Consider the following 91,681-nt stretch of genomic DNA (forward strand, 5'->3'; position numbering starts at 1 on the left):
GGAGGTGGAGGTGGAGGTGGAGGTGGCGGCGGCCGCGAGGCGCAACGCGGCGAGGGCAAGGGCGGGCCCAACCGCGACTGAACTGGACCCGCGCAAACGACGGGACTACAGTAGGCACTTTGCTGCGGTCCCGCCCCGCGGCGCACTGGATACCGGAGCTTCCCTATGAATCGCCTTGTTTCTTGCTTGATGCTCTGCGGCGTGCTGGCCGGCACGTCGGCGCAAGCTGCCTTGAACGTGGGCGCACCCGCCCCCGACTTCAGCACGCAGGCTTCCCTGGGCGGCAACGTCTTCAACTTCAAGCTGGCCGAAGCCCTGAAGCAGGGGCCGGTCGTGCTGTATTTCTTCCCGGCCGCGTTTTCGAAGGGCTGCACGATCGAAGCGCACAACTTCGCCGAAGCCACGGATGAGTACAAGTCGTTGGGCGCCACCGTCATTGGGGTGTCGACGGACAACATCGACACCCTGAACAAGTTTTCGGTCAGCGAATGCCGCAGCAAGTTTGCCGTGGCGGCCGATGGCGACGGCAAGATCATGAAGGCTTATGACGCCGTGCACGACAAGCGTCCCGAGTACGCGCAACGGGTGTCCTATGTGATCTCGCCCCAAGGCAAGATCCTTTATGAATTCACGGACATGAACCCGGATTCGCACGTCGCCAACACCATGCGCGCGCTGCGCGACTGGAAGGCCAAGCAATAACGGGGATTCGCCCCGGGCGACGCCCGGGGTGCGGCGATGGCGCCCTAATTGAACGGCCAGACCGGAGGATGCGTCCCGGGCGGACTGGACGGACGCGTCCAACGAGCGGGCGTTTCCGAGAACCGCGCGGCATGGCGCACGGCCAGCAGTTCACCGAAGCCCGACGGTTCGGTCTCCAGCAAGCCTTCGAACCCCGGCATCTGACAGGCAAGCCCGCCCTCGACCCGCCCCAGGCTGCGCAGCCAATGCGCGGTTTGCGCCAGCGACACGCGGACATGCCAGCTGCCGCCTTCGGTCACCTGCCGCGCCAGCGCGGCTTGCGCGCCAAACGCCATCAGGTATCCCGACGCATGGTCCAGGATCTGCATGGGCAGCGGCTTCGGCGTTTCTTGACCGGCGGCCTGCGCCTCGGCATGGTTGAAGCCCGTCGCCGTCTGCACCAGGGAATCGAAGCCGCGGCGGTTGGCCCAAGGGCCGACATTGCCGTAGGCAGACAGCGACACATAGACGATGCCCGGCCGGATGCGCGCGGCATCCTGGGGGCCGAAGCCCAGCGCAGCCATGCCGCCGGGCCGGTATCCCTGCACGAACACGTGCGCGCTACGCAGCAGGTTGCCCAGCGCGATGCGGCCGTCCGCCGTGTCCAGATCGGCCAGCACGGACAACTTGCCGCGGCTGGTGTCGATGATGTTGTCGATATTGGGCAACTGCGGCGAATTCACCAGCATCACGTCGGCGCCATAGGCGGCCAGCGCCCGCCCGCAGACCGGCCCCGCGATGATGCGGGTCAGGTCAAGCACGCGGATGTCCTTCAGCGGACGCGCATCGTGCCCGAACTTGGGCAAGGGGCGAGGATCGGCTTCGCCGATGCGCTCGATCGTCATCAAGGGTTGGGAGGCAATCGCCTGGCCCTGCGCGTGGTGGTCCCATTCGTCGAAGCTGCGCATGGCGGACACCACCATGCCGGCATCCGCGGCGACTTGCTCGAAATCCAGTGCCTTCCAGCGGCTCAACGCGCGCTCCACGGTTTCGCGCGTAGTGCCCTCGCCGGTCGGACAGCCCAGCAACGCCAGCGCGCCGTCGCGATGATGCGCGAAATTGGCGTGGATGCGCACCCAGCCCCCGTCCCCGCAGCGATACACGCCGCTGATGGGATCCCATGGGTTGGGCGTCACGCCGTTGATCTTGAAGTGGCTGCGGCATTCCTGAGCGGCATGCAGCATATCGACGCTGACCTGCTGCCGGGCGCCGCCCCGCAGGTGCCACAGTTCCGCCGCAGCCAAGGCGGCGGCGGCCATGCTGGCCTGCGCCGCGGTGCCCACCGCGAACGACGAGGGCAACACTGGCTCGGCGCCGGTCAGCAGCACGTGCTCCAGCGACTCGCCGGGAAGGTCAAGTGAACGCCAAAGCGCTTGCAGGACGTCGCGGGACGTCTTGCCGGCGGGTGTGCGTCCCCTCAGAAAGGACGGGCGGAGGTCCATCAGATTTCCCATAGCGTTCACTTTGCTTTCGTCGTTAATGGCATTACATGGCGCAGGGCCAAGCGCGTCAATACGTCCGCAGCGCCAGCGTGTTTCATGGTTTGACCGCGACGGGACGGCATAAGCGCAGCCTTGGCCCTGTACCCCGCTCCCCTCCCGACGTGAATCCCCCGTCACATCTACTCGTAGTTTTTACATCGTCTTCCAAGACCGGGCCGCAAGCTAGAATGCCAGCCTGACTGGCCGGACCGCTTGTCCGCCGATCTTGCCCGGGTCCTAGATGAACACGCTACTCTGGCTGCGCACCGACTTGCGCCTGCACGACAACCCCGCATTGGCTGCCGCCGCCGAGAACGGCACGGTCACCGCGCTGTTCCTGGCGTCGCCCGGGCAGTGGCGCCGACATGGCGACGCGCCAGCCAAGGTCGATTTCTGGCTGCGCAACCTGCGCGAGCTTGCGGGCGATCTGGATGCGCTCGGCATTCCTGTCAAATTGTTGACGGTTGCCCACTGGGACGACGCTCCCCGTGCCATCGCAGGCTTTTGCCAGGCGCACGGGATCGCGCAAGTCCATGCCAACACCGAATGGGCCATCAACGAACGCCGCCGCGACGCGGCAGTGGCCGACGCGCTGCAGGCGGACGGCGTGGATTGGACGTTGCACCACGGCGCCTCGCTGCTTCGCCCGGGTACGGTGCTGACCGGTAAAGGCGAGTGCTACCGCGTCTACACGCCCTATGCGCGCACCTGCCGGGAACGGCTGCGCACGGCGCCGCTTCGCCCCCTGCCCGCGCCACGAGCCCAAGCCGCGCCGCCCTGGGCAGCGGATCCCCTGCCCGACGCGTTTGACGGTTTTCCGCCCCCGAGCGACGCCGTGCGCGCCCTGTGGCCCGCGGGTGAAGCGGCCGCCGGCGAGCGCCTGGCCGCCTTCGCCGACGGCGTCATCGACGCCTACAAGGACGAGCGTGACTTCCCCTCGTTACCCGGCACCAGCTGCCTGTCGCCCTATCTGGCGGCGGGCGTGCTGTCGCCCGGCCAGGCGCTGCGCGCGGCGCTTGCCGCCAACCAGGGTGAACTGGACAGCGGCAAGGCGGGCGCCACCACCTGGATCAACGAACTGCTGTGGCGCGAGTTCTATCAGCATCTATTGGCCGCTTATCCGTCGCTGTCCATGCACCGGCCCATGAAGCCGGAAACCGCCGCCGTGCCCTGGCGCGACGCGCCCGCGGACCTGCACGCCTGGCAATACGGCAAGACGGGCATCCCCATCGTCGATGCCGCCATGCGTCAACTGCTGGCACTGGGTTGGATGCACAACCGGCTACGCATGGTCACGGCCATGTTCCTGTCGAAAAACCTGCTGATCGATTGGCGACTGGGCGAAGCGTGGTTCATGGCGCAACTGGTGGACGGTGATTTGGCGGCCAATAACGGCGGCTGGCAATGGAGCGCGTCAACCGGGGCCGACGCGGTGCCCTACTTCCGTGTGTTCAACCCCTTGTCGCAATCCCGCCGTTTCGATCCGCGCGGCGCCTTCCTGCGTGAATGGCTGCCCGAACTGGCGCACCTGGACGACCAGGCCATCCACGACCCCAGCCCGATGGAACGCGTGGCCGCGGGCTATCCCGCGCCCATCGTGGACCTGGCGCAAAGCCGGCTGCGCGCGCTGGAGGCGTTCGGCAATCTGCCTGCCGTTTAAGGCCGGCTCAGCCGCCCGCCGCGGCCTGCTTGTCCAGCCGCTTGATGAACACCTGCAATTCCTTTTCGACCTGCTTGTCTCCGCGTGCCTGAGCGGCCTCCAGGCCAGCGGTCCACGCCGCCCGCGCGCCGTCCAGGTTGCCTTGCCCCTGGCACGCCTTGCCCAGCCATTTCCACGCGACCGAGTAAGCGGGGTCGAACGCCAACGCGGCCCGCAAGTGCGGTTCCGCTTCGCGAAAGCAGTCTTGCTCGGCATAGGCCTTGCCCAGCGAAAACCGCAGCAACATATTGTCGGTGCCCTTGGCCAGCATGGCCTCCAGGCGTTCGATCATTCCTTCCATCGCGGCTCTCCTGCTGACGCTCGATGTTGATGCGACATGATAGGACGGCCGTCTCCGCAAGGCATGAATGGCCCCTCCCGGGCACCGGGATAAAGATGGTCGGATAAACGATTCGTTTCCTTGCGTTTCAAGGATGAGTCGCCAGGGATCGCTTAGGTGAATACTCTGTCTCACGTTAAGTCGCCTGTTTAAAGGACACCGCCCTATGGCATCGCCGATTGCTTGGCTGTTGCGCTTTGCGCCGCTACTGCTCCTGCCGCTGGCCGGAGGCGTGCTTGCCCAACAAGACACCCAATCGCAAGCGCGAGAAGCCGCTATCGTCAATCGGGTGACGTGGGGCGCTACACCGACAGAGCTGGCGCGCGCCAGCAAGTTGGGAATCGACCGCTACTTGCAGGCGCAACTGCACCCGGCGGCGCAAGACAAGTTGCCGGAAGCGGTGCAGCGGCGTATCGACGCCTTGGCAATTTCCCGGCAATCAGACGAAGATGCGCGGGCGGCTCAGATCGACATGCGACAAAATGCGAAAAAAATGCCCGAAGACAAAATGCTGCGAATTAACCGCGATGCCCGCCAAATGTCTATCCGGCGTGCCGCCGATGTGAACGAGCGCGCTTTGTTGCGCGCGGTGTACGGCGGCAATCAACTGCACGAACACATGACGTGGTTCTGGATGAACCATTTCAACGTAGACCTCCAGAAAGGCGATGTGGGCATGTTCCTGTCCCAGTATGAGGATCAAGCCATCCGCCCCCATGCACTGGGAAAGTTCCGCGACCTGCTGGCCGCCACCATGCGATCGCCGTCCATGCTGATCTACCTGGACAATACGCAGAACGTAGCGGGCAAGATTAACGAGAACTATGCGCGCGAACTGATGGAGCTGCACACGTTGGGAGTCAATAGCGGCTACACCCAGACGGACGTGCAGGAGTTGGCGCGCATTCTTACTGGCCTAGGCATCAGCAACAGCGTGGAGCCTCCAAAGGTCAATCCCGCCCTCCGGGCGCAGGTAGTACAAAAGGGCTATTTCCTATTCAACCCAGCCCGCCACGACTATGGCAGCAAAGTGTTCTTAGGACGCACCGTTGCCGGCACAGGCATGCAGGAAGTCGAGCAGGCTGCCGCCCTACTGGCCAGCCACCCCGCCACCGCAAAGTTCATCTCAACGAAGCTGGCTGCATACTTCGTCGGCGATGCGCCGCCGACGTCCCTGATCGACAAGATGAGCCGGACTTTCCTCGAGAAGGACGGCGACATCTCTGCCACGCTCCAGACTCTGTTCGCATCGCCGGAATTTGCCGCATCGCTGAAGGCCGGCGTTTTCAAGGACCCCATCCACTATGTCTATTCGTCATTGCGGCTAACCTACAGTGGCATGCCGGCTTTCGCTAATGGCATGGCAGGCGTCAGCCTGCTTGTGCGAATGGGACAACCGCTGAATCAGCATCAGACGCCAGACGGCTATCCTCTCTTGAAGTCGGATTGGACAGGGTCCGGACAGATGACAACGCGATTCGAAATCGCCAGCATCATTGCAGGCGCGCCGCTAGTCTTTTATCGTCAAAGCCCGAGCGATCAGCCAGCGAACGTTCCACATCCGCCGAACTTGCTGAAAGCCAATGAAGGCAACGGCCTATTCTCGACCATATCCGCCCGTACGCGGGAAGCGGTCGAACAGGGCAGGTCGACAGCCGTCGCCAACACCTACCTGCTGGCCTCGCCAGAGTTCATGCGCCGCTAGGAGCCCCCATGGATCGCCGCCGACTTCTGCAATTGATGGCTGCCGCCCCGCTGGTGCTGGGAGGTAGCCGTATCTATGCCGCCCCCGCCGCATCCGGCAACCGCCTGCTGGTGGTCTTCATGCGCGGCGCCTACGACGCCGCCAGCCTGCTGGTTCCCGCGAGCAGCGACTTCTACTATGAATCCCGCCCCAACATCGCGATCGGCCGGCCGGGCGGCGGGCCGGGGTCGGCCTTGCCGCTGGCCGATGGCTGGGCGCTGCACCCGGCGCTGGCCGAAAGCCTGTTGCCGTTCTATGAAAAGCGCCAATTGGCCTTCGTGCCATTCGCCGGCACCGAGGACCTTACCCGCAGCCATTTCGAAACGCAGAGCAGCATCGAACGCGGGCTGGGCGCAGGCCAGCGCGGCAATTATCGGTCCGGATTCCTGAACCGTCTGACCACTGCCTTAAACGCCAAACAGCCGCAGGCGGCCGCCTTTACCTCCGACGTGCCGCAGATATTTCGCGGCGATACCCGCATCCCCAACATCGACCTGATGGGCGCGGGCAGCAAGTCCCGCCTGAGCGATGACGACGCCCGCATTATCGCTTCGCTCTATGAAGGCACCGATCTACACGCGGCGGTTACCGAAGGGCAACGCGTCATGGGCGCCGCACGGTCGGAGATCGACGCCGAAATGAAGGCGGCCAACGGCAATGCCGTTTCCACCGACAAACTTGAATTGGAGATCCGCCGCATCGCCCGCTTCATGACCGACCGCTACAACCTGGGTTTCGTCGATGTCGGCGGCTGGGACACGCATGTGGGACAAGGCGCCGCATCGGGCGGGCTGGCCAATCGCTTGGGCCAACTCGGCCGGGCCCTTGCCGCCTATGCCGAAGAAATGGGCCCCGCCTGGCGGCAGACCACGGTCGTGGTGATCAGCGAATTCGGCCGGACGTTCCGCGAAAACGGCAATAAGGGCACCGACCACGGGCATGGCACGGTGTATTGGGTCATGGGCGGTAGCGTGCAAGGCGGACGCATCGCGGGCCGGCAGGTGGCGGTCAAGCGCGACACCCTGTTCCAGGACCGCGACTACCCCGTGCTGAACGAGTACCGGGCCGTCTTCGCCGGCTTGTTCTCGCGCTTGTACGGGCTGGACAAGGCGCGCCTGGCGCAGGTGTTCCCAGGCGTTGCGCCGCTGGACCTGAAGCTGGTCTAAACCGCGTTCGCGGACGCGGTCCAGGCGCTACACTCGACGGCAGGCCGCGCACTGGCGCCCCCGCGTCCAGACGCCTGCCACAGGAGCCCGCATGAGCAATATCTACGATTTCACCGCCCGCGACATCAACGGAGAAGACCGCTCGCTGGACATTTACCGGGGCCGCGTGCTGCTGGTCGTGAACGTTGCCTCCAAGTGCGGCTTCACGCCGCAATACGCGGGCCTGGAAGAACTCTACCGCGCGCTGCGCGACGATGGCCTGACCGTGCTGGGTTTCCCGTGCGACCAGTTCGGCCACCAGGAGCCCGGCGATGAAGCCGAGATCCGCAACTTCTGCTCGACCCAATACGACATCACCTTCCCGCTGTACGCCAAGGTCGACGTCAACGGCGCGGATGCGCATCCCCTGTACCGCTGGCTGAAGGGCGAAAAGCCCGGCGTCTTCGGCACCGAAGGCATCAAGTGGAACTTCACCAAGTTTCTCGTCGGCCGGGACGGCCGGGTCATCAAGCGCTACGCGCCCACCGACACGCCGTCGGGCCTGAAGGACGACATCGTCCAGGCGCTCTCCGCCCCCGTCTGAGGCCCCGGCCCCCGCCTACCGCAGCGGCGGCAGCCGGCGGCGCACCGTGTGCGCCTTGACGATGGCGGTATTGGTTTCAGCAAATTCCGTCACGCGCTCAAGGATGCCGTCCAGGTGCGAAATGGACCTCAGCACCACGCGGGCGATGAAGCAGTCATCGCCCGTCACCTTGTCGCATTCCACGAATTCCGGGATCTCCTGGATCAATCCCTCGACGTGCCGCAGTTGCCCCGGCAAGGGCCGGATGCGCACGATCGCCTCCAGCGTGTAGCCCAGCGCCACCGGATCCACATCCAGCGTATAGGCCCGAATGACGCCCGATTCCTCCAGGCGCCGCAGGCGATCCGCCACGCTGGGCGCCGACATACCCACCTGCCGCGCCAGGTCGGCCGTGGTGGTGCGCGCGTTGACCGACAGGGTCTCAACCAGCCGGCGGTCGATGCCATCCAAAACAGGGTTTTCATTTTTTAGGTCGTTTTGCATAAATTCCACCTAAAAGAAGGTATGACATTAAAAGCGCCACAGGAACATCATATAACCGCGTTTATCTGCCTGGGATAATTCCTCCATCGTACATCGCGGATCGCCCGCCCGGAGAACCCACATGAATTCCGCATCAGAACGCCTCGGCCTGGCGCAAATGGCCGCCGCCATGACCCTGTCCGGCACGCTTGGCGTCTTTGTCATCGAATCCGGGCAAAGCGCCTGGAACGTAGTTTTTTTCCGCTGCGTCTTCGGGGCCTTGTCGCTGTTCCTGTATTGCTGGGCGCGCGGGCTGCTCAAGCCCGGCTTGTTCACGGCAAGAACGCTGGCCCTGGCGCTTGTGGCCGGCGCCGCGCTGGTGCTGAACTGGGTGCTGCTGTTCTCGGCATACCGGCTGGCATCGATCTCGCTGGCCACGGCGGTCTATAACGTGCAGCCGTTTTTCCTGATTGGGCTGGGCGTGCTGTTCCTGGGCGAGCGCCCCTCGCGCGGCAAGCTGGCCTGGACGGTCGTGGCCTTTGCCGGGCTGCTGCTGGTGCTGCGTCTGTCGGACACCGGCGGCGCCGACGGCGCCGGCTATCTTACGGGGCTGATGCTGGGGCTGGGCGCGGCGGCGCTCTACGGCGTGACCGCCATCATCGTCAAGCGGTTGACGGGCATCCCGCCGCAAGTGCTGGCACTGGTGCAAGTCGCGCTTGGCGCCCTCATGCTGCTGCCCATGGCGGATTTCAGCGCGCTGCCCGCCGCCCCGCTGCAGTGGGGGTATCTGGTGGCGCTGGGCCTGATCCATACCTGCCTGATGTACATCCTGATGTATTCGGCCATCCAGAAGCTGCCCACCACCTCCACCGCCGCGCTCAGTTTCATCTACCCCGCCGTGGCCATCCTGCTGGATTTCGTGGTCTACGGCCATCGCATGGACGTCACCCAGGTCGTGGGCGTGGCGATGATCTTCCTGGCCGCCGCGGGCGTCAGCCTGAATTGGACCTGGCGCTTGCCGGGCGGCGCCCGCCCGGGCGCGGGCGCCGCCTGATCCTCGCCGCCAGGGGAAACCCGCACCCGGGCCCCGGTTATTCAGGTCGGGGCCAAGCCGTCCCCGCTATCATGGCTTTTCCCATCCGCCGGCCCCCGCCGGCGGTGCCATGATTCCCAGGACGCTCCCATGATCGATCTCTACTACTGGACCACGCCCAACGGCCACAAGATCACGCTGTTCCTTGAAGAAACCGGCCTGCCCTACAAGATTCACCCGGTGAACATCAGCCGCGGCGACCAGTTCAAACCCGAATTCCTGGCCATCGCGCCGAACAACCGCATTCCTGCCATCGTCGACCAGGCCCCGGCCGACGGCGGCGCGCCGATCTCGTTGTTCGAATCCGGCGCCATCCTGCAGTACCTGGCCGAGAAGACCGGACGCTTTCTGCCCGCCGACGTGCGCGGCCGCGCCGAAGTCTCGCAATGGCTGTTCTGGCAGATGGGCGGCCTGGGTCCCATGGCGGGCCAGAACCACCACTTCTCGGGCTACGCGCAGGAACGCATCGCCTACGCCATCGACCGCTATGTCAAGGAAACGAACCGCCTGTACGGCGTGCTGAACAAACGCCTGGCCGACCGCGAATTCGTCGCGGGCGACTACTCCATCGCGGATATGGCCGCCTACCCCTGGATCGTGCCGCACGCCAAGCAAGGGCAGGATTTGAACGACTTCCCGCACCTGCAGCGCTGGTTCAACGCGATTGCCGCGCGCCCCGCCACCCAGCGCGCCTATGCGCTGGCCGACACCATCAACACCGCGCCGTCGATCAGCGACGAGGAATCCCGCCGCATCCTGTTCGGCCAGACCGCGCAGCAAGTCGCCCGCTGAGCCTCCGGAGACGGCCCATGACAGAACCAAAACTGGCGTTCCGCCGCGCCCGCGCCGAAGACCTGCCGCATATTGTCGCGATGCTGGCCGACGACGAACTCGGCGCCACGCGTGAAGACCCTTCCGTGCCGCCGAATCCGCGCTACGTCGCCGCGTTCGCGGCAATCAACCAGGATTCCAATCAATTCCTGGCAGTGGTCGAGCGCGATTCGCACCTGGTCGGCTGTTTGCAGTTATCGTTCATACCCGGCCTGTCGCGCCAGGGCCAATGGCGCGGACAAATCGAGAGCGTGCGCATCGCCTCGTCGTCGCGCGGTGAAGGCCTGGGGCGCGCCATGTTCGAATGGGCGATCGAACAATGCCGCATCCAGGGATGCGGCATTGTCCAGCTGACCACCGACCGCGCGCGCCCGGATGCGCGGCGGTTTTATGAAAGCCTGGGTTTCACGGCCAGCCACGATGGCATGAAACTCAGCCTGTAGTGCAAGTAGATGATTTTGCAAGGAGCGTCCATGCATGGCGAATACAAAGTCCCCGGCGGCAAACTGGTCGTCGCGGATCTGGAAGTGCGCGACGGCCGCCTGGCCAATGTCCGCATCAGCGGTGATTTTTTCCTTGAGCCTCCCGAAGCGCTTGAAGCCATCAACAACGGCCTGAACGGCATGCCCGCCGATGCCGGCGAACTGGAGTTGGCGGTTGCCGTGCAGTCCGCGCTGCCCGCCGACGCCGAGCTGTTCGGCTTTTCCGCCGAAGCCGTGGCCGTCGTCTTGCGGAGGGCGCTGGCATGACGCGCACCGACTGGAACGACTACGACTGGCAACTGATTCACGAAGGCCCGCAGGCACCGTCGCTGCACATGGCGCTGGACGCCGTCATCACCGATGAAGTCGGCGCCGGCCAGCGTCCGCCCACGTTGCGCATCTGGGAATGGTCCGCCCCCGCCGTCGTGATCGGCCGCTTCCAGTCCTTGAAAAATGAAGTCGATCCTGAAGGCGCCAAGCGCCACGGCATCGAGGTCGTGCGCCGCGTGAGCGGCGGCGGCGCAATGTTCATCGAACCCGGCAACTCCATCACCTATTCGCTCAGCGCCCCGCAAGCGCTGGTGCACGGCATGAGCTTCCAGGAATCCTACGCTTTCCTGGACGCCTGGGTGCTGACCGCGCTGCAAGGCCTGGGCATCAAGGCGTGGTACCAGCCGCTGAACGACATCGCCTCCGACATCGGCAAGATCGGCGGCGCGGCGCAAGCCCGCCGCGCCGGTGCCGTGCTGCACCACGTGACCATGTCCTACGACATCGACGCCGATAAAATGGTCGAGGTCTTGCGGATTGGCCGCGAAAAACTATCGGACAAGGGCACCACCAGCGCCAAAAAGCGCGTGGACCCGCTGCGCACCCAGACCGGTCTGGCGCGCGAGGTCATCATCGACCGCATGGTGGAAACTTTTGCCAGCCTGCACCGTCTGACCCCCGGGCAGATCGGCAGCGACACGCTGGCGCGCGCCCAGCAACAGGCCGGCGAGAAATTTTCCACGTCCGAATGGACCGGCGTGGTGCCCTGACGGCCTGTTGCCATCAAGCCTTGATTTCCTGGAGGTAATTCAATGCGTCGCACCTTCACGCCGCCAGGCGCGATAAGCGGTTTGATCCTGGGCGCGGCCCTGCTGGCGCTTGCCGGCTGCGGCAGCGCGCCCCCGGCGAACATCACGTTGGCCAGCCCCGCGTCTTCCACGCCGGAGAAAGTGGGCGACCTGTCCACGGAACGCATCAAGTGGGCCTCGAACAAGCCCGGTTGCGAAGGCGACTGCCCGCATATCGAAATCGACAGCGTCGCCTTTCCGGGCATCCCGAAATTGACGGCGCTGGTGGACCACGTGCTGGCCTACATGACCGGCACGGACGCCAACCGTCGCGGCCCCTACAACACCCTGTCGGAATACACGCAGTATTTCTGGTCCACCGCGCGGCCACGCGACGCCACCTACTTCAAGGCCAGCGTCAAAGACACCGTTGGCGACATCGTGTCGATCGAACTGCACACCGAGCAGTTCCTGACGGGCGCTGCCCACGGCATCCCGGCCACCCAGTACCTGAACTGGGAACGCAGCCGCGACCGCGTCATGAGCCTGGACGAAGCGCTGATTCCGGGCCGCCGCGCGGAATACGTCGCGGCGCTGCAGCGCGCCCATGCCAAATGGCTGGCGGGCAATCCGGACGCCAAGCGCGACCCGGCGGCCTACAACAAGATGTGGCCCTTCCAGGAAAGCGACAATTTCGCGCTGACGCGCGATGGCATCGTCGTGAAGTACGACGCCTATTCGATCGCCCCCTACTCGCACGGCGAGCCGGAACTGGCGATCCCATACGCGGATCTGCGCGGCATCTTGAAACCGGAGCTGTTGCCGAAGTCGTAGCCCCCCCCCCTGGATAAGCGAACGCCGGCAACAAGCATCTGGCCTGTTGCCGGCGTTCGCGCGCGCCGCAGCGCGCAAGGTCTCTTCGAGACCGGGGTTCGGGTGAGCGGACTGAGGGTGGAGCTAGGGAGGTGGCCGCTTTTTTCGCGTCTGTGGCCGGGTAAGACGCCCAGTCCGCTCAATGCAACCGCGGCCTGAAGGAACCGGCGGCGCGCTGCTTGCGCGCGCCCGCCACCGGTTCACGTCAGGCGCTTAGAAGCGGTGACGGATACCCACGATGCCGACCGAGCTCTTCAGGCCGTCGACAAACGCGAAGTCGGTCGAGTACGAACCCAGCGCGTACAGATTGGTGCGCTTGGACAGGTTGTACGTGTAGCCGATGCTGTAGACGTTCATCGTCGAATCGTTGCCGGCCGTCAGCGGGTTGCCGTTGGGGTCGGCGCGCTGCCACGACGCCAGGATGCTGCTGGCGCCCAACGGCACGGTCAGGCCGACCAGGTACGAGTTGGCCTTGAAGCCCGACACCGCGACGTTCGTGCCGAAGCTGGTTGCCGTGGGCGTGCCGCTGCCGAACGAATTGATGCTTTGGCCGGTGAACCAGCCGTCGCGCGTCTGGCCGAAGCCCAACGCCAACTTCAGCACTTCGAAGTCGTAGGCGCCGGCGACGGTCCAGGACTTGGGCGTCGCGTCGTTGTTCAACTGGTTGGCGGGGTTCAGCTGGTCATACGTCAGCGCGACGTTCACCGGGCCGTTGACGTAGCGCAAGCCGGTCGTGATGGCGCGCGTGTTGTCGGCGGTCTTGAAGCCGGTTTGCGCGGCGGTCGTGTCGGACGCATTGAACGAATAGCCGACGCCGAACTGGAAGCCGCTGAACGACGGGGTCGAGTACTGCACCATGTTGTCGTAGCGGACCGTGTTGGCGGCGCTGAAGGCCACGCCGACGTTAGCCTGGCCGTAGCTGCCGGCGAACGGATCGATCGCGGCGAGGTACTTCGAAGCGATGTTGGTCTGACGGCCGAATTCCAGCAGGCCCCACGAATCGGCCTTCAGGCCGATGGTGGCTTGGCGGCCGAACAGGCGGCCGCTTTGGCCCGACTGGCCGTTGCCCGAGTTGAAGCCACTTTCCAGCGTGAAGACAGCGCTCAGGCCGTCGCCCAGGTCTTCGGCGCCGCGCAGGCCCCAACGCGAACCGCTCGACACGCCATTGACCATGCCGAACTTCGATTCTTTGTAGTCGTTATTGCCCTTGATTTGCTGGAAACCGATACCCGTATCGATCAAGCCGTACAACGTCACCGAGGTTTCGGCTTGGGCCACGCCGGACAAGGCGGCGAACAGCGCGGTGACGAGCAGAGTCTTTTTCATTGCGTAATCCCTTTGATTGAACATACATGCGCAGGTGGCTTGGTTTGCAGTGCAAACGGCGTGCGGCGCATGGCAGGAACGAATTCTAGGGACGCAATGTGTCAGTTTTCTAGACGCAAGGAAAACCCGTCCAAGATCTCGAAAAAAACGCCTACTTGTGGCCTGAGCTCCACACCCGAGGCCAGTGTACGGCTCGGTCCCAAAGCTGTCATGGGGGTGTGTTAACAAGCAACATTCTGGCTTTTTTTTCCAGCCTGGCCGGGTGATGCGCACCGGTACGCAAGGCTCAGCGAGCCCCTTGCAGCGGCAGCAACCGCCGATAACCGGGTGGCAGCGGATGCCCGGCGTGCTCGGCCACCGTGCGTGCCAGCCGCGCGGCCAGGTCGTCCGGAAATGGCTTGGCCCGCCGGGTGTTCAGGTCGACATGCAACGACAACTGTTCCATCGTGGCCGCCAGATAGCCGTCGCGCGTCTGCGTCAGCTCCATCAGGCACAGCAAGCGCTTATTGTCCGATTCCAGCAGGCGGACCTGCAGCATCAGCGGGTCCCCCGCCAGGACTTCACGCAGATAGGCCACGTGCACGTTCATCGTATAGATGCCGCAGCGCGTCGCTTCGGTGTAGTCCAGCCCCACGCCGACCTGGCTAAGCAATTCAAATCCGACCCGGTCGAAGATGCCGACGTAGTGGGCCGCGTTCAGATGGCCGTAGGCGTCGATCCAGGCGGGGTCCACGGCCAGCGTCGTGGACGGCAGGTGTTGCGTCATGCTTGTCTCCCTGAAATGGAAATCGCCCCTTGCGGGGCGATTTCTGTTTTTGTCTTCCTCTGCCTCCTCGGCGAGTCGTTCAATCACGCATCGCCGATTCAGTCGTCAAGGATACAGGCCGCGCACCTGGCGCGCCTGGAGGATCCGGGTGCAAGCCACGATGAACGCGGCAGTGCGCAGCGTGACCTTGTGCTCCTTGGACACTTGCGACACGGCGCCGTAGGCCTCGCGCATGATGCGTTCCAGACGCTGGTTGATCTCTTCTTCGCTCCAGAAGAAGCTGGAGAAATCCTGCACCCATTCAAAATAGGACACCGTTACGCCGCCGGCGTTGGCCAGCACGTCCGGCACCACGTAAACGCCGTGCTCAGCCAGGATGTCGTCCGCTTCCGGCGTGGTCGGGCCGTTGGCGCCTTCCACCACGACCTTGGCGCGCACCTTGGCGGCGTTCTGGGCGGTAATCTGGCTTTCCAGGGCCGCCGGGATCAGGAATTCGGTTTCCAGCGTCCAGAATTCGTCCTTGTCGAAGGCTTGGCCGCCCGAGAAGCCGCCCACGCCGCCATGTTGCGACACGTGCGACAGCAGCTTGTGGACATCCAGCCCTTCGGCGTTGTGCACCGTGCCGGTATGGTCCTGCGCGGCGATGACCTTGGCGCCGGCTTCATGGAACAGGCGAGCGGCGGTGCCGCCCACGTTGCCGAAGCCCTGCACGACCACGCGCGACTTCGAGACGTCGATGTTCAGGTCGCGGGCGGCTTCGCACGCCACGACGAACACGCCGCGGCCCGTCGCTTCGACACGGCCCAGGCTGCCGCCCAACGCGATCGGCTTGCCGGTCACCACGCCCGTGGCGGTGGCGCCTTCGTTCATGGAATACGTGTCCATCATCCAGGCCATGGTCTGGGCGTTGGTGCCCACATCAGGCGCCGGGATGTCCTTGGACGGCCCCACGATCACACCGATTTCGCTGGTGTAGCGGCGCGTCATGCGCTCAAGTTCGGATTGCGACAGGTTGCGCGGATCCACGCGGATGCCGCCCTTGGCGCCGCCATACGGCAGGTTCACCGCGGCGTTCTTGACCGACATCCAGGCGGCCAGCGCCATCACTTCAGACAGGGTGACGTCCTGGTGGAAACGCACGCCGCCCTTACCCGGGCCGCGCGACACGTTGTGCTGCACGCGATAGCCCTCGAAGTGGGCGATCGTGCCATTGTCCAGTTCGATCGGCACATCAACGATCAGCGCGCGCTTCGGGCGCTTCAGCGTCTCGACCCAGCGGCTCAGCGTGCCAAGGTACGGGGTGACCCGGTCGACTTGTTGCAGGTAATTACCCCAGGGGCCGAGGTCATCGGCATTCAGATAAGACGGCAAGGCATGAGTGGGCGTTTGAGACATGAGCATGATCTCCTGACAAAGTTGCGCCATTTTATCCGTGAAAAATATAGCGTCCCCATTTAAATTAAAAATATATTAAATGGGGACAGATATTTGTGGCGGATACCGTACGGGTCACAAGCCCGGTCTTGAAGCTGCCCCTATCCTAAGCCGCCAACCGGGACGCGTCCAGCCTGCCTGACCGCCGTCGCCGCCGCACCCGACGCCCCGCTCTGGGAGGTGAAGGCCACACAAAACAACCTATGATTGCATAAAGGTAAATCTACAAAGGGGCAGCCATGCCACGTCCCGATCTCAATCTGCTGTTGGCGCTGGATGCGTTGCTCGACGAGGGCAGCGTCATTGGCGCTGCGCGCCGCATGCACCTGAGCGCGCCGGCGATGAGCCGCACCCTGAGCCGCATCCGGGAGGCGCTGGGCGATCCCGTGTTCGTCCAGGTCGGCCGCAAGCTCATGCCCACGCCCAAGGCGCTGGCACTGCGCGAACAGGTACGGGCCGCGGTCGAGCAGGCCTCGCAGGTGTTCGCTTCCGATGCCGAGATTGACCTGAAAGTGCTGGATCGGCGTTTCAACGTCCGCGCCACCGATGAGTTCGTAAGCATCCATCTGGGCCATCTCCTGGATGCGATGGCGCGCGAGATGCCACGGGCGATGCTGCGCTTTTCGCCGGAAGAGGACGACGTGGACGAAGAGGCGCTGCGCAGTGGCCGCATCGACCTGTTCATCAGCGCCTCGCGCAAGCTGGGGCCCGAGATTCGTGTGCAGTCCCTGTTCACCACGACGTTCGTGGGTGTCGCGCGCGCCAACCATCCGATTTTCGATGACGAGATCACGCCCGAACGGCTTACGCGCTGGGAGCACATCAACGTGTCGCGGCGCGGCAAGGCCGCCGGGCCGCTCGATGCCGCGCTGGAGGCGCAGGGGCTGCGCCGGCACGTCGCCCTGGTGGTGCCCAATCCATACACGGCGCTGTTCGCCCTGCAGGATTCGGATCTGCTGTTGCCCTTGCCCCGGCATCTGGCCAGCGCCGCGCTGTCCGCAGGCTTGCGCATTCGCGTGTTCGACCTGCCAGCGCCGCTGGAAACGGTACTGCTGACACAGGCCTGGCACCCGCGCCTGGAGGCCGATCCGGCCCATCAATGGTTGCGGCAGACCATCCATATGCTGTCCAACGAGAGCCAGTCACAGGCGGCCATGCGCGCCAAGCCATAGCGGCGTGCTGGCGCCGATGCGTGCGTATCACGCAATCGTTCGAATGCAATAAATTCACTTTTCGGAATGATTAGCCCTGCCTACAGTGATGCGTATTGATCACTGTAGAAGGGTTGCATCGTGCATTCGGCGAACGTGCCTGAAGCAAATTCGGGCGTCTTTCCACGCCTTTCCCGGTTTCGGAAGGGGTTGGCGCGTGGACTGCCTTATCTCGATCTGACGACGCCCCGCGCGACCTATGTGGTGCGTTCGATCCTGGCCGCCTGCCTGGCCTTGGTGGTGGCCTATCTGCTGGAACTGCATGCGCCCTACGCGGCGGCTTCCAGCGTGCTGCTCGTCATCAACCCTGTGCAGGGCGGCGTGATCGGCAAGGGGGTGTGGCGGGTGCTGGGCACGCTGGTCGGGATGCTGGCCGCCTTCGTGCTGATGAGCGCCTTCGGCCAAATGCCCTGGCTCTTCCTGCTTGGGTTCGGCGTATGGCTGGGAGTGTGCGTGGTGGGCATGACGCTGCTGCGTCATTTCCGGGCCTATGGCGCCACGCTGGCGGGCTATACCGTGGGCCTGGCAGCCTACGGCGCCATGCAGCATCCGGAACGCACCTTCGACCAGGTGATGGGGCGCGGCGCGTCCGTGCTGATCGGCGTGGTCTGCCTGGCGCTGGTGTCGGCCCTGTTCAGCCGCCGCAGCGTGCATAGCCGCCTGACCATGCTGCTCGACCGCCTTGCGGCCGCCACGGCGGGCGTGTTGGCGACGCATCACCAGGCCATTCAAGCCAGCGCGGAGCCGGGCGCCAAGCCCCTGGATGCCGGACGGCGTTCACTCATCACCGAGGTGTATGGCGTGGACGATCTGCTGGCGCTGGGCAAGGCCGAGTCCGCCGACCTGGCCCATCGTGCCGGCACGGTGCGGCACACGATGGTGTCGCTGTTTTCCGCCTTGGTGGGCGGCGCGCCGCCCCTGCGCGAACACAGCGCCGCCCTTGCCGCGCTACGTGCGTTGCAACCGGACTGGGAGGAGGCATGGAGGGAAGTCAGGCAGGCGCTGGGGCAGGAACGCGGTCCGACCGAACGCGGCCCGACCGATCGCGGCCCGACCGATCGCGGCCCGACCGATCGCGGCCCGACCGGAAGGACGCGTGCCATCGGGCGACTTACCGACCTGCGCGCCCGGCTGGTGGCCCTACTTGCCGCGACCTCGCTGGACGATGCCGCCGAGCAGGCCGCGCTGATGATCGCAGGCGATCGCTTGATCGAGCAGCTTGATGATTTCCTGCAAGCCATCGAAGGCATCGAGCGGTTCCACCAACCCAGGCCGACGCCGGCGCGCGTGTCCGTGCCGTTTCACCGCGACACGGTGGCCGCTTTCCAGAATGGCGGGCGCGCCCTGTTGACTGTGGTGATGGGCGGCGCCTTCTGGATTGCCACCGGCTGGACGGAAGGCAACATGATGCTGGCCGGGTTGGCGGCGGCATGCGCCCTGCTCTCCACTGCGCCCAGCCCCGCGCTGGGTGCGGTTGAATTCATCAAGGGCACGGTGGCCGCCGTGGCGATGGCCTTTCTGTGCACCTTCATCGTGCTGCCGCACGTCTCGGGCCTCCCGCTGCTGCTGGTCATCCTGAGCCTGTTCTGGCTGCCCGGCGTGTATGCCACCACGATGCCGCGTCATGCGCTGGCGGGCGTGGCCTATCTGGTGGCGTTCACGACACTGGCGGCGGCGGACAACCCCATGCGCTACGACTTTGCACTGTTCCTCAATGGCGCCGTGGCCTGGATCCTGGCGACATGTTTCACGCTGCTGGGCTTCAGGGTCGTGCTGCCGCGCAATCTGGCGCGCGACGTCACGCGCTTGCGCCAGCGCATCCGCGACGCGGCGCTGGGCACCTTGCACGACGAGCCGCCCGATGCAGCGGCCTGGCAATGGCGCCAGCAACACCGCATCGCGCAACTCGGCGCCTTGCTCAGGACGCAGCCGCAGGCGATGGATCGCGCCATCGCCCAGGCCCTGACCAGCCTGCATCTGGGTCGGGAAATCCTGCGCCTGCGACGCTGGCTGCGCCAGGCGCCCCACGACGCCGAGTGGCCGCGCGTGGTGGCGCGCACGCTGCGCCATATGCGCCAGCGGGCCCGCGATCCCGCGCGGGCCGCACGCCATGCCCGCCGCGCAGCGACCTCCTTGACGCGTTTGCCGATGCGGTCCAGCGCCGCGATGGATGACGTGCGGCGCGTGACGGTCGTGCTGCAGGACATCGCCGCGCTGCTGGAACGCCATGCGAACGACGTTCCGTACCCCTCTAAAGGCCACGCCCATGCTCAGTGAATTCTCTTTGGCAGGCATCTACCTGCCTCCCTTCCTTGTCTACGCCTGCCTGGCCCTGCCGATCTATATGGGCCTTCGCTTCGTGCTGGTGCGTTGCGGGGTGTTGCGCTGGGTGTGGCATCCGGGCCTGTTCGAGTTCGCCATTTCCCTTTGCCTTGTTTCCCTGTTGGTGCTTTATGTCTGAACGCTCATTTCCCGCCAAGCGCCTGCTGCGGGCAGGACTCACCCTTGCGGTGGTCGTTGCTGCCGGGTTTCTGGTCAGCGCGCTGTGGCGCGCCTACGTCGTCGCCCCCTGGACCCGCGATGGCCGTGTCAGCGCGCAGATCGTGCGTATCGCTCCCGAGGTGTCAGGCACCGTCGCCGAGGTCTCGGTCATGGACGATCAATACGTCAAACAGGGCGACCTGCTCTATCGCATCGACAACGCCAGCTTCGCACTGGCGTTGGCCCAGGCCGAAGCGCAGTTGGCATCCGCCGAGGTGTCCTTGCGCCAGAAAACCGAGGAGGCGCGGCGGCGCCGCGGCATGGAAAGCCTGGTGCCGGCCGAGGACATCCAGCGGGCGAACCAGGCGGCCGCCATCGCCCGCTCCGACCTGCGCAGTGCACAGGTCGCCGTGGACAGGGCGAAGCTGGATCTTGCACGCACCGAACTGCGTGCGCCAACCGATGGCTACGTCACGCGCCTGCGATTGAACAAGGGCGACTACGCCGTGACGGGCCAGCCCAACATCGCCCTGATCGACGCCCACAGCTTCTGGATCACCGGTTACTTCGAGGAAACCAAACTGCGCGGCATCCAACCCGGCGCGGCGGCGCGGATCCGCCTGATGGGGTTCGACCAGGTGTTGCCGGGGCGGGTGGCCAGCATCGGGCGAGGCATTGCCGACAGCAACCAGCAGGCCGACGCGCAGGGCCTGCCCAGCGTGGAACCCAGCTTCAGCTGGGTCCGGCTGGCGCAGCGTATCCCGGTGCGCGTCGAGTTCCAGCATGTGCCGCATGACGTCGTGCTGGCGGCCGGCATGACCGGCAGCATCGAGGTCACGCCCTCGGCGGGTACGCCGGTGCCCCAGGGCCGGCTGATCTCGCTGCTACACCGCTGGATGTGAGGGCAAGGCCATGCATGCACCCATCCCTCGCACGCAACCGCGCCTTCGGCAGGCACTGCTTCCTTTTCTGCTGGCATTGCTGACCGGCTGCACGACCGTGGGCCCGGACTACCGCACGCCGACGCTGGATGTGCCCGCGCACTGGATCAAGGCCAACGCCGCCATGTCCGATGGCGACCACGATGGCCTGCGCACCTGGTGGCGCACCTTCCAGGATCCCTTGCTGGACCGCCTGGTCGAACAGACCCTGGCGCACAATCAGGATCTGGATATTGCCTTGGCACGCCTGCGCCAGGCACGGGCCGAGCGCGTGCAGATCGCCTCGGCCGCCCTGCCCGAGGTCTCGGCCGGAGCCGCCGGCGAGGCCATCCGCGGCAGCAAGGCACTCAGCTCGCAGCCCGGCGGGCGGGCGCGAACCTGGCATCTGGGCTTGGATGCGAGTTGGGAGCTGGACCTGTTCGGCGGCACGCGCCGCGCGGTCGAGGCCGCCGACGCCGGCATCCAGGCGTTGGCAGAGGACCATCGTGCGCTGCAAGTGAGTCTGGTGGCCGAACTGGTGGCCGATTACGCCGGGCTGCGTGCCGCGCAGCTGCGCCTGGCCATCGCACAAGACAACATTCGCGCGCTGGCCGAGGCTGAGCGCCTGGCCGAACAAGCGCACCGCAGCGGCCTGGGCACACTGGCCGACGTCACCCTGGCCCGCGCCGAGCGCGAAACTGCCGAGGCGCAGCCGCCCTTGCTGGACGCGGACATCGCCCGTTTCAGCCATGCCATCGGTGTGCTGGCGGGCGGGTTTCCCGGCGACTGGCATGCCGACCTTGCAACGTCCGCGCCGGCTTTGCCCATGCCGGCCGACTTGCCGCTGTCATTGCCTTCGGACGTCATTCGCCAACGCCCCGACCTGCGCGCGGACGAACGACGCCTGGCCGCCGCCACCGCGCAAATCGGCGTGGCGCAGGCCGCACGCTTTCCCACATTCCGTATTCCCTTGGGGTTGGGCACCACCGCCAGCGTCATCCACGACCTGTTCTCGGGTGCCAGCCTGGCGTGGTCGGCGGCCGTGCAGGGCAGCCAGTCGCTCTACGACGCCGGCCGCGCGCGAGCAGGCGTGACCGCGGCACAGGCCAACGCCGACGCCGTGCTGCGCGTCTACGAGCGGGACGTGCGTTCGGCGCTGCGCGACGTGGAAGACGCCTTGACCGCGTGGGCCAGCGAACGCCAACGGCAAGCCGCGTTGCAGAAGGCCGTGGCCGACAGCCAACAAGCCCTGAAACAGGCCACCCAACTCTACGCGCGCGGCTTAAGCGCCTACCTGCCGGTGCTGGTGGCGCAGCGCAGCCTGAACCAGGCACGCGATGCCTTGGCCCTCAGCCAGTTGGCGCAGTTGCAGGGAGGCATTGCCTTGTACAAGGCGCTGGGGGCGGGGTCGTCGGACACGGAGTCGGTCGCTCAGTCCGACCCACAACGCGACCCACCCCAACGCGACTAACCTCAACGCGACAGCAACTGCCACGCCAACCGGGCAGCCGCCCGGGCGCCGTGGCCGTCCACGTCGAAGCGCGGGTTGTACTCGGCCATGTCAGCCAACCGCAGCTTGCCGCTGGCCTTGATCCGCAGCACTATCTCTTCGACCACGGACATCGGCACCCCATAGGGCGCTGGCGCGGACACCCCGGGCATGACCGCCGCAGGCAACACGTCGAGGTCGATCGTCAGGTACACATGGCGCGCTCGTGCCAGCAAGGCGTCCACGTTGGCCAGCCGGGCCTCCAGGTGGCGTTCCTGCATATCGTGGTCTTCGACCCAGACCGCGCCGACTTCCGCCGCGCGGGCGTAGAGCGCCGGCGTATTGGCCAGCCGCGACACGCCCAGGCAGGCGTATTGCAGTGCCTGGCCGCGCGCCTCGCAATAGCGCGCGATCTGGTCGAACGGCGTGCCCGAACTGCCCGGGCGCCCGGTGCGCAAGTCGAAGTGCGCGTCCAGGTTCAGCACCAGGATGGGGTCCGTGTCGCCGCGGGCCTCCAGCCAGCGGGCCAGCCCCTGGAAACTGCCCCAGGCGATCTCGTGCCCGCCGCCCAGGACCAGCGGGCGCGCGCCCTGCTCCAGCAGTTCCGCCACACGCAGGCCCAGGCGCTCCTGGGCATCTTCCAACTGATCCTCCACGCACACAACATCACCCGCGTCCAGCAAACGCGTCATGCCATGCGCGGGCAGGCCCGCCAGGAATTTACGGATGCCGGCGGGGCCTTCGGCCGCGCCGATACGCCCCTGGTTGCGCGCCACGCCCGCATCGCAGGCAAATCCCAACAACACCGGCTCGCCTTTTTCGGCCTGCCCTGCGTCGGCTTCGACGATATGTGCCAGACGGCGCGTGTCGCCTTGCTCGGCGCTGTCATCGCGCGCCTTCCACAGGCCCTTGTCCAATTGCAGAACGCTCATGCCGCCGCCCCCGCTCCGGCGCTCAGCACCGCCTGCAGGAATTCCCGGGTACGCGCTTCGCGCGGCTGGCTGAAGATGACTTCCGGCGGCCCGGATTCCAGGATCACCCCGCCATCCATCACGGCGACGACGTCGGCCACGTCGCGGGCAAAGCCCATTTCGTGCGTCACGACCATCATCGTCATGCCCTCGCGGGCCAGCAGCTTCATCACTTGCAGCACTTCGCCCACCAGCTCCGGATCCAGCGCCGAGGTCGGCTCGTCGAACAGCATTACCTTAGGCTGCATGGCCAGCGCCCGGGCGATGGCCACGCGCTGCTTTTGGCCGCCCGAAAGGCTGGCCGGCATGGCCGCTGTCTTTTGCGACAAGCCCACTTTGCGCAGCAGGTCTTCGGCCAGCGCGTTGGCTTCGCCGCGGCCCATGCCGCGCAGCGTGCGCGGCCCCACCGTCACGTTGTCCAGCACCGACAGATGGGGAAACAGGTTGAAGCCCTGGAACACCATGCCCACTTGCATGCGCAATTGGTTCAATTGCGCTTCCGGCAGCAGCATGCCGTCATCCAGCAAGGTGTGGCCGCAAATATCCACGGTGCCCTCTTGCGCCACTTCCAGCCCGTTGCAGCAGCGCAGCAAGGTGCTCTTGCCCGAACCGCTGGGCCCGATCACGACCACCACCTGCGAAGGCAGCACGTCGAAATCGATCCCGCGCAGCACGGCATGGTCGCCATAAGACTTGTGCAGGCCGCGGATGCGGATCATTTCCTGCGGATTGCCGAACTGGCTCATTGCACCATCCCCCCGGCGCGCAAACGGTGTTCCACCTTGCGCAAAATAACCATGGCGGCGGTAGTCAGGACCAGATAGATCAAGGCCACCACCAGATACGTTTCCAGCGAGCGATACGACACGCTGATGATCTTCTGCCCTTCGTGCATCAGATCGTGGATGGTCAACAGCGACACCAGCGCCGAGTTCTTGATCAGCGCGATGAACTCGTTGCCCAGCGGCGGGATCATCCGCACCACCGCCTGCGGCAGGATGATGATGCGCATGGCCTGCCCGGACGACATCCCCAGCGAACGCGCCGCTTCCGTCTGGCCGCGGTCCACGGATTGGATCGCGCCGCGCACGATTTCCGACACGTAGGCGCCGGAATACATGCCCAGGCCCAGCACGCCGCAGGCGAACGCCGGCAGCGTCACGCCAAACTGCGGCAGGCCAAAGAACCAGATGAACAACTGCACCAGCAAGGGCGTGCCGCGGAAAAACAGCAGGTAGGTGCTGCACAAGTGGTAGACGATGCGGCGCTGCGGGTTGAGCCGGCCGACGCCGACCAGCAAGCCGATGACGCAGCCCAGCAGCAAGGCGCCGGCAGTCACCTGGACGGTGACCAACGCGCCACGCAGCAGCGCGTCGAAGTCGGCGAAGACGGGGGCGAAATCCAGGTTCATTTCGCGGGCGCCTCGAACCACTTGGTCACGATGGCCTGGTAGCTGCCGTCGCTCTTCAACTTCTGCAGCGCGGCGTTCAGCTCACGGGTCAGTTCGGGCTTGCTCTTGGGCACGGCGATGCCGTAGTCCTCGGTCGTCACCTGATCGTTCAGCACGGTCAGGCCGGTCGTGCTTTGCGCGAACAGCTTGGCGGCGGGCTTGCCCGTCACGGCGGCATCGGCGCGGCCGATCTGCACCAGATTGAACATTTCCTGGTTCTTTTCGACTTCCACGCGTTGCACGGCCGGGAAGTGGTCCTTCAGATAGTTGACCGACTTGGTGCCGACCTGCACCGACACCTTGCGACCGTCCAGATCCTTCAGCGTCTTGATGGGGCCATCCGTCTTGGTCAGCACGACCAGACCGCCCGCGTAGTACGGGTCGGTGAAGTCCACGACCTTGCTGCGCTCGGGCGTGATGTAGATGGCGGACACGGCGATATCGGCGCGGCCAGCCTGCAGGGCGGGAATCAGGCCCTTGAAGTCGATGTCAATCCACTCGACCTTCTTGCCCATGGCGCCTGCCAGCGCTTCGACCAGTTCGATATCGAAGCCGGTGCGCTTGCCGTCTTTGACGAACTCCATCGGCGGGAAGGTGGCGTCGGTGACGGCGCGGATAGTTTCCTGGGCGTGCGCGGGGCCGGCGCTCCAGGCCAGGCCCAGCGTCAGGGCGGCGGTCAGCAATGTGCGGCGAGTGGTCATGGTCAGTCCTATGGGAAAGAGGTACGGCGATGAATACGGCGGAGGGATACGGCGACAGCAGCGGTACAGCATGGAATTCAAGGGCGCGGCGCAAGCCGGCAAACGTCGGGTCAGTGCACCTTCAGGCGGTCGGAAATGCGCCGCGCGGCGCCGACGGTCAGATCGATCAGCGCCTGGGGGCGCTGCGCGGCGCGCGTGGAGGGCGCCATCAGCGTGATGGAGGCCACGGCCTGGTTGGGGCGTTGGAAGATGGGCACGCTGACGCCCCAGACGCCGGCATCGACTTCGCTGTCGGTCACGGCATAGCCTTGGGCCCGGATCGTTTCCAGTTCATCGGCCAGGCGGGCGGCATCCACGCCAGCTTCGGCGGCCAGATAGGCAAGCGCGGTCTGCAAGCGCGCCTGCGGCATGAACGCCAACAGCGATTTCGCCGAGGCGCCGCGCGCCAGTGGCAGGCCCCGCCCCTTGGTGAAGGAACAGCGCAGCGGATGCTGGCTTTCCACCATGTCCAGGCACACGGCCTGGTCCTTGACCGCCACCAGCAAGCCGATGGTTTCTCCGGAGGCGGCGGCCAACGCGGTCATGTCGGGCTGCGCTTCGTGGATCAGGAAAGACGATTGGTCAAAGCCCCAGGCCAGTTGGACGCACAGCGGCCCCGGGCCATATTCGCCCTCGTGCTCGGCCACGAACCCCCAGCGTTTCAGCAACGCAACCTGGCGGTACAGCGTGCTTTGCGCCAGACCGGTCTTTTCGGCCAGCGCGGCGATGGTCAGCGTGCCGTCGTGCCGCGCCAAGGTGGCCAGCACATAAAGGACGCGATCCGCGCCTGCCCCTACCGAGGGATCCGACATCACTCTCAACTCCAATCAATATGGCGCTGAGATTATCAACTTCCGGCTAAATCAGTACTTTTCATTCCCGCTTATTGAGAAACAACAGGGAAAACCCCGAATTTGGGAATGAAAAAAGGCGCCCGAAGGCGCCCAGCCACCGCCCGCCATGGCCGGCGAACGGCGTCGGACGCCCCCCCCGAGGGGGCCGGGATCGGTATCAGGCCTGATGCGCGGTCGATCCCAGGATGCGTTCGGCGCAACGGGCCCAGTACAGCAGCCGGGCGTCCTCCTTGACGAAGCCCACCATCTGGAATCCCAGCGGCAAGCCATTGGGTCCACGCGCCACCGGCAACGTGATGGACGGGTTGTGCAATAAGGACCAGATGCGGATGAACGCCGAACTGCCGGTGCTGCTGGCCGGGGGCGCTTCCCCCAGCGTGGAGGGCATGGCCACGGCATCGACGCCCGCCGCCACGTCATAGAAGGCCCGGCGGCAGGCATCGGCCGCGTTCAGGGCGCCGGCGTAGTCCTCCGCCGACAATCCTTCGCCCAGGGTCAGATAGTCGATCAGCCCGGGATCGCACAGTGCGGCGTGATCGCGCTTGAGGGCCGCGTACTCGCGAGCCAGGTCGTAGGCCATGATCACGTCCTGCGCCTCGCCCATCGTCTCGAACGCCGCGGGCATGGCCAGTTCCGTCACCGTCACGCCCGCCGCCGACAAGGCGCGCAAGGTCGCCTCAAAACTCTCCCGCATGCAAGGTTCGGTGTCGGCCCAATCCTTGGGGCGCCAGACCCCCACCCGAAAATCGCGCCGCAGCGGCAGGCTGGGGTCGTAGCGCGGGTCGCCGGTGAAGGCGCGCATGAAAAGCGCCGCGTCGTCCACGCTGCGGGAGATCGGCCCGATCACGTCCAATACCCGCGAGTACCGGCGGATGCCGACGTAGGGAATAGCGTCCAGCGTGGGCTTGAACCCCACCGCGCCGCAAAAGGCGGATGGCCGCAGGATCGACCCCGCCGTCTGCGTGCCGATGGACAGCGGCGTCATGAAGTCGGCGACCGCCGCGGCCGAGCCTGCGGACGATGCCGCGGGCGTGCGGCTCAAATCATGCGGATTACGCGCGGGCCCGGGCAGCATGATGGCGTGCCGCGACACCGTGTTCTTGCCCAGTACGTTGAATCCCAGGGCGCGCGCTTGCGCCACGACCGGCGCGTCGGCCTCGGGTTGGCGCCCCGGGAAGATCTCCGGATCGCCCAGTTCGGTGGGCATGTCCGCGGTATCGATGGTGTCCTTGATGCCCAGTGGCACCCCGTCCAGCAAGCGCCGCCGGCCGTGGCGGTCCCATTCGCGTGCCCGCGCCAATGCGCCCTCGGCATCCACCCGCACCCAGGCCTGGACGCCGGCGTTGCGTTCATCGATCCGGTCCAGGCAGGCGCGCGCCCAGGCCTCGCAAGTCAAACTGCCCTGCGCAAGCGCCGCCATCCCCTCGGTGGCGGTCAAGGCGGCGATGGCGCCCGGCGCGGGGCGGCGCACGGCGGACGCCGGGCGGTCAATCGTGTCGGAAGTGGGCAAGGTGCGGCTCCTGGATGAAGATAAAGGGTGGCGGGCTACGGCGCGGCCGCCTCAGGCCGGCGGGCGGGCATCGGACGGAGGGCCGCCCCGCCCGATGTACAAATCGCTCATGTGCTGATTGGCCAGCAGGGCCTGCCCGGTGTCGGTCAGCACGATGCGGCCCGAATCCAGGATGTAGCCCCGGTCGCTGAACGCCAGCGCCTGGCGCGCGCGCTGCTCCACCATCAGCACGGCCACGCCGATCTTCGGCAAGCGGCGCACCTCGGCGAACACCTGTTCGGTCAGCGCCGGCGACAACGCGGCCGAGGGTTCGTCCAGCACCATCAGGCGCGGCGAAGACATCAGCGCCCTCGCGAACGCCAGTTGCTGTCGCTCGCCGCCGGACAGATTTTCGGCATGCGTCTTGCGGCGTCCGGCCAGGGCTGGAAACAGGTCGAACATGTCGCGGATGCGCTGATCGCGGGCCTGCACGTGTTCGACCACCTGCAGGTTTTCCAGCACGGTCAGGGCGCCGAACACGTTGCGAACCTGGGGCACATAAGAGATGCCGATGCGCACGCGTTCCTCGACGGGCAGCGCCAGCAAGTCCCGGCCGTCGAACGCCATCGCGCCCGCGATGCGCGGCAACAGCCCCATCACCGCCTTGACCAGCGTGGACTTGCCCGCGCCGTTGGTGCCAGCGATCGTGACGATCTCGTTGGCCGCCACGGTCATGTCGATCCCGCTGACGATGTCCACCTCGGCATAGCCGCCGGACAATCCCTGCATGACGAGCAGACTCATATCACCCCTCCCATGTAGGCTTCGCGCACGCGCTCGTTGGCCAGCACGCTATCGGGCGCGCCCTCTGCGATGACGCGCCCCCGATCCATCACGTACATGCGGGGCACGATCCGCGCCAATTCGTCCAGGTTGTGTTCGATGATCGCCACCGTCAGGCCACGCTGGTTCAATTCCACGATGCGCGCGGACAGCTCCTCGATCAGCACCGGGTTGACGCCCGCAAACGGCTCGTCCAGCAAGATGCAGCGTGGCTCCAGCATCAGCAGCCGGCCCAATTCCAAGAGCTTCTTCTGGCCGCCCGACAGCTTGCCGGCCGGCTCGTCCGCCACCCGCGACAGGTTCAGGAACGCCAGCAGTTCATGCACGCGTTCGGCATGGCGCGCCTCTTCGCGGGCCACCTCGCGGCGCGCGAAGACCAGTGCCATCAGCTTTTCGCCGCGCTGGTCGGGGGCCGCCGCCATCATGTTGTCAAAGACCGTCAACTGACTGAATTCGCGCGGCACCTGGAACGTGCGCGCCAACCCGCGTCGCACGCGTTGATGCACGGCTACGCCGGTGATGTCCTCGTCCGCGAACCGCACGCACCCCGTGGTGGGCGGAATGTAGCCCGTGACCACCGAAAACAGCGTGCTCTTGCCCGCGCCATTGGTGCCGATCACCCCGACCAGTTCGCCTTTGCGCACTTCGAGCGTGACGTCGTCCAGCGCCTTGAAGCCGCCGAAGCTGGCGCTCAGCCCGGTGATGGAAAGCAGCGTCATGCCTTTCTCCTGCGTGTGGAGGTATTGCCGAACAGGCCCTGCGGCCGATACAGCACCACGCAGATAAGCGCGATGCCGATGATGCCGATCCGTACACTGGCCATCTGGACTTCCGAGATGCCCCCCACGAAGTCCCGCACGAAGCGCGATCCCTCCAGGAATCCGACCAGCAGCACCGTTCCGGCCACGACGCCGCTCAAGCGCCCCACGCCGCCCAGGATGATGGCAATCCATATGTAGAACGTGATTAGCGGCACGAACTGCTCGGGGCTGATGAAGGTCAGGTAGTGCGCCTGGAACGCGCCGGCCAGCCCGGCCAGCCCCGCGCCCAGCATCAGCGACCGCGTCTTGAACTTGGCTGGGTCCTTGCCCAGGGCGCGAACGGCAACCTCGTTGTCGCGCACCGCTTCGATGACGCGTCCGAAGGGACTGCGGATCACCAGATGGATCAGCAGCAACGCGCCCGCGTTCACGGCCAACAACAGCACCATGATCCACAGGTCCACGGTTTGCGGCGACGCCCAGCCGGCGAACAGGCGCGGGATGCCAGGCAGGCCGTGCATGCCGCGCGTCAGCCATTCCTCGGTCTGCAAGACCATGCGCACGGATTCCGAAAACCCCAAGGTCACGATGGCCAGGTAGTCGCTGCCCAGCCGCAACGCGATCATGCCCAGCGGATAGGCCGCCAGGGCCGCGAACGCGGCCGCCGCCGCCATGGACACCGGCACCGGCACGCCCTTCAGCGACAGCAGCGCCGACGTATACGCGCCGATCGCGAAGAAGCCGACGTGGCCGAAATTAATCAAGCCGGTGAACCCGTAGTGCAGCGACAGGCCGAAGGCCAGCAGCATGTAGATCAGGATCCCGATGGCGATTGCAATCAGATAGGCTTCCATCATGTCACCTCGCCGCCATCGGCCGGCCAAAAATACCCTGGGGACGCAGCAGCAGCACGCATAGCAGCACCGCGAATGCGAAGACGATCTTGTAGGCCGGCCCCACCACCAGACTGGCGACTTCCTGGGCAATGCTGAACACCATGATCCCGACAATGGCGCCCACCGGATTGCCGATCCCGCCCAGGATCACCGCCGCGAACATGGGCATCAGCAATTCCCAGCCCAGCTCGGGAATCACCACCGCTTTCACGCCCAGCAGCACGCCGCCCAGGCCGCAATAGGCCCCGGTGATGCTCCACAGCGTGACCATCACGCGTCGCCCGCGGATGCCGCTGGCCGCCGCCAGCTCGGGGTTGTCGGCCACGGCCCGCATGCGGCGCCCGGTCGGCGTCATGTGCATCAGGGCGAAGACCAGCGCCAGCGCCGCCACTGCGATGCCCACGATGGCGACGTCGGCGGGCAGGATCCGCACACCGCCGAAGTTCCAGGCCCGGGTCAGGGGAAGGTCAAAGGTGTATTGGTCTTGCCCGGCAAAGAAGGTGATCGTGCTGCGCAAGGCGAACGCGACGCCGATCGAAGCGATCAGCCGGGACACGTTGGAACGGGACTCCAGCGGCCGGAACACCCAGGCATAGAAGAACAGGCTGACGGCGGTGGTCGCCGCGACAGCGGCCAGGCCGCCCGCCAGCATGGACCCGCCGGCCAACGCCTGGGTGAACACGGCCGCATAGGCCCCCAGCGTCATGTAGTCGCCGCTGGCGGCGTTGGGAAAGCGGGCAATGCCGAACACCAGCGTAATCGCCAGTGCCGGCAATGCCAGCAGCATCCCGATCACAACGCCGTTGATCCCGGCGTTGATGACGGTGATTGCATCCATCTTATATTCCCCTTGGAATGGCCGTCAGACCTTGCCGGCGATGACTTCGTTAAGCACCAGCTTGCCGTCGCGGATGTCGAACACGCCGAAATCGGGCACGGTCTCGCCCTGCTTGCCGAAGTCCAGCCGCGAAGAGGCGCCGTCGTAGTCCACCGGTTTACCGGCGCGCAACAACGCCTGCCCCTGGGCAAAGCCGCTGACTTTCTCGCCGCCGCCCGCCCCCGTCACCGTGCGGATCTTGCCGTTGATGGCCGCCACATCCGCACGCGCGCCCGCCGCCTCGATGGCCAGCGCCAGCGTGATCACCATGTCGTAGGACTGCGACGCAAAAATATCCGGCTCGCGCTTCGTGCGCTTGCGGAATTCGGCTGCGAAACGTTTGTACGCCTGATGCTCGTGCGCCGCCACGTTCGAGATCGAGATGATGCCTTCCGTTGCCTCTTTGCCCAGCGCCTTGACCAGGTCTTCATTGGCGGTCCAGCCCGGCATGATGAACTTGCAGTCCTGGCCGGTCTGGAACCATTCCTTCAGGATGATGGTGGCATCGGGCCGGTACGCACTAAGCGAAATCACATCGGGTTTGGACGCCAGCACCTTGTTCAGTTCGGTGCGGTACGTGGTCTGGTTGGGCTCGTAGACCGTGAACGCACTGACGTCCCCGCCCTTCTCCCGCCACGCATCGCGGAAATAGTTGGCCTGCCCGACAAAGGTGGAATTGTTGAACGCCATCACCGCCGGCCGCTTGAAGCCGCGCTGGCGCGCCACTTCGGCGAAGGCGCGGCCAAACACGGCATTGGACGCCTGGAACATCCACGCCAGCCCCTGCTTGTTCTCGGTCAGCATCTCGGGCGCGCCGCAGGTGTTCATGGTGATGAGCCCCGCCGCGTTCGTGATCGGCATGGCGGCCAGCCCCACCGACGATGGCCAGATGCCCACCACCGCTTCGGCCTTGTTGATCTCGATGAGCTTCTTCACCGCCAGTACGGCGGCATCGGGTTTGGTCTGGTCGTCTTCGGCGTACAGCTGAATCTGCCGGCCCGCCGCGCCGCCCGCGGCGTTCACTTCCGCAATGGCGATCTTGATGGCCTCCAGCATGGCGGGGCCATACGGCCCGCCGACGCCAGTGATGGAGTTAAGCGCCCCCAACCGGAAAGGCGGGGCCGCCTGGGCCTGTGCCCAGGCCAGGCCGGGCACCGCGCCTGCCGCCGCCAGTGCGGCGCTGGCGGCGAGGAAATCGCGTCGGGAAAGATGAGTAGGCTGCGTCATGAAGGTTCCTTGCGGCGTGAACATCGTTGTTCAACTTCGAATAGCCGCCGGCGTAGGCCACGCCGGCGTCCCCTGTAGCTTGGATGCGACTTCGGTACTGCCTGCTGCGGATGCCGGGACTACGCGATCACCCCCCGCGCGCGCATGCCCGCGATCCTGTCTTCGGACACGCCAAAGCGCTTCAGCACGTCGTCGGTGTGCTGGCCCATCAGCGGCGCCGCGGTGCGCAGCGCGCCCGGCGTCCGCGAGAATTTGGTGGGGATGCCAAGGGTCTTCATCACCCCCAGCGTGGGGTGGTCCAGTTCCTGCACCATGCCGCGCGCCAGATAGTGCGGGTCTTGCATTGCCTGGCCGAAATCGTTGATGGGCCCGCAAGGCACCGAGGCCCGTTCGCAGCGCGCGATCCATTCCGCGGCGTCGGCACGGGCGAACTCGGCCTCAAGAATGGGTTCCAGTTCGGCGATATTCGCCAGCCGGTCGGAGTTGGTGACGAAACGCGGGTCGGCGATCAGTTCGGGGCGCTCCAGCACATCGGCGCACAGGCGTTCCCAGGTGCGCTGGTTGGCGGCGCCGATCATGATGAACCCCATGCGCGTGCCGAACGCCTGGTACGGCGCGGACACCCGGTGGCGGCTGCCCGTGCCTTCTGGCACGGTGCCGTCGGCAAAGTAGGCGGCGGCCTCCCACACGAACCATGGCAAGCCGCATTCGGCCAGCGCGATATCGATGTGCTGGCCTTCGCCCGTCTTCATCTGGTGGATGCAGGCGGCCAGGATGGCATAAACCGCCGTCAGCCCCGCGCCCACGTCATAGATGGCGATGCCGGACTTCAACGGCCGTCCGCCCGGTTCGCCCGTCATGCTCATGATGCCGCTCATGCCTTGCGCCACCAGGTCGAAGCCGCCCTTGCCCGCATACGGCCCGGACTGGCCATAGCCGGAAATCGAGCAATACACCAGGCGCGGATTGATCCGCGAAAGCGTCTCGTAGTCCACCCCCAAAGACCGGGTCACGCCCACGCGGTAGTTCTCGACCACCACGTCGGCCCAGCGCGCCAGTTCATACAGCACCTCACGCGCCTCGGGGTCTTTCAAATTCAGCGCGATGCCCTGCTTGTTGCGGTTGATCTGTGCGAAGCAGGTGGACTCCCCGTTCACATAGGGGCCCATCTCGCGGGAATCGTCGCCCGTGCCGGTCTTCTCGACCTTGATGACCTCGGCGCCCAGGTCGGCCAGCACCATCGTGCAATACGGGCCGGCCATGATCTGGGACAGATCCAGGATCTTGATGCCGGCCAGGGGGGATGCAGCGTGAGTCATGTCGGATCCGTCGGAGTCGGTGGCCGGTCAGCGGCCGGTGAAAACAGGAACTTGCTTGCTGGCGAACGCCATGCGTCCACGCCGATAATCCTCGGTGCCAAAGCAGGCATAGGCTTCGCGGCGCTCGGCCTCGGTCAGCGGGCGGCCTGCGCGCAACTGGCCGGCGAACCGCTTGTGCCAGCGATTCACCAGCGGCGCGGCGGCGGCGATGCGGCTCGCCGCGGCATAGGCCTGCTCGACGACGTGTTCGTCATCCACGACGCGGGTCAGCAGGCCTTTGGCCATGGCTTCGTCGGCGCCAAAGACGTGGCCTTCCAACAGAATCTCCAGCACGCGCGTGGCGCCGATGACCGCAATCAGGTCCGCCAGTTCCTGGTGGTCGACGGTCAGGCCGATGCGATTGACGGGGATGCCGAATCGGCTGCTCCGTCCGGCGATCCGGATGTCGCACAATGCGGCCAGCTCCAGCCCGCCCCCTACGCATACGCCTTCGATGCAGGCCAGCGTGGGATGGCGCAGATGCTTCAGCCGGTCCGTCATCGATAGCGTGAAGGCGGCATAGTCCGCCGCCTGCGCCGCGCCGTCGCGATCGTCGCCAAAACCCGCGATGTCGCTGCCGGCGCAAAAAGCGCCGCCCGCGCCGCGCAACACCACGCAGCGCACGGCATCATCCGCGTCCAGTTCGCCCATGACGCGGCCGAAATCCCGGTACATGTCCAACGTAAAGGCGTTGCGCTTGGCCGGACGGTTCATCAGCACGGTGGCCACGCCGTCCGGTTCACGGCTCAGGTCGATGCTCATGCCGCCTCCTCAAGCCGCAGCTCGGTGCCTTGCAGCACCACGCGGCCATCCAGGGCCAGCGTGGCGTCCGTGACAATGGTGTCGTAATGCGCCGCCGCCTTGACCGTGCCGCCGATATAGGCGCTGGTGCCCAGCGCCAGCTGGATCGATCCGTAGACGGACTCGTCCGACAGCATGGTGCCGTCCAGCTCGCAGCGCGGATTCATGCCAACGCCCAGCTCGCCCAGGTTGTAGACCAGCGGGTCGTTGAAGCTGGCCAGCAGGTCGCGGAACTGACGGGCCACTCCGCCGCCTTCGATAGCCACGGCCATCCCTTTCTCGATATGGATGCGAACCGGTTCGTCGCGGATCAGCGATACGCCGGGAATGCTGGCGTTCACCACGATCACCCCCTCGGCCGTCCCTTCCACCGGCGCCAGGCTGGACTCCAGGCAATACCCGGCCGAAATGTCTGTCGTATTGGCAAAGCCGTGCAGCGCCCGGCCCCGGCGGCCAGCGATGCTCATCGTGACGTCCGTGCCCAGCGCCGTCGTCACCCGGGCCGTGTCCGCCCGCGTCAGGGCGTCGGCCAGGCCTTCGATCTGTGGTCGCAACGCGTCAAAGTCGGCGTCCCAGCCTTCGGCCAGGAAGAAGTCGGCCTGATGCGATTCCGGCAGGACGATGACCCCCACGCCCGCACGGGTGGCCGCTTGGCGCGCATCCGTATGCGCGGCATTGGCGCGGGTCAGCGCGATCACCAGGTCCGCGGCCCGCATGGCCTGCGCGACCACGGGCGAGAACTGGCGGCCGTGGCGCGTCGAGCCGGCGATCTGCAACAGATTCAACCCCGCGCCCGCCTCGTCCACGGCAATGGCCAAGGGTTCGACATTGTGGTCGGTGTGCAGGTCGTACAGCACCAGCACTTCCATGCCGGGCCGGGCGGCGCCCAATTGGCTGACGACTTTGCGGGCGTTCTTCAGTTTCAACAAGGTATGCATGAAATCCCCCTTTATGCCGCTTGCGGCGTGCCGGCTACCGGCGGGCCATCGGCCACAACCCAGTGAACCCACTATATTCTTGTGCGTTTTATTGTGTCAACGTTAATTTACAATTAAGTATTCTTGATTGTGCACAATCTTGAGTTCAAAATAATGCTATGCTTGCCGCGACTCAATCCAGGTGCTTTCATGCCCACTAAACGCGCCAATCCCCCCTCTGACGCCGCCCCGACAGAACAGCGCAAGGCGGCCTCGACCCACGACGTCATTCGCGATCTGCGCGAACGCATCGCCTCGCAAGCGCTGTTGCCCGGCACCCGCGTGCCCGAAGAGGATCTGGCCCAGGCCTACGACATCCCGCGCGCCAAGGCGCGGGAGGTGCTGGCCACGCTGGAAGACCGTTCGCTGGTGGAACGCGTGCCCAACAAAGGCGCGGTCGTGGCGCTGGTGGACATGGAAACCACGTATCGCCTCTATCAGGTGCGAGAGGCGTTGGACGGGTTGGCCGTGCGGCTGGCAATCGCCAATGCGACGCCCGCTGATTGGGCGGCCATGCAGGCCCTGCTGGGCGAACCCTTCGAACAAAGCCTGAAGAACGGCGACATCGAGGCCCACGTGGCCACGATTGAACAATTCCGCAATCACGTCAAAGAACTGGCGGGCAACCCCGTGCTTAGCGACATGATCGAACGCATCTACGACCGCACCCGCGTGTCGATGCGCCGCGTGGCGTTGCTGCCGGGCCGTTCAGAAATGGGAATCAAGCAATATCGCGCCCTGCTGGACGCGATGGTTCGCGGCGACGCCGACGAAGCCGAGCGCTGCGTGCGCGAATTGAACGCCAGCGCCCGCGAATATATCGAGCGCTACAAGAACTACGTCATCTAAGCGGCGACGACAGTCCCGGCGGCCGGGCCCAGCCAGCATTGGCTGACGGCCCGAGCCGCGCCTGTGGGCCTCAGGGCGAGGCCGGCGTGTCGTAGTTGTTCAGCCGCACGCCGGACACACCGCCCACGCTGGGCGATGGCGCAGGCGCGGACGCGGCCGGCGCAGGCTGCGCCTGGGGCGCTGCCGTCGGGGTGACCGCTTCCGGCGCCGGAGCCGCCTGCGCGCCTTCGGGGGCCGGGTTTGCCGCCCGGCGCGCACGCTTGGCGTCGTCGGCGCTGGCCACCATCGCAGTCAGTTCGGTCGCCAGAGAGGCCGACTTGCCGTTGCGCGCCCAGTCAGCCGCGCTCTGGCCTTTCAGGTCGCGCGTCGTCACATCGGCGCCCGATTTCAGCAGCAGGTCCACCATCGCCTTGTTGCCGCCCAGCGCCGCCATCATCAGCGGCGTCTCGCCGCCTGGCGCCGGGGCGTTGACGATGGCCTTCCTGGACAGCAGCAGGCGCGCCATCTCCATCTGCCCCTTGGAGGCCGCGTAGTGCAACGGCGTCCATCCCAACCGATTGACCTGGGCCCCGCGTGCAATCAGCTGTTTCGCCCGCTCGGTCTGCCCCGCGATCGCCAGGTACATCAGCGGCGTTTCGCCCGCCGGATTCTCGGCATTCACGTCGGTGCGCTTGTCGGCCGCGATCACGTCGAACACCTTCCAGGCGCCATCCACCACCGCGCGCATCAATGCGGGCTGGCCGTTCTGGTAGCGCACGTTGGGATCGGACCCCTGGGCCAGCAGTTCTTTGATGTCGTTGGGATAGTCGTTGGCGACGTACACCCACCAGTCGCCGGCGTTGGCGGCGTGCGCCGCAGGGGTCGCCAATCCGACGGCCAGCGCCAGCAGCGCCCCCCGGCAATGCGACAACAGGACGTGACGAGCGGTCGAAGCGTGGGCGGTCATGGCTATCCTAGCGTTCACATTAAATAATCGGGTTTGAATTATTTCTTTATCTTATTGAAAAGACGGAAGAAATTTTCGGTTGAGGCCCGTGCCACCTCGGCCACGGTGATGCCTCGGAGGTCGGCGATCTTCTCTGCCACATGGATCACCTTGGAAGGATCGTTGAGCTTGCCCCGATACGGCACGGGCGCCAGGTACGGCGAGTCCGTCTCGATCAGCAGGCGGTCCAGCGGCACCTTGGCCGCCACTTCGTGCACCACCTGGGCGTTCTTGAACGTGACGATGCCCGACAGCGAAATGTAAAAATTCTGGTCCAGCGCGGCTTGCGCCACTTCCCAGTTCTCGGTGAAGCAGTGCATGACCCCGCCCACCTCCGACGCGCGCTCTTCTTGCAGCATGCGCACCGTGTCCTCGGCGGACGAACGCGTATGGACGATCAGCGGCAAGCCCGTATCGCGGGCGGCGCGGATGTGGCGACGGAAGCGTTCGCGCTGCCAGTCCAGCGGCTCAGACAACCGGTAGTAATCCAGCCCGGTCTCGCCGATGGCCACGACCTTCGGATGTTCGGACAACCGGGCCAGCTCTTCCGGGGTGGGGTCCGGCGTGTCTTCGTAATCGGGATGCACGCCCACCGAGGCCCACAGATTGGGCTGCGGCTCGACCAGCGCCATCAGGCCAGGCCATTCGGGCATGTTGACGCTGACGACCAGCGCGTGGGTCACCTGGTTGGCGGCCATCCGGTCAAGGATGGCCGGCAGATCAGCGGCCAGTTCCGGAAAATTCAAATGACAGTGGGAATCGACGTACATGTTTTGACTACGAAAAAAGAGCCGCGGCGCCTCGTTCCGTTTCCGGGAGAAACGCCATGGGATCAGGGACTTACGCTTGGCAGGATAGCACCACGCGTTGCAGGGTGGCGTGCGCGAAAAGCTTGGCGTTCAGCGGATGGGTGGCCAGGGCGCGCTGCCGCGTCAGCCAGCGCGCGGCTTCGGCCACGCGTGCCTTGTCCATACGCGCGGCAACCTGGGCAACGCCCGCCGCCAGCGCCGGAAAGTAGCGCACCGGCGCCGCCGCGCTGGCCAGCATTAGATCGGTATAAACGCGTTGCAACGCATCGATCCATTCACTGGCCGGCACCTTTTCCAGCAATTCGGCCAACGTGCCGACATCAGGCGACTGGCCCTGCGCAAGCGGGCCGATCAGCTGTGACAACCACGGCGGACATGGTGCGTCGCCCGCCTGCGCCAGGCGCAGCGCGGCCAATGGCGCGCCGCCGGCTGCCGCCAGCCATTCCTTCGCGGGTTCAACGTTCTGCCCGCGCAGCCATTGCAGCGCGGTATCCGGATCCGGCGCCGGCAGCGGCAAACGCCGGCAGCGCGACACCAGCGTCGGCAACAGGCGGTCCGGGGCGTCGGCCACCAGCAGGAAGACCGTATGCGGAGGCGGCTCTTCCAAGACCTTGAGCAACGCGTTGGACGACACCACGTTCAGCGCGTGCGCCGGATACAACAGCGCCACGCGCCACCCGCCCCGGTGCGTCGCGGTGTTGAACCACGACTCCAGTGAACGGATCTGGTCGATGCGGATTTCCTTGGACGGCGCACGCTTGGCGGGTCCGGTGGCGGGTTCGGCGTCTTCAGCCGGTTCAGCGGCGTCAGCCCCCTCTTCCACGGCCACGGCTTCGGGACGGATACGGCGCAAGTCGGGGTGGTTGCCGCTGGCAAACCAGGCACAGGCCGCGCAGTGACCACAAGCCAGGCCGTTCTCGGGCGTCTCGCACAGCAGGCTTGCGGCCGCGGCGATCGCGAAGTCCAGTTTGCCGATGCCGGCCAGGCCGTGCACCAGCCAGGCATGGGCGAAACGGTCGCGATTGCCCAGCCAGGATCGCGCCGTGTCCATCTGCCAAGGCAGGAATTGGGGTGCGCTCATGCGTCGGCAGCCAGCAGTGCGCGCAGCCCGGCTTCCAGTTCCGTGCGGATCTGTTCGATGGACTGCGTGGAATCCACGATATGGATGCGGCCGGGGTCGGCCTTCGCGCGGGCATGATAGGCCTCGCGGGTGCGCTCGAAGAACGCCGCGCCCTCACGTTCGAAACGATCCGGTTCGCGCGCATCGGCCAACCGGGCACGCGCCACATCCAGCGGCACATCGAAGAGCCAGGTGCGGTCGGGCTGGCCCGCCTGCATCCATGTTTCCAGCACGGCAATGCGCGCAGCGCCCAAGCCGCGCCCGCCGCCCTGGTAGGCGTAGGTGGCGTCGGTATAGCGGTCGCACACGACCCACGCGCCGCGCGCCAGCGCCGGTTCGATCACCTGGCGCGCATGCTCGCAGCGGGCCGCGAACATCAGCAGGGTTTCGGTGTCCAGCCCCATGGTGTCGGTCAACACCAGGGCGCGCAGCTTCTCGCCCAGCGGCGTGCCGCCGGGTTCGCGCGTGGACACCACCTCCACGCCCTGGCCGCGCAAAAAGTCCGCGATCCAGACGGTGTGGGTGCTCTTGCCCGCGCCGTCCACGCCCTCAAGCGTAATGAAGCGTCCGCGTGAGGTCATTGATCTTGTCCTTGTTCTGTTTCGGAGTGCGTATCGGAGTTGGCGTCAGTGGCCTGGCCAGCATCGGCGGGCGCCGCGGCGGGTGCGCCCGCAGGCGCCGGCGCGGCAGCAGGCGCTGGCACCGCCGCCGGACGCACGGTCTGGCCCTGGCCCAGGATGTACCGGGAGACATTGCGATTATGTCCCGACAGGTTCTCCGCGAATTCGCTGGTGCCGTTCCCCCGCGACACGAAGAACAGGTACTTGTGCTGCTCGGGCTGCACCGCGGCCAGCAGCGCCGCCCGGCCCGCCGCCGCGATCGGCGTGGGAGGCAGGCCCGGCCGGGTATAGGTGTTCCACGGGGTATCGGTTTGCAGGTCGCGCTTGCGGATCCGCCCCTGGTAGTTCTCGCCCATTCCGTAGATGACGGTGGGATCGGTCTGCAGCAACATGCCGATCTTCAAGCGGTTGGTGAACACGCCGGACACGCGGCGGCGATCGGGGCCGTGGCCCGTTTCCTTTTCGATGATCGACGCCAGCACCAGCGCCTCGTAAGGGGTAGCCACCGGCAGGTCGGACTGGCGCTTGGCCCAGGTGTCCTGCAGGATGCGCTGCCCTTCCTGATAGGCGCGGCGCAGCAGATCGTAATCGGTGCTGCCGGGCGTGAAGACATAGGTGTCGGGGAAGAACAGCCCCTCGGGGTGCTTGATGTCCGAGCCCAGCCGTTCCATCAGCGCTTCATCGCTGACGTCGCCCAAGGTCTGCTTGATATCCGGATTCTCGCGCAGCGCCTGGCGGATCTGGCGGAATGTCCAGCCTTCCAGGAAAGTGATCTGGCGCTGGGTCATGTCGCCGCGCGCCAGCCGCTCCAGCAACAACAAGGGCGTATCGCCGTTGATGGCCTGGTACCCCCCGGCCTTCATCAGCTTGTCCTGTTCCGTCAGGCGCGCCATCCAGACAAAGCCGGGTTCCCACATGGGTACGCCGACCGCATTGAGCGCGCGCGCGACCGTGCGCGGGCTGCTGCCCGGGTCCACTACAAAATCGATCCTGTCGGCCGGTAACTGCATGGGCCGGTGCATCCAGCTCCATGCGGCGCCCACGGCCGCCGCGGCGGCAATCACGATGAGCAGGAATGACCACAAGACGTAAAAACGGAGTCGCTTCTTCATAAGTCCCAGAAGTTTAATGGATCGGGCGGAACTGTCGCGGCAAAAGTGGGGCCGGGGTGCCCCGCGCTGCCCTGCGGCCATCGGGGGCTTGCCCCCTGCCGCAAGGGGAAGACGGCTATCATCTGCACTTTGATGTTGCGATAACACCGCCGCCATGCACGCTTTCTACACTTCGATCCCTGTCCGCGCGGAAGGTTGCGCGCAATGCGCGCCGCTGGATGATTTTGTCGTCTTCAGCGCTTCCGGCGCCGATGCCCTGCCCTTCCTGCACGGCCAGCTGACCCAGGACGTCACCGGTCTGCCCGCCGACGCCGCCCGCCTGGCGGGCTATTGCACCGCCAAGGGCCGCCTGCTGGCCACCCTGGTGATGTGGCGCGCCGCCCCCGGCGCGGAAGACGGCCCGCATCTGTATGGCCTGGTGCGCCGCGACCTGTCGCAGGCCCTGCTCAAGCGCTTGTCGATGTTCGTGCTGCGGGCCAAGGTCAAGCTGGCCGCCGCCTCCCTGAACGTTGCAGGTGTCCAGGCATCGCCCGCAGAGGCCGCCGCGCTGGAAGCCGTGACCGGCGCCTTGCCCCGCGCCGCCTGGCAGCGCGCCGACCTGCCGTCCGGCACCTGGATCGCGGCCCCATCGGCCGACGGCCGCCTGCGCTGGTGGTGGATCGCCTCCGACGAACAGCTGGACCAGGCCGCTCCGCTGGCTGCCGCACTCGGCCTGGCGCCCGCGTCACAATGGCAAGTGGCCGACCTGGCCGCCGGCATCCCCTGGATCGCCACGGCCACGCAAGACGTCTTCATCCCGCAGACCGTCAACCTTGAACTCATTGAAGGCGTGAGCTTCACCAAGGGCTGTTATCCCGGCCAGGAAGTCGTGGCGCGCAGCCACTATCGCGGCACCGTCAAACGCCGCATGGCTTACGGCACCGTCGCCGACGCCAGCCTGCAAGCCGCGGCGCTGGCTGGCGTGGACGTGTTCGACGCCACCCAGCCTGGCGAACCGATTGGCCGCGTCGTGGATGCCGCCAGTGACGCCGGCGTGGCGTCCGTCCTGTTCGAAACCACGCTGGCCGCCTTGCCCGAAGGCGATCTGCGCCTGGGCGCGGCGGACGGCCCCCGCATCGCCACGGCGCCCCTGCCGTACTCGATCACGCCTTAAGACGTTTCTCCGTTCGGCGCCGGCCCTACACGGCCACGCCGAACAGCGCGCCCACGGCGGCCGTCGCCGCCATCGCCAACGCTCCCAGTACCGTCACGCGCAACGCGGCCGGGCCTTTGGGCGCGCCCCCGGCGCCAGCCGCCAAGGCGCCAAGCGCGGCCAGGCAGGCCACCGACGTGCCGATCACCCAAGGGATCAAGTGGGGCAAAGGCGCGGTCGCCGCCACCACCAGCGGCAATGCGGCGCCCCCCGCGAACGACGCCGCCGAAGCCATCGCGGCTTGCACGGGCTGCGCCCGGTTGTGGATCGAAATGCCCAGTTCGTCACGCGCGTGCGCGTCCAGCGCGTCATGACGGGTCAACTGGCGCGCCACCTGTCCCGCCAGGTCGCGCGTCAGGCCACGTCCCACATAGATGTCCACCAATTCCGCCAGCTCTTCTTCCGAGTTGCCTTTCAGCGAACGCTGCTCGAGGCGCAGGTCCGCGGCCTCGGTATCGGCCTGCGACCGCACCGACACGTATTCGCCTGCCGCCATCGACAGCGCCCCCGCCACCAGGCCGGCCAGGCCCGACGTCAGGATGGCGCCATGCGTGGCCTGCGCCGCCGCCACACCCGTGATCAGGCTGGCGGTGGAGACAATGCCATCGTTGGCGCCCAGCACAGCGGCGCGCAACCAGTTGCTGCGGAAAATCCGATGATGTTCTTTTGAAGGCATTGCGCGGTACCCAAACGGCGCGTGACAGGTGCGGCATGCGCCCGGCCGCCAAGGCCGGACGCGCACCGCGCCGCATTCATCGCGGCGTCACGCGTACCGCGGTAAGCAAGCCTATCACGCACATCGTGGCCTGCTCGCCTTCGTACGCATGTACTTCGACCTGGCAGATGGACAGGCGCTTGCCCGGCTTCACCACCCGGCCGCTGGCGACAAAGCGGTCGCCCTTGGCCGGCGCCAGGAAGTTCATCTTGAACTCCGAGGTCAGGACGTCTTCGCCGGGCCCGAATAGCGTGTATGCGGCATAGCCGCCCGCGCTATCGGCGATCGTCGTCGAAATGCCCGCATGCAGGAAACCGTTCTGCTGGCACAGGTCGGCGCGGTAGGGCAGCACGATGTCCACCCTGCCCGGCTCCACCACGTCCAGCCCGGCGCCCAGCAGCCGCATGATGCTTTGCTGGTCGAAACTGGCCTTGACCCGTGCGGCCGGGTCGGACGGCGCGTGATGCCCGGCCATGTCAGTCCTGCTCGCGCTTGACCAGGTTGACGATGCTGGAGAAATCCAGCTTGCCCGATCCGCCCGAGCTATGCAGCGAATACAGGTTACGCGCCAGTTCGCCCAACGGGATGGAGGCGCGCGCCGACAGCGCCGCCTCGGCCGCCAGGCCCAGGTCCTTCAGCATCAGGTCCACGCCGAAGCCGCCCGCATAGCCCTTCGAGGCCGGCGCATGGTCCATGACGCCCGGCCATGGGTTGTAGAGTTCGGTGGCCCAGTTGCGGCCCGAACTCTTGGCAATGATGTCGGACAGGACCTTCGGGTCCAGGCCGTTGGCCACGCCCAGCGCCAGCGCCTCGGACGTGCCCGCCATCAGGATGCCCAGCAGCATGTTGTTGCAGATCTTGGCCACCTGGCCGGCGCCTGCGGGGCCTGCGTGGAAGATGTTCTTGCCCATCTTCTCCAGCACAGGGCGCGCGCGCTCCAGTGCGGCGCCCTGCCCGCCGACAATGAACGTCAGCGTGCCAGCGGCCGCGCCGCCGGTGCCGCCCGACACCGGCGCGTCGATCATGGCGATGCCGCGCACGTCGGCCGCCTGCGCCACCTTGCGCGCCGAATCCGGCGCGATGGTGCTGCATTCGATGACCAGCGCGCTGGTCGGGATCTTGCCCAGCAGGTCCTCGCCCAGATACAGGCCTTCCACGTGCTTGCTGGCCGGCAGCATCGAGATCACCACGTCGGCGCCCTTGACCGCTTCGGAGGCGGATGCTGCCGCCTTGGCGCCAGCGTCGGTCAGCAGCTTGACGGCGGCCGGCACCAGGTCGAACACCGTCAGGCTGTGGCCCGCCTTGACCAGATTCAATGCCATGGGCGCGCCCATGTTGCCCAAACCGATAAACGCGATACTGCTCATGATGTCTTGTCTCCTGTTGCTATTGCTGTAGGTATGGATTCATCGTGACCTGCATGACGGAAATCTTGGGTGGCCGGTCCGCAGTGCGTACCGGCCGGCGCGTCAACGCCCTTCCTGGCCCAGATCGGCCAGGGGATGCGGCTCGCCTTCGGGCCACGGTTCTTCAAAGAACTTCTGCACCCAGGCATCGGTCGCCATGTCCATGACAGCCGGATTCCAGCGCGGGTTCTTGTCTTTGTCGACCAGCAAGGCACGGATGCCTTCGGCGAAATCGCCGTGCGCCGTGCAGGCCAGCGCGGCGATGTATTCGGTGCGGAACACGTCGTCCAGCGACCGCAGGCGCGTGCGCTGCTGCAAGGCGAACGCCAGGCGCACCGAACCCGGCGAGCCCGCCAGCATCGTCGTCGCCGCGCGCGCCAGCCAGGGATCGGCGTGGTCTTTCAAGAGCGCCACCTCTTCGTAGATCTCGTCCAGCCGATTGCCGTTGCACAGGTTGTTGATCTGGAACGAGTGCTGGCGCAGAGGGCCCGGGTCCAGCGGCGTCTGCGGCTCCAGCGCGGTCAACGCGCGGCGCAGCAGGCCATCATTCAACGAACGCGGCGCCAGCGACGTTTCCGTCGCGCCCGCGCCCTGGCCGGCCCAGGGTTGCTCTTCCAGCGACGTCAGCAGCTTCGGCCAATCCGCGTGGTTCAAGCGGAAATCCGCCAGACCCGCGAAGAAGGCGTCAGCGGTGTTCACGTGCGCGCCCGTCAAGGCCAGGAACAGGCCGATGCGGCCCGGCATGCGGTTCAGCAGCCAACTCCCGCCCACGTCCGGGAACAGGCCGATGGATACTTCCGGCATCGCCAGCCGCGAGGTCTCGCTGACCACGCGATGGCTGGCGCCCATCATCAGGCCGATACCGCCCCCCATGACGATGCCATGGCCCCAGCACAGCACGGGCTTCGGATAGGTATGGATGCGGTAGTCCAGCCGGTACTCGTGCTCGAAGAAGCGGCGCGCATACGCGTTGCTCCAGCCGCTCTTGCCCTGATTCTCGCCCATGCTGCGGTACAGGCCGTGCAGGTCGCCGCCCGCGCAGAATGCCTTCTCGCCGGCGCCTTGCAGCACCACCAGGGCCACGCCCGGATCGCGCGCCCATTCGTCCAGGCGCGCCGCCAGCAAGTCCACCATTTCCAGCGACAGGCCGTTCAGGGTCTGCGGCGCATTCAGCGTCGCGATCCCAAACCGCATGCCGTTCGCCGCACTTCTTTCTTCGAACAATACCGGTGCATTCATCATCTTATGTCGGCTCCTTTTTCCAACAATTGGCGGGCAATGATCACGCGCATGATCTCGTTGGTGCCCTCCAGGATCTGATGAACGCGAGTATCGCGCACCAGACGCTCCAAGGGATAGTCCCGCAAGTATCCGTAGCCGCCATGAATCTGTTGCGCGTCCAGGCAAATCTGGAAGCCCATATCCGTCGCGAAGCGCTTGGCCATGGCGCAGTAGGTCGCCGCATCCGGCGCGCCCGCATCCAGCTTGCAGGCAGCCAGACGCACCATCTGGCGCGCCGCGACCAGATGCGTGGCCATGTCGGCCAGTTTGAACTGCAATGCCTGGAATTCCGCCAGCCGGCGGTTGAACTGCCGGCGCTCGTCCATATAGCGGCGGGCGGCGTCCAGGGCCCCCTGCGCCGCGCCGACCGAGCAGGTGCCGATGTTGATGCGGCCGCCATCCAGGCCCTTCATGGCGATCTTGAAGCCCTCGCCTTCCTGGCCCAGCAGGTTGCCGGCCGGCACGCGCACGTTCTCGAACGTGATGGGGCGCGTGGACTGGCTGTTCCAGCCCATCTTCTCTTCCTTGCGGCCGTAGCTGATGCCCGGGGTATCGGCCGGCACCGCGAACGCGCTGATGCCGCCCGCCCCTTCGCCCCCGGTGCGCGCCATCACCACCAGCAGATCGGTGTCGCCGCCGCCCGAAATGAAGGCCTTGGCCCCGTTCAAGACATAGTCGTCGCCGTCGCGCTGCGCCCGGGTGGACAGGGATGCGGCGTCGGAACCGGCGCCGGGCTCGGTCAGGCAGTACGAAGCCAGCTTCTGGCCACTGGCCAGTGCTGGGCCCCAGGCCTCGCGCAACGCGGGCTGTCCCCACTTTCCGACCATCCAGGTCGCCATGTTGTGGATCGTCAGGAATGCGGTCGTCGACGGGTCCACCGCGGCCATTTCCTCGAACACCAGCGTGGCGTCCAGGCGCGGCAGCCCCAGCCCGCCGATTTCTTCACTGGCATAGATGGCGCAGAAACCCATCTCGCCCGCCCGGGCGAAGGCTTCGCGCGGGAAAATACCTTCGGCGTCCCAGCGCGCCGCATGGGGCGCCAACTCGCCTTCGGCGTAGTCGCGGGCGGCCTGCGCGAACGCGCGCTGCTCGTCGGTCAGTTCCAAGTCCACAGCCTGTCTCCTGTTGTCATCGGTATTGTCTGTTGGCGTTGCTGCCGCCTCGTGAACGTCAGCCGGTCGATTTTGACATGACGTTAACGTAAACGTAAGTGCGAACCGTGTTTATGTTACGCCGGATGCCACCGGCCGATTTGTCTTATTGATGACAATGTAGGCGGCGCCCCAGGACGCGCCAAGCGGCCCGGGCGCCGCAGGGGCGAGGGTTACAGCAGACCCGCGGGGCGCACCCTGCCGTTTCTGGCCGTTTTGGCGCGGCGGTGTTCCGCGCGGCGGCGGCGCGACTCTTTGGGATCGAAACTCAGCCCGCGGTAGATCTCCACGCGGTCGCCGTCCGCCAGCCTGGCTTGCGGCTCGGTCGCGCGGCCGAAAATCCCCACCCCGCGTTCCCACGGCTGCACAACGGGAAAGGCCTGGGCAAATCCGCTGGCGGCCAACGCGTCGGTTACCGTCGCGCCCTCGGGCAACTGGATTTCACGCAGCCACACATGGCCCGGCAGGGCGTAGCAGACGCTGATGTTCAACAGCGCCGCGCCGGCGGATTCATTCCCCATACTTGGCCTGCGCCCGCTTGGTGAAGGAATCGATGAAGCTGGTCGCAATGCGGTTGAACACGGGCCCCACCACCATTTCCAATGCGCGATTGGAAAACGCGTATTCCATGGTGAACAGCACCTTGCAGGCGTCTTCGGCCAGCGGCTGGAATTCCCAATGCCCGATCAGGCTGGAGAAAGGACCATCCACCAGTTCCAGGTCGATCCGGTCGGGATACACGTGGGTGTTGCGCGTGGTGAAGCGCTGCTTCATCCCCGCGAAGCTGATCAGGATAGAGGCCTGCATGCCGTGTTCATCGCGGGTCTGCACCTCGGCGCCGCCACACCACGGCATGAACTCGGGGTACTTTTCCACGTCGGCGACCAGATCGAACATCTGGGCGGCGCTGTAAGGCACCAGGACGGATCGTTGTACTTTGTGCATCGACTATCGCAAATGGCTAGAATGGCAAGATTTTACCGGCACCGCACGACCTGGGCCTAATAACGGGAAAAGCGCGGCGTGGCACGTCCAACCCGGCCCCGCCAGTCAGCCCCCCGAAAAGACCCGCAAAGCCCCCAGGCAAAAAAGGCGTTATGAGCATTATCGACAATCGCAAGGCCACGCACGACTATTTCATCGAAGACCGCTACGAAGCCGGCCTTGTCCTGCAAGGCTGGGAAGTCAAGGCGATCCGCGATGGCCGCGTGCAGCTCAAGGAAAGCTACGTCATCGTACGCGATGGCGAACTGTACCTGCTGGGCATGCACGTCAGCCCGTTGCCGACGGCCTCCACCCATATCCACCCCGACGCCATGCGCACGCGCAAGCTGCTGCTCAAGGCCGAGGAAATCAGCAAGCTCATCGGCAAGGTCGAGCAGCGCGGCTACACGCTGGTGCCGCTGAACCTGCACTACAAGAACGGGCGCATCAAACTGGACTTCGCCCTGGGCCGCGGCAAGAAGATGTTCGACAAGCGCGATACCGCGCGCGAAAAAGACTGGCAGCGCGAGAAAGAACGCATCATGAAGCACGACACGCGGGCCCCTCGCAAAGACAAGGCCGACTGAGTTCAGGCGGCGGCCGCCAACGCGGCAGGCTCGGCCTGCCCGCCCAGCCCCACGATGCGGTTGCGCCCCGCCGACTTGGCTGCATAGAGCTTGCGGTCGGCCTTTTCGAAGAAGACCTGCAGGCTCTCGCCGGGCAGCCATTCGGCGATGCCCGCGCTGAACGTGTATGAAATGGTGCTGCCACCGTGCGAACAAGGCGTTCTGTGCACGGAATCCAGCAGCCGCCCCGCCACTTCCATGACGGCATCGCCGCGCATATCCGGAAACAGCACGCCGAATTCTTCGCCGCCCACGCGGCCGACGTGGTCGCCCGTGCGCAGCGTGGCCGTCGCCAGCAAGCCGAAATGCCGCAACACCGCATCGCCCGCCGCATGGCCGTGCGTATCGTTGATGGCCTTGAAGTGGTCGATGTCCAGCAACAGCAGGGTCAACGGCCGGCGCATGCGCAACGCCTGCGCGCAATAGCGCTCCGCCTGCATCCACCACGCCTTGCGCGACATCAGGCCGGTCAGGAAATCGGTATTGGCTTCGTTCTCGCGGTCGGCCAGCATGCGGTCGTGGATAACCATGATGGTGCCCAGCGTCAGGCAAGGCATCACCAACACGCCCAGCGTCAGATAGGCAATATTCCATACGCTGGGTTCAAGCAGGGTCTGCGGCGGCACCAGGTGCAGCAGGTGGGCGCCGGCCCGCACGGCGCAGATCGCGGCCGACACCATCGCCACCGACCACACGAAACGGTAGCTATAGCGCGAACGGTGCGTCGGCATGTTGCGCTGCACGGTGAACGCCACGGCCAGAAGAAACCCCATCTGCAGCAGCGACATCGCCACGATGCGCGGCCCGACTTGCCAATCCACGTACGTATAACCCAGCAGCACCCCCAGCGCCGCCAGGCAACCCAGCGTCATCAGGTGACGCGGCACGCCAAGCCCCATCAATCGCCGCACGCCCGTGTAGTACGAACAGAGCGCAAGCGCGATGGCCGAGTTCGGCACGATGACGGACAGCCACAAGGGCGCCGCCGTGCTCTGCAGGCCAAACGTAAAAAACGCCAACAGCGTGAGCAAGTTGGCGCGTATGGTTTCGCGAATGCCGGCCATGCCGCTACGCGCCAGGGATCCCAGCACGCACAGGGACAGCACTCCCGCCAGCCCTGCTATCAAAAGCAAATTCACGGGAGCGATCATGGCCAGGGCGCCGCAAGGCGCGGTGTCAAGTGTTGCGCGTGGACTTCACAATGGTCATGGCGGAAGCAATCATGCCGCCCACGTCCGCCAGGTTGGCCGGCAGGATCAGCGTATTGCCTTCCTTGGCCACATTGCCGAACGCCTCGACGTAGCGCTCGGCCACCTTCAGGTTCACGGCCTCCATGCCGCCCGGATGCCGCACGGCGTCGGCGACTTGCGTGATGGCCTTGGCGGTTGCTTCGGCGATCGCCAGCACGGCGGCGGCTTCACCCTGCGCCTGGTTGATTTGCGCCTGCTTTTCGCCTTCCGAACGGGCGATGGCAGCTTCACGCTCGCCGGTGGCGATGTTGATCTGTTCCTGGCGGCGGCCTTCCGAAGCCGCGATCAGCGCGCGCTTTTCACGTTCCGCGGTGATCTGCGCCTGCATCGAACGCAGGATCTCGTTGGGCGGCGTCAAATCCTTGATCTCGTAGCGCAAGACCTTCACGCCCCAGTTCAGCGCCGCCTCGTCCAGCGACGACACGATGTTGCTGTTGATGGAATCACGCTCTTCGAAGGTGCGGTCCAGTTCCATCTTGCCGATGACGGAACGCAAGGTGGTCTGCGCCAGCTGCGTGATGGCCGAGATGTAGTTGGACGAACCGTAGGATGCGCGCATCGGGTCCGTCACCTGGAAGTACAGCACCCCGTCGACCTGCAATTGCGTATTGTCGCGCGTGATGCAAACCTGGCTCGGCACGTCCAGCGGAATTTCCTTCAGCGAGTGCTTATACGACACGCGCTCGATGAACGGGATGACGAAGCCCGCGCCGGGCGACAGGACGCGGTCGAACTTGCCCAGGCGCTCGACCACCCAGGCGTGCTGCTGGGGAACGATGGCGATCGACTTGATGACGATCAGGATCGCCAGCGCGACGACGACGAGCAGGACGATAGTGGAAGTATCGATCATGATGTAAAGCCTCTCCTGGAGTAAGTGCGAGGGCGCCTTTACCTGCCGGCAAGGGTGCCCGCTGCGGGCTGCGCCTGGCGCAAGCCGGTTCTATTGTGCCGAGCCCGGCGTGCCCCGGGGGGTCAGCACCAGGATCGAACCACGCAGTTCGGTAATGATGTGTTCGCCGGCGCGCGGCGTCTGGCCGTGGGCCAGCTCGGCCTGCCAGTGCGCGCCTCGATACCAGACGCGCGTAGTGCCCTGGTCGGACCAGGCTTCCACCGCCACCGTCTGGCCAATATCCAGATTGACGTCGGCATTGCGGGCCGAATTGACCTCGCGCTTTTTCAGGACGCGTGTTTTGCGTAGCAGCAGCAAGCCCAGCAGCAGCACGACGCCGCACGCCACCAGTTGCCATTCCAGGCCGGCGCCCAGCCAGGCGGCAACGCCCGCGGCCGCCAATCCCAGGGCCACCAGCAGCAAATAGAAGGTCCCCGTCGCCAGTTCCCCGATAAGGGCCAGCGCGGCCAGTCCCAGCCAGATCCACATAGTCTTAAGGTCGCCTGAAAGGATGAGTCGTGAGCGGATTGTACGTATTTCCGGGACGCAACGGGGCCGTATGGCGTCCTCGTGAGCATTCGCACTGGATTATGATGTGCGTAGATGCCGCGGTCCCATCCGGATCGTCGGCATCCGCCCCTTCCACGCACAAGCTTCCATGACCGCTGCAATATCTTCCGCCCTACCCGTCCTGATCCTGCACACCGGCGATCCGGACGACACGCTTAAAAGCCAGTTCGGCGGCTATGCCGAACAACTGGCGCAAGCGGCCGGCCTGGCCACGGACGCCGTTGAAGTCGTCGCCGTGCACGAAGGCCAGCGCCCCCAGGCCCCCGCCCGCTATCGCGCCGCCCTGATCACCGGCTCGCCCGCCATGGTCACGGACAAGGAACCCTGGAGCGAAGACACCGCCGCCTGGCTGCGCGATGCCGCCACGGCCGGCCTGCCCATGTTTGGCGTCTGCTACGGTCACCAGTTGCTGGCGCACGCACTGGGAGGCAAGGTCGGCTATAACCCCGCCGGCCGCGAAGTGGGCACGCAAACGGTCGAACTCCTGCCGCCCGCGGCGGGCGACAAGCTGCTGGCCGGCCTGCCGCCCACCTTCCCCGCGCAAATGCTGCACGCCCAGACCGTGCTGCAACCGCCGCCAGGCTCGGCCGTGCTGGCGCGCTCGGACCTGGACGAGCATCAAATGATCCGCATCGGCCGCAACGTGTTTTCCACCCAGTTCCACCCCGAATTCGGCCCGGACTTCGTCCGCGCCCACCTCGAGCGCTACGGCCGCCGCTACGCCGCCGAAAATCTCGACATTCCCGACCTGTCGGCCAATGTTCGCGCGACGCCGGTGGCGGGCGGGTTGCTGCGCCGGTTCCTTGATGTCTACGCGCCTGCCTGACCGGGCCTGCCCGCACGCAACATCCGGAGTGCGACGTCCGGATGCCTTTGAGACCATGGGGTCATCGCGCATCTGACCATGCGCCCGACAGGAGTCCCGTATGAGCCCAGCCGCAGCCCCCTTGAGCAAACAGCATGCCGCCGCCGTCGAGCGCGCCTGCCGCGCCCTGGAGGCCGAGCAGCCGCCCGATCTGTCCACCCTGGCGGAACAGGCCGGCATGAGCCGTTTCCATTTCCACCGCATCTTCAAGGCCGCCACGGGCATCACGCCCAAGGCGTATGCCAATGCCCTGCGCGCCAGCCGCGCGCGCCAGCAGCTCAAGCAAAGCGCCAGCGTCACGGACGCCATGTACGAGGCCGGCTTCAATTCCAGCGGCCGCTTCTATGAAGCCGCGCCGGCCATCCTGGGCATGACCCCCACCGCCTTCCGCAGGGACGGCGAAGGCGTGGATATCCGCTTCGCCGTGGCCCAATGCTCGCTGGGCGCGCTGCTGGTCGCGGCCAGCAGCACCGGCATCTGCGAAATCGCCCTGGATGCCGACCCCGAGCAATTGGTCCGCAACCTGCAGGACCGCTTCAAGGCGGCCCGGCTGATCGGCGCGGACACGGAATTCGAAGCCTGGGTGGCCGCCGTGGTGGGCTTCGTCGAAGACCCTTCCCGTGGCCTGGACCTGCCACTGGACGTACGCGGCACCGCTTTCCAGCGCCGCGTCTGGGAAGCCCTGCGCGACATTCCCGCCGGCACGACCGCCACCTACACCGACATCGCCGAACGCATCGGTTCGCCGCGCGCCGTGCGCGCCGTGGCCCGCGCCTGCGCCACCAACAACATCGCGCTTGCCATTCCCTGCCACCGCGTCGTGCGCACCGACGGCTCGCTGGCCGGCTACCGCTGGGGCATCGACCGCAAACGCGTGCTACTGGCTCGGGAAGCGCAAGCGGCCTGATCTTGCCGTAACCCCGGCGCTTGTCCGGAAAGGCCCGACGACAAAAAAAAGCCCCGCATCGTTTCCGATGCGGGGCTTTTTGATGAGCCAGCCAGTCGTTACTTGGCCAGGCGCTGCCAGGTGTCGACAACGGTATCCGGGTTGAGCGACATCGACAGGATGCCCTCGTCCTTCAGCCATTGCGCGAAGTCCGGGTGGTCGCTGGGGCCTTGGCCGCAGATACCCACGTACTTGTTGGCGGCCAGGCAAGCCTTGATCGCGCGGCGCAGCATGAACTTCACGGCTTCGTCGCGTTCATCGAAGTCGGCGGCCAGCAGTTCCATGCCCGAATCGCGGTCCAGGCCCAGCGTCAACTGGGTCATGTCGTTGGAACCGATCGAGAAGCCGTCGAAGTATTGCAGGAATTCGTCGGCCAGGATGGCGTTGGACGGCACTTCGCACATCATGATCAGCTTCAGGCCGTTTTCACCGCGCGCCAAACCGTGCTTGGCCAGCAGGTTGACGACCTTTTCCGCCTGGCCCACGGTACGCACGAACGGCACCATGATCTCGACGTTGGTCAGGCCCATGTCGTCGCGCACCTTCTTCAGCGCTTCGCATTCCATGCGGAAGCACTCGGCGAAGTCTTCGGCGATGTAGCGCGACGCGCCGCGGAAGCCCAGCATGGGGTTCTCTTCCTCGGGCTCGTAACGCGAACCGCCGACCAGCTTGCGGTACTCGTTGGACTTGAAGTCCGACATGCGCACGATCACCGGCTTCGGGTAGAAGGCGGCGGCAATCGTCGCCACGCCTTCGGCCATCTTCTCGACGAAGAACGCACGCGGGCTGGCGTGCCCGCGGGCCGCCGATTCCACGGCCTTCTTCAGTTCGCCGTCCACATTCGGGTAGTCCAGGACCGCCTTCGGGTGAATGCCGATATTGTTGTTGATGATGAATTCCAGGCGAGCCAGGCCCACGCCGCTGTTCGGAATCTGCGCGAAATCGAACGCCAGCTGCGGATTGCCCACGTTCATCATGATCTTCAGATCGATGGCGGGCATGTCGCCGCGGCGCACTTCTTCCACTTCGGTTTCGATCAGGCCGTCATAAATGCGGCCTTCGTCGCCTTCCGCGCAAGACACGGTCACGGCCTGGCCTTCCTTCAGCAGGTCGGTCGCGTTGCCGCAGCCCACGACAGCCGGAATGCCAAGTTCACGCGCGATGATCGCCGCGTGGCAGGTACGGCCGCCGCGGTTCGTCACGATGGCGGCGGCGCGCTTCATCACGGGTTCCCAGTTGGGGTCCGTCATGTCGGTGACCAGCACGTCGCCCGGCTGGACCTTGTCCATGTCCGAAATGTCGGCGACGACGCGGACGGGGCCCGCGCCGATCTTCTGACCGATTGCGCGGCCGGTGATCAGGACCTGGCCGGTCGCCTTCAGGCGATAGCGCTGCTGGACGTCGTTCACGCCCTGCTGCGACTTCACCGTTTCCGGACGCGCTTGCAGGATGTAGATCTTGCCGTCGACGCCGTCGCGGCCCCACTCGATGTCCATCGGGCGCTTGTAGTGCTTTTCGATGATGACGGCGTAGCGGGCCAGTTCATTGACCTCGTCGTCGGTCAGCGAATAGCGGTTGCGCTCGGACACCGGCACGTCGACCGTGCGCACGGCACGGCCTTCGGGACGCTCGGGGTCGAATTCCATCTTGATCAGCTTCGAGCCGATGCGGCGGCCGACGATGGGGAATTTGCCTTGAGCCAGCGTGGGCTTGAAGACGTAGAACTCGTCCGGGTTGACCGCGCCTTGCACGACGGTTTCGCCCAGGCCATAGGACGACGTGATGAACACGACGTCTTCAAAGCCCGATTCGGTGTCGATGGTGAACATGACGCCGGCGCTGCCCTTATCGGAACGCACCATGCGCTGGATGCCGGCCGACAAGGCCACATCGGCGTGAGCGTAGCCCTTGTGCACGCGATAGGAAATGGCGCGGTCGTTGTACAACGACGCGAACACGTGGCGGATCTTGTCCAGCACGTCGTCGATGCCGACGACGTTCAGGAAGGTTTCCTGCTGGCCGGCGAACGAGGCGTCGGGCAGGTCTTCCGCGGTGGCGGACGAGCGCACGGCGAACGAGCCCTTGCCGTCGGCGTCCAGCTTGGCGAAGGCTTCGCGGATCTGGGATTCGAATTCGGCCGAGAACGGGGCCTCGACCAGCCATTGACGGATTTCCGCGCCGGCGTTGGCCAGCTCGCGCACGTCTTCGGGGTTCAGCGTCGTCAGGCGTTCAGCGATGCGCTTGTCCAGGCCCGACGCCTTCAGGAAGTCACGGAAGGCGTCAGCGGTCGTGGCAAAGCCGCCCGGCACGCGGACACCCGCGCCAGACAGCTGGCTGATCATTTCGCCTAGTGATGCGTTCTTGCCTCCTACCGAGTCCACGTCCGTCATGCGGAGCTGCTCGAACAAAACAACGTACGACATTGAAGTCACCTTTTACAATGGAATGAAAGCGAGTTTGGTCAATGCATGGATAGGCGGAAAATTCCGCATTTCCAAACGCTGACCAAACTGGCCTTGGACCGCCCTTGGGGTGACTTATAGGGGCCTGATTGTACTCGGTGGAGTACCCTCGGCTATCTGACTGGTTGGAATTTTTTACACATGACATCTACCCCGATCGTACGCACGGTATACATCGTTTCCGACAGTACCGGCATCACCGCCGAGACCTTCAGCCAGTCGGTGCTGTCCCAGTTCGAAGAGGTGGAATTCAAGCCGATCCGCCTGCCTTTTGTCGACACGCTGGAAAAAGCCGCCGAAGTCGCCATGCGCATCGACCGCAGCGCCCTGGAAGCCGGGGTGCCGCCCATCGTGTTCAGCACCCTGGTCAACCCCGAGATCCTGGCACGTGTTCGCCAGGCGAACGGCATCTTCATGGATCTGTTCGGCACCTTCGTCAGCCACATCGAACAGGCGCTGGGCCTGAAGTCCAGCCATTCCATCGGCCGTTCCCACATGCAGGCCAATTCGGAAAAATACCGAAACCGGATCGACGCCATCAACTTCAGCCTGGCCCACGACGACGGCCAGTTCGTCAACCAGCTGGACCAGGCCGATGTGATCCTGGTGGGCGTGTCCCGCTGCGGCAAGACGCCTACCAGCCTGTACCTGGCCATGCAGTATGCGATCAAGGCGGCCAACTTCCCGCTGACGCCCGACGATTTCGAACGCGGCACCCTGCCCTCGACCATCGCGCCGCACCGCGGCAAGCTGTTCGGCCTGTCCATCCAGCCCGAACGGCTGGCTGAAGTCCGCAACGAACGTCGTCCGAACAGCCGCTACGCGCAGCTGGAGCAATGCCGTTACGAGGTCGCCGAAGCCGAGCGCATGATGCGCCGCGAAGGCATTTCCTGGTTGTCCAGCACCACCAAATCGATCGAAGAAATCGCGACGACGGTGCTGCAGGAAGTGGGATTGGACCGTGGTTGAAGCAAGGTTGAAATGAACAGGGCGCGCCGTCGGCGCGCCCTGGTGGCAACATCCAAGCCCGATCAGGGCTGGCTTCGTGGCGGGATCACAGGCCGGGCACCCGCTCGGGCGAGGCCGCGCCCCAATAGCGCAAGCCCTGCATTTCATGCACCGCCAGCTCGGCGGGGTCGACCAGCTGCATCGACAACTTGCCCACGGCACCCGTGCTGCCCAGCGATTCCGCCATGATGCGCACATAGCGCGTCTGGCCGGCATCCAGCATGAAGCTGACGCCATCACCCGTCCAGTACAGATTGGTCACGACATAGCTGCCCGCCGGGCGGTCGACGTAGAAGAAACTGGCCGGCTTGTTGCGGCCAACCACTTCATTGTTGACTCGCAACTTCTGCTGCGACGATGCGAAGTTCGAAGGTTGCGGCTGATAGAAGTAAATCCGCCCCTTACCCTCGGCAATCGGCGGAATCCGATTCTCCAGCACTTCATACTTGCCCCCGGCGCAACCCGCCAGCACCACGGCAACCGCGGCCGCAGCCAACATTTTCAGCCACGTTTTCATTGGCGCATCTCCACAGGCAACGTTACGGGGCGGGACAAGGGCATGAAGGCGCCTTCGCCGGGAAGGTAGAAACCGACCATTTTTCCGGACGTCGCGACCACGTAGGCCTCGCCCTGGCGGCGGGTCTGGACCGTGAACAAACCGCTTTGCGAGCGATAGACGTCGCCTTGCGGCAAGGCACCCACGCGGCGCCACTGCGACCCCGCCGGCAGCGTGACGCTGCTGTCGTTGGGCAACGGGGCGATCACGACCCGGGACAACTGGATCGTATGGACAGGATCCGCAGGCGCCACAGGGACCATGGCGATTTTTTGCGTGCTGACCGACATGCAAGCGGCCAACGCGAAGGCGCTGGCGGCAGCCACCAGCAACGCCCGTCCTGCCCGCATGAAACGCCCTTCAAGCTTGTGAACCGGCGATGACGCCATAGACACCTCGGGAAAATAAAGCACGAAGTATATGAGGGCGACTGAATTTTACAAAATGTGCGCCGCGATCATCCGCAGCGTGCGGCAGTACCGGTCAGCGAGTGCGGGTCCGTAGCGCCTGACGACGCTGCTCGAACAGACAGATTGCCGCGGCGGCCCCGACATTCAGCGATTCGACGGCCGCCATATCATGCGGGATACGCACTTTGAGGCGTGCCGCAGCCAGCAAGCCGGCAGCAACCCCTTGGCCCTCGTGCCCGAATACCCAGGCGCATTGCGCGGGCAAATTGCCGTCGTACAGGTCTTGCGCGCCGTCCAGCGCGGTCGCCACCAAGGGCACCCGCAGGCGCGGCAGCAAACCGGCAAGGTCCACGTGTTCATGGATGGCCAGCGCAAAATGCGCGCCCTGCCCGCTGCGCACCACCTTGGGCGACCAGGCAGCGGCCGTGCCGGTTGCCAGGAACACGCGCTTCACGCCAGCCGCCGCGCAGGTGCGCAGCAAGGTGCCGACGTTGCCGGGGTCCTGGATACGGTCGAACAGCACGCAATTCTCTTGCACGTCCGCCGGCAGCTCCGGCAGCGGCGGCGTCACCACGAAAGCAACGCCCTGCCCGCTTTCCACGCTGGCCACCGACTGCATCAGCCGCGCGTCCAGCGCCAGGCACCGGGCATCCGGCACGGCGGCCGCCAGCGCTGCGATATCGGGCTGCGACAGCCGCTCAACGTCGAACACGGCCTGGTCAGGCGCGCCGTGATGCTGCAGCCAGGCCTGACACAGGTGGATGCCGTCCAGCAGCACGGGCGCGCCGCGCTTGCCCGCCGACCCCGCCAGCTTGGCCAGCGCCTTGACCGCGGGATTGTCGCGGGAACTGATGTGCTTCATGAGACCAGGCCGAAAGCCTTGATGGGAGCGAAACTGCGGCGATGCTCGGCGCAGGGACCGTGTTCGCGCAGCAACTGCAGGTGCAGCGCCGTGCCATATCCCTTGTGCTGGTCGAACGCGTATTGCGGATACAGCGTGTGCAAACGCATCAGGTCGGCATCGCGCGCGGTTTTGGCCAGGATGGATGCGGCGGAGATCGCCGGCACCAGGGCATCGCCCTTGATGACGGTCTGCACCGTGCAGGCCAGCTTGGGCGCCTGGTTGCCGTCCACCAGCGCCAGTTGGGCGCGCGTGGAGAGGCCCTGGACGGCCCGCTGCATCGCCAGCATGGTGGCGCGCAGGATGTTCAGCGAATCAATCTCGCCCACGCTGGCGCTGGCCACGCACCAGGCCAGGGCGCGTTCCTGGATCAGCAACGCCAGCGCTTCGCGCGTGGCGGCTTTCAGCACTTTGGAATCGGCCAGACCCTCGATCGGCCGCTCGGGGTCCAGGATGACTGCCGCCGCGTACACGGCGCCCGCCAGCGGGCCACGGCCGGCCTCGTCCACCCCTGCCGTCAGCAGGGCCGGTTGCGCCGGCGCCACGAACAGGTCAGGCTGCTCCACCGGCCACCTCCAGGATCGCCTGGGCGGCCAGGGCTGGCGTGTCGCGCAGCAATTCCTGGTGCATGGCGGTAAAACGGGATTCGACGCGAGCGATCAGCGCATCGTCGGTCAAGGACGCCCACGTCGCCTCGGCCAGCTTTTCGGGGGTGGCGTCGTCCTGTAGCAATTCGGGCACCGCGAAATCGCGCAGCAGCACGTTGGGCAGGCCGACCCAAGGCAGATACGGCCGCTGCTGCCCCGATTTCCACGTCATGATGCGACGCATCCAAGGCGACAATACGTAGGAAATCACCATGGGGCGCTTGTACAGCGCCGTTTCCAGCGTGGCCGTGCCGCTGGCCACGAGCACCGCGTTGGCGGCTTCCATGACGGACCAGGCGACGGGCGCCTTGCGGTCGCCGCCGGCGCCATGCAGGTCATCGGCGGTGATGCAGCGCAGGCCGGGCACCGGATGCTGCGCCAGAATCGCCTGGAATTCGGCGCGCCGCTGGTCATTCACCATGGGAACGACGCATTGCAGGGCAGGATCTTTCTTCATCAGCAGCTGGGCGGCCTGCAAAAAACGCGGCGCCAGCAGACGGATTTCGGACGAACGGCTACCCGGCAAAATCGCCAGCACGCGCGCGTTCGGGTCGATGCCCAAGCTTGCGCGGGCGGCGGCGCGGTCCGGCTCCATCGGGATGGCGCCGGCCAGCGGGTGGCCCACATAGGTCACCGGAATGTTCTCCTTCCGGTAGATCTCTTCCTCGAACGGGAAAAGCACCAGCATGTGCGACACCGATTCGCGGATCTTGTGGATGCGTTCGTAACGCCAGGCCCAGATGGACGGGCCCACAAAATGCACCGTGGGGGTGCCGGCCAAGCGTAGTTGGTGTTCCAGCCGAAGGTTGAAGTCGGGGGCATCGATCCCCACGAATACCTTCGGCGGCTCAGCCAGCCAGCGGCGCTTGACGTCGCGATACGTGCCCAGCAGGCTGGGCAACCGCTTCAAGGCGTCTACGTAGCCGAATACGGTCAGGGCATGCATGGGATGCCAGGTGTCGAACTCGCGGGCCTGCATCTGCGGCCCGCCAATACCTTCGCAGCGAACGCCGGCGTCGCGTGCTTGCAGACCGGCAATGATGCGTCCGGCCAGCAAATCGCCCGAAGGCTCGCCGGCCACCATGCCGATCCGCGTGCTCATGGACGAATGATGCCGCGTGATGCGACGTCCAGGAAATCGAGCAGCGTCTGCAGGTGCTCGGCCGCCTCGGGCGTGTCTTGCTGGCGCTTGCGCAACTCGGCGCGCGCCGCGTCCAGCGGCAAGCCGCGGCGGTACATGATCTTGTAGGCTTCACGCAGCGCCGAAATCATCACCGGGGTAAAGCCCCGGCGCTTCAGTCCTTCGACGTTGATGCCCACGGGACGGCACGGGTTGCCGGCCGCCAGCACGAACGGAGGCGAATCCTGCATCAGCGAACTGTTGCCGCCGGTCATGGTGTGCGCGCCCACGCGCGAAAACTGGTGCACGCCGGTCAAGCCGCCAATGATGGCCCAGTCGCCCACATGGACGTGCCCGCCCAGCTGGACCGAATTGGCCAGGATCGTGTGGCTGCCGATGTGGCAGTCATGCGCGACGTGCACATAGGCCATGATCCAGTTGTCATTGCCCAGCGTCGTTTCGCCGCCATCCTGCACCGTGCCGGTGTTCAGCGTGACGAATTCGCGCACGGTGTTGCCGTCGCCAATCGTCAGGCGCGTCTTTTCGCCGGCGTACTTCTTATCCTGCGGCATGCCGCCGATCGAGCAGTACCGGTAGAAACGGTTATTACGCCCGATGGTCGTGACACCGTCGACCATGCAGTACGGGCCAATCTCGGTTCCCGCGCCGATGGTCACATCAGGCCCCACCACCGCGAACGGTCCGATCACGGCGGTCGGGTCGATTTTTGCCGCCGGATCAACGACAGCGGTAGGATGGATATGTCCTGCCATTTACTCTTCCAGGCTGCGGATCGCGCACATCAGCTTGGCGGACGCCACTTCCTGTCCGTCGACTGTCGCACGCGCGGCGTATTTACAGATGCTGCGGCTCAGGCGTTCGGCTTCGACCTCGATGCGCAACTGGTCGCCCGGCACGACGGGGCGGCGGAAGCGCGCGCCATCGATGCCGACGAGGTAGTACGCCGTCTTGGAGCCTTCGCACTTCAATCCACCGTTTTCATCCGTGAACGAAAACAAGGCCGAGGCTTGCGCCATGGCTTCGACGATGAGCACGCCCGGCATCACCGGATGGTGAGGAAAGTGGCCGTTGAAAAACGGTTCGTTGATCGAGACGTTCTTGATGGCGACAATGGATTTGCCGGGCACCATTTCAACGACGCGATCAATCAGCAGCATCGGGTAACGATGCGGCAGCCTCTCCATGATCCCCTTGATGTCGAGTTCCATTTTTCTATGCTTTCCTGCGAAATGAAATAATTTTGGCGCGTGCGCGCCAGGGCGGCAATCGCGCGCCCTAGTCTTTTTCCAGCGTCCGCACGCGGCGGCGCAGTTGCGCCAACTGTTGTATCACGGCTGCGTTGCGCTGCCATTCGCCATGCTCCGCATACGGGAACACCCCGGTATAGCGGCCAGGCTTCGAAATGCTGGACGTCACTGCGGTGCCGCCCGATATATGTACGTCGTCAGTCAGGCTCAGGTGGCCCGACAGCATCGCCGCGCCGCCGATGGTGCAGCGTTCGCCGATGGAGGTCGAACCCGCGATGCCGACGCATGCCGCCACGGCGGTATGCGCGCCGATGCGCACGTTGTGCGCCACCATGATCTGGTTGTCCAGCTTGACACCGTCCGCCACCACGGTATCGTCCAAGGCGCCACGGTCGATGGTGGTGTTGGCCCCGATTTCGACATCGGCGCCGACGGTCACGCCGCCCAATTGGGGGATCTTGCCCCAGGCGCCCTTGCCCAGCGTGGGATCCGGCGCAAAGCCGAATCCGTCCGCACCCAGCACGGCGCCGCTGTGAATGATGGCCCGGGCACCGACCTTCACGCCTTCATACAGCGTGACGTGCGCGTGCAGGCGGCTTCCCGGCCCGACGGACGAGCCAACGCCGATGACGCAGCCCGGCCCCAACACCGTATCGCGGCCGATACGGGCCCCGGCTTCCACAACGCAATTAGGGCCGATACGCACGCCCTCTTCGATCACCGCGTCAGGCGCGACCACCGCGGAAGGATGCGTGGCGGCAGGTTGCGCAGGCCGCCGGGCGGCATCGAACCATTGCGCGACGCGCGCGTAAAGCAGATAGGGATGCTTACAGACGACCAGCGCGAACGGCGGCCGCGGGGCGCCCTCGGCTTCCAGCGCCTCGGCGACGTCGGCCGAGACGATGACCGCCCCTGCCTGCGTGGCACCGAGTTGGCTCTGGTAGCGGGGGTTGGCCAGGAAAGCGATTTCCTGGCTGCCGGCCGAAGACAGGGTCCCGATGCCGCAGACCCGCAAGGGGTCCGCGCCGGGCACCGCGCTGATACGCCAGTCCATTCCCTGGGTGTCGGCAGCGCTCAACAGTGCTTCAAGTGTTGGCGCGCGGGCAAGATCCAGTAAAACCGGCATAGCTCGACGGGTACTGCTTACTTGCCCAGGCTCTGAATCACCCGGTCGGTGATGTCGATGCGCGGGTTGACCGTCACGGCGTCCTGGATGATCAGGTCGTAGCTTTCTTGCTCGGCGATGCGCTTGATGGCCTCGTTGGCCTTCGTCACGATGCCCGAGAACTCTTCATTGCGGCGGCGGTTGAAGTCTTCCTGGAACTCACGACGCTTGCGTTGCAGGTCGGTGTCCAGGTTCGACAGTTCGCGCTGGCGCTTGACGCGGTCCGACTCCGACAGGACAGGCGCATCCTTGTCGAATTTTTCGGCTTGCGAACGCAGGCTGTTGTTCAGGCGCTGGAGTTCGTCGTCGCGCTTCTTGAATTCAGCTTCGATCTTGCTTTGCGCCGTCTTGGCCGGGCCCGATTCACGCAGAATCCGCTCGGTGTTGACGAAGCCGATCTTGGTGTTTTGAGCTTGCGCGGGGATCGCAGCAGCCGAACCGAGAATGAGCGCACCCACCAGGGCAATGGAGCCGCCCAGCTTGCCACGGCGTTTCACGCCCGGCGTCTTCGATGATTTAAGTGCGAAATCAGACATCATGAAAATCTCACCTTCCAGTAAGGCAAAGCCAAAGTGTGTATTGTGCCACTAAACAGCAAGGGAGCCGGTCCAGGGGGCCCCTCCCTTGTTTTCAAGCGTAACGGCTTGCTTAGAAACCCGTCCCGATCTGGAACTGGAAGCTTTGCTTGTCGTCACCCGCCTTGGAATTGAGCGGGCGGGCGTAAGACAACTGCAGCGGACCCATCGGCGACTGCCACGACAGGCCGATACCCGCCGAGAACCGCCAGCCGCAAGGATCTTCGACCTCGGTGTTGTTACGTCCGCGCGTGCAGCTCAAGCCGCTGCCCGCCGCCACCTGGCCCGCGTCGCTGAAGATGAACCAGCGCAACGTGCGGTCTTTCGAGGCGCCCGGGAACGGCAGATACAGCTGCGCGTTGGCGATCACGCGGCGCGTGCCGCCCAGATAGTCGCCCGTGAGCGTATCGCGCGGACCCAGCGACGACCCTTCGTAGCCGCGAACGGTGCCGATACCGCCGGCGTACACGTTCTTGATGATCGGGTAGTTCTTGCTGCCGTAGCTGCGGCCCCAATCCACCATGCCGTTCAAGGCCAGGGTGTAGGAACCGCCCAGCGGCACGAAATACTGCTGCTGGCCGGTCAGCATGGTGTATTGCAGGTCGACCGTGGACACGTCGGCCTTCAGGCGGGTGTACGAACCCTTGGTCGGAGCCAGCGCGCTGTCGCGCGTGTCGTTGGACCAGCCCGTGCTGAAGATCACCGAGTTCGTGGAATCGCCGTATTCGCCGACGAAGTCCTTGTAGGCCTGCGGCGAATTCGTGAACAGGTCGATCTGGTTGTGTTCGAAGTTCGCGCCCAGGAAGATCCGGTCGTATTCCGAGATCGGAATGCCGAAGTTCATGCCCAGGCCGATCGCCTTGACGCGATAGTCGCCGTCGTTGTTGTTCCAGGGTTCGGTCACGCGGTAGTACGCGGACGTCGTGCGGCTGATGCCGTCCTTGGTCCAGTACGGATCGGTGTGCGACAGCACGATCGCGCGGTTCGTCTTGCTGGTGTTCAACTGCAGCGTCAGGTTGGTGCCGCTGCCGAAGACGTTGTCTTCGCTGATACCGGCCGACAGGATCGCCTTTTCGGACGAGCCGTAGCCCACGCCCAGGTTGATCATGCCGGTGGGTTTTTCCTTCACGTCGACGTTCACGTCGACCTGGTCGGGCGAACCGGGGACGGGGTCGGTCTTGACGTTGACGTCGCTGAAGTAACCCAGGCGATCAACGCGGTCGCGGGACGTCTTGATGTCCTTGGCGTCGTACCAGGCGGCCTCTTGCTGGCGCATTTCGCGGCGCACGACTTCGTCGCGCGTGCGGGTGTTGCCGCCGATCTGGATGCGGCGCACATAAACGCGGCGGCTGGGATCGACGTAGAACGTCAGGTCGGCTTCGTGCTTGGCGCGATCCAGCTGCGGGTTCGGGTTGACGTTGGCGAACGCGTAGCCCAGTTCACCCAGGTAGTCGGTGATGGCTTTGGCCGAGTCGTTGGCCTTGGCGGCCGAGAACGTCTCGTTCGGCTTGGTCTGCACCAGCGCGTTGATTTCCTTGTCCAGACCCAGCAGGTTGCCGGCCAGCTTCACGCTGCGCACCTTGTAGGGCTCGCCTTCGTGGACGGTAATCGTGATGCGGATGTCTTTACGGTCGGGGGAAATCGTGACCTGCGGGGGTTCGACCGAGAACTCCAGGTACCCCTGGTCCAGGTAGAACGAGCGCAGGCGTTCGAGGTCGCCCTCGAGCTTTTCGCGCGAGTACTTGTCGGTATCGGTGTACCAGGTCAGCCAGCCGGGCGTGGTCAGCTTGAACTCATCAAGCAGGTCGCCTTCGGAGAAGGCCTTGTTGCCGACGAAACGAATTTCCTGGATGCGGGCAACGTCGCCTTCGAACACGTCGAAGCTCACGCCCACGCGGTTACGCGGCAGCGGGGTCACGGTGGAGGTGACTTCGACGCCGTACTTGCCCTTGGACAGGTATTGCTGCTTCAGTTCGTATTCCGCGCGCTCAAGCATCGAACGGTCGAAAATGCGGCCTTCGGCAAAACCGACCTGCCCCAGCGACGTGGTGATCGCCTTGGAGTCGAATTCGCGCATGCCGTTGAAGTTGACGGAGGCGATCGTCGGGCGTTCCTGCACGACGACCACGACAACGTTGTTGTCCGTCTGGATCTGCACGTCGGTGAAGAAGCCCGTGCCGTACAAGCGGCGGATCGCTTCCGTGGCCTCTTCTTCGGTGAATTTCTCGCCCACCTTGACGGGGAGATAACCGAAGACGGTGCCGGCGTCAGTCCGTTGAATACCCTCTACGCGGATATCCCGCACGACAAAAGGGTCGAAGGCTTGGGCCATGGCCGGCAGCATTAATGCGGCGATGAGACCCGGCAGTACACCCTTTTTGTGATGAAACATCCGGCGAAAAGACATCCTTGAGTATCCTCGGTCGTGCAAATGGCGGGGGATTTTATGCTAAATCGCGCTTACGTGAATAAACGCGTGAAATCGTTGAACAGCGCAAGCCCCATGAGGCCTGCCAATAAACCTATGCCGGCGCGCTGCCCGATATCGATCCACCTCGCTGGCGGCGGGCTACCCCGCACAATTTCGACGAGATAGTACAGCAGATGGCCTCCATCCAGCATAGGAATGGGAAGCAAATTTAGTACACCAAGACTGATACTGATCAAGGCGATATAGGCGATATACGCAACAATTCCGATTCTTGCGGTCTGGCCGGCGTAATCCGCGATCGTGACGGGGCCGCTGACATTGCGCCAGGACACATCACCCGTCACCATGCGGCCCATCATGCGCAACGAGAACCAGGCGGTGTCCCACGTGCGCACGGCGCCGCGCCACACGCTTTCGAAGATGCCATAGCGCACCGTGACCATCGGGATATCGCCACCGAGCTGCACGCCCAGGCGGCCAATTTCCTGGCCGTTGACCAATTCCGGCCGCGGAGTGACATTCAGCGTAACGTTAGCGCCGTCGCGCACCAGCGTCAGCGCCAGCGTCTTGCCAGCGCTTTCCTGGATCTGCTTGACGAGCGCGCCCGTGTCAGGCGTGGGCTGGCCGTTCACCGCGATGACGAGGTCGCCCTGACGCAAGCCGGCCGCCTGCCCTTCGCCGCCGTCGTTGACGGCGCGCACGGCAGGCTTCGGTTGGGCCAGACGGATGCCGGCTGCGGCGAGCGGATCGCCGCCCGAGGGATCCATCGCGTTGGCGGGAAGATTCAGTTCGCGCTGCTGGACGGCGCCTGCGGGCGTGCTGACCTCGATCTGGGCGCGGCCCCCGGTGGCCATGACGTCCATCAGGCGCCACCGGGCGTCAGACCAGGAATTGACCTCCTGGCCGTCGATCGCCAGGATGCGGTCGCCCGGCAGCAGGCCCGCCCGCGAGGCAGGCGTGTCGGCGGCAGGCTGGGCAATGATGGCTTGCGGCTCGTCGGTGCCGGCCATGTTCAGCCCGGCATACAGGAATACGGCAAGGATCAGGTTGAAAATGGGGCCGGCGGCGACGATGGCGATGCGCTGGCCGACGGACTTGTTGTTGAACGAGCTGGCCACTTCAGCAGCGGAAGCGCCGGGAGGCGGATCGTCCTGCATCTTGACGTAGCCGCCCAGCGGCAAGGCGGAAACCGCCCATTCCGTGCCATGACGGTCCGTGCGGCGCAGGATGACCTTGCCGAAGCCTACCGAGAAACGCAGCACTTTCACCCCGCACAGGCGGGCCACCCAATAATGTCCCAGCTCATGGAAGATGATCAGGGAGCCAAGCGCTACCGCAAAGGCCAGCAGGGTGAAAAGCATCGGGATCGGGATCTAGAAAATCTGAAAACAAGCGCGGCCAGCCATCAGGCCAGCCCCAGGTTACCTGCGAAGATGCGCGCTTCGGAATCCAGCGCAAGCACGTCGTCAAGACTGCCGAGCGTAACAGATGCTTGCCGTGCCTGCCACTCCAGGGAAGCCTCGATCACCCGCGGGATCCAGGTATAGGCAAGCCGGCCGCCCAAAAACGCGTCGACGGCAACCTCGTTGGCGGCGTTGAGCGCGACGCAGGCAGCCTGCCCCGCCCGCAGCGCCGCGAACGACAGCGCCAGGCACGGAAAGCGGGCCAGATCCGGCTTTTCGAAATCGAGCCGGCCCAGGCGGGTCAGGTCCAGCGAGCCCACCCCGCTATCGAGCCGCTCGGGAAACCCCAGCCCATAGGCGATCGGGGTTCGCATGTCGGGTTGGCCCAGTTGCGCCAGGATCGAGCCGTCTTCGTACTCGACCATGGAATGCACGACGCTTTGGGGGTGCACCACGACCTCGATGCGATCCGCAGGCATGGCAAAGAGCCAGTGCGCCTCGATCACTTCCAGGCCTTTGTTGAGCATGGTCGCGGAATCGACCGAAATCTTGCGGCCCATGCTCCAGTTGGGATGGGCGCAGGCCTGGTCGGGCGTCACCTCGTGCAGGTCTTCGAGGTCGCGGTTGCGGAACGGGCCGCCCGACGCGGTAAGCAGCAGCCGACGGACGCCGGGCGCCGGCGCATCCGGCGCACCGGCCCGGCCGCCGTGCGGCATGCATTGGAAAATGGCATTGTGTTCGCTGTCGATAGGCAGCAATTCCGCGCCGTTATCGCGAATAGCCTGCATGAAGAGCGAACCGGCGGCGACCAGCGCCTCTTTGTTGGCCAGCAGCACGCGCTTGCCGGTGCGGGCGGCGGCAAGCGCCGCCGGCAAGCCGGCTGCGCCGACGATCGCGGCCATGACCGAATCGCATTGAGGGTCCGCGGCCGTATCGGCCAGGGCTTGCGCACCGACCCGGACTTCGGGCATGGGCTGGCCGCCGGCCCAGGCGGCGGCGAACCGCTTGCGAGCCGCCTCGTCGGGCACCACCACCACGGCGGCGCGACTGGCCTGCGCCTGCTCGGCCAGGCGCTCCATGCGGCTGTGCGCCGAAAGCGCGTAAACCGCCAGCCGCTCGGGGTGGCGGGCAATCACATCCAGCGTGCTTTCACCGATCGATCCCGTCGACCCCAGCACGACGACGCGTTGAAAAGCCCTCAAAACAACACTCCAGACAAAAGTAGCGCGAACGGCGCGACGGGAAGAATCGCGTCAATGCGGTCATAGACGCCACCGTGGCCGGGCAACAGCGTGCTGGAATCCTTGCGGCCAGCCCGACGCTTGAGCAGCGACTCGAACAGGTCTCCCACAATGGACAGCACGCCCAGCAGCGCGGCAATCGGCAACGCCAGCCAGAAGCTCCAGCGTTCGACCAGGGCATAGCCGAACGAGTCCGCCCACAAGCTGGACAGACCGACCCAGATGACGGCGCCCAGCACACCGGCGATGGCGCCTTCGATCGTCTTGCCGGGACTGACGCGCGGAGCCAGTTTACGCTTGCCGAAAGCCCGGCCGGCAAAATAGGCGGCAATATCCGCGACCCAGACCAGGGCCAGCAGCGACACCACGAAACCCGCGCCACGGGCCATGAACATCTGCGCCAGCACCGCCCAGGCGGCAAATGCGGCGGGCACCGAAAAAACGGACCAACCCAGGCTGGCCGGCGCCGTATCGGAGCGCCCGCGGACCACGGCGGCGACGCCACCGAACAGCCACACGGCGCAAACAGCAGGCACAACGTAGTACAGCACCCAGGCGGGGTTGCTCACGCCGGTTCCGTCACCGGTCAGCCATGCAGAGGTCAGCGCCAGCATGCCACCGAACAGCAGCACGGGAATACCCACGGAAATCAGGGGGGATGGCGGCTGCGGGAGCGTCAGGCGCAACCACTCCCAGTTGGCGCATGCGGCGGCCAGGGCAAGCAAGGCGACAAACCACCAGGGATTGGCGCTGATCATCGCGGCGGCCAGAACGGCCAACAGAATGACGGCGGTAACGATACGCTGACCCAACATGTGATGGTCTCCTCGTGTGCTGCTTTGGAAAGGCGCGCTCGTCGCCGTCTGCTTATTGCGCGCCGTTTTCGCTGACTTGCGCGCTGGTGCGGCCAAAGCGCCGTTCGCGGGTGCGATACCAGTCAAACGCCGCTTGCAGCTCTGCGGCGCCGAAATCCGGCCAATAGCGGTCCGTGAAGTAGAACTCCGCGTAGGCCATCTGCCAGATCAGGAAATTGGAAATGCGCTGTTCGCCGCCCGTGCGGATGAACAGGTCGGGCTCGGGCGCCCAGGACATGGAAAGGTGCCGGGCCAGCCGCTCTTCATCGACTTTTTCAGGATGGGAGGCAAGCGTCGGCTCCTCCGCCAACATGGCGCGGGTGGCCTGCAGGATGTCCCAGCGGCCGCCGTAGTTGGCGGCCACGGTCAGGTGCAGGCGGTCGTTGTGCGCGGTGCGTTCCTGGGCCGCGAAGATCAGCTCTTGCAAGCGGGGCTCGAATGCGCTCAGGTCGCCGATGACGTGCAGGCGCACGCCCTGCTCTTCCAGCTTACCGATCTCGCGCTCCAGGGCCTGCACGAACAGGCGCATCAGCAGCGACACCTCTTCGGCGGGCCGGCGCCAGTTCTCGGAACTGAAAGCGAACAGGGTCAGGTAGCGCACGCCGGCGCGGCCGCAGGCTTCGACCACGCGGCGCACGGCCTGTACGCCCTTGGCGTGCCCCGCCGTGCGGGGCAGCAACCGACGCGTCGCCCACCGGCCATTGCCATCCATGATGATGGCGACGTGCTCGGGGATATCGCGAGTATCGGGAACCGCCTGGGTCGAACTGGTTGCCATGGATTGGGGACTGCGCGGAAGACCGGCGAAATCAGAAATACGGGAGAAAAACCTGCGCCGTCGTTCCATCGCTGCTGCATGAAGGTGCTGCGGGGCAATGGAAAGGACGGCGCATAGGCAAGAAATCCTGATGCCGGAGCGAACGGAACAAACCGTCCGCCCCAAGGCGATCTGGAATTATACGGTCATGATTTCCGCTTCTTTCTGGACGACCATCTTGTCGATGTCGGCCACGGCGCGATCGGTCAGCTTTTGGACATCGTCCTGCGAACGACGCTCGTCGTCTTCGGAGATCTCTTTGTCCTTGACCAGCTTCTTCAGTGCTTCGTTCGCTTCGCGGCGCAGGTTGCGCACGGCAATCTTGGCATCTTCGCCTTCGCTGCGCACGACCTTGGTGAGGTCGCGGCGGCGCTCTTCCGTCAGGGCCGGCATCGGCACGCGGATGGTGTCGCCCATCGAGATGGGGTTCAGGCCCAGGTCGGATTCGCGGATGGCCTTTTCGATCGGGCCAGACATCTGCTTTTCGTAGGGCTGCACGCTGAGGGTGCGGGCGTCCACGAGGTTCACGTTGGCGACCTGGCCGACAGGCACCGGCGAACCGTAATACTCGACCTGCACGTGGTCCAGGATGCCGGTATGGGCGCGGCCCGTGCGGATCTTGCCCAGGTTGATCTTGAGCGTGTCAAGCGACTTGGACATTCTGTCTTCGGCGGATTTGCGAATTTCTGCGGCGCTCATGGAATTTCCTTTTCTTTAAACGTGTACCAACGTGCCTTCGTCTTCGCCGCTGACGACTCGCTTGAGCGCGCCGGACTTATTGATCGAAAACACTTTGATCGGCAGCTTCTGGTCACGGCACAGCGCGAACGCGGTGGCGTCCATGACTTCCAGACGGCGCACGATTGCTTCATCGAAGCTGATCCGCGCATAGCGCGTAGCGGTGGGATCCTTGTTGGGATCCGCGCTATAGATGCCGTCCACTTTGGTGGCCTTCAACACGATCTCGGCACCGATTTCAGCGCCGCGGAGCGCGGCGGCGGTATCGGTGGTGAAGAAGGGGTTGCCCGTGCCCGCGGCGAAGATGACTACCTTGCCCTCTTCGAGGTAACGCAAGGCCTTCGGGCGGATGTAGGGTTCAACGACCTGATCGATGTTCAGGGCGGATTGTACGCGGGTGTCGATGCCCTTGTGCTTGAGCGCGTCTTGCAGCGCCAGCGCGTTCATGATGGTGGCCATCATGCCCATGTAGTCGGCGGTGGCGCGGTCCATGCCCTGCGCACCCGGGGCGACGCCACGGAAAATGTTACCTCCGCCGATGACGATGGCCAGTTCGACGCCCGTGGCGGCGACCTCGGCGATCTCATCGGTCATGCGGACGATGGTGGCGCGATTGATGCCAAATGCATCATCGCCCATCAGCGCCTCGCCGGAAAGTTTGAGAAGAACCCGTTTGTATGCTCTGCTGCTCATAGGTGATATCCCGAAGAACAATCCGACGAAAGTGTAAGACAAGAATGGGGAGCCCTGCGGCGAAAAAGGCCGGACTAGAATTTAATCTAGTGCCGGCCTTTAAGCACTACCCCGAGGTCAGGCGGCGCCGGCGGCGGCGGCGGCAACCTCAGCGGCGAAGTCGCTGGTCTTTTTCTCAATACCTTCGCCAACAACGAACAGCACGAACTTGCTGATCGAAGCGCCCTTTTCCTTCAGGTGCTGCTCGACCGTGTGCTTGTCGCTCTTGACGAACGGCTGCGACAACAGCGTCACTTCCTTCAGGTACTTGGCAACCGAACCCTCGACCATCTTGGCGACGATTTCGGCGGGCTTGCCGGACTCGGCGGCCTTTTGCTCGGCGACCGAACGTTCAGCGGCGATGTCGGCCGGGTTCACGCCGTCGGCATTCAGCGCCTTGGGCTTGGTGGCGGCGATGTGCATCGCCAGGTCCTTGCCCACTTCTTCGGCACCGGTGTATTCCACCAGCACGCCGATCTTGCCGCCGTGCACGTAGCTGGCCAGCGAGTTCGGGGTCTGGATGCGCTCGAAGCGGCGGATCGAGATGTTCTCGCCGATCTTGCCGATCAGGGCGGTGCGGGTCGTTTCAACCGTGCCGTCGCCGTAGGGCAGCGCCGACAGAGCGGCCACGTCGGCCGGGTTCTGCGTGGCGACCAGCTCGGCCAGCTTGTTCACAAAACCGACGAAGTCGTCGTTCTTGGCAACGAAGTCGGTTTCGCAGTTGATTTCGATCACGGCGCCTTGCTTGGCGTCGGCGGAGATGAACAGACCGATCAGGCCTTCGGCGGTGACGCGGGCAGCGGCCTTGCTGGCCTTGTTGCCCAGCTTGACGCGCAGGATTTCCTCGGCGCGAACCAGGTCGCCTTCGGCTTCCGTCAGGGCCTTCTTGCACTCCATCATGGGCGCGTCGGTCTTCTCGCGCAGTTCCTTGACCAGGGCAGCGGTAATTTCAGCCATGTTTGCTCCAATTTTGCTAAGACACGCCCCGGCTCGCCGGGGCAGTGATTTGATTCGATGGGACGCCCGCGATTCGCGGGTTCGGAAGATGGGAGCCCACCTTCGCAGTGCCGGCGAGGCGGGAACGGTCCTTGTTCAGAGCCGCTCCCGGACACTAACCGCCGGACATGACAACAGGCTTAGGCCTGGTTGTCCTGCACTTCGACGAACTCTTCCTGACCTTCACCCTGCTCTTCGACCAGACCGTTCAGGTTCTGTTCGCGGCCTTCCAGCACGGCGTCGGCGATGCCCTTGGCGTACAGCGCGATGGCCTTGGCCGAGTCGTCGTTGCCGGGGATGACGTAGTCGATGCCGTCGGGCGAGTGGTTGGTGTCAACCACGGCGACCACGGGGATGCCCAGCGTCTTGGCTTCAGCGATGGCGATCTTGTGGTAGCCGACGTCGATGACGAACATGGCGTCAGGCAGACCGTTCATGTCCTTGATGCCGCCGATCGACTTGTTCAGCTTGTCCAGTTCGCGTTGGAACAGCAGGCCTTCCTTCTTGATCATGCGCTCAGCGCCGCCGTCGGCGACGATGACTTCCATGTCCTTCAGGCGCTTGACCGAGGTCTTGACCGTCTTGAAGTTGGTCAGCATGCCGCCGAGCCAGCGGGCGTCGACGAAGGGCATGCCGCAACGGGCCGCTTCGGAAGCAACCAGGTCGCGAGCAGCGCGCTTGGTGCCGACGAACAGGATGTTGCCGCCGCGAGCAGCCAGCTGCTTCACGAACTTGGTGGCTTCCTGGTACTTATCAACCGTCTTTTCCAGGTTGATGATGTGAATCTTGTTGCGGTGGCCGAAGATGTACTGAGCCATCTTGGGGTTCCAGTAACGGGTCTGGTGACCAAAGTGGACACCCGCTTCCAGCATTTCGCGCATCAAAGACATGTAATTCTCCAAGGGTTGATTTCTTGCGCCGCACCTGCATCAGCATCTGGCTGACACCCTGGGTGGTGTTGCGCGCGATTTCCCGCAACATGCGGGATGGACAAAAATTTTAACCGGGCCGACCGATCACTGCCGCAATAAACATACTACGCTGCCGCGATAAACCCAGACGGCCGCCACGACGAGAGCCTTGCACCGCACACTTGCATTGCGCTGACCCAGACACTCCAGGAATTTCCTGGAAGTTTCCGGCGGTTGCCCGCTCAGCGCACCCGGACTTGTTTTGTTGGCAGCGAAATCCAGCTCTTCGCATTGGGCTTGTTGCAACCCCAGGGCTTTGCAGCCCCTAAGATCACCGCGTCATGCGCATCAGGCCACCGGGGCATTTCTTAAGAAAACACAAGTGTTTTCAAGAACTTAATCCGACGCCCATACCGAACCTGCATCGCCGCTCTAAAACATGACCGGGATTACAAGCACGCCGTGCCCCAGCTTTCTTGGCCTTGAACGCCCCCGCACACATCCTGCCAGTACCCTGCCCCTTGCGCCCGGCCCGCCCACCTGCCCCAGAGCCTGACGACCTGCCCGATTTCGCTCCACAACCTTCGCTTGCGGTGAAACTTCAGGGCTTGCCGCCGATCTCATGGGATTGGCTGACTAACTAAACTGACTGACTAACAGTCAAACAAACGCTTGGGACAAACTTATTGGCTGATCCATGCCGGGCCATTTTTTGGCCACATCCACTGGAATCGGCTCTTGCCGTAACCCGATTGCTCCCCAAAATTTTAGGGAAGCCTATAATTCTACTATTCTTTCAAGCAGACATTCAAGCGAGAGATCGTCAAGTTACTCCATGGGCACAATTACCAACCCGGCCGACCTGGCCAAGATGCGCGCCGCCTGCCAGGACGCCGCCAAAGTCCTCGATTTCATCACCCCCCACGTGAAGCCGGGTGTCACCACCGGCGAGCTGGACCGTCTCTGCCTGGAATACCTGACTGACGAACTGAAAGTGAAGTCGGCCACCGTCGGTTACGCCCCGCCCGGCTACCCGCCCTTTACCGGCGCCATCTGTACGTCCGTGAACCACCAGGTCTGCCACGGCATCCCGGGCGACAAGGTGCTGAAAAACGGCGATTCGCTGAACATCGACGTCACCATCATCAAGGATGGCTGGTTCGGCGACACGAGCCGCATGTACGCCGTGGGCGAGCAATCCATCCTGTCGCGCCGCCTGACCGACATCACGTTCGAGTGCATGTGGAAAGGCATCCAGCAGGTGAAAAATGGGGCCACGTTGGGCGATGTGGGCAACGCGATCCAGAAGCACGCCGAGTCCCACGGCTTTTCCGTGGTGCGCGAGTTCTGCGGCCATGGCATCGGCCAGCGTTTCCATGAAGATCCGCAGGTGTTGCATTACGGCAAGCCCGGCACGGGCGTGAAATTGGTGACGGGCATGCTTTTCACCATCGAGCCCATGATCAACGCCGGCCGCCGGGAGATCCGCCAGCTGTCCGACGGCTGGACGGTCGTGACCCGCGACCACAGCCTGTCGGCGCAATGGGAGCATGCTGTCTGCGTGACCGACACCGGCTACGAAGTCCTGACCCTGTCGCCGGGCATGCCGCAGCCGCCGGCATTCATTACCGAGCCCATCGTCATCCCCGCCGTCTGAGGCCCTGCCGCCCGCCGCCATGACCGCCGAAATCCTCAGCTCCCTGCGTGAACGCATCCAGCAATCCCGGCGGGCCGCGGTGGCCCAGTTCCGGGAACACGAACGGCCGGACACGCTGCTGTCCGAGCTGCGGCGCATCGTGGATGCGGCGCTTCGCGACCTGATCAAGCATTGCCCCCTGCCGGTTGGCGCCACGCTGGCTGCCGTAGGCGGCTATGGCCGCGGCGAACTCTACCCGCATTCCGACGTGGATCTGCTGATCCTGCTGCCGCACGCCCCCACGCGCGAAGACGAAAGCGCCATTGAACGGCTGGTGGCGTCGCTGTGGGACCTGGGGCTGGAGCCCGGCCACAGCGTGCGGACCATCGAAGATTGCGAGCGCGAAGCCGACGCCGACATCACGGTCGAAACCGCGCTGCTGGAATCGCGCTGGCTGGCCGGCAGCCGCACGCTGATGAAGAAATTCGACGCTGCGACCAAATCCCGGCTGGACCCGCGCGCCTTTTTCCGCGCCAAGCGCGTCGAGATGCAGCAGCGCCATGCCCGCTACCACGACACGCCCTATGCCCTGGAACCGAACTGCAAGGAGTCGCCCGGCGGCCTGCGCGACCTGCAGGTGATCCTGTGGATGGCGCGCGCGGCCGGATTCGGCAATAGCTGGCGATCGGTGGCCCAGGCGGGCCTGCTGACGTCATCCGAAGCGCGCGACCTGCGAAAGGCCGAGCAGGCCTTCAAGCGCCTGCGCATCGAATTGCACTTGCTGTCGAACCGCCGCGAGGACCGCGTGCTGTTCGACCTGCAGCCGGCGCTGGCCGAGGTCTACGGCATTCATGCCACCGCCACGCGGCGTGGCAGCGAACTGCTGATGCAGCGCTACTACTGGGCGGCGCGGCTGGTCACCCAGCTGAACGGCATCCTGGTGCAGAACATCGAAGAACGCCTGTTTCCGCGCCCCGACAGCGACGCGCGCGACATCGACGACGATTTCCGCAATCTGCGCGATCGCCTGGACATCATTCGGGACGACGGCTTCGAACGCAATCCCACGCTGCTGCTGCGCGCCTTCCTGGTCATGCAGCAACACCCCGAATTGACGGGCATGTCGGCCCGCACGCTGCGCGCCATCTGGCATTCGCGCCACCGCATCGACGCGCAGTTCCGCCGCAACCCGGTCAACCGCAAGCTGTTCCTGCAGATCCTGCAGCAGCCGCGCGGCATCGTGCACGAGCTGCGGCGCATGACGATGTTGAACATCCTGCCGCGCTATCTGCCGGTGTTCCGCCGCATCGTCGGCCAGATGCAGCACGACCTGTTCCACGCCTACACGGTTGACCAGCACACGCTGGCGGTGGTGCGCAACCTGCGCCGGTTCACCATGCCAGAACACGCTCAGGAGTATCCGCTGGCCAGCCAGTTGATTGCCGGCCTGGACCGGCACTGGGTGCTGTACGTGGCGGCGCTATTCCATGACATCGCCAAGGGCCGGGGCGGCGACCACTCCGAATTGGGCGCACGCGAAGTGCGCAAGTTCGCCCAAGACCACGGCATGGACCCCGAAGACGCCAAGCTGGCGGAATTCCTGGTGCGCCAGCACCTGCTGATGTCCGCCGTGGCGCAAAAACGCGACCTGTCCGACCCGGCCGTGGTGCAGAACTTTGCCGCCACCGTCAAAGACGAACGCCATCTGACCGCGCTTTACCTGTTGACGGTGGCCGATATCCGCGGCACCAGCCCCAAAGTCTGGAATGCCTGGAAAGGCAAGCTGCTGGAAGATCTGTACAAGTTGACGCTGGCAGCATTGGGCGGCGCCCACGCCGACGCCCACACCGTACTGACCGAACGCAAGGAAGAAGCCGCCCGGCTGACCCGACTGGCCGGGCTGCGCGACGACGCTCGCGAGGCCTTCTGGAACCAGCTGGACGTGGCCTATTTCCTGCGCCACGACGCCTCGGACATCGCGTGGCACACGCGCCACCTGTACCACCAAGTCGCGCCCGCGCAGGCCGTCGTCAAGGCCCGCCCCACCGAACAGGGCGAAGGCCTGCAGATCATGGTCTACACCCGCGACGCGCCAGACCTGTTCGTGGCCATCTGCGGCTACTTCGACGCCAAGAGCCTGTCCATTCAGGACGCGCGCATTCACACCACGCGGCATGGCTGGGCGCTGGACAGCTTCATCGTGCTGCTGCCCGAAGGGGCCAGCGATCTGCGCGCCCAGGCCACCCTGGTCGAGCACGAGCTGGCCGAACGCCTGAAGGACCCGCACGCGGCCGCCCAGACGCAACCGAATCGCGGAGGCTACTACGGCCGCAACCGGCAGTCGCGGGTGTCGCGGGTGTTCCCCGTCATGCCGCAAGCCGAGCTGCAGCCCGACGAGCGCAGCACCTCGTGGCGCCTGTCGGTCACCGCGACCGACCGCCCCGGGCTGCTGCACGCGCTGGCGCGCGTATTCGCCCAGCACGAGGTCAACCTGCTCATGGCCAAGATCATGACCTTGGGCGACCGCGTGGAAGACGTTTTCATCGTGGACGGCTCGACCTTGGCGCGCCCCCGCAGCCAGATGCAGTTCGAACGCGACGTGCTGGACGCGCTGGCCGGCGAAGAGGCGCAGCAGCGCGTCGCCTGATCCGGCCCCCAGGCATCGCCAGACCACCCCGGACCGCATACAATCCGGGTTTTCGGCCCGGCGATGCCCGCTCCCATGCAGCTCAATGACTATTTGCGCGTTTTCGGTGGCAGCTTTTTCTTCGCGCTGGCCACGCTTCTGCCCTTCTTGAACCCGCCGGCCATCGCGCCCATTTTCTTGTCGTTAACCGAAGGCGCCTCATCATCCACGCGGATGGTGTTGGCCAAACGGGTGGCAATCAATGTTTGCCTGATGCTGATCGTGGCCATGGTGGCCGGCAACGTGCTGTTGAGCTTCTTCGGCATTTCGCTGTCCATCGTGCGGGTCGGCGGCGGCATGCTGGTGATTGCCAGCGCGTGGCGGCTGGTGAATTCGCCCGATGCCGACACCGAACGTGTGGCGCGCATGGCCGAGTCATTCACGCCGGAAATGGCCAAGGCCCGCGCCTTTTATCCATTGACCTTCCCGATCAGTTGCGGCCCGGGCTCGATCGCGGCCGCCATCACCGTGGGCGTTTCGCTGCGCGACCAGAACCACGTGTTGAGCCTGGTGCGGCTGGGCGGCTCGATCCCCGGCATCATCGCCGTATCGCTGACGCTCTATATCTGCCTGCGCTTCGCCGCGCAGATGCTGCACCGGCTGGGCGACAACGGCACCGCCGTGTTCATGCGGCTATCCGCCTTCATCATGCTTTGCCTGGGCGTACAGATCTTCTGGGAAGGCGCGCGCGACCTGATGCTGGGTGTGTTGACGCAAGTCATGCAACCAATTCCGATTCCCAAGGCCTAAGCCAAGCTGGACGTAGATCCCACCCCGACCAACCCGCTATCCGCAACAACAATGACCACTCGTTCCGAACGCCTGCTTCGCCTGATCGCCCTATTCTGCTTCGGCGCCGTCGGCGTGGCCCTCGTCTCCCAGCATGTTTTCGACATGCCGCCGTGCGCCTGGTGCGTCATGCAGCGCCTGATCTACCTGGTGATCGGGGTCGTCGCCTTGATCGGCGGCTTCGGTGGCGGGCGCGCGCTGACGCGCATCGCCGCTGCGCTGGCCGCCCTGCTGTCGCTGGGCGGCGTGGCCGCGGCCTGGTACCAATACAGCGTCGCCGCCAACATGTTGTCCTGCGACCAGACCTTTGCCGACCGCTTCATGACCGGCATCGGCCTGGAAAGCGCCATCCCCTGGCTGTTCGGCATCTTCGCCACCTGCATGGATGCCAAGGTGCCGGTGCTGGGCATCGAGTACGCCCTGTGGAGCCTGGCGCTGTTCGTGATTCTGTTCTTCATGGCGCTGCCCGTCGTCTTCCGACGCGGCGGCGCGCAGTAAACGGCAAGCCCGCGCAGGACGACCTTGAAATACCTGACCGGCTACCCGGAAACCCTGCTGCTGCAGGCCCAGAAGCTGCTTGACCAGGGCAAGCTGGGGCCCGCGCTGCTGGCGCGCTACCCCGACGGCCCGCACGCGGTGCGGACCGACCGCGCGCTGTACGAGTACGTGACGGACCTGAAGAACACCTATCTGCGCAACGGCGACCTGATCAACAAGGTGGCCTACGACAGCAAGATCCACGTCATCCAGCATGCGCTGGGTCAGCACACGTACATCTCGCGCGTGCAGGGTGGAAAATTGCGCGCCAAGCACGAGATCCGCGTGGCGACGCTGTTCAAGTCCGTGCCCGCCGAGTTTCTCAAGATGATCACGGTGCATGAACTGGCGCACCTGAAAGAGAAGGACCATAACAAGGCTTTCTACAATCTGTGCCTGCGCATGGAGCCGCACTATCACCAGTACGAATTCGACCTGCGCCTGTATCTGACCCATCTGGAAGCCACGCGGGAAACGCTGTGGGACGCCAAGGGCTGACGCCCTGCTCCAGCCATCGAGGCCCAAAAAAATGCCGTCCCGAGGGACGGCATTTTCATTGGGTGAAACAACGGCGGATCAGGCGTCGTTCGCGGCGTAACCCATGTTGAACTGCAAGCCGCTTGCCCCTTCGTCCTGGCCCGGTTCCGCGCGCGACTGACCCAGGCGGGCCAGGTATTCGGCGGTGATGTCGCCGGTGACGTATTCACCGTCGAAGCACGACGCTTCGAAACGCGACATCTTGGGGTTCAGATCGCGCACCGATTGCTGCATGTCGGCGAGGTCCTGGTAGATCAGCGAGTCGGCGCCGATGGCGCGGGCGATTTCCTCGTCGGTGCGGCCGGTGGCGATCAGTTCGGACTGCGTCGGCATGTCGATGCCGTAGACGTTGGGGAAACGGACCGGAGGCGCGGCCGAGGCAAAATACACCTTGTTGGCGCCGGCGGCGCGCGCCATGTCGACGATTTCGCGGCTGGTGGTGCCACGCACGATGGAGTCATCGACCAGCAGCACGTTCTTGCCCTTGAATTCCATGCCGATGGCATTGAGCTTCTGGCGCACGGACTTACGGCGCACGGCCTGACCCGGCATGATGAAGGTGCGGCCCACGTAGCGGTTCTTGATGAGCCCTTCGCGGTAGTCCAGGTTCAGGCGGGCGGCCAGCTGCATGGCGGCGGGACGCGAGGAATCCGGAATCGGCATGACGACGTCGATGTCGCCCAGGCGCATGTTGCGCGCGACCTTGTCGGCCAGGTATTCACCCATGCGCAGGCGGGCGTCGTAGACCGACACGCCGTCGATCAGCGAATCCGGACGCGCGAAGTACACGTATTCGAAAATGCACGGCACCAGTTGCGGATTGTCGGCGCACTGGCGGCTGACGAAGCGGCCGTCCAGGTCGACGAACACGGCTTCGCCGGGCTCGACATCGCGCACGAACACAAAGCCGCTGCCTTCAAGCGCCACGGATTCCGAAGCCACCATCCATTCAACGCCTTCGTCGGTTTCCATGCGGCCGATGCACAACGGACGAATGCCGTTGGGGTCGCGGAACGCCAGCAGGCCGTAACCGGAAATCTGCGCCACGACGGCATAGGCGCCACGCACGCGCTTGTGCAGGGCGGACACCGCGCGGAAGATGGCGTCGTCATCCAGCGACACGCCATTGGCCGACGATTGCAGCTCGTGCGCCAGCACATTCAGCAGCACTTCGGAATCGGAATTCGTGTTGATGTGGCGGCGGTCGACGCGGTACAGCGATTCACGCAGTTCGCGCCAGTTGGTCAGGTTGCCGTTGTGGGCAAACATGATGCCGAACGGGGCGTTGACGTAGAACGGCTGGGCCTCTTCCTCGCTGGCGCTGGAGCCCGCCGTGGGATAGCGGACCTGGCCGACGCCAGACGTACCCGGCAGCGAACGCATGTTGCGCGTACGGAAGACGTCGCGCACCAGGCCGTGAGCCTTGTACATATTGAATTGGTTGCCTTGCGACGTGGCGATGCCCGCGGCGTCCTGCCCGCGATGCTGCAACAACAGCAAGCTGTCATAGAGCAGCTGGTTGACCGGCCCGCGCCCGATGACCCCTACGATTCCACACATGGTGAGATTTCCTGGTTGATTTGAAGCTAATCAATACGGCAGCCATGTCGCCAAAGACGGCGGCAGCCACGTTTTGATATGTTTGATGGCCTCGATGGCCGAATGCGAAAACATGGCGTCCTTCCACCACGGCTCTTGGGGTAGCGGCGTGTAGCCCGCAGCGGCGACCAGCGCCAGGACGATCACCAGACCACGGGCCAGCCCGAACATTCCGCCCAAGCCGTGGTCGGCCGGGCTGAGTCCGGTACTGCGGATCAAGGCGGCTAGCGTCATGTTGACCAAACCCACACCGAGCAGCACGAGGATGAACACCACGGCGTATGAGACTCCCATGCGCAGCAGCGTCGTTTCAATATAGGGCTCCAGCCACGTGTAGACAGTGGGGCCCCACCATATCGCGGCCACGAAGGCCAGCAGATAGGCGACCAGCGACAGCACCTCTTTGAGCAAGCCGCGCACCAGGCCCAGCACACCCGAGACCGCCAGGATGGCCAGCACGACGAAGTCGAAGCCGGTCACTATTGCGCGGCAATGAAACCATTGTCATAGCCCAAGGTGCGCAAACGCGCCTGGGCCGCCTGCGCCGCCTCGCGCGAAGGGAACGGCCCCACGCGCAGACGGTACTGCTGTTTGCCTCCGATGGAGGCTTGTTCCACAAATGCGTTCGTGACACCGGCCTGATGCAGCTTGCCGCGGCGCGACTGGGCGTCTTCCGACGTCGTGTAGGCGGCGATCTGCAGCACGAAATTGCCCTTTGCGGCGGGTTTCGGGGCGGGCGCGGCGGCGGCCGGGGCCGAACGGCCTTCCAGCAGGGCCAGGGCGCGCGCGCCGTCATCGGAGCGCGCGTCGGGCTTGGACGTGGCCGGCTTGGGCTCGGGCTTCGGTTCCGGTTTCGGCTTGACGTCAGGCTTGGGCGGCGTGGCCGGCGGCGGCGTCACGGGCGTGGCGGGCGTGGTCGTCGGCGCGACGGCCACGGGCGGCACGGAAGTGACCGGCGGCGGCGTAGGGACGGCGGCGGGATCGGCGGGCGCGGTGCCCGGCGCAGCGGCGGCACCCGACGCGGCTGGCGCGGTGGCCTGCGGCTCGCTTACCTGCGGCTGGAAAGGCGTGTTGCGTTCCGGCACGCGGATCGGGATGTTGTCTGCAACCGGTACCGGCTGCGAATCAAGCACCATGGGCAGAACGATGACAGCCGCCAGCACCAGGGCGACGGCGCCTGCCAACCTGCGCCGCGCGCGGCCGCGCAGCTCCGCAGCCTGCACCTCGCTAGGCACTGCCGCCCGTTTGGAGGACTGCGCCTGATCGGCAGGATCTTTGCGTTTGAAAAAACCCATGGAAGAGAATTCCTTGCGGCGCCTTGCGGCAATATGGCGGCGGGCCGCCAAGTCCCGATTTGCCTATGCCTTGCGACCCAGAGCCTGCAAAACCGAGGCCACGGTGAGAAACGACCCGAACACCACGATTCTATCATTCTCGACCGCCCGTTCGCGCGCAGCGGCGAAGGCCTGCGCGGGATCCGCGAAGGCCGCGATGCTGGGACTTTCGGCGCCGGCCGGCGACGGCGGCAAGGCGGCGGCGACCTGTTCCGCCAACGCCTCGCCGGACGTGCCGCGCGGCCCGGGCAGGCCCGCGCAATACCAGTGATCGATACGGGTGCCCAGCTTGGCCACCACGCCCGCCAGATCCTTGTCGTTCAGCATGCCGAACACCGCGTGGGTGTACGGATGGAAGCCCATGTTGTCCAGATTCTGCGCCAGGACGGCGGCCGCATGCGGGTTGTGCGCCACGTCGAGAATGACCGACGGCTGGCCGGGCAGAATCTGGAAACGGCCCGGCAGCGACGCCTGCAGCAGCCCCAGGCGCACGGCCTGCTGCGGCACCGGCAGACGGTCACGCACGGATTCCAGCGCGGCCAGCGCGGCCGAGGCATTCAGCAGTTGGTTGGCGCCGCGCAGGGCCGGGTACGCCAGCGCGCTGCGGCGCTGTTCGCGCCCCCCGTAAGCCCATTGCTGACGGTCGCCGGAATAGTTGTAGTCGCGCCCGAACAGCCACAGTTCGGCGCCGATTTTCTCGACGTGGTCCAGCAGCGATTGCGGGGGCACCGGATCGCTGCAGATCGCGGGGCGGCCGGCGCGGTAGATGTGGGCTTTTTCAAAGCCGATTTTCTCGCGGGTGTCGCCCAGCCAGTCGGTGTGATCGAGGTCGACGCTGGTGACGATGGCGCAATCGGCATCGATGATGTTCACGGCGTCCAGGCGGCCGCCCAGCCCGACCTCCAGCACGACGGCGTCCAGGCGCGACTGCGAGAACAGGCGCAGGATGGCCAGCGTGGTGAACTCGAAGTAAGTCAGCGAGACTTCGCCGCGGGCCGCTTCCACGGCCTGGAACTGGGCGATCAGGGCGTCGTCCGAGGCGATCTGGCCATTGACGCGCGCGCGCTCGTTGAAGTCGATCAGGTGCGGCGAGGTGTACAGCCCCACCTTGTACCCCGCCGCCAGCAGGATGGCTTCCAGCATGGCACAGGTGGATCCCTTGCCGTTGGTGCCGCCCACCACGAATTTGACGCCGGACAGTTCCAGCCCCATGCGCCCGGCTACGTCGCGGACGCGGTCCAGGCCCATGTCGATCGCGGTGGCGTGGATGGATTCCAGGTACTGGAGCCAATCGGACAGGGTGGCGGAAGCGTCGGGCGGGCGAACAGAGGACATGGCGGGGTCGCGAAGTGAGATCAGCCGCGAATTTTAACAGTCCGCGCACGGTGTTTTCCCTAATCCCCTAGGGCGCGGCACGGTATCTGAACCGAAAAAGCGCTTGCCGATGTTTTTCTCATACGTGAAAATAAATTTACGTATGAAAATTTAAACGGATGAACATGTCGCAGCAGAAAACCCCAAGCTGGCTGGTCCGCGAGGCCGACGTTCCGGGCTACCACCCCGCCAACCACACCGGCACGCTGAACCGCCGGCTGATCAGCCCCGAGACGGTCGGGGCGCGCGGCGTGGAAGTGCTGCTGGGCGTGATCGACAAGGGCAAAGGCGCCCTGCCGCACGCCCACCCGGGCATCGAACAGGTCTGTTACCTGATTTCGGGGACGGCGCGCGCCCAGGTGCAGGACGAATGGGCCGACATGGGCCCGGGCGACTGCTGCTACTTCCCCCCCGACATCCCGCACGTTTTCACCGTGACCAGCGACGAACCCGCTCGTCTGCTGGTGATCTACACGCCCCCTTATGAAGAATCCCCCGATCGCGTGATCCGCGATTTCCCGGCGCCACCCCCTGCCGCCTGACGGCGCAGCGGCAAGCCGCGGACGAAGAGCCGCGCTTGACCTACAAAAACTGGAGACAAACCATGCGAAATCTACGCCTGCTAGGCGCCGCGCTGATCACCGGAGCCGCCGCGATAGCTGCCCCGGCCGCGCACGCCGCCGACTATCCCAACAAACCCATCACCCTGATCGTGCCCTTCCCGGCCGGTTCGGGCACGGACGCCGTCGGCCGGATCTTCGGGTCCGAGCTTTCCGCCATCCTGGGCCAGCAGATCGTCGTCGAGAACAAACCCGGCGCCAACGCCACCATCGCGGCCAGCTATGTGGCGCGCGCCAAACCGGACGGTTACACCCTCTTCGTCACCACCAACACGTCGCACTCGGCCGCGCCCTGGTTGATGAAGAACGTGCCCTACGACCCGGTCAAGGACTTCACCCCCATCGCGCGCGGCGGCAACCTGCCCTTCATCCTGGTGGTGAATCCGAAGCGTCCGTGGAAAAACGTGGGCGAACTGGTGGCCGATGCCAAGAAGAACCCCGGCCGCATCACCTACGCCAGCGGCAACAGCACCGGCATCGTCGCCGGCGCCACACTGGCCAACCGCGCCAACATCGACATTCTGCACGTGCCGTATAAAGGCACGCCGCAAGGCCTGACCGATGTGGTCGGCGGACAAGTCGACTTCATGTTCACCGACCTGGCCTCCGGCCTGCCCTTCGTGCAATCGGGCCAGTTGCGCGCCCTGGCCGTGTCCACCGCTGAACGCAGCGCCATCGTGCCGGACCTGCCGTCCATGGCCGAATCCGGCGTGAAGGACTTCGACCTGAATTCGTGGAACGGCTACTTCGGTCCGGCCGGCCTGCCGCCCGACGTCGTGGCCAAACTGAACGCCGCGATCAATCAGGTCGTGTCCAAACCCGAGGTGAAGAAGCGCCTGGCCGGCCTGGGCTTCGACGCCTTCTCCAGCACGCCCGAGGCGTTCGCCCAGTTCGTCAGTGAACAACGCGACCTGTGGGGCAAGCTGATCCGCGATGCGGGGATCGAACAACAATGACGCAGCAGAACGCTTCTCACGTGACGCCGGGCAACGGCCCGCTGGCCGGCGTGCGCATCCTGGACCTCAGTTCGGTCGTGATGGGCCCCTACGCCACGCAAACCCTGGCGGACCTGGGGGCCGACGTCATCAAAGTCGAGCCGCCTTCGGGCGACAACATGCGGGCCGTGGGCCCCATGCGCAACCCTGGCATGGGCCACCTGTACCTGCACCTGAACCGCAACAAAAGGTCCATCGTGCTGGACCTGAAGACACCAGAGGGCCTGGATGCCTGCCTGAAATTGGCCGAAAGCTGCGATGCCCTGCTCTATAACATCCGGCCGCAAGCCATGGCCCGGCTGGGGCTGTCGTATGAGGCGGTGGCTGCGCGCAACCCGCGCATCGTGTACCTGGGCGCCTATGGCTTCGGCGAGGCGGGTCCCTATGCGGGGCGTCCGGCCTACGACGACCTGATTCAAGGCCAGACCGGGATCGCCGCGCTGTCCGCGCAACAAAGCGGTGACGTGCCGCGCTACGCGCCGTTGACGCTTGCGGACCGCGCCGTCGGACTGCACGTGGCGATCGCCCTGGTGTCGGCCGTGCTGCACGCCAAGACCACGGGACGCGGGCAGCAGGTTGAGATCCCCATGTTCGAGGGCATGGCGCATCTGGTATTGGGCGACCACATGGGCGGCGCGACCTTCGAACCGCCACTGGGCCCGACCGGGTACGCGCGGCTGCTGGCGCCGCATCGGCGGCCCTACGCGACGGCTGACGGCTATATCTGCCTGCTGATCTACAACGACAAGCACTGGCGCAATTTCTTCACGCTGATCGGCCGGCCGGAACTTGAACAGGACCCGCGCTTCTGCACCCACGGGGCGCGGGCCGTGCACATCAGCGAGGTCTACGCTTTCGTGGCGGAGGTGATCAGCACGCGCACAAGCCAGGAATGGCTGGACGATCTGGCACGCGCGGACATCCCGGCGTCACAGCTTTACACGGTGGACGGGCTGCTGCAGGACGAGCATCTGGCCGCCACCGGCTTCATCCGCGAAATCGACCACCCCTCCGAGGGCCGGATACGCACCACCGCCCCGCTGGGCCAGTACCAGGGCACGCCGACGTCCCTGCGCCGGCCCGCCCCCAGGCTGGGCGAACACAGCCGTGAGGTGCTGGCCGAAGCCGGCTATGACGCCACCCGGATCGACGCCCTGATCGACCGTGGCATTACCCAAGACGGAAACGAATGATGGACTTTGCCTTTACCCCCGAGCAATTGGCGCTGCGCGACGCCGTTTCGCGCATCTGCGACCGCTATCCCGACGAATATTGGCTGGAACGCGACCGCGAAGGCGGTTTCCCCGAGCCGCTGCACGCCGACCTGGCCCGCGACGGCTGGCTGGGCATCGCGATGCCTCAGGAGTATGGCGGCGCCGGGCTGGGCATGACCGAGGCCGCGCTGATGATGCAGACGATCGCCGCCTCCGGCGCCGGCTTTACCGGCGCGTCCGCAGTGCATATGAACATCTTCGGCCTGAACCCCGTGGTGGTGTTCGGCAGCGACGAACAGCGCGCGCGGTGGCTGGAACCGCTGATCGCGGGCCGCGAGAAGGCCTGCTTTGCCGTGACCGAGCCCGACGCGGGGCTGGACACCACCAAGCTGTCCACGCGCGCCGTGCGCCAGGGGGACGAATACGTGGTGCATGGTCGCAAGATCTGGATCTCGACGGCGCAGGTGGCCAACAAGATGCTGCTGCTGGCCCGGACCACCCCTTTGTCCGAGGTAGACAAACCCACGCAAGGCCTGTCGCTGTTCTATACCGACCTGGACCGCGAAAAGATCGAAGTGCGGGAAATCGAGAAAATGGGCCGCAAGGCCGTGGACTCGAACATGCTGTTCATCGATGGCCTGCGTATTCCGGTGGCCGACCGCATCGGCGAGGAAGGCCGCGGTTTCGAATACATCCTGCATGGCCTGAACCCGGAGCGCATCCTGATCGCCGCCGAAGCGGTGGGCATTGGCCGCGCCGCGCTGGACCGGGCCGTGAAATACGCCGGCGAACGCACCGTGTTCGGCCGCCCCATCGGGCAGAACCAGGGCATCCAGCATCCGCTGGCTCAAGCCTGGATGCAACTGGAAGCGGCGGACCTGATGGTGTTCAAGGCCGCCAGCCTCTACGACGCGGGACAGCCCTGCGGCCCTTACGCCAATTCCGCCAAGTACCTGGCGGCCGAAGCGGGCTACAACGCCTGCCAGACCGCCGTGATGACGCTGGGCGGCATGGGTTACGCCAAGGAATACCATGTCGAGCGCCTGCTGCGCGAGAGCTTCATCCCCCGCATCGCGCCCGTCAGCCCGCAACTGATCATGTGCTTCATCGCGGAAAAGGTGCTGGGACTGCCGAAGTCGTACTGAGGCCACCGGACTGCCGCGCGACTCGGCGCGGCAGCGCCTCAGGCCTGCTGTTCCAGCCCGGTGCAGGCGGCGCGCAGAATGCGCGCATAGGTTTCCTGCTGCGGTTCGATCCGGTAGATCGGACCGCCCACCGAGATCGCGTAGTTCTCGCCCGACAGGGTGACGGGCCACGCGATAGCGCCGACGTCCGCAATGGATTCCCCGCTGTTCATGAACCACCCCCGCTGACGCGACTGCTGGATGTCGTTTTCCAGCGCCTGCGGCGTGGTGAGCGTGCGCGCGTTATAGCGGGTCATCGTCATGCCCGACAGCATCGCGGCGCGGGCGGGCTCGGCCATCAGCGACACCAGGGCCTTGCCCAGCGAATTTGCATGAACGTCTTTGAACTCGCCGGCAACGGGCGCGTATCGGATGGTATGCGGCGAATCCAGCACATCCAGATAGACCACCCGCCCGTCCTGGGTCAGCTTGGCGAAAACGACCGTTTCCCGGGTTGCATCCCTTAATTCGACCAGACTGGGGTAGACCCGGTCCAGGACGGGGTCGGCCCGCGCGATGCGCTGGGCCATGGCCAACAGGCGGCCCGTGGGGTAATAGCCCTGGCGGCGGCCGGTTTCGTACAGGTAGCCCAGGCCGGTCAAGGTACGGATCAGCGCCAGGCAACTGGAGACGGGCACATCCAGCAGCCTGGCCAGCTCCGACAGGGGCAGCGCGCGCTTTTCGCGGGCAAAGGTTTCGATGATTTCGATAACTCGCAGCGCCGTCTTGACACTCATTGCCCGATCCAACTGTTTAGCACGTGAAACATCTGCCGCGCCGAGGCTAAAGTTCCCTGCGGGCATGCCGTTATGGTAGCTGAGAATTCCCTGAAAACAGCGCGTTCCTCCGAGACGCCCACATCGCCGCTGGAGTGATCATGGCCGTAACCCCCTTAGCACCCGCTACGTACGCACCCGCTGCAATGACGTCGGCGCATGTCGTGGCCGAACCGGCCGTGAGTGTGACGCCGGCGGCCGCAGCGACCAATAGCGGTGCTTCCGACAGCGCCACGTCGGACCAGTCTGACTCGCAGAAACTGCCTTTGGACAAGGCGCTGGACGAGATCAACGACCAGATGAAAGCCTGGTCCACACAACTCCAGTTCGAAATCGACCCCAATGTCCATCAAGTCGTGGTGTCGGTCGTGGACGCGGAAACGGGTGATGTTATTCGTACCATCCCCAGCGAAACCGTACTGAAAATCGCCAAAATGATCGTGAACATGCAAGGCAATGGCATCAAAACAACAGCCTGAAGCGGCCCTTAAAACGGTGTTTAGCGCCTGTTTTGGCGCCAATCGTGAGAGAAGCACCGAATTAGGCCCGCCTTATGCCCTTACCCGGCCAATCGCCGGCACCGTATTTTTGACAGAATCGCTTCGCAAGAAAGGAATTTCACATGGCTTCCATCACTAACCTCGGCTCGACCACCGGCTTGCCCTTGGAGAAGATCCTGACGGACCTTCAAGCCGCCGAGGACAAAAAGCTGAGTCTGTACACCAATCGCCAAGCCAGTTACGAGGCTCGCGTGAGCGCCTTTGGCCAGGTGCAAAGCGCCGTCGAGGCGCTGCAGAAGGCCGCCGCCGCGCTGGGCAAGTCGTCGACGCTGGACGCCGTGAAACCCAATGTCACCGGCGATGGCCTGACGGCGACGATCGGCGCGGATGGCGCCACGATGGGCGAGTACGCCATCACGGTGAACCGCCTGGCGACCGCGCAGACGCTGCAGTCGGGCGTCGTCGCGGACCGGACGGCTTCGAACGGCGCAACCGGCTCGTTCGAAATCGAACTGACGAACGGTGAAAAGCGCACGATCGACCTGACGGACGACACGTCGCTGAACGGTATCGCGAAAGCCATCAACGCGGATGACAAGGCGGGCGTGCGCGCCACCATCATCACTGACGGCGACGGGGCGAGCTACCTGATGCTGAGCGCCAAGGACACCGGCGAGCAGGCGTCCGTGAAGACCATCACGGTGACGGGCGACCAGGCGCTCAAGGACATCCTGAACTACAACACCGGCCCCACCGACACGATGGCGCAGCAGACTGCCGCCACCGACGCGGAAGTGTCGATCAACGGCATCATCGTCAAGAGCAGCAGCAACAGCATTTCGACCGCGATCGACGGCGTCACGCTGAACCTGACGGCCAAGACCGAACCCGGCAAGACCGTCACACTGAAGCTGCAGAGCGACACGTCCGTGGCCAGCAAGGCCATGCAGGACTTCGTGGCGGCCTACAACTCGCTGCAATCGACGATCACCAAATACACGGCCTTCGACATCACCGCGCAGACGAACCAGGCCTTGACGGGCGACGGCACGGCGCGCGGCATCCAATCGGCCATGTCCAACGCCCTGCAAGTCGTCACCTCGGAAGGCACGCTGCGGTCGCTGGGCGACCTGGGCATTTCGACGGATCCGAAGACGGGCCAACTGAAGCTGGACCAGACCAAGCTGGACAAGGCGTTGACCGCCAACCCCGCCGACGTCAAGCGCATCATGACGTCGGCCGACGGGCTGGCCGCCAAGTTCGACACCGCCTCCAAGGCTATCCTGGGCAGCAACGGTTCGATCCAGTTGCGCAAGGACGGCCTAAATGAGTCGATCAAGGATGTGAAGGACCAACTGGCGCGCGCCACCGCCTCCAGCGTCGCCTCCATGGCGACGATGCGTGCGCAGTTCGTCGCGCTGGACAAGTTCGTGTCGCAGCAAACGGTCACGGCCAACTACCTGACCCAACAGTTCGCGGCGTTAGCCAAATCCAAGTAATTTATAGAAGATGCATTAATGACTTACGCCGCCCGCCGTCCCACTGGCTCCCATTCTGTCCGCTCCTACGCCGATATCGGCCTGGAAACGCAGATCTTGGGCGCCAGCCCGGAACGGCTGATCTCCTTGCTGTATCTTGGCGCCCGGGCAGCGATCGGGCAGGCCCGCATCCATATGCAGGAAGGCAGGGTGACAGAGCGCGGCGCGGCCATTTCGAAGGCGATCAAGATTGTCGACGAAGGCCTGAAGACCGGACTGAATATGGAGGCGGGCGGGGAAATCGCCGAGAATCTTGCCCGCCTCTACGACTACATCGTCCGGACGCTTTTGATGGCGAATCTCAAGGCGGACGCCGAGCAGCTTGAAATTGCCGATCGCCTGTTGGCGGATCTGGCCGAGGCCTGGCAGACTTCCATCGACCGCCCCATGGGCGGCACGCAGCCTTGATGGCACGGCGCAAACGAACCCAGCCCGCCAGCAAACGCCCGAGATTTCCATGACGTCCCTTACCCAGCCCACCACTCCCATCCTGGAACGCTACCAGGAGATAGCTCTCATCACGGGCGAAATGCTCGCGGCCGCCCAGGCCGGCGACTGGGATGCGGCGATGGTCCATGGGCAACAATATTGCGAGCACGTCGAACGGCTGCGCATGACCGAGCGCACCGTTCCGCTGGATGACGCCGCGCGCGCCATGAAATACGACTTGCTGGTGCGCATCCTGGAAAACGACGCACTGACGCGGGATCTGGCGCTGCCGCAATTGGCCCGGCTGGGCGAGCTGCTGGGGCGCATGAAGCGCCAACAGACGCTGCTGTCCGCCTATGGCAACCGGACGTCTGAAGAATGAGCGTAGGTCCCGCCGCACTCGGCAACGTCCTGGTGCAGCGGTTGGACGCCGTGCTTGGCACGACGATGTCCGCCGCCAACGCCAACCAGGTCTCGGGCGCGCGCCCTGACGCCGTCAGCCAGCCGGGGGGCCTGGAGAAGCCCGGCTCGTCGGATGGCTCGGCGCGCGATTCCGGGCAAGGCATACAGACTGGCGGCGCCCGAGGCGACCGCCAGAATACTGTTGTCGACGCCAAGACGGCCGCTGCCCTGGCGCTGGCCGCCCGCGGGCTCGTCACCAGTAGCGACACCACCGCATCCGCGCCAACGACGCTGGGCACGACTGCCCGGACGATTCTTGCCCTGCTGGCCCAATACCCCGAGGCCGCGCCCGCCGTGCAGGGGCGCGCCCCGCTTTGGAACGCCAACGGCCCGGCGGCGCAACCCGCCGGGCAAGCACCCGCCGGGCAAGCACCCGCCGGCCAAGCCGCACCCGGTGCGGGCCAGCCTGCGCCCACCCCGACCCTGCCCGCCCCGGCCC

Annotated in this window: 94 protein-coding genes and 1 pseudogene; 36 read left to right on the plus strand and 59 right to left on the minus strand. The window is 65.2% G+C overall.

Going from position 1 to position 91,681, the window contains the following annotated elements:
• Positions 1-165 precede the first annotated feature (165 nt).
• A complete protein-coding gene (locus CQ050_RS25620) occupies positions 166-702 on the plus strand; it encodes a peroxiredoxin (protein ID WP_105559627.1) in 537 nt (178 codons plus the stop codon).
• 44 nt (positions 703-746) lie between these two features.
• On the opposite strand, the gene CQ050_RS25625 is transcribed toward CQ050_RS25620, so the two are convergent.
• The gene (locus CQ050_RS25625) at positions 747-2,195 is read right to left on the minus strand and encodes a CoA transferase (protein WP_105559628.1); all 1,449 of its coding nucleotides are present in this window, start codon (positions 2,193-2,195) and stop codon (positions 747-749) included.
• 268 nt (positions 2,196-2,463) lie between these two features.
• On the opposite strand from CQ050_RS25625, the gene phrB reads away from it, so the two are divergent.
• Positions 2,464-3,882 carry a deoxyribodipyrimidine photo-lyase gene (phrB, locus tag CQ050_RS25630; RefSeq protein ID WP_105559629.1) on the plus strand — a complete coding sequence of 473 codons (1,419 nt, stop codon included), beginning with the start codon at positions 2,464-2,466 and terminating at the stop codon, positions 3,880-3,882.
• Between the two features lie 7 nt (positions 3,883-3,889).
• Here phrB and CQ050_RS25635 read toward each other — a convergent pair whose 3' ends face one another.
• The gene (locus CQ050_RS25635; protein WP_105559630.1) at positions 3,890-4,222 is read right to left on the minus strand and encodes a tetratricopeptide repeat protein; all 333 of its coding nucleotides are present in this window, start codon (positions 4,220-4,222) and stop codon (positions 3,890-3,892) included.
• A gap of 205 nt (positions 4,223-4,427) precedes the next feature.
• On the opposite strand from CQ050_RS25635, the gene CQ050_RS25640 reads away from it, so the two are divergent.
• From CQ050_RS25640 to CQ050_RS25650, 3 genes are all read left to right on the plus strand, one after another.
• Positions 4,428-5,966 (plus strand): DUF1800 domain-containing protein, encoded by a 1,539-nt coding sequence (locus CQ050_RS25640; protein ID WP_105559631.1) that lies wholly within the window; start codon positions 4,428-4,430, stop codon positions 5,964-5,966.
• Between the two features lie 8 nt (positions 5,967-5,974).
• Positions 5,975-7,171 carry a DUF1501 domain-containing protein gene (locus tag CQ050_RS25645; protein ID WP_105559632.1) on the plus strand — a complete coding sequence of 399 codons (1,197 nt, stop codon included), beginning with the start codon at positions 5,975-5,977 and terminating at the stop codon, positions 7,169-7,171.
• 91 nt (positions 7,172-7,262) lie between these two features.
• Positions 7,263-7,754: a glutathione peroxidase gene (locus tag CQ050_RS25650; protein WP_105559635.1), complete on the plus strand. Its 492-nt coding sequence runs from the start codon at positions 7,263-7,265 to the stop codon at positions 7,752-7,754.
• A gap of 15 nt (positions 7,755-7,769) precedes the next feature.
• Here CQ050_RS25650 and CQ050_RS25655 read toward each other — a convergent pair whose 3' ends face one another.
• Entirely contained in the window at positions 7,770-8,237 is a 468-nt protein-coding gene (locus CQ050_RS25655; protein ID WP_105559636.1) for an Lrp/AsnC family transcriptional regulator, read from the minus strand.
• A gap of 121 nt (positions 8,238-8,358) precedes the next feature.
• Between CQ050_RS25655 and CQ050_RS25660 the strand changes: the two genes are divergently transcribed.
• From CQ050_RS25660 to CQ050_RS25685, 6 genes are all read left to right on the plus strand, one after another.
• Positions 8,359-9,270 (plus strand): DMT family transporter, encoded by a 912-nt coding sequence (locus tag CQ050_RS25660; protein ID WP_105559637.1) that lies wholly within the window; start codon positions 8,359-8,361, stop codon positions 9,268-9,270.
• A 129-nt stretch (positions 9,271-9,399) separates the two neighbouring features.
• Complete coding sequence (locus CQ050_RS25665; RefSeq protein ID WP_105559639.1) at positions 9,400-10,101, plus strand: glutathione S-transferase N-terminal domain-containing protein; 702 nt, start codon at positions 9,400-9,402, stop codon at positions 10,099-10,101.
• 17 nt (positions 10,102-10,118) lie between these two features.
• Positions 10,119-10,583, plus strand: coding sequence for a GNAT family N-acetyltransferase (locus CQ050_RS25670; protein ID WP_105559640.1), 465 nt, complete (start codon positions 10,119-10,121; stop codon positions 10,581-10,583).
• A gap of 30 nt (positions 10,584-10,613) precedes the next feature.
• A complete protein-coding gene (locus tag CQ050_RS25675; RefSeq protein ID WP_105559744.1) occupies positions 10,614-10,889 on the plus strand; it encodes a lipoate protein ligase C-terminal domain-containing protein in 276 nt (91 codons plus the stop codon).
• Positions 10,886-11,662: a biotin/lipoate A/B protein ligase family protein gene (locus tag CQ050_RS25680; protein ID WP_105559642.1), complete on the plus strand. Its 777-nt coding sequence runs from the start codon at positions 10,886-10,888 to the stop codon at positions 11,660-11,662. Before CQ050_RS25675 ends, CQ050_RS25680 begins: the two co-directional genes overlap by 4 nt.
• Positions 11,663-11,704: 42 nt before the next feature.
• Positions 11,705-12,514 (plus strand): RsiV family protein, encoded by an 810-nt coding sequence (locus tag CQ050_RS25685; protein WP_105559644.1) that lies wholly within the window; start codon positions 11,705-11,707, stop codon positions 12,512-12,514.
• Positions 12,515-12,766: 252 nt separating this feature from the next.
• Here CQ050_RS25685 and CQ050_RS25690 read toward each other — a convergent pair whose 3' ends face one another.
• From CQ050_RS25690 to CQ050_RS25700, 3 genes are all read right to left on the minus strand, one after another.
• On the minus strand, positions 12,767-13,879 hold the full coding sequence (locus tag CQ050_RS25690; protein ID WP_105559645.1) for a porin: 1,113 nt from the start codon (positions 13,877-13,879) through the stop codon (positions 12,767-12,769).
• Between the two features lie 286 nt (positions 13,880-14,165).
• Entirely contained in the window at positions 14,166-14,645 is a 480-nt protein-coding gene (locus CQ050_RS25695) for a thioesterase family protein (protein ID WP_105559646.1), read from the minus strand.
• A gap of 105 nt (positions 14,646-14,750) precedes the next feature.
• Positions 14,751-16,040, minus strand: coding sequence for a Glu/Leu/Phe/Val dehydrogenase (locus tag CQ050_RS25700; protein WP_105559647.1), 1,290 nt, complete (start codon positions 16,038-16,040; stop codon positions 14,751-14,753).
• 278 nt (positions 16,041-16,318) lie between these two features.
• Between CQ050_RS25700 and CQ050_RS25705 the strand changes: the two genes are divergently transcribed.
• From CQ050_RS25705 to CQ050_RS25725, 5 genes are all read left to right on the plus strand, one after another.
• Complete coding sequence (locus CQ050_RS25705; RefSeq protein WP_105559649.1) at positions 16,319-17,251, plus strand: LysR family transcriptional regulator; 933 nt, start codon at positions 16,319-16,321, stop codon at positions 17,249-17,251.
• 189 nt (positions 17,252-17,440) lie between these two features.
• Positions 17,441-19,567 carry an FUSC family protein gene (locus tag CQ050_RS25710; protein WP_233214291.1) on the plus strand — a complete coding sequence of 709 codons (2,127 nt, stop codon included), beginning with the start codon at positions 17,441-17,443 and terminating at the stop codon, positions 19,565-19,567.
• Positions 19,557-19,751: a DUF1656 domain-containing protein gene (locus CQ050_RS25715; protein ID WP_050446448.1), complete on the plus strand. Its 195-nt coding sequence runs from the start codon at positions 19,557-19,559 to the stop codon at positions 19,749-19,751. The genes CQ050_RS25710 and CQ050_RS25715 overlap by 11 nt, the downstream gene beginning before the upstream one ends.
• The gene (locus CQ050_RS25720) at positions 19,744-20,673 is read left to right on the plus strand and encodes an HlyD family secretion protein (protein WP_105559650.1); all 930 of its coding nucleotides are present in this window, start codon (positions 19,744-19,746) and stop codon (positions 20,671-20,673) included. Before CQ050_RS25715 ends, CQ050_RS25720 begins: the two co-directional genes overlap by 8 nt.
• A 10-nt stretch (positions 20,674-20,683) precedes the next feature.
• Positions 20,684-22,162 carry an efflux transporter outer membrane subunit gene (locus CQ050_RS25725; protein ID WP_105559652.1) on the plus strand — a complete coding sequence of 493 codons (1,479 nt, stop codon included), beginning with the start codon at positions 20,684-20,686 and terminating at the stop codon, positions 22,160-22,162.
• Between the two features lie 2 nt (positions 22,163-22,164).
• Here the strand turns inward: CQ050_RS25725 and hutG are convergent, their stop codons facing one another.
• From hutG to CQ050_RS25795, 14 genes are all read right to left on the minus strand, one after another.
• Positions 22,165-23,112, minus strand: a complete 948-nt coding sequence (gene hutG / locus CQ050_RS25730) for a formimidoylglutamase (protein WP_105559653.1) — start codon at positions 23,110-23,112, stop codon at positions 22,165-22,167.
• Entirely contained in the window at positions 23,109-23,897 is a 789-nt protein-coding gene (locus CQ050_RS25735) for an amino acid ABC transporter ATP-binding protein (protein ID WP_105559654.1), read from the minus strand. Before CQ050_RS25735 ends, hutG begins: the two co-directional genes overlap by 4 nt.
• A complete protein-coding gene (locus CQ050_RS25740) occupies positions 23,894-24,562 on the minus strand; it encodes an amino acid ABC transporter permease (RefSeq protein ID WP_105559655.1) in 669 nt (222 codons plus the stop codon). The genes CQ050_RS25735 and CQ050_RS25740 overlap by 4 nt, the downstream gene beginning before the upstream one ends.
• A complete protein-coding gene (locus CQ050_RS25745; RefSeq protein ID WP_105559656.1) occupies positions 24,559-25,302 on the minus strand; it encodes a transporter substrate-binding domain-containing protein in 744 nt (247 codons plus the stop codon). Before CQ050_RS25745 ends, CQ050_RS25740 begins: the two co-directional genes overlap by 4 nt.
• Before the next feature lie 110 nt (positions 25,303-25,412).
• Complete coding sequence (locus tag CQ050_RS25750; RefSeq protein WP_105559657.1) at positions 25,413-26,153, minus strand: IclR family transcriptional regulator; 741 nt, start codon at positions 26,151-26,153, stop codon at positions 25,413-25,415.
• Positions 26,154-26,352: 199 nt separating this feature from the next.
• Positions 26,353-27,705: an amidase gene (locus tag CQ050_RS25755; protein ID WP_105559658.1), complete on the minus strand. Its 1,353-nt coding sequence runs from the start codon at positions 27,703-27,705 to the stop codon at positions 26,353-26,355.
• Positions 27,706-27,756: 51 nt separating this feature from the next.
• Complete coding sequence (locus tag CQ050_RS25760; protein WP_105559660.1) at positions 27,757-28,488, minus strand: ABC transporter ATP-binding protein; 732 nt, start codon at positions 28,486-28,488, stop codon at positions 27,757-27,759.
• Positions 28,485-29,246: an ABC transporter ATP-binding protein gene (locus tag CQ050_RS25765; RefSeq protein WP_105559661.1), complete on the minus strand. Its 762-nt coding sequence runs from the start codon at positions 29,244-29,246 to the stop codon at positions 28,485-28,487. Before CQ050_RS25765 ends, CQ050_RS25760 begins: the two co-directional genes overlap by 4 nt.
• Complete coding sequence (locus tag CQ050_RS25770; RefSeq protein ID WP_199196934.1) at positions 29,243-30,145, minus strand: branched-chain amino acid ABC transporter permease; 903 nt, start codon at positions 30,143-30,145, stop codon at positions 29,243-29,245. The genes CQ050_RS25765 and CQ050_RS25770 overlap by 4 nt, the downstream gene beginning before the upstream one ends.
• Position 30,146: 1 nt before the next feature.
• On the minus strand, positions 30,147-31,022 hold the full coding sequence (locus tag CQ050_RS25775; protein ID WP_105559663.1) for a branched-chain amino acid ABC transporter permease: 876 nt from the start codon (positions 31,020-31,022) through the stop codon (positions 30,147-30,149).
• Positions 31,023-31,046: 24 nt separating this feature from the next.
• Positions 31,047-32,288 carry an ABC transporter substrate-binding protein gene (locus CQ050_RS25780; protein WP_233214292.1) on the minus strand — a complete coding sequence of 414 codons (1,242 nt, stop codon included), beginning with the start codon at positions 32,286-32,288 and terminating at the stop codon, positions 31,047-31,049.
• Positions 32,289-32,407: 119 nt separating this feature from the next.
• A complete protein-coding gene (locus CQ050_RS25785; protein WP_105559666.1) occupies positions 32,408-33,607 on the minus strand; it encodes a CaiB/BaiF CoA-transferase family protein in 1,200 nt (399 codons plus the stop codon).
• Positions 33,608-33,634: 27 nt separating this feature from the next.
• Positions 33,635-34,408: an enoyl-CoA hydratase/isomerase family protein gene (locus CQ050_RS25790; protein WP_105559667.1), complete on the minus strand. Its 774-nt coding sequence runs from the start codon at positions 34,406-34,408 to the stop codon at positions 33,635-33,637.
• On the minus strand, positions 34,405-35,385 hold the full coding sequence (locus tag CQ050_RS25795; RefSeq protein ID WP_105559669.1) for an aminopeptidase: 981 nt from the start codon (positions 35,383-35,385) through the stop codon (positions 34,405-34,407). Before CQ050_RS25795 ends, CQ050_RS25790 begins: the two co-directional genes overlap by 4 nt.
• A 189-nt stretch (positions 35,386-35,574) precedes the next feature.
• Between CQ050_RS25795 and CQ050_RS25800 the strand changes: the two genes are divergently transcribed.
• Positions 35,575-36,273, plus strand: coding sequence for a GntR family transcriptional regulator (locus CQ050_RS25800; protein WP_105559670.1), 699 nt, complete (start codon positions 35,575-35,577; stop codon positions 36,271-36,273).
• Between the two features lie 70 nt (positions 36,274-36,343).
• Here CQ050_RS25800 and CQ050_RS25805 read toward each other — a convergent pair whose 3' ends face one another.
• From CQ050_RS25805 to mltG, 5 genes are all read right to left on the minus strand, one after another.
• A complete protein-coding gene (locus tag CQ050_RS25805; RefSeq protein WP_105559671.1) occupies positions 36,344-37,219 on the minus strand; it encodes an ankyrin repeat domain-containing protein in 876 nt (291 codons plus the stop codon).
• A 38-nt stretch (positions 37,220-37,257) separates the two neighbouring features.
• Positions 37,258-38,028 carry a TatD family hydrolase gene (locus CQ050_RS25810; RefSeq protein ID WP_105559673.1) on the minus strand — a complete coding sequence of 257 codons (771 nt, stop codon included), beginning with the start codon at positions 38,026-38,028 and terminating at the stop codon, positions 37,258-37,260.
• A gap of 70 nt (positions 38,029-38,098) precedes the next feature.
• Entirely contained in the window at positions 38,099-39,148 is a 1,050-nt protein-coding gene (gene holB, locus CQ050_RS25815) for a DNA polymerase III subunit delta' (protein WP_105559674.1), read from the minus strand.
• Positions 39,145-39,768: a dTMP kinase gene (gene tmk / locus CQ050_RS25820; RefSeq protein WP_105559675.1), complete on the minus strand. Its 624-nt coding sequence runs from the start codon at positions 39,766-39,768 to the stop codon at positions 39,145-39,147. The genes holB and tmk overlap by 4 nt, the downstream gene beginning before the upstream one ends.
• Positions 39,765-40,919, minus strand: coding sequence for an endolytic transglycosylase MltG (gene mltG, locus CQ050_RS25825; protein ID WP_105559677.1), 1,155 nt, complete (start codon positions 40,917-40,919; stop codon positions 39,765-39,767). The genes tmk and mltG overlap by 4 nt, the downstream gene beginning before the upstream one ends.
• Positions 40,920-41,073: 154 nt before the next feature.
• On the opposite strand from mltG, the gene CQ050_RS25830 reads away from it, so the two are divergent.
• Positions 41,074-42,072 carry a folate-binding protein YgfZ gene (locus tag CQ050_RS25830; RefSeq protein WP_105559678.1) on the plus strand — a complete coding sequence of 333 codons (999 nt, stop codon included), beginning with the start codon at positions 41,074-41,076 and terminating at the stop codon, positions 42,070-42,072.
• Between the two features lie 25 nt (positions 42,073-42,097).
• Here the strand turns inward: CQ050_RS25830 and CQ050_RS25835 are convergent, their stop codons facing one another.
• The 7 genes from CQ050_RS25835 to CQ050_RS25865 all read right to left on the minus strand — a co-directional run bounded on the left by CQ050_RS25835 (position 42,098) and on the right by CQ050_RS25865 (position 47,609).
• Positions 42,098-42,787 carry a VIT family protein gene (locus CQ050_RS25835; protein ID WP_105559679.1) on the minus strand — a complete coding sequence of 230 codons (690 nt, stop codon included), beginning with the start codon at positions 42,785-42,787 and terminating at the stop codon, positions 42,098-42,100.
• A gap of 76 nt (positions 42,788-42,863) precedes the next feature.
• Entirely contained in the window at positions 42,864-43,301 is a 438-nt protein-coding gene (locus tag CQ050_RS25840; protein WP_105559681.1) for a PaaI family thioesterase, read from the minus strand.
• A gap of 1 nt (position 43,302) precedes the next feature.
• Complete coding sequence (gene mmsB, locus CQ050_RS25845; protein ID WP_105559682.1) at positions 43,303-44,193, minus strand: 3-hydroxyisobutyrate dehydrogenase; 891 nt, start codon at positions 44,191-44,193, stop codon at positions 43,303-43,305.
• A 102-nt stretch (positions 44,194-44,295) separates the two neighbouring features.
• Positions 44,296-45,471 (minus strand): enoyl-CoA hydratase/isomerase family protein, encoded by a 1,176-nt coding sequence (locus CQ050_RS25850; RefSeq protein WP_105559684.1) that lies wholly within the window; start codon positions 45,469-45,471, stop codon positions 44,296-44,298.
• Entirely contained in the window at positions 45,471-46,625 is a 1,155-nt protein-coding gene (locus CQ050_RS25855; protein WP_105559686.1) for an acyl-CoA dehydrogenase family protein, read from the minus strand. The genes CQ050_RS25850 and CQ050_RS25855 overlap by 1 nt, the downstream gene beginning before the upstream one ends.
• 212 nt (positions 46,626-46,837) lie before the next feature.
• Positions 46,838-47,185 (minus strand): RnfH family protein, encoded by a 348-nt coding sequence (locus CQ050_RS25860; protein WP_105559687.1) that lies wholly within the window; start codon positions 47,183-47,185, stop codon positions 46,838-46,840.
• On the minus strand, positions 47,175-47,609 hold the full coding sequence (locus CQ050_RS25865; protein ID WP_105559689.1) for a type II toxin-antitoxin system RatA family toxin: 435 nt from the start codon (positions 47,607-47,609) through the stop codon (positions 47,175-47,177). Before CQ050_RS25865 ends, CQ050_RS25860 begins: the two co-directional genes overlap by 11 nt.
• 152 nt (positions 47,610-47,761) lie before the next feature.
• On the opposite strand from CQ050_RS25865, the gene smpB reads away from it, so the two are divergent.
• Entirely contained in the window at positions 47,762-48,235 is a 474-nt protein-coding gene (smpB, locus tag CQ050_RS25870; protein WP_105559690.1) for an SsrA-binding protein SmpB, read from the plus strand.
• Positions 48,236-48,237: 2 nt separating this feature from the next.
• On the opposite strand, the gene CQ050_RS25875 is transcribed toward smpB, so the two are convergent.
• The 3 genes from CQ050_RS25875 to CQ050_RS25885 all read right to left on the minus strand — a co-directional run bounded on the left by CQ050_RS25875 (position 48,238) and on the right by CQ050_RS25885 (position 50,905).
• Positions 48,238-49,425, minus strand: a complete 1,188-nt coding sequence (locus CQ050_RS25875; protein WP_105559691.1) for a GGDEF domain-containing protein — start codon at positions 49,423-49,425, stop codon at positions 48,238-48,240.
• A gap of 25 nt (positions 49,426-49,450) precedes the next feature.
• A complete protein-coding gene (locus tag CQ050_RS25880) occupies positions 49,451-50,377 on the minus strand; it encodes an SPFH domain-containing protein (protein ID WP_105559693.1) in 927 nt (308 codons plus the stop codon).
• A 90-nt stretch (positions 50,378-50,467) separates the two neighbouring features.
• Positions 50,468-50,905 (minus strand): NfeD family protein, encoded by a 438-nt coding sequence (locus CQ050_RS25885; protein ID WP_105559695.1) that lies wholly within the window; start codon positions 50,903-50,905, stop codon positions 50,468-50,470.
• Positions 50,906-51,074: 169 nt separating this feature from the next.
• Here CQ050_RS25885 and CQ050_RS25890 point away from each other — a divergent pair, with 169 nt between their 5' ends.
• Complete coding sequence (locus CQ050_RS25890) at positions 51,075-51,812, plus strand: glutamine amidotransferase (RefSeq protein ID WP_105559696.1); 738 nt, start codon at positions 51,075-51,077, stop codon at positions 51,810-51,812.
• A 100-nt stretch (positions 51,813-51,912) separates the two neighbouring features.
• Entirely contained in the window at positions 51,913-52,758 is an 846-nt protein-coding gene (locus CQ050_RS25895; RefSeq protein ID WP_105559697.1) for a bifunctional transcriptional activator/DNA repair enzyme AdaA, read from the plus strand.
• Between the two features lie 98 nt (positions 52,759-52,856).
• On the opposite strand, the gene ppsA is transcribed toward CQ050_RS25895, so the two are convergent.
• On the minus strand, positions 52,857-55,220 hold the full coding sequence (ppsA, locus tag CQ050_RS25900; protein ID WP_105559698.1) for a phosphoenolpyruvate synthase: 2,364 nt from the start codon (positions 55,218-55,220) through the stop codon (positions 52,857-52,859).
• Positions 55,221-55,400: 180 nt separating this feature from the next.
• Between ppsA and CQ050_RS25905 the strand changes: the two genes are divergently transcribed.
• A complete protein-coding gene (locus CQ050_RS25905; RefSeq protein ID WP_105559699.1) occupies positions 55,401-56,228 on the plus strand; it encodes a pyruvate, water dikinase regulatory protein in 828 nt (275 codons plus the stop codon).
• A gap of 85 nt (positions 56,229-56,313) precedes the next feature.
• On the opposite strand, the gene CQ050_RS25910 is transcribed toward CQ050_RS25905, so the two are convergent.
• From CQ050_RS25910 to rpsB, 18 genes are all read right to left on the minus strand, one after another.
• Complete coding sequence (locus CQ050_RS25910) at positions 56,314-56,784, minus strand: DUF2846 domain-containing protein (RefSeq protein ID WP_105559701.1); 471 nt, start codon at positions 56,782-56,784, stop codon at positions 56,314-56,316.
• Positions 56,781-57,173, minus strand: a complete 393-nt coding sequence (locus CQ050_RS25915) for a hypothetical protein (RefSeq protein WP_233214294.1) — start codon at positions 57,171-57,173, stop codon at positions 56,781-56,783. Before CQ050_RS25915 ends, CQ050_RS25910 begins: the two co-directional genes overlap by 4 nt.
• A 133-nt stretch (positions 57,174-57,306) precedes the next feature.
• Positions 57,307-58,095, minus strand: a complete 789-nt coding sequence (locus tag CQ050_RS25920) for an RNA methyltransferase (RefSeq protein ID WP_105559702.1) — start codon at positions 58,093-58,095, stop codon at positions 57,307-57,309.
• Positions 58,092-58,700: a ribonuclease HII gene (gene rnhB, locus CQ050_RS25925; RefSeq protein WP_105559704.1), complete on the minus strand. Its 609-nt coding sequence runs from the start codon at positions 58,698-58,700 to the stop codon at positions 58,092-58,094. The genes CQ050_RS25920 and rnhB overlap by 4 nt, the downstream gene beginning before the upstream one ends.
• Positions 58,687-59,883 (minus strand): lipid-A-disaccharide synthase, encoded by a 1,197-nt coding sequence (lpxB, locus tag CQ050_RS25930; protein WP_105559705.1) that lies wholly within the window; start codon positions 59,881-59,883, stop codon positions 58,687-58,689. The genes rnhB and lpxB overlap by 14 nt, the downstream gene beginning before the upstream one ends.
• Positions 59,880-60,674: an acyl-ACP--UDP-N-acetylglucosamine O-acyltransferase gene (gene lpxA, locus CQ050_RS25935; RefSeq protein ID WP_105559707.1), complete on the minus strand. Its 795-nt coding sequence runs from the start codon at positions 60,672-60,674 to the stop codon at positions 59,880-59,882. Before lpxA ends, lpxB begins: the two co-directional genes overlap by 4 nt.
• Positions 60,675-61,130, minus strand: a complete 456-nt coding sequence (gene fabZ / locus CQ050_RS25940) for a 3-hydroxyacyl-ACP dehydratase FabZ (protein WP_006223429.1) — start codon at positions 61,128-61,130, stop codon at positions 60,675-60,677.
• A gap of 67 nt (positions 61,131-61,197) precedes the next feature.
• Positions 61,198-62,295: a UDP-3-O-(3-hydroxymyristoyl)glucosamine N-acyltransferase gene (gene lpxD, locus CQ050_RS25945; protein ID WP_105559709.1), complete on the minus strand. Its 1,098-nt coding sequence runs from the start codon at positions 62,293-62,295 to the stop codon at positions 61,198-61,200.
• Positions 62,296-62,312: 17 nt separating this feature from the next.
• Positions 62,313-62,873 (minus strand): OmpH family outer membrane protein, encoded by a 561-nt coding sequence (locus CQ050_RS25950; protein ID WP_105559710.1) that lies wholly within the window; start codon positions 62,871-62,873, stop codon positions 62,313-62,315.
• Positions 62,874-62,982: 109 nt separating this feature from the next.
• A complete protein-coding gene (gene bamA, locus CQ050_RS25955) occupies positions 62,983-65,316 on the minus strand; it encodes an outer membrane protein assembly factor BamA (protein ID WP_105559712.1) in 2,334 nt (777 codons plus the stop codon).
• 53 nt (positions 65,317-65,369) lie between these two features.
• A complete protein-coding gene (gene rseP / locus CQ050_RS25960) occupies positions 65,370-66,701 on the minus strand; it encodes an RIP metalloprotease RseP (RefSeq protein WP_105559713.1) in 1,332 nt (443 codons plus the stop codon).
• 44 nt (positions 66,702-66,745) lie between these two features.
• Positions 66,746-67,945: a 1-deoxy-D-xylulose-5-phosphate reductoisomerase gene (locus CQ050_RS25965; RefSeq protein ID WP_105559715.1), complete on the minus strand. Its 1,200-nt coding sequence runs from the start codon at positions 67,943-67,945 to the stop codon at positions 66,746-66,748.
• Positions 67,942-68,799: a phosphatidate cytidylyltransferase gene (locus CQ050_RS25970; RefSeq protein ID WP_105559717.1), complete on the minus strand. Its 858-nt coding sequence runs from the start codon at positions 68,797-68,799 to the stop codon at positions 67,942-67,944. The genes CQ050_RS25965 and CQ050_RS25970 overlap by 4 nt, the downstream gene beginning before the upstream one ends.
• A gap of 52 nt (positions 68,800-68,851) precedes the next feature.
• Complete coding sequence (gene uppS, locus CQ050_RS25975; RefSeq protein WP_105559718.1) at positions 68,852-69,616, minus strand: polyprenyl diphosphate synthase; 765 nt, start codon at positions 69,614-69,616, stop codon at positions 68,852-68,854.
• A 177-nt stretch (positions 69,617-69,793) separates the two neighbouring features.
• Positions 69,794-70,354 carry a ribosome recycling factor gene (gene frr, locus CQ050_RS25980; RefSeq protein WP_006223439.1) on the minus strand — a complete coding sequence of 187 codons (561 nt, stop codon included), beginning with the start codon at positions 70,352-70,354 and terminating at the stop codon, positions 69,794-69,796.
• A 15-nt stretch (positions 70,355-70,369) separates the two neighbouring features.
• Positions 70,370-71,086, minus strand: a complete 717-nt coding sequence (pyrH, locus tag CQ050_RS25985; protein WP_006223440.1) for a UMP kinase — start codon at positions 71,084-71,086, stop codon at positions 70,370-70,372.
• Between the two features lie 117 nt (positions 71,087-71,203).
• Positions 71,204-72,082: a translation elongation factor Ts gene (gene tsf, locus CQ050_RS25990; protein ID WP_105559719.1), complete on the minus strand. Its 879-nt coding sequence runs from the start codon at positions 72,080-72,082 to the stop codon at positions 71,204-71,206.
• A gap of 179 nt (positions 72,083-72,261) precedes the next feature.
• A complete protein-coding gene (rpsB, locus tag CQ050_RS25995; protein WP_105559721.1) occupies positions 72,262-73,011 on the minus strand; it encodes a 30S ribosomal protein S2 in 750 nt (249 codons plus the stop codon).
• 856 nt (positions 73,012-73,867) lie between these two features.
• Here rpsB and map point away from each other — a divergent pair.
• From map to CQ050_RS26020, 5 genes are all read left to right on the plus strand, one after another.
• Positions 73,868-74,689, plus strand: a complete 822-nt coding sequence (gene map, locus CQ050_RS26000) for a type I methionyl aminopeptidase (protein WP_105559722.1) — start codon at positions 73,868-73,870, stop codon at positions 74,687-74,689.
• Between the two features lie 19 nt (positions 74,690-74,708).
• Positions 74,709-77,315, plus strand: coding sequence for a [protein-PII] uridylyltransferase (locus tag CQ050_RS26005; protein WP_105559723.1), 2,607 nt, complete (start codon positions 74,709-74,711; stop codon positions 77,313-77,315).
• A 75-nt stretch (positions 77,316-77,390) separates the two neighbouring features.
• Positions 77,391-78,104 carry a MarC family protein gene (locus tag CQ050_RS26010; protein ID WP_006223445.1) on the plus strand — a complete coding sequence of 238 codons (714 nt, stop codon included), beginning with the start codon at positions 77,391-77,393 and terminating at the stop codon, positions 78,102-78,104.
• Positions 78,105-78,155: 51 nt separating this feature from the next.
• Positions 78,156-78,641 carry a disulfide bond formation protein B gene (locus CQ050_RS26015; protein WP_105559725.1) on the plus strand — a complete coding sequence of 162 codons (486 nt, stop codon included), beginning with the start codon at positions 78,156-78,158 and terminating at the stop codon, positions 78,639-78,641.
• Positions 78,642-78,665: 24 nt separating this feature from the next.
• A complete protein-coding gene (locus tag CQ050_RS26020; RefSeq protein WP_105559726.1) occupies positions 78,666-79,178 on the plus strand; it encodes a M48 family metallopeptidase in 513 nt (170 codons plus the stop codon).
• A gap of 78 nt (positions 79,179-79,256) precedes the next feature.
• On the opposite strand, the gene purF is transcribed toward CQ050_RS26020, so the two are convergent.
• The 4 genes from purF to folC form a co-directional block, all read right to left on the minus strand.
• The gene (purF, locus tag CQ050_RS26025) at positions 79,257-80,777 is read right to left on the minus strand and encodes an amidophosphoribosyltransferase (RefSeq protein ID WP_105559727.1); all 1,521 of its coding nucleotides are present in this window, start codon (positions 80,775-80,777) and stop codon (positions 79,257-79,259) included.
• A 30-nt stretch (positions 80,778-80,807) separates the two neighbouring features.
• A complete protein-coding gene (locus tag CQ050_RS26030) occupies positions 80,808-81,296 on the minus strand; it encodes a CvpA family protein (RefSeq protein WP_088588337.1) in 489 nt (162 codons plus the stop codon).
• On the minus strand, positions 81,296-82,111 hold the full coding sequence (locus CQ050_RS26035; protein WP_105559728.1) for an SPOR domain-containing protein: 816 nt from the start codon (positions 82,109-82,111) through the stop codon (positions 81,296-81,298). The genes CQ050_RS26030 and CQ050_RS26035 overlap by 1 nt, the downstream gene beginning before the upstream one ends.
• Positions 82,112-82,174: 63 nt before the next feature.
• Positions 82,175-83,485, minus strand: a complete 1,311-nt coding sequence (gene folC, locus CQ050_RS26040; protein WP_105559730.1) for a bifunctional tetrahydrofolate synthase/dihydrofolate synthase — start codon at positions 83,483-83,485, stop codon at positions 82,175-82,177.
• A 164-nt stretch (positions 83,486-83,649) separates the two neighbouring features.
• Between folC and CQ050_RS26045 the strand changes: the two genes are divergently transcribed.
• The 4 genes from CQ050_RS26045 to CQ050_RS26060 all read left to right on the plus strand — a co-directional run bounded on the left by CQ050_RS26045 (position 83,650) and on the right by CQ050_RS26060 (position 87,498).
• Positions 83,650-84,066: a cupin domain-containing protein gene (locus tag CQ050_RS26045; protein ID WP_105559751.1), complete on the plus strand. Its 417-nt coding sequence runs from the start codon at positions 83,650-83,652 to the stop codon at positions 84,064-84,066.
• Between the two features lie 62 nt (positions 84,067-84,128).
• On the plus strand, positions 84,129-85,100 hold the full coding sequence (locus tag CQ050_RS26050) for a tripartite tricarboxylate transporter substrate binding protein (RefSeq protein ID WP_199196935.1): 972 nt from the start codon (positions 84,129-84,131) through the stop codon (positions 85,098-85,100).
• Positions 85,097-86,332, plus strand: a complete 1,236-nt coding sequence (locus tag CQ050_RS26055) for a CaiB/BaiF CoA-transferase family protein (protein WP_105559732.1) — start codon at positions 85,097-85,099, stop codon at positions 86,330-86,332. Before CQ050_RS26050 ends, CQ050_RS26055 begins: the two co-directional genes overlap by 4 nt.
• A complete protein-coding gene (locus CQ050_RS26060) occupies positions 86,332-87,498 on the plus strand; it encodes an acyl-CoA dehydrogenase family protein (RefSeq protein WP_105559733.1) in 1,167 nt (388 codons plus the stop codon). Before CQ050_RS26055 ends, CQ050_RS26060 begins: the two co-directional genes overlap by 1 nt.
• A 38-nt stretch (positions 87,499-87,536) precedes the next feature.
• On the opposite strand, the gene CQ050_RS26065 is transcribed toward CQ050_RS26060, so the two are convergent.
• Positions 87,537-88,274: an IclR family transcriptional regulator gene (locus CQ050_RS26065; protein WP_105559735.1), complete on the minus strand. Its 738-nt coding sequence runs from the start codon at positions 88,272-88,274 to the stop codon at positions 87,537-87,539.
• A gap of 140 nt (positions 88,275-88,414) precedes the next feature.
• Here CQ050_RS26065 and CQ050_RS26070 point away from each other — a divergent pair, with 140 nt between their 5' ends.
• The 5 genes and pseudogenes from CQ050_RS26070 to CQ050_RS26090 all read left to right on the plus strand — a co-directional run.
• On the plus strand, positions 88,415-88,792 hold the full coding sequence (locus CQ050_RS26070; protein ID WP_105559736.1) for a flagellar protein FlaG: 378 nt from the start codon (positions 88,415-88,417) through the stop codon (positions 88,790-88,792).
• Between the two features lie 143 nt (positions 88,793-88,935).
• Positions 88,936-90,312, plus strand: coding sequence for a flagellar filament capping protein FliD (gene fliD, locus CQ050_RS26075; protein ID WP_105559738.1), 1,377 nt, complete (start codon positions 88,936-88,938; stop codon positions 90,310-90,312).
• A gap of 18 nt (positions 90,313-90,330) precedes the next feature.
• Positions 90,331-90,759 carry a flagellar export chaperone FliS gene (gene fliS, locus CQ050_RS26080; RefSeq protein ID WP_105559740.1) on the plus strand — a complete coding sequence of 143 codons (429 nt, stop codon included), beginning with the start codon at positions 90,331-90,333 and terminating at the stop codon, positions 90,757-90,759.
• A gap of 49 nt (positions 90,760-90,808) precedes the next feature.
• The gene (locus tag CQ050_RS26085) at positions 90,809-91,162 is read left to right on the plus strand and encodes a flagellar protein FliT (protein WP_105559742.1); all 354 of its coding nucleotides are present in this window, start codon (positions 90,809-90,811) and stop codon (positions 91,160-91,162) included.
• Positions 91,159-91,681, plus strand: a pseudogene (locus CQ050_RS26090) (flagellar hook-length control protein FliK); the annotation flags it as partial. The gene CQ050_RS26085 and the pseudogene CQ050_RS26090, both read left to right, overlap by 4 nt.

This window comes from Achromobacter sp. MYb9, from assembly GCF_002975275.1.
Lineage (GTDB): Bacteria > Pseudomonadota > Gammaproteobacteria > Burkholderiales > Burkholderiaceae_B > Achromobacter.

What these genes read in the sequence shown, in the direction of transcription:
- CQ050_RS25620 (WP_105559627.1), top strand. Translation starts at nt 166, where the DNA reads ATGAATCGCCTTGTTTCTTGCTTGATGCTCTGCGGCGTGCTGGCCGGC.
- CQ050_RS25625 (WP_105559628.1), bottom strand. Translation starts at nt 2,195, where the DNA reads ATGGGAAATCTGATGGACCTCCGCCCGTCCTTTCTGAGGGGACGCACA.
- phrB (WP_105559629.1), top strand. Translation starts at nt 2,464, where the DNA reads ATGAACACGCTACTCTGGCTGCGCACCGACTTGCGCCTGCACGACAAC.
- CQ050_RS25635 (WP_105559630.1), bottom strand. Translation starts at nt 4,222, where the DNA reads ATGGAAGGAATGATCGAACGCCTGGAGGCCATGCTGGCCAAGGGCACC.
- CQ050_RS25640 (WP_105559631.1), top strand. Translation starts at nt 4,428, where the DNA reads ATGGCATCGCCGATTGCTTGGCTGTTGCGCTTTGCGCCGCTACTGCTC.
- CQ050_RS25645 (WP_105559632.1), top strand. Translation starts at nt 5,975, where the DNA reads ATGGATCGCCGCCGACTTCTGCAATTGATGGCTGCCGCCCCGCTGGTG.
- CQ050_RS25650 (WP_105559635.1), top strand. Translation starts at nt 7,263, where the DNA reads ATGAGCAATATCTACGATTTCACCGCCCGCGACATCAACGGAGAAGAC.
- CQ050_RS25655 (WP_105559636.1), bottom strand. Translation starts at nt 8,237, where the DNA reads ATGCAAAACGACCTAAAAAATGAAAACCCTGTTTTGGATGGCATCGAC.
- CQ050_RS25660 (WP_105559637.1), top strand. Translation starts at nt 8,359, where the DNA reads ATGAATTCCGCATCAGAACGCCTCGGCCTGGCGCAAATGGCCGCCGCC.
- CQ050_RS25665 (WP_105559639.1), top strand. Translation starts at nt 9,400, where the DNA reads ATGATCGATCTCTACTACTGGACCACGCCCAACGGCCACAAGATCACG.
- CQ050_RS25670 (WP_105559640.1), top strand. Translation starts at nt 10,119, where the DNA reads ATGACAGAACCAAAACTGGCGTTCCGCCGCGCCCGCGCCGAAGACCTG.
- CQ050_RS25675 (WP_105559744.1), top strand. Translation starts at nt 10,614, where the DNA reads ATGCATGGCGAATACAAAGTCCCCGGCGGCAAACTGGTCGTCGCGGAT.
- CQ050_RS25680 (WP_105559642.1), top strand. Translation starts at nt 10,886, where the DNA reads ATGACGCGCACCGACTGGAACGACTACGACTGGCAACTGATTCACGAA.
- CQ050_RS25685 (WP_105559644.1), top strand. Translation starts at nt 11,705, where the DNA reads ATGCGTCGCACCTTCACGCCGCCAGGCGCGATAAGCGGTTTGATCCTG.
- CQ050_RS25690 (WP_105559645.1), bottom strand. Translation starts at nt 13,879, where the DNA reads ATGAAAAAGACTCTGCTCGTCACCGCGCTGTTCGCCGCCTTGTCCGGC.
- CQ050_RS25695 (WP_105559646.1), bottom strand. Translation starts at nt 14,645, where the DNA reads ATGACGCAACACCTGCCGTCCACGACGCTGGCCGTGGACCCCGCCTGG.
- CQ050_RS25700 (WP_105559647.1), bottom strand. Translation starts at nt 16,040, where the DNA reads ATGTCTCAAACGCCCACTCATGCCTTGCCGTCTTATCTGAATGCCGAT.
- CQ050_RS25705 (WP_105559649.1), top strand. Translation starts at nt 16,319, where the DNA reads ATGCCACGTCCCGATCTCAATCTGCTGTTGGCGCTGGATGCGTTGCTC.
- CQ050_RS25715 (WP_050446448.1), top strand. Translation starts at nt 19,557, where the DNA reads ATGCTCAGTGAATTCTCTTTGGCAGGCATCTACCTGCCTCCCTTCCTT.
- CQ050_RS25720 (WP_105559650.1), top strand. Translation starts at nt 19,744, where the DNA reads ATGTCTGAACGCTCATTTCCCGCCAAGCGCCTGCTGCGGGCAGGACTC.
- CQ050_RS25725 (WP_105559652.1), top strand. Translation starts at nt 20,684, where the DNA reads ATGCATGCACCCATCCCTCGCACGCAACCGCGCCTTCGGCAGGCACTG.
- hutG (WP_105559653.1), bottom strand. Translation starts at nt 23,112, where the DNA reads ATGAGCGTTCTGCAATTGGACAAGGGCCTGTGGAAGGCGCGCGATGAC.
- CQ050_RS25735 (WP_105559654.1), bottom strand. Translation starts at nt 23,897, where the DNA reads ATGAGCCAGTTCGGCAATCCGCAGGAAATGATCCGCATCCGCGGCCTG.
- CQ050_RS25740 (WP_105559655.1), bottom strand. Translation starts at nt 24,562, where the DNA reads ATGAACCTGGATTTCGCCCCCGTCTTCGCCGACTTCGACGCGCTGCTG.
- CQ050_RS25745 (WP_105559656.1), bottom strand. Translation starts at nt 25,302, where the DNA reads ATGACCACTCGCCGCACATTGCTGACCGCCGCCCTGACGCTGGGCCTG.
- CQ050_RS25750 (WP_105559657.1), bottom strand. Translation starts at nt 26,153, where the DNA reads ATGTCGGATCCCTCGGTAGGGGCAGGCGCGGATCGCGTCCTTTATGTG.
- CQ050_RS25760 (WP_105559660.1), bottom strand. Translation starts at nt 28,488, where the DNA reads ATGAGTCTGCTCGTCATGCAGGGATTGTCCGGCGGCTATGCCGAGGTG.
- CQ050_RS25765 (WP_105559661.1), bottom strand. Translation starts at nt 29,246, where the DNA reads ATGACGCTGCTTTCCATCACCGGGCTGAGCGCCAGCTTCGGCGGCTTC.
- CQ050_RS25770 (WP_199196934.1), bottom strand. Translation starts at nt 30,145, where the DNA reads ATGATGGAAGCCTATCTGATTGCAATCGCCATCGGGATCCTGATCTAC.
- CQ050_RS25775 (WP_105559663.1), bottom strand. Translation starts at nt 31,022, where the DNA reads ATGGATGCAATCACCGTCATCAACGCCGGGATCAACGGCGTTGTGATC.
- CQ050_RS25780 (WP_233214292.1), bottom strand. Translation starts at nt 32,288, where the DNA reads ATGACGCAGCCTACTCATCTTTCCCGACGCGATTTCCTCGCCGCCAGC.
- CQ050_RS25785 (WP_105559666.1), bottom strand. Translation starts at nt 33,607, where the DNA reads ATGACTCACGCTGCATCCCCCCTGGCCGGCATCAAGATCCTGGATCTG.
- CQ050_RS25790 (WP_105559667.1), bottom strand. Translation starts at nt 34,408, where the DNA reads ATGAGCATCGACCTGAGCCGTGAACCGGACGGCGTGGCCACCGTGCTG.
- CQ050_RS25795 (WP_105559669.1), bottom strand. Translation starts at nt 35,385, where the DNA reads ATGCATACCTTGTTGAAACTGAAGAACGCCCGCAAAGTCGTCAGCCAA.
- CQ050_RS25800 (WP_105559670.1), top strand. Translation starts at nt 35,575, where the DNA reads ATGCCCACTAAACGCGCCAATCCCCCCTCTGACGCCGCCCCGACAGAA.
- CQ050_RS25805 (WP_105559671.1), bottom strand. Translation starts at nt 37,219, where the DNA reads ATGACCGCCCACGCTTCGACCGCTCGTCACGTCCTGTTGTCGCATTGC.
- CQ050_RS25810 (WP_105559673.1), bottom strand. Translation starts at nt 38,028, where the DNA reads ATGTACGTCGATTCCCACTGTCATTTGAATTTTCCGGAACTGGCCGCT.
- holB (WP_105559674.1), bottom strand. Translation starts at nt 39,148, where the DNA reads ATGAGCGCACCCCAATTCCTGCCTTGGCAGATGGACACGGCGCGATCC.
- tmk (WP_105559675.1), bottom strand. Translation starts at nt 39,768, where the DNA reads ATGACCTCACGCGGACGCTTCATTACGCTTGAGGGCGTGGACGGCGCG.
- mltG (WP_105559677.1), bottom strand. Translation starts at nt 40,919, where the DNA reads ATGAAGAAGCGACTCCGTTTTTACGTCTTGTGGTCATTCCTGCTCATC.
- CQ050_RS25830 (WP_105559678.1), top strand. Translation starts at nt 41,074, where the DNA reads ATGCACGCTTTCTACACTTCGATCCCTGTCCGCGCGGAAGGTTGCGCG.
- CQ050_RS25835 (WP_105559679.1), bottom strand. Translation starts at nt 42,787, where the DNA reads ATGCCTTCAAAAGAACATCATCGGATTTTCCGCAGCAACTGGTTGCGC.
- CQ050_RS25840 (WP_105559681.1), bottom strand. Translation starts at nt 43,301, where the DNA reads ATGGCCGGGCATCACGCGCCGTCCGACCCGGCCGCACGGGTCAAGGCC.
- mmsB (WP_105559682.1), bottom strand. Translation starts at nt 44,193, where the DNA reads ATGAGCAGTATCGCGTTTATCGGTTTGGGCAACATGGGCGCGCCCATG.
- CQ050_RS25850 (WP_105559684.1), bottom strand. Translation starts at nt 45,471, where the DNA reads ATGAATGCACCGGTATTGTTCGAAGAAAGAAGTGCGGCGAACGGCATG.
- CQ050_RS25860 (WP_105559687.1), bottom strand. Translation starts at nt 47,185, where the DNA reads ATGGGGAATGAATCCGCCGGCGCGGCGCTGTTGAACATCAGCGTCTGC.
- CQ050_RS25865 (WP_105559689.1), bottom strand. Translation starts at nt 47,609, where the DNA reads ATGCACAAAGTACAACGATCCGTCCTGGTGCCTTACAGCGCCGCCCAG.
- smpB (WP_105559690.1), top strand. Translation starts at nt 47,762, where the DNA reads ATGAGCATTATCGACAATCGCAAGGCCACGCACGACTATTTCATCGAA.
- CQ050_RS25875 (WP_105559691.1), bottom strand. Translation starts at nt 49,425, where the DNA reads ATGATCGCTCCCGTGAATTTGCTTTTGATAGCAGGGCTGGCGGGAGTG.
- CQ050_RS25880 (WP_105559693.1), bottom strand. Translation starts at nt 50,377, where the DNA reads ATGATCGATACTTCCACTATCGTCCTGCTCGTCGTCGTCGCGCTGGCG.
- CQ050_RS25885 (WP_105559695.1), bottom strand. Translation starts at nt 50,905, where the DNA reads ATGTGGATCTGGCTGGGACTGGCCGCGCTGGCCCTTATCGGGGAACTG.
- CQ050_RS25890 (WP_105559696.1), top strand. Translation starts at nt 51,075, where the DNA reads ATGACCGCTGCAATATCTTCCGCCCTACCCGTCCTGATCCTGCACACC.
- CQ050_RS25895 (WP_105559697.1), top strand. Translation starts at nt 51,913, where the DNA reads ATGAGCCCAGCCGCAGCCCCCTTGAGCAAACAGCATGCCGCCGCCGTC.
- ppsA (WP_105559698.1), bottom strand. Translation starts at nt 55,220, where the DNA reads ATGTCGTACGTTGTTTTGTTCGAGCAGCTCCGCATGACGGACGTGGAC.
- CQ050_RS25905 (WP_105559699.1), top strand. Translation starts at nt 55,401, where the DNA reads ATGACATCTACCCCGATCGTACGCACGGTATACATCGTTTCCGACAGT.
- CQ050_RS25910 (WP_105559701.1), bottom strand. Translation starts at nt 56,784, where the DNA reads ATGAAAACGTGGCTGAAAATGTTGGCTGCGGCCGCGGTTGCCGTGGTG.
- CQ050_RS25915 (WP_233214294.1), bottom strand. Translation starts at nt 57,173, where the DNA reads ATGCGGGCAGGACGGGCGTTGCTGGTGGCTGCCGCCAGCGCCTTCGCG.
- CQ050_RS25920 (WP_105559702.1), bottom strand. Translation starts at nt 58,095, where the DNA reads ATGAAGCACATCAGTTCCCGCGACAATCCCGCGGTCAAGGCGCTGGCC.
- lpxB (WP_105559705.1), bottom strand. Translation starts at nt 59,883, where the DNA reads ATGAGCACGCGGATCGGCATGGTGGCCGGCGAGCCTTCGGGCGATTTG.
- lpxA (WP_105559707.1), bottom strand. Translation starts at nt 60,674, where the DNA reads ATGGCAGGACATATCCATCCTACCGCTGTCGTTGATCCGGCGGCAAAA.
- fabZ (WP_006223429.1), bottom strand. Translation starts at nt 61,130, where the DNA reads ATGGAACTCGACATCAAGGGGATCATGGAGAGGCTGCCGCATCGTTAC.
- lpxD (WP_105559709.1), bottom strand. Translation starts at nt 62,295, where the DNA reads ATGCCGGTTTTACTGGATCTTGCCCGCGCGCCAACACTTGAAGCACTG.
- CQ050_RS25950 (WP_105559710.1), bottom strand. Translation starts at nt 62,873, where the DNA reads ATGATGTCTGATTTCGCACTTAAATCATCGAAGACGCCGGGCGTGAAA.
- bamA (WP_105559712.1), bottom strand. Translation starts at nt 65,316, where the DNA reads ATGTCTTTTCGCCGGATGTTTCATCACAAAAAGGGTGTACTGCCGGGT.
- rseP (WP_105559713.1), bottom strand. Translation starts at nt 66,701, where the DNA reads ATGCTTTTCACCCTGCTGGCCTTTGCGGTAGCGCTTGGCTCCCTGATC.
- CQ050_RS25970 (WP_105559717.1), bottom strand. Translation starts at nt 68,799, where the DNA reads ATGTTGGGTCAGCGTATCGTTACCGCCGTCATTCTGTTGGCCGTTCTG.
- uppS (WP_105559718.1), bottom strand. Translation starts at nt 69,616, where the DNA reads ATGGCAACCAGTTCGACCCAGGCGGTTCCCGATACTCGCGATATCCCC.
- frr (WP_006223439.1), bottom strand. Translation starts at nt 70,354, where the DNA reads ATGAGCGCCGCAGAAATTCGCAAATCCGCCGAAGACAGAATGTCCAAG.
- pyrH (WP_006223440.1), bottom strand. Translation starts at nt 71,086, where the DNA reads ATGAGCAGCAGAGCATACAAACGGGTTCTTCTCAAACTTTCCGGCGAG.
- tsf (WP_105559719.1), bottom strand. Translation starts at nt 72,082, where the DNA reads ATGGCTGAAATTACCGCTGCCCTGGTCAAGGAACTGCGCGAGAAGACC.
- rpsB (WP_105559721.1), bottom strand. Translation starts at nt 73,011, where the DNA reads ATGTCTTTGATGCGCGAAATGCTGGAAGCGGGTGTCCACTTTGGTCAC.
- map (WP_105559722.1), top strand. Translation starts at nt 73,868, where the DNA reads ATGGGCACAATTACCAACCCGGCCGACCTGGCCAAGATGCGCGCCGCC.
- CQ050_RS26005 (WP_105559723.1), top strand. Translation starts at nt 74,709, where the DNA reads ATGACCGCCGAAATCCTCAGCTCCCTGCGTGAACGCATCCAGCAATCC.
- CQ050_RS26010 (WP_006223445.1), top strand. Translation starts at nt 77,391, where the DNA reads ATGCAGCTCAATGACTATTTGCGCGTTTTCGGTGGCAGCTTTTTCTTC.
- CQ050_RS26015 (WP_105559725.1), top strand. Translation starts at nt 78,156, where the DNA reads ATGACCACTCGTTCCGAACGCCTGCTTCGCCTGATCGCCCTATTCTGC.
- purF (WP_105559727.1), bottom strand. Translation starts at nt 80,777, where the DNA reads ATGTGTGGAATCGTAGGGGTCATCGGGCGCGGGCCGGTCAACCAGCTG.
- CQ050_RS26035 (WP_105559728.1), bottom strand. Translation starts at nt 82,111, where the DNA reads ATGGGTTTTTTCAAACGCAAAGATCCTGCCGATCAGGCGCAGTCCTCC.
- folC (WP_105559730.1), bottom strand. Translation starts at nt 83,485, where the DNA reads ATGTCCTCTGTTCGCCCGCCCGACGCTTCCGCCACCCTGTCCGATTGG.
- CQ050_RS26045 (WP_105559751.1), top strand. Translation starts at nt 83,650, where the DNA reads ATGTCGCAGCAGAAAACCCCAAGCTGGCTGGTCCGCGAGGCCGACGTT.
- CQ050_RS26050 (WP_199196935.1), top strand. Translation starts at nt 84,129, where the DNA reads ATGCGAAATCTACGCCTGCTAGGCGCCGCGCTGATCACCGGAGCCGCC.
- CQ050_RS26055 (WP_105559732.1), top strand. Translation starts at nt 85,097, where the DNA reads ATGACGCAGCAGAACGCTTCTCACGTGACGCCGGGCAACGGCCCGCTG.
- CQ050_RS26060 (WP_105559733.1), top strand. Translation starts at nt 86,332, where the DNA reads ATGGACTTTGCCTTTACCCCCGAGCAATTGGCGCTGCGCGACGCCGTT.
- CQ050_RS26065 (WP_105559735.1), bottom strand. Translation starts at nt 88,274, where the DNA reads ATGAGTGTCAAGACGGCGCTGCGAGTTATCGAAATCATCGAAACCTTT.
- CQ050_RS26070 (WP_105559736.1), top strand. Translation starts at nt 88,415, where the DNA reads ATGGCCGTAACCCCCTTAGCACCCGCTACGTACGCACCCGCTGCAATG.
- fliD (WP_105559738.1), top strand. Translation starts at nt 88,936, where the DNA reads ATGGCTTCCATCACTAACCTCGGCTCGACCACCGGCTTGCCCTTGGAG.
- fliS (WP_105559740.1), top strand. Translation starts at nt 90,331, where the DNA reads ATGACTTACGCCGCCCGCCGTCCCACTGGCTCCCATTCTGTCCGCTCC.
- CQ050_RS26085 (WP_105559742.1), top strand. Translation starts at nt 90,809, where the DNA reads ATGACGTCCCTTACCCAGCCCACCACTCCCATCCTGGAACGCTACCAG.